The 115,343-nt window shown below is 45.5% G+C and carries 104 protein-coding genes and 3 pseudogenes (1 of these 107 running past the window's edge); 36 read left to right on the top strand and 71 right to left on the bottom strand.

The annotated features are described in order from the left end of the window. The 3 genes from QUA34_RS08325 to QUA34_RS08315 all read left to right on the top strand — a co-directional run. Window positions 1–987 carry the 3' portion of a cytochrome 450 gene (locus QUA34_RS08325; RefSeq protein ID WP_333385590.1) on the top strand. Its footprint begins 375 nt before the window's first position, so only the last 987 of its 1,362 coding nucleotides appear in the window; its start codon lies off the left edge, out of view; the stop codon is at window positions 985–987. 257 nt (window positions 988–1,244) lie between these two features. After that, window positions 1,245–1,790 (top strand): hypothetical protein, encoded by a 546-nt coding sequence (locus QUA34_RS08320; protein ID WP_333082808.1) that lies wholly within the window; start codon window positions 1,245–1,247, stop codon window positions 1,788–1,790. Window positions 1,791–2,403: 613 nt separating this feature from the next. Beyond that, on the top strand, window positions 2,404–3,561 hold the full coding sequence (locus QUA34_RS08315; protein WP_333385586.1) for a matrixin family metalloprotease: 1,158 nt from the start codon (window positions 2,404–2,406) through the stop codon (window positions 3,559–3,561). 567 nt (window positions 3,562–4,128) lie between these two features. On the opposite strand, the gene QUA34_RS08310 is transcribed toward QUA34_RS08315, so the two are convergent. The 3 genes from QUA34_RS08310 to QUA34_RS08300 are packed head-to-tail and all read right to left on the bottom strand — an operon-like array spanning window position 4,129 to window position 5,638. Then, complete coding sequence (locus QUA34_RS08310; RefSeq protein WP_333385583.1) at window positions 4,129–4,800, bottom strand: calcium-binding protein; 672 nt, start codon at window positions 4,798–4,800, stop codon at window positions 4,129–4,131. Then, on the bottom strand, window positions 4,797–5,384 hold the full coding sequence (locus QUA34_RS08305; RefSeq protein WP_333385579.1) for a DUF4347 domain-containing protein: 588 nt from the start codon (window positions 5,382–5,384) through the stop codon (window positions 4,797–4,799). Before QUA34_RS08305 ends, QUA34_RS08310 begins: the two co-directional genes overlap by 4 nt. 47 nt (window positions 5,385–5,431) lie before the next feature. Then, on the bottom strand, window positions 5,432–5,638 hold the full coding sequence (locus tag QUA34_RS08300; RefSeq protein WP_333385576.1) for a DUF4347 domain-containing protein: 207 nt from the start codon (window positions 5,636–5,638) through the stop codon (window positions 5,432–5,434). A 532-nt stretch (window positions 5,639–6,170) separates the two neighbouring features. Here QUA34_RS08300 and mtnA point away from each other — a divergent pair. From mtnA to QUA34_RS08280, 4 genes are all read left to right on the top strand, one after another. Continuing rightward, entirely contained in the window at window positions 6,171–7,232 is a 1,062-nt protein-coding gene (mtnA, locus tag QUA34_RS08295; RefSeq protein ID WP_333317339.1) for an S-methyl-5-thioribose-1-phosphate isomerase, read from the top strand. Between the two features lie 37 nt (window positions 7,233–7,269). Further along, a complete protein-coding gene (locus QUA34_RS08290) occupies window positions 7,270–7,758 on the top strand; it encodes a type IV pilin-like G/H family protein (RefSeq protein WP_333325669.1) in 489 nt (162 codons plus the stop codon). Between the two features lie 3 nt (window positions 7,759–7,761). Further along, entirely contained in the window at window positions 7,762–8,619 is an 858-nt protein-coding gene (locus QUA34_RS08285) for a rhodanese-like domain-containing protein (protein WP_333325666.1), read from the top strand. A gap of 125 nt (window positions 8,620–8,744) precedes the next feature. Next, window positions 8,745–10,490, top strand: a complete 1,746-nt coding sequence (locus QUA34_RS08280; RefSeq protein ID WP_333325663.1) for a CHAT domain-containing protein — start codon at window positions 8,745–8,747, stop codon at window positions 10,488–10,490. 118 nt (window positions 10,491–10,608) lie between these two features. On the opposite strand, the gene QUA34_RS08275 is transcribed toward QUA34_RS08280, so the two are convergent. After that, window positions 10,609–10,956 carry a hypothetical protein gene (locus tag QUA34_RS08275; protein ID WP_015174783.1) on the bottom strand — a complete coding sequence of 116 codons (348 nt, stop codon included), beginning with the start codon at window positions 10,954–10,956 and terminating at the stop codon, window positions 10,609–10,611. Window positions 10,957–11,197: 241 nt separating this feature from the next. On the opposite strand from QUA34_RS08275, the gene QUA34_RS08270 reads away from it, so the two are divergent. Next, complete coding sequence (locus tag QUA34_RS08270; RefSeq protein WP_333325661.1) at window positions 11,198–12,118, top strand: cation diffusion facilitator family transporter; 921 nt, start codon at window positions 11,198–11,200, stop codon at window positions 12,116–12,118. Window positions 12,119–12,244: 126 nt separating this feature from the next. Here QUA34_RS08270 and QUA34_RS08265 read toward each other — a convergent pair whose 3' ends face one another. The 3 genes from QUA34_RS08265 to QUA34_RS08255 form a co-directional block, all read right to left on the bottom strand. Continuing rightward, on the bottom strand, window positions 12,245–12,442 hold the full coding sequence (locus QUA34_RS08265; protein ID WP_333325658.1) for a hypothetical protein: 198 nt from the start codon (window positions 12,440–12,442) through the stop codon (window positions 12,245–12,247). 108 nt (window positions 12,443–12,550) lie between these two features. Further along, window positions 12,551–12,691 carry a hypothetical protein gene (locus QUA34_RS08260; RefSeq protein ID WP_333385572.1) on the bottom strand — a complete coding sequence of 47 codons (141 nt, stop codon included), beginning with the start codon at window positions 12,689–12,691 and terminating at the stop codon, window positions 12,551–12,553. Continuing rightward, window positions 12,661–16,545: an NACHT C-terminal alpha/beta 1 domain-containing protein gene (locus QUA34_RS08255; protein WP_333385569.1), complete on the bottom strand. Its 3,885-nt coding sequence runs from the start codon at window positions 16,543–16,545 to the stop codon at window positions 12,661–12,663. Before QUA34_RS08255 ends, QUA34_RS08260 begins: the two co-directional genes overlap by 31 nt. Before the next feature lie 170 nt (window positions 16,546–16,715). Between QUA34_RS08255 and QUA34_RS08250 the strand changes: the two genes are divergently transcribed. Then, window positions 16,716–17,276 carry a DUF2726 domain-containing protein gene (locus QUA34_RS08250; protein ID WP_333385566.1) on the top strand — a complete coding sequence of 187 codons (561 nt, stop codon included), beginning with the start codon at window positions 16,716–16,718 and terminating at the stop codon, window positions 17,274–17,276. A gap of 96 nt (window positions 17,277–17,372) precedes the next feature. Here QUA34_RS08250 and QUA34_RS08245 read toward each other — a convergent pair. After that, a pseudogene (locus QUA34_RS08245) lies at window positions 17,373–17,504 on the bottom strand (GMP synthase (glutamine-hydrolyzing)); the annotation flags it as partial. Window positions 17,505–17,897: 393 nt separating this feature from the next. On the opposite strand from QUA34_RS08245, the gene QUA34_RS08240 reads away from it, so the two are divergent. Continuing rightward, entirely contained in the window at window positions 17,898–19,361 is a 1,464-nt protein-coding gene (locus tag QUA34_RS08240) for an ABC transporter substrate-binding protein/permease (protein ID WP_333385563.1), read from the top strand. Further along, the gene (locus QUA34_RS08235; RefSeq protein WP_333385560.1) at window positions 19,327–20,076 is read left to right on the top strand and encodes an amino acid ABC transporter ATP-binding protein; all 750 of its coding nucleotides are present in this window, start codon (window positions 19,327–19,329) and stop codon (window positions 20,074–20,076) included. The genes QUA34_RS08240 and QUA34_RS08235 overlap by 35 nt, the downstream gene beginning before the upstream one ends. Before the next feature lie 160 nt (window positions 20,077–20,236). Here the strand turns inward: QUA34_RS08235 and QUA34_RS08230 are convergent, their stop codons facing one another. The 4 genes from QUA34_RS08230 to QUA34_RS08215 all read right to left on the bottom strand — a co-directional run bounded on the left by QUA34_RS08230 (window position 20,237) and on the right by QUA34_RS08215 (window position 24,280). Further along, window positions 20,237–20,962, bottom strand: a complete 726-nt coding sequence (locus QUA34_RS08230) for a hypothetical protein (RefSeq protein ID WP_333385557.1) — start codon at window positions 20,960–20,962, stop codon at window positions 20,237–20,239. An 18-nt stretch (window positions 20,963–20,980) separates the two neighbouring features. Further along, the gene (locus tag QUA34_RS08225; protein WP_333385555.1) at window positions 20,981–22,288 is read right to left on the bottom strand and encodes a glutathionylspermidine synthase family protein; all 1,308 of its coding nucleotides are present in this window, start codon (window positions 22,286–22,288) and stop codon (window positions 20,981–20,983) included. Window positions 22,289–22,350: 62 nt separating this feature from the next. Further along, window positions 22,351–23,004, bottom strand: a complete 654-nt coding sequence (locus QUA34_RS08220) for a DUF1190 domain-containing protein (RefSeq protein WP_333385552.1) — start codon at window positions 23,002–23,004, stop codon at window positions 22,351–22,353. A gap of 214 nt (window positions 23,005–23,218) precedes the next feature. Beyond that, window positions 23,219–24,280, bottom strand: coding sequence for a UPF0104 family protein (locus QUA34_RS08215; protein ID WP_333385549.1), 1,062 nt, complete (start codon window positions 24,278–24,280; stop codon window positions 23,219–23,221). A gap of 383 nt (window positions 24,281–24,663) precedes the next feature. Between QUA34_RS08215 and QUA34_RS08210 the strand changes: the two genes are divergently transcribed. Next, window positions 24,664–26,709, top strand: a complete 2,046-nt coding sequence (locus QUA34_RS08210; RefSeq protein WP_333385546.1) for a S8 family serine peptidase — start codon at window positions 24,664–24,666, stop codon at window positions 26,707–26,709. A gap of 174 nt (window positions 26,710–26,883) precedes the next feature. On the opposite strand, the gene QUA34_RS08205 is transcribed toward QUA34_RS08210, so the two are convergent. From QUA34_RS08205 to QUA34_RS08160, 10 genes are all read right to left on the bottom strand, one after another. Next, on the bottom strand, window positions 26,884–27,363 hold the full coding sequence (locus QUA34_RS08205) for a hypothetical protein (protein ID WP_333385543.1): 480 nt from the start codon (window positions 27,361–27,363) through the stop codon (window positions 26,884–26,886). A gap of 177 nt (window positions 27,364–27,540) precedes the next feature. Next, window positions 27,541–29,211 (bottom strand): glycosyltransferase family 39 protein, encoded by a 1,671-nt coding sequence (locus tag QUA34_RS08200; RefSeq protein WP_333385541.1) that lies wholly within the window; start codon window positions 29,209–29,211, stop codon window positions 27,541–27,543. A 123-nt stretch (window positions 29,212–29,334) separates the two neighbouring features. After that, window positions 29,335–32,310, bottom strand: coding sequence for an L-glutamate gamma-semialdehyde dehydrogenase (pruA, locus tag QUA34_RS08195; RefSeq protein WP_333385538.1), 2,976 nt, complete (start codon window positions 32,308–32,310; stop codon window positions 29,335–29,337). A gap of 85 nt (window positions 32,311–32,395) precedes the next feature. Continuing rightward, window positions 32,396–33,316, bottom strand: coding sequence for a hypothetical protein (locus QUA34_RS08190; protein WP_333385535.1), 921 nt, complete (start codon window positions 33,314–33,316; stop codon window positions 32,396–32,398). Window positions 33,317–33,644: 328 nt separating this feature from the next. After that, the gene (locus QUA34_RS08185; RefSeq protein WP_333385531.1) at window positions 33,645–36,272 is read right to left on the bottom strand and encodes a protein-arginine deiminase family protein; all 2,628 of its coding nucleotides are present in this window, start codon (window positions 36,270–36,272) and stop codon (window positions 33,645–33,647) included. A gap of 123 nt (window positions 36,273–36,395) precedes the next feature. Next, window positions 36,396–36,737 carry a DUF5615 family PIN-like protein gene (locus tag QUA34_RS08180; RefSeq protein ID WP_333385528.1) on the bottom strand — a complete coding sequence of 114 codons (342 nt, stop codon included), beginning with the start codon at window positions 36,735–36,737 and terminating at the stop codon, window positions 36,396–36,398. Window positions 36,738–36,740: 3 nt separating this feature from the next. Continuing rightward, window positions 36,741–37,067 carry a DUF433 domain-containing protein gene (locus QUA34_RS08175; protein ID WP_333385525.1) on the bottom strand — a complete coding sequence of 109 codons (327 nt, stop codon included), beginning with the start codon at window positions 37,065–37,067 and terminating at the stop codon, window positions 36,741–36,743. An 11-nt stretch (window positions 37,068–37,078) separates the two neighbouring features. Then, complete coding sequence (locus tag QUA34_RS08170) at window positions 37,079–37,399, bottom strand: DUF433 domain-containing protein (protein WP_333385522.1); 321 nt, start codon at window positions 37,397–37,399, stop codon at window positions 37,079–37,081. A gap of 56 nt (window positions 37,400–37,455) precedes the next feature. Beyond that, a complete protein-coding gene (locus QUA34_RS08165) occupies window positions 37,456–37,575 on the bottom strand; it encodes a hypothetical protein (protein WP_333385519.1) in 120 nt (39 codons plus the stop codon). A 103-nt stretch (window positions 37,576–37,678) separates the two neighbouring features. Beyond that, complete coding sequence (locus QUA34_RS08160) at window positions 37,679–38,683, bottom strand: hypothetical protein (protein WP_333331050.1); 1,005 nt, start codon at window positions 38,681–38,683, stop codon at window positions 37,679–37,681. Between the two features lie 57 nt (window positions 38,684–38,740). Here QUA34_RS08160 and QUA34_RS08155 point away from each other — a divergent pair, with 57 nt between their 5' ends. Then, window positions 38,741–38,938, top strand: coding sequence for a type II toxin-antitoxin system HicB family antitoxin (locus tag QUA34_RS08155; protein ID WP_333331053.1), 198 nt, complete (start codon window positions 38,741–38,743; stop codon window positions 38,936–38,938). Between the two features lie 177 nt (window positions 38,939–39,115). On the opposite strand, the gene QUA34_RS08150 is transcribed toward QUA34_RS08155, so the two are convergent. From QUA34_RS08150 to QUA34_RS08140, 3 genes are all read right to left on the bottom strand, one after another. After that, on the bottom strand, window positions 39,116–40,525 hold the full coding sequence (locus QUA34_RS08150) for an NAD(P)(+) transhydrogenase (Re/Si-specific) subunit beta (RefSeq protein WP_333385516.1): 1,410 nt from the start codon (window positions 40,523–40,525) through the stop codon (window positions 39,116–39,118). After that, the gene (locus QUA34_RS08145) at window positions 40,522–40,815 is read right to left on the bottom strand and encodes an NAD(P) transhydrogenase subunit alpha (RefSeq protein ID WP_006633295.1); all 294 of its coding nucleotides are present in this window, start codon (window positions 40,813–40,815) and stop codon (window positions 40,522–40,524) included. The genes QUA34_RS08150 and QUA34_RS08145 overlap by 4 nt, the downstream gene beginning before the upstream one ends. Window positions 40,816–41,073: 258 nt before the next feature. Continuing rightward, window positions 41,074–42,222: a Re/Si-specific NAD(P)(+) transhydrogenase subunit alpha gene (locus QUA34_RS08140; RefSeq protein WP_333331059.1), complete on the bottom strand. Its 1,149-nt coding sequence runs from the start codon at window positions 42,220–42,222 to the stop codon at window positions 41,074–41,076. Between the two features lie 440 nt (window positions 42,223–42,662). On the opposite strand from QUA34_RS08140, the gene QUA34_RS08135 reads away from it, so the two are divergent. Next, the gene (locus tag QUA34_RS08135) at window positions 42,663–43,175 is read left to right on the top strand and encodes a DUF2808 domain-containing protein (protein ID WP_333331062.1); all 513 of its coding nucleotides are present in this window, start codon (window positions 42,663–42,665) and stop codon (window positions 43,173–43,175) included. 290 nt (window positions 43,176–43,465) lie between these two features. Then, complete coding sequence (locus QUA34_RS08130; RefSeq protein WP_333385513.1) at window positions 43,466–44,737, top strand: MFS transporter; 1,272 nt, start codon at window positions 43,466–43,468, stop codon at window positions 44,735–44,737. A 207-nt stretch (window positions 44,738–44,944) separates the two neighbouring features. On the opposite strand, the gene QUA34_RS08125 is transcribed toward QUA34_RS08130, so the two are convergent. The 9 genes from QUA34_RS08125 to QUA34_RS08085 all read right to left on the bottom strand — a co-directional run bounded on the left by QUA34_RS08125 (window position 44,945) and on the right by QUA34_RS08085 (window position 52,613). Next, a complete protein-coding gene (locus tag QUA34_RS08125) occupies window positions 44,945–45,712 on the bottom strand; it encodes an ATP-binding cassette domain-containing protein (protein WP_333385510.1) in 768 nt (255 codons plus the stop codon). A gap of 86 nt (window positions 45,713–45,798) precedes the next feature. Further along, window positions 45,799–46,677, bottom strand: a complete 879-nt coding sequence (gene glyQ, locus QUA34_RS08120) for a glycine--tRNA ligase subunit alpha (RefSeq protein ID WP_333226794.1) — start codon at window positions 46,675–46,677, stop codon at window positions 45,799–45,801. A gap of 127 nt (window positions 46,678–46,804) precedes the next feature. After that, the gene (locus tag QUA34_RS08115) at window positions 46,805–47,092 is read right to left on the bottom strand and encodes an NfeD family protein (RefSeq protein ID WP_333331070.1); all 288 of its coding nucleotides are present in this window, start codon (window positions 47,090–47,092) and stop codon (window positions 46,805–46,807) included. Between the two features lie 112 nt (window positions 47,093–47,204). Next, the gene (locus QUA34_RS08110) at window positions 47,205–47,492 is read right to left on the bottom strand and encodes an NfeD family protein (RefSeq protein WP_333238460.1); all 288 of its coding nucleotides are present in this window, start codon (window positions 47,490–47,492) and stop codon (window positions 47,205–47,207) included. 916 nt (window positions 47,493–48,408) lie between these two features. Further along, on the bottom strand, window positions 48,409–48,879 hold the full coding sequence (locus tag QUA34_RS08105) for a GNAT family N-acetyltransferase (protein WP_333331074.1): 471 nt from the start codon (window positions 48,877–48,879) through the stop codon (window positions 48,409–48,411). Next, window positions 48,879–49,508 (bottom strand): restriction endonuclease subunit R, encoded by a 630-nt coding sequence (locus QUA34_RS08100; RefSeq protein WP_333385506.1) that lies wholly within the window; start codon window positions 49,506–49,508, stop codon window positions 48,879–48,881. The genes QUA34_RS08105 and QUA34_RS08100 overlap by 1 nt, the downstream gene beginning before the upstream one ends. Before the next feature lie 43 nt (window positions 49,509–49,551). Then, window positions 49,552–50,604: a DUF1611 domain-containing protein gene (locus QUA34_RS08095; RefSeq protein WP_333330863.1), complete on the bottom strand. Its 1,053-nt coding sequence runs from the start codon at window positions 50,602–50,604 to the stop codon at window positions 49,552–49,554. Window positions 50,605–50,695: 91 nt separating this feature from the next. After that, on the bottom strand, window positions 50,696–51,511 hold the full coding sequence (locus QUA34_RS08090; RefSeq protein ID WP_445242807.1) for a Uma2 family endonuclease: 816 nt from the start codon (window positions 51,509–51,511) through the stop codon (window positions 50,696–50,698). Between the two features lie 31 nt (window positions 51,512–51,542). Continuing rightward, on the bottom strand, window positions 51,543–52,613 hold the full coding sequence (locus QUA34_RS08085) for a dipeptide epimerase (RefSeq protein WP_333385504.1): 1,071 nt from the start codon (window positions 52,611–52,613) through the stop codon (window positions 51,543–51,545). Window positions 52,614–52,734: 121 nt separating this feature from the next. Here QUA34_RS08085 and QUA34_RS08080 point away from each other — a divergent pair, with 121 nt between their 5' ends. Together QUA34_RS08080 and QUA34_RS08075 are read left to right on the top strand one after the other, a co-directional pair. Continuing rightward, window positions 52,735–53,448, top strand: a complete 714-nt coding sequence (locus QUA34_RS08080) for a hypothetical protein (RefSeq protein ID WP_333385502.1) — start codon at window positions 52,735–52,737, stop codon at window positions 53,446–53,448. A gap of 48 nt (window positions 53,449–53,496) precedes the next feature. Then, window positions 53,497–53,943, top strand: coding sequence for an NADAR family protein (locus tag QUA34_RS08075; RefSeq protein ID WP_333385499.1), 447 nt, complete (start codon window positions 53,497–53,499; stop codon window positions 53,941–53,943). Between the two features lie 454 nt (window positions 53,944–54,397). Here the strand turns inward: QUA34_RS08075 and QUA34_RS08070 are convergent, their stop codons facing one another. Beyond that, window positions 54,398–55,102, bottom strand: a complete 705-nt coding sequence (locus QUA34_RS08070) for a hypothetical protein (RefSeq protein ID WP_333385496.1) — start codon at window positions 55,100–55,102, stop codon at window positions 54,398–54,400. Window positions 55,103–55,292: 190 nt separating this feature from the next. Beyond that, window positions 55,293–55,562 (bottom strand): hypothetical protein, encoded by a 270-nt coding sequence (locus QUA34_RS08065; protein ID WP_333385493.1) that lies wholly within the window; start codon window positions 55,560–55,562, stop codon window positions 55,293–55,295. Window positions 55,563–55,939: 377 nt separating this feature from the next. On the opposite strand from QUA34_RS08065, the gene QUA34_RS08060 reads away from it, so the two are divergent. From QUA34_RS08060 to QUA34_RS08050, 3 genes and pseudogenes are all read left to right on the top strand, one after another. Then, window positions 55,940–58,993 carry a tetratricopeptide repeat protein gene (locus QUA34_RS08060; RefSeq protein WP_333385490.1) on the top strand — a complete coding sequence of 1,018 codons (3,054 nt, stop codon included), beginning with the start codon at window positions 55,940–55,942 and terminating at the stop codon, window positions 58,991–58,993. A gap of 166 nt (window positions 58,994–59,159) precedes the next feature. Then, window positions 59,160–59,834, top strand: a pseudogene (locus QUA34_RS08055) (Uma2 family endonuclease). Window positions 59,835–59,949: 115 nt separating this feature from the next. After that, a complete protein-coding gene (locus QUA34_RS08050) occupies window positions 59,950–61,299 on the top strand; it encodes a 16S rRNA (cytosine(967)-C(5))-methyltransferase (protein ID WP_333385487.1) in 1,350 nt (449 codons plus the stop codon). Window positions 61,300–61,322: 23 nt separating this feature from the next. Here QUA34_RS08050 and QUA34_RS08045 read toward each other — a convergent pair whose 3' ends face one another. From QUA34_RS08045 to QUA34_RS08015, 7 genes and pseudogenes are all read right to left on the bottom strand, one after another. Next, entirely contained in the window at window positions 61,323–63,905 is a 2,583-nt protein-coding gene (locus QUA34_RS08045; RefSeq protein WP_333385484.1) for a penicillin-binding protein 1A, read from the bottom strand. Between the two features lie 239 nt (window positions 63,906–64,144). Further along, window positions 64,145–65,155 carry a chlorophyll synthase ChlG gene (gene chlG, locus QUA34_RS08040; RefSeq protein ID WP_333149725.1) on the bottom strand — a complete coding sequence of 337 codons (1,011 nt, stop codon included), beginning with the start codon at window positions 65,153–65,155 and terminating at the stop codon, window positions 64,145–64,147. 365 nt (window positions 65,156–65,520) lie between these two features. Then, window positions 65,521–65,691, bottom strand: a pseudogene (locus tag QUA34_RS08035) (DUF29 domain-containing protein); the annotation flags it as partial. A gap of 38 nt (window positions 65,692–65,729) precedes the next feature. Next, window positions 65,730–66,467: a helix-hairpin-helix domain-containing protein gene (locus QUA34_RS08030; RefSeq protein WP_333253885.1), complete on the bottom strand. Its 738-nt coding sequence runs from the start codon at window positions 66,465–66,467 to the stop codon at window positions 65,730–65,732. A 148-nt stretch (window positions 66,468–66,615) separates the two neighbouring features. After that, the gene (locus tag QUA34_RS08025; protein ID WP_333330833.1) at window positions 66,616–66,963 is read right to left on the bottom strand and encodes an NINE protein; all 348 of its coding nucleotides are present in this window, start codon (window positions 66,961–66,963) and stop codon (window positions 66,616–66,618) included. A gap of 93 nt (window positions 66,964–67,056) precedes the next feature. Further along, the gene (locus QUA34_RS08020; protein WP_333085335.1) at window positions 67,057–67,269 is read right to left on the bottom strand and encodes a hypothetical protein; all 213 of its coding nucleotides are present in this window, start codon (window positions 67,267–67,269) and stop codon (window positions 67,057–67,059) included. A gap of 353 nt (window positions 67,270–67,622) precedes the next feature. Then, window positions 67,623–69,215 (bottom strand): type II CAAX endopeptidase family protein, encoded by a 1,593-nt coding sequence (locus QUA34_RS08015; RefSeq protein ID WP_333385477.1) that lies wholly within the window; start codon window positions 69,213–69,215, stop codon window positions 67,623–67,625. A gap of 241 nt (window positions 69,216–69,456) precedes the next feature. Here QUA34_RS08015 and QUA34_RS08010 point away from each other — a divergent pair, with 241 nt between their 5' ends. The 3 genes from QUA34_RS08010 (at window position 69,457) to QUA34_RS08000 (ending at window position 73,237) form a co-directional block, all read left to right on the top strand. Then, the gene (locus QUA34_RS08010; protein ID WP_333330826.1) at window positions 69,457–70,818 is read left to right on the top strand and encodes a histidine phosphatase family protein; all 1,362 of its coding nucleotides are present in this window, start codon (window positions 69,457–69,459) and stop codon (window positions 70,816–70,818) included. 216 nt (window positions 70,819–71,034) lie between these two features. After that, window positions 71,035–72,348 (top strand): dihydroorotase, encoded by a 1,314-nt coding sequence (locus tag QUA34_RS08005; protein WP_333385474.1) that lies wholly within the window; start codon window positions 71,035–71,037, stop codon window positions 72,346–72,348. A gap of 133 nt (window positions 72,349–72,481) precedes the next feature. Then, a complete protein-coding gene (locus QUA34_RS08000) occupies window positions 72,482–73,237 on the top strand; it encodes a 4'-phosphopantetheinyl transferase superfamily protein (RefSeq protein WP_333385471.1) in 756 nt (251 codons plus the stop codon). Between the two features lie 296 nt (window positions 73,238–73,533). Here the strand turns inward: QUA34_RS08000 and QUA34_RS07995 are convergent, their stop codons facing one another. Then, window positions 73,534–74,274: a response regulator transcription factor gene (locus QUA34_RS07995; RefSeq protein WP_333330819.1), complete on the bottom strand. Its 741-nt coding sequence runs from the start codon at window positions 74,272–74,274 to the stop codon at window positions 73,534–73,536. 534 nt (window positions 74,275–74,808) lie between these two features. Here QUA34_RS07995 and QUA34_RS07990 point away from each other — a divergent pair. After that, window positions 74,809–75,555 carry a creatininase family protein gene (locus tag QUA34_RS07990; protein WP_333330813.1) on the top strand — a complete coding sequence of 249 codons (747 nt, stop codon included), beginning with the start codon at window positions 74,809–74,811 and terminating at the stop codon, window positions 75,553–75,555. 153 nt (window positions 75,556–75,708) lie between these two features. Here QUA34_RS07990 and ndk read toward each other — a convergent pair whose 3' ends face one another. Then, window positions 75,709–76,158 carry a nucleoside-diphosphate kinase gene (gene ndk, locus QUA34_RS07985; RefSeq protein WP_333035325.1) on the bottom strand — a complete coding sequence of 150 codons (450 nt, stop codon included), beginning with the start codon at window positions 76,156–76,158 and terminating at the stop codon, window positions 75,709–75,711. Window positions 76,159–76,796: 638 nt separating this feature from the next. On the opposite strand from ndk, the gene QUA34_RS07980 reads away from it, so the two are divergent. Further along, window positions 76,797–77,555 carry a hypothetical protein gene (locus QUA34_RS07980; RefSeq protein ID WP_333330811.1) on the top strand — a complete coding sequence of 253 codons (759 nt, stop codon included), beginning with the start codon at window positions 76,797–76,799 and terminating at the stop codon, window positions 77,553–77,555. A gap of 1 nt (window position 77,556) precedes the next feature. On the opposite strand, the gene proB is transcribed toward QUA34_RS07980, so the two are convergent. The 9 genes from proB to QUA34_RS07935 form a co-directional block, all read right to left on the bottom strand. After that, window positions 77,557–78,729 (bottom strand): glutamate 5-kinase, encoded by a 1,173-nt coding sequence (proB, locus tag QUA34_RS07975; protein ID WP_333385466.1) that lies wholly within the window; start codon window positions 78,727–78,729, stop codon window positions 77,557–77,559. A 54-nt stretch (window positions 78,730–78,783) separates the two neighbouring features. Further along, a complete protein-coding gene (locus QUA34_RS07970; RefSeq protein WP_333385464.1) occupies window positions 78,784–79,305 on the bottom strand; it encodes a YqeG family HAD IIIA-type phosphatase in 522 nt (173 codons plus the stop codon). 142 nt (window positions 79,306–79,447) lie between these two features. Further along, window positions 79,448–80,572 carry an endolytic transglycosylase MltG gene (mltG, locus tag QUA34_RS07965; protein ID WP_333385461.1) on the bottom strand — a complete coding sequence of 375 codons (1,125 nt, stop codon included), beginning with the start codon at window positions 80,570–80,572 and terminating at the stop codon, window positions 79,448–79,450. Window positions 80,573–80,819: 247 nt separating this feature from the next. Beyond that, the gene (locus tag QUA34_RS07960) at window positions 80,820–81,398 is read right to left on the bottom strand and encodes a DUF3727 domain-containing protein (protein WP_333080501.1); all 579 of its coding nucleotides are present in this window, start codon (window positions 81,396–81,398) and stop codon (window positions 80,820–80,822) included. Between the two features lie 313 nt (window positions 81,399–81,711). Beyond that, a complete protein-coding gene (gene ruvX, locus QUA34_RS07955) occupies window positions 81,712–82,170 on the bottom strand; it encodes a Holliday junction resolvase RuvX (RefSeq protein ID WP_333385458.1) in 459 nt (152 codons plus the stop codon). Window positions 82,171–82,434: 264 nt separating this feature from the next. After that, the gene (locus QUA34_RS07950; protein ID WP_333385455.1) at window positions 82,435–83,766 is read right to left on the bottom strand and encodes a GNAT family N-acetyltransferase; all 1,332 of its coding nucleotides are present in this window, start codon (window positions 83,764–83,766) and stop codon (window positions 82,435–82,437) included. 191 nt (window positions 83,767–83,957) lie between these two features. Next, window positions 83,958–85,139, bottom strand: a complete 1,182-nt coding sequence (locus tag QUA34_RS07945) for a F420-0:Gamma-glutamyl ligase (RefSeq protein WP_333330789.1) — start codon at window positions 85,137–85,139, stop codon at window positions 83,958–83,960. Between the two features lie 144 nt (window positions 85,140–85,283). Next, on the bottom strand, window positions 85,284–85,802 hold the full coding sequence (locus QUA34_RS07940) for a GNAT family N-acetyltransferase (RefSeq protein WP_333385452.1): 519 nt from the start codon (window positions 85,800–85,802) through the stop codon (window positions 85,284–85,286). Then, on the bottom strand, window positions 85,786–86,085 hold the full coding sequence (locus tag QUA34_RS07935) for a DUF1778 domain-containing protein (protein ID WP_333051545.1): 300 nt from the start codon (window positions 86,083–86,085) through the stop codon (window positions 85,786–85,788). Before QUA34_RS07935 ends, QUA34_RS07940 begins: the two co-directional genes overlap by 17 nt. 689 nt (window positions 86,086–86,774) lie before the next feature. Here QUA34_RS07935 and QUA34_RS07930 point away from each other — a divergent pair. After that, a complete protein-coding gene (locus QUA34_RS07930; RefSeq protein WP_333324367.1) occupies window positions 86,775–88,085 on the top strand; it encodes a hypothetical protein in 1,311 nt (436 codons plus the stop codon). A gap of 295 nt (window positions 88,086–88,380) precedes the next feature. Here QUA34_RS07930 and QUA34_RS07925 read toward each other — a convergent pair whose 3' ends face one another. Beyond that, window positions 88,381–89,121, bottom strand: coding sequence for an SIMPL domain-containing protein (locus tag QUA34_RS07925; RefSeq protein WP_333324365.1), 741 nt, complete (start codon window positions 89,119–89,121; stop codon window positions 88,381–88,383). 286 nt (window positions 89,122–89,407) lie between these two features. On the opposite strand from QUA34_RS07925, the gene QUA34_RS07920 reads away from it, so the two are divergent. Together QUA34_RS07920 and pcrA are read left to right on the top strand one after the other, a co-directional pair. Next, window positions 89,408–89,791 (top strand): YkvA family protein, encoded by a 384-nt coding sequence (locus QUA34_RS07920; RefSeq protein WP_333324363.1) that lies wholly within the window; start codon window positions 89,408–89,410, stop codon window positions 89,789–89,791. 210 nt (window positions 89,792–90,001) lie between these two features. After that, a complete protein-coding gene (gene pcrA / locus QUA34_RS07915; RefSeq protein WP_333385450.1) occupies window positions 90,002–92,350 on the top strand; it encodes a DNA helicase PcrA in 2,349 nt (782 codons plus the stop codon). Window positions 92,351–92,615: 265 nt separating this feature from the next. On the opposite strand, the gene QUA34_RS07910 is transcribed toward pcrA, so the two are convergent. From QUA34_RS07910 to QUA34_RS07875, 8 genes are all read right to left on the bottom strand, one after another. Beyond that, window positions 92,616–92,816, bottom strand: a complete 201-nt coding sequence (locus QUA34_RS07910) for a hypothetical protein (protein ID WP_015174854.1) — start codon at window positions 92,814–92,816, stop codon at window positions 92,616–92,618. After that, window positions 92,813–93,157: a hypothetical protein gene (locus QUA34_RS07905; protein WP_333324358.1), complete on the bottom strand. Its 345-nt coding sequence runs from the start codon at window positions 93,155–93,157 to the stop codon at window positions 92,813–92,815. Before QUA34_RS07905 ends, QUA34_RS07910 begins: the two co-directional genes overlap by 4 nt. Before the next feature lie 105 nt (window positions 93,158–93,262). Continuing rightward, window positions 93,263–94,531 carry an FGGY-family carbohydrate kinase gene (locus QUA34_RS07900; RefSeq protein WP_333385447.1) on the bottom strand — a complete coding sequence of 423 codons (1,269 nt, stop codon included), beginning with the start codon at window positions 94,529–94,531 and terminating at the stop codon, window positions 93,263–93,265. A gap of 203 nt (window positions 94,532–94,734) precedes the next feature. Continuing rightward, window positions 94,735–96,132 (bottom strand): serine/threonine-protein kinase, encoded by a 1,398-nt coding sequence (locus tag QUA34_RS07895; RefSeq protein ID WP_333385445.1) that lies wholly within the window; start codon window positions 96,130–96,132, stop codon window positions 94,735–94,737. 189 nt (window positions 96,133–96,321) lie between these two features. Next, complete coding sequence (ilvB, locus tag QUA34_RS07890; protein WP_333385442.1) at window positions 96,322–98,157, bottom strand: biosynthetic-type acetolactate synthase large subunit; 1,836 nt, start codon at window positions 98,155–98,157, stop codon at window positions 96,322–96,324. A gap of 465 nt (window positions 98,158–98,622) precedes the next feature. After that, window positions 98,623–98,862 (bottom strand): hypothetical protein, encoded by a 240-nt coding sequence (locus tag QUA34_RS07885; RefSeq protein WP_333385439.1) that lies wholly within the window; start codon window positions 98,860–98,862, stop codon window positions 98,623–98,625. Then, entirely contained in the window at window positions 98,852–100,150 is a 1,299-nt protein-coding gene (locus tag QUA34_RS07880) for an MFS transporter (protein WP_333324346.1), read from the bottom strand. Before QUA34_RS07880 ends, QUA34_RS07885 begins: the two co-directional genes overlap by 11 nt. After that, window positions 100,125–100,418: a hypothetical protein gene (locus tag QUA34_RS07875; protein ID WP_333385436.1), complete on the bottom strand. Its 294-nt coding sequence runs from the start codon at window positions 100,416–100,418 to the stop codon at window positions 100,125–100,127. Before QUA34_RS07875 ends, QUA34_RS07880 begins: the two co-directional genes overlap by 26 nt. An 85-nt stretch (window positions 100,419–100,503) precedes the next feature. Here QUA34_RS07875 and QUA34_RS07870 point away from each other — a divergent pair, with 85 nt between their 5' ends. Next, on the top strand, window positions 100,504–100,842 hold the full coding sequence (locus QUA34_RS07870) for a P-II family nitrogen regulator (protein WP_006633346.1): 339 nt from the start codon (window positions 100,504–100,506) through the stop codon (window positions 100,840–100,842). Between the two features lie 154 nt (window positions 100,843–100,996). Here QUA34_RS07870 and rdgB read toward each other — a convergent pair whose 3' ends face one another. From rdgB to QUA34_RS07835, 7 genes are all read right to left on the bottom strand, one after another. Next, complete coding sequence (rdgB, locus tag QUA34_RS07865) at window positions 100,997–101,584, bottom strand: RdgB/HAM1 family non-canonical purine NTP pyrophosphatase (protein ID WP_333385433.1); 588 nt, start codon at window positions 101,582–101,584, stop codon at window positions 100,997–100,999. A gap of 210 nt (window positions 101,585–101,794) precedes the next feature. After that, the gene (locus QUA34_RS07860; RefSeq protein ID WP_333385431.1) at window positions 101,795–103,219 is read right to left on the bottom strand and encodes a phosphoglucomutase/phosphomannomutase family protein; all 1,425 of its coding nucleotides are present in this window, start codon (window positions 103,217–103,219) and stop codon (window positions 101,795–101,797) included. 191 nt (window positions 103,220–103,410) lie between these two features. Continuing rightward, window positions 103,411–104,145, bottom strand: coding sequence for a GTP cyclohydrolase I FolE (gene folE / locus QUA34_RS07855; RefSeq protein WP_333324340.1), 735 nt, complete (start codon window positions 104,143–104,145; stop codon window positions 103,411–103,413). Window positions 104,146–104,248: 103 nt separating this feature from the next. Next, complete coding sequence (locus QUA34_RS07850) at window positions 104,249–104,974, bottom strand: SDR family oxidoreductase (protein WP_333385428.1); 726 nt, start codon at window positions 104,972–104,974, stop codon at window positions 104,249–104,251. 249 nt (window positions 104,975–105,223) lie between these two features. Next, window positions 105,224–106,204 carry an acetyl-CoA carboxylase carboxyl transferase subunit alpha gene (gene accA / locus QUA34_RS07845; RefSeq protein ID WP_333385425.1) on the bottom strand — a complete coding sequence of 327 codons (981 nt, stop codon included), beginning with the start codon at window positions 106,202–106,204 and terminating at the stop codon, window positions 105,224–105,226. Window positions 106,205–106,763: 559 nt separating this feature from the next. Further along, window positions 106,764–107,789, bottom strand: coding sequence for a long-chain acyl-[acyl-carrier-protein] reductase (locus tag QUA34_RS07840; protein WP_333080458.1), 1,026 nt, complete (start codon window positions 107,787–107,789; stop codon window positions 106,764–106,766). Window positions 107,790–107,942: 153 nt separating this feature from the next. After that, window positions 107,943–108,635 carry an aldehyde oxygenase (deformylating) gene (locus tag QUA34_RS07835; RefSeq protein WP_333204074.1) on the bottom strand — a complete coding sequence of 231 codons (693 nt, stop codon included), beginning with the start codon at window positions 108,633–108,635 and terminating at the stop codon, window positions 107,943–107,945. A gap of 70 nt (window positions 108,636–108,705) precedes the next feature. On the opposite strand from QUA34_RS07835, the gene QUA34_RS07830 reads away from it, so the two are divergent. The 3 genes from QUA34_RS07830 (at window position 108,706) to QUA34_RS07820 (ending at window position 110,438) form a co-directional block, all read left to right on the top strand. Then, window positions 108,706–108,897 carry a hypothetical protein gene (locus QUA34_RS07830; protein WP_333293279.1) on the top strand — a complete coding sequence of 64 codons (192 nt, stop codon included), beginning with the start codon at window positions 108,706–108,708 and terminating at the stop codon, window positions 108,895–108,897. A gap of 231 nt (window positions 108,898–109,128) precedes the next feature. Beyond that, window positions 109,129–109,947: a carbohydrate ABC transporter permease gene (locus QUA34_RS07825; protein WP_333385422.1), complete on the top strand. Its 819-nt coding sequence runs from the start codon at window positions 109,129–109,131 to the stop codon at window positions 109,945–109,947. 134 nt (window positions 109,948–110,081) lie between these two features. Continuing rightward, complete coding sequence (locus QUA34_RS07820; protein WP_333385420.1) at window positions 110,082–110,438, top strand: transporter suffix domain-containing protein; 357 nt, start codon at window positions 110,082–110,084, stop codon at window positions 110,436–110,438. A gap of 60 nt (window positions 110,439–110,498) precedes the next feature. Here QUA34_RS07820 and QUA34_RS07815 read toward each other — a convergent pair whose 3' ends face one another. Beyond that, window positions 110,499–111,527, bottom strand: coding sequence for a hypothetical protein (locus QUA34_RS07815; RefSeq protein ID WP_172191012.1), 1,029 nt, complete (start codon window positions 111,525–111,527; stop codon window positions 110,499–110,501). Between the two features lie 349 nt (window positions 111,528–111,876). On the opposite strand from QUA34_RS07815, the gene QUA34_RS07810 reads away from it, so the two are divergent. From QUA34_RS07810 to QUA34_RS07795, 4 genes are all read left to right on the top strand, one after another. After that, complete coding sequence (locus QUA34_RS07810) at window positions 111,877–112,074, top strand: DUF433 domain-containing protein (protein WP_333324327.1); 198 nt, start codon at window positions 111,877–111,879, stop codon at window positions 112,072–112,074. A gap of 133 nt (window positions 112,075–112,207) precedes the next feature. Further along, window positions 112,208–113,977, top strand: a complete 1,770-nt coding sequence (locus QUA34_RS07805) for a pentapeptide repeat-containing protein (RefSeq protein ID WP_333324325.1) — start codon at window positions 112,208–112,210, stop codon at window positions 113,975–113,977. Window positions 113,978–114,037: 60 nt separating this feature from the next. Beyond that, window positions 114,038–114,577 (top strand): hypothetical protein, encoded by a 540-nt coding sequence (locus QUA34_RS07800; RefSeq protein ID WP_333324321.1) that lies wholly within the window; start codon window positions 114,038–114,040, stop codon window positions 114,575–114,577. Window positions 114,578–114,598: 21 nt separating this feature from the next. Then, window positions 114,599–115,240, top strand: a complete 642-nt coding sequence (locus tag QUA34_RS07795) for a hypothetical protein (RefSeq protein ID WP_333324319.1) — start codon at window positions 114,599–114,601, stop codon at window positions 115,238–115,240. Window positions 115,241–115,343 lie beyond the last annotated feature (103 nt).

The raw sequence follows: 115,343 nt of genomic DNA, 5'->3' as shown, positions 1-115,343 counted from the left end.
GGTAGCAGCAACCACGCAGCATTCCGAAGCTGTATGCAGAAATATCTCTTCAACAGTGCGACAACGGATCGCCAGGGAGACGAAATCGCCGGACGGTTGCTCGATCGGCTAGCCGCAGATTATGCCGAGATGTCGCACGGTGCGGGGGGAGCGTTTTTTACCGATGTCAAGCGTGGTTGGATGGGATTTTTAGTCCGATATCTGCACTACGTCATCTTTGGGATTAATCCAGATGATTTAGAGTCGATCGAACTCCTCACCGACTTGCATTACACTCGCCAAAGCCCGCTGCACTACTTCGCCGTCATCGGCAACCTGCTGCAAAGCCTGAACCTGTTTGGACACGGGGATTTGTCCACTCTAATCGAGCGTGCAGCGACTATCTATGAAAATTCCCCAGCCTTAGCCGACTTCGAGGAGAGCTCGGAAAACAATGGCATGACTAAGCGGGAATTGGCAAAGCTGATGACATCGATTATGGGGATAGCGGGACTGCAAGGCCCCCTGCACCTAGGCTACACGGCAATGGGATACCGCCCTCTCCCCGCCTATAAAGGACAGCAGACGGCCGAAATTAACCCGACTGATTTTTGGGATCAGCTCGATTTGGACGATCGCCAGTCGATCGAGCTCTTCCTCCTGGAATGCGCCCGCCTCTGGGCCCCCGTCAGCGCCACGCACCGAGTGGCGACAGAGCCCTTCACCGCAACCGTAGCAGGCAAAGAGCGCACTTTCCCCGCCGGAACCAAGGTACTGATACCGCTCAGTCTGGGGCTGCTAGACGAGAGTTTCTGGGGCTCTACGGTATACGAATTCAACGCTAAGCGGGAGAATCTGTGCCCTTTTCATATGGGTTTTCATTCGGTGGGCGATCGGAGTGCGGGACGGATTTGCCCCGGTAAAGACATCGCACTCAAGATGCTGGTGGATGTCGTGAGTACGGTAGGCAAAGTGCGGCGAAGCTCTGAGCCCAACTTGCGGCGGTAATCAATCCAAAAGCTCGCATCAGACAGCGGTTGAGACTGAGATATTGCACCATTCTCGCTTAACAGGCTTTTCGGCCCACCCGACAAGACATCAAGTTTATTGTGGGGTGTCCCGCCCGCCCTGGAAAACTTATTGGCAATGATGCAAGATGTGAGTTGAAACCGCACGCCACACAAACTCTTGAGCGATCGACTCAGAAATCAAGGGGGTATCTAATAGGAAACCAAAACACAACTATTTTGAGGATAAATAATATCATGTTAATCGAACAAAAGCAACTAAAAGACATCGCGAATTGGATGAAAGTAGAACATCCAGCGGAGTTACCCGAAGTCCTGCAAGGTATCTTTTTTATGGACGGGAATGTTTTACCAGACGATTGTCTGACGATGTACAGTTCAGACTGGAATGCTGAGGAACGGACGTTATTGCTGCGTGTTTTTGACCCTGTTATCTGGACATTTCATTCATCAATGGCGGGACGGATGTTAATTTATTTAGTCAAATTTTCTCGCTTCAGCTACTTGTTCCGATTCTCTGATGCAACTTTGCAGCACGGACACATCACGCCGATAGTGTTTGGATGGTCTGTGCCGCCGTGGCTGGTAGATTTTTTGATTGATCGAGATCCGAATACTCCGAATGGAGATATCTGGTATCGCACAAACTCGTTTTTCGGCAAACCTGCTGAGAGCGGATATATACTCCGCAGGGTTGTAGACAAAGATGGCAACTACACATCAGCCTTTCCAGATATGCTGTCTAAAGTTGAGAGTGATTGTTTAATCATTGCCAAAGAGTGAAAATATTTACAAAACCTACAAAACCCGCTTCGTTAGGCGGGTTTTGTTGATCGAAGCGGCGGGATTTTAACCGACGACCTCCACTAACACAGTTTTATTTGCTAGCCTATAAAGGCTATGCAGCAAGCTCTAGCAGGCTGTTGTCAATTCTTCCTATCAATAATTCGGATAGTGTGTGATTGGCAACTGTAGAATAGGGGTTTCAGGGCGATTGCACAATCGATATCCCAACGGAAAATCAACGGTTTCAGACTAGGCTCTAAAAACAGTCCTGACTATCGATCGTTGACAGTGTAAAGCTTGAAACTAGAATGGGGAACACGAGTTCTCTGTAAAGTGCGAGCGCGATCTCCTCATGGGATATTGAGGGTAGGAAACCTCTCCGTCCAGACTCATCATTATAACAAAAAATCTGGCTTTCACAAGGATTTTATTCAGTTGACACAAGCTCGAAAGCTCGCATTTATCTAGGTCATTGTTGACAGGGTTGCAGTTTCTCTTTCCTGAATCTACTGTGCTCTCACTTGATTCAGGTAGATGAACACAAACATTCTCAAAATAGCTGGTTCTTTGGACTTAAAGTCCCTAGGTATTCACTTTGGAGGAATTTGTCATGACTAAACTTTCACAAATCGACTCTTATCAACTTGAGCAATTACTAAAACGCCTCGAACAAATTGAAGCTAAGGTCGGAATCAAAGTTGGCTCAGGTGGCGCAGAATCAGGTAAAGAAGCACAACATTTTTGTGCTTTGCCAAAGGTTCCTCCACGCACTTTCGATCCGAGCGTGTCGCCGGAGCGTGCTCGTCTAATACGGTTAATCGGGAAGAAGTGGGTTAACGGTACAAAATTACGTTATTACTTTTTTGAGAGTGGTCCCAATTCAGGCGGGAATGAACAGAAGGAGATTGTGCGGCAGGGGTTTGAGGTGTGGAAGAAGGTAGGGATTGGTATCAAGTTTGAGGAGGTTCGGAACATCAGCGAGGCAGAGATACGAATCGGCTTTGTGCAAGGAGATGGAGCCTGGTCATATCTTGGCCGCGATGCGATCGATATTCCTAAGCAAGGCGAGCGAACCATGAACTTCGGCTGGGATCTTCGGGCTGATCCCCGTGGGGTAGATGTCCCTGTTCACGAGATAGGTCACGCCTTAGGTTTCCCTCACGAGCACCAAAACCCGTTTGCAGGTATCGTATGGGACGAAGAAGCCGTTTATAAATATTTCGGTGCCCCTCCTAACAATTGGGACCGAGATACAACTTTTTATAATGTGCTTGAAAAGCTTGCAGTAGGAGAAGTGGAGGGGTCAAAGTGGGACCCCAACTCAATCATGCATTACGCTTTTGCAGCGGGACTCATTGAGAAACCTGTGGAGTATCAGAACGGATTAAACCCTGCTGGCGGACTTTCCGAGCAGGATGTGTTGCAGGTACGATTATTCTATCCCCCGCTTGATGACTCGAGTTATACAGAACTTAAACCCTTCCATTCCGAGATTCTGTCCCTCGCGCCTGCTGAACAGAAAAACTTTGTGATCAAACCCTCTGCTACCCGAACCTATACAATTGGAACCTTCGGAAAACTAGATACAGTTATGGTTCTTTTCGAGGATCAGAGTGGTGATCTCAAATATGTTGCGGGTGACGACGACAGTGGCACAGACTTGAATGCACAAATCAATGTTCGGCTTTATCAAGGTCGGCGGTATGTGCTGAGAATCCGCTTATACTCTAACTTTTCTGGTGGTGAAGCCTCAGTGATGCTTTGGTAAGGGCTGCCGCAAAATTTTAGAGAGAAAAGCGATTTCTCAAAGTAGTGCATGGCCACCCGTAGGGTATATGGGGCAAGCTATTTTCTATTTGGTCTTTTTTCTCCCAATAGAAAGCAGGTAATTTGCTCATCAAGCAGCAGGTGATGCGCGAGGAAGGCGGGTTTGGGCTGATTGGGGTCTGAAACGAGGTAGAGCAGGTTGTGGTGACTTAGGGGGGCAGAGAGCCTCCCGTCTCCTGCCTCAACACTCCAATTTCTAGCTTGGTTGCAAAAGTGAGATGCTCCCATGTTTCGACAGGTAGGACACGGCGCTGTGTAACCGAAAATGATATTACTTCTGGCTCATCAGAGTTTATTTGCCATGATTGTACAGCGTATTTTAGGCTCATAAAATAGTAGGGAAAAGGCAATGCCTTTTCCCTACGGGGATTCATGGATCAGGGGTGTACTTCACAAATAACGTGGAATCTGCTGTAAAATGTTTGGTTTCACCCTTTTTTGATTGGCCAACCGTCTATTAATCCATCGTCCCTACAATATTCTCACCTAATTAATTAGCTCGATCGCACTAAAGGAGTGCAAAATCTGTGGCAGTAATCACGCTTGCAGGCACATTGCTGAGAGTTGCCAAAAGTTGCCCGGAACCAGTAACTCGGATGAGAGTAGAAGTATTCTCCGCAACAATGCTCAGTTGCGAGAAATTTAAACCACCAATTAAGCCGATCGAATCGAGACCGTATTGAAAGTCTAAAATAGTCTCGCTGCCGAGGTCAAGACCCAAGATAAATCGATCGTTCCCGGTGCCTCCAATCAGAGTATCATTCCCCTGATCTCCAAACAGCCAGTCGTCCCCAGCACTGCCAAGCAAACTATCCTCATCCTTACCGCCGTAAAGAGTATCGTTCCCAACCTCCCCATTGACAGTATCCTGACCTTCATTGCCAAACAGCAAATCGTTGCCCAAACCGCCGCATATTTGGTCTTTTCCGCCAGTAGAACCAATGGGGAGGGGGCTACCAATATCCCCGTACACTGTATCTTCCCCGTCGCCGGCACAGATAGTATCACTGCCTTCATCGCCAAATAGCAGGTTGCTGCCCAATTCGCCGAAAACTAAGTCATCGCCCTTGCCGGCACGCACTGTATCATTACCATCACCACCTGCGATCGTATCTTGATTTTTCTCCCCGCTGAGGAAGTCATCGCCGGCAAAACCGAACACCAAATCGTTGCCAGTCAAATCCGGGTCGAAGGGGTTAATAGTTCCCGCACCGTGCTGCCACCGCTACCAGCAGCAAGGATCAGACCGTTTCCAACGGTATTGTTGCCAGATAGCTGGATAAGTGGGATGCCTGCAAATCCAGTCTGCGAGGTACCGTTGATGATTACGGGAGCGGTAATAGGTGGCAAGATCGAGAGGGGCGCGATCGTCTGCAAGCCTGTACCAATGGCAAAGTTAATATTGTGCGGCGGTGCGGCCGCTGCATTCGCATCCGTAATCGCTTGTCGCAGCGAACCCGGCCCAGCATCGTTGGTATTAGTAACAGTGAATATCGCCAAGGTATGCCCGTAATTTGCCATTACCTCCGGCTCGATCGCCAATGCTGTTTTAATCGCTCCAGTAGCATATTCAAGTACCCAGTTTCCGCCTTTTTGGGCGCTGCCCGTAATATCTGAAGAAGCAGCAATATTAGCTTTTGTTAACTTGCTCAGCTTTTGTACAAAAGCCTCTCCTTTTTCACCTGCTGCTACGTTACATCCGTATAGCAGAATTTCCAACCGATTTTTAATTGAGTTGACAGATGACGAAAACCACTGTTTCAAACTGTCGCGATATGTTTATAAATTGTCGGAATTTAGGCTAGTTTGCCCTAGCTGCAAACTAGCCTAAATTCCCCGTGAGAAATAATGTGAACGCTTTCTATACCTTTGCGGCTCTGCAATGCTTCGGCAATTTGTTCGATGCCGTCCCGCGTGCGATCTACTAAAATTACCTCCATCCCCGCTTTAACACCGACCGCCAGACTCTGCCAATCTTCAACTGCTGAATCTACGAATACTATTTGTTGGTTTTTCATAATTACTGTTCCCCCATGCACCTAGTTAGGTTTTCAAAATGTTGTTTCCGTGCGATGACAGTCGCTACTTCAATTCACTACAAATACGGCTACCACAAAACCTGCCTTTAACTCAGTACAAGTTGTACAGACAAAGCTTTACGATTATCTATTTTTGTGATTCTTGTAAATCTGTTGGATCTGGAAAGTTGCTGGATCGCACTTTTTCATTCTCAACTTAAAAAAACCAGACAGCAGGTACAGCTAGCTTGTTCCCGATTACGGAAATTTTTCAAAAAATGTAAGTATAATTTACACAACTTAATGTTCTGTTTTTTACTAAGTACACTTTTGTGGAAAAACATCCAACTCTACGCCAGTTCCAAACCCAGAGAGTGGTAAGTATCCAGCAATTATTCAATCTCAAATCTCAAATCTCAAATCTCAAACGGCAGGGCTGGGATTTGGGCAAATTCAGCGTGTCCCTCATAACATAGAGGAATAGTCGCCTTCATGGCATCATAGAAAGTTGTCCCTCACATAACTGAAATAGATGACCGCTCAAAACTCCCCTGTTTCCCCCGTCACCTGGATGGAAGACCGAGTTCTGCTAATTGACCAAAACCGGCTGCCGAAAGAATACGGTGTAGTCGAAATTAGCCGCTACGAAGATATGGCTGAGGCGATTAAAACTATGATAGTCCGAGGTGCTCCGGCGATCGGGGTAGCAGCAGCTTACGGGATGTATTTGGGGGCGCGAGAAATCGAAACGGGCGATCGTACCGAATTTCTCGCTAAATTAGAACAAGTTGGCGAGTTATTGCGATCGACTCGTCCCACTGCGGTTAATTTGTTTTGGGCAATATCGCGAATGCTCAAAACTGCCGAGAGAACTAGCGGTTCTGTCGAACAAGTGCAAAAAACTTTGTTAGAAATGGCTAAAACCATTCAAGCAGAAGACTTGCAAACTTGTAAAGATATCGGGGACAAAGGTTTAGAAGTTCTGCCAGCTACACCCGAAAAACTAAACTTACTAACTCACTGCAATGCAGGTGCATTAGCAACTGCCGGCTACGGTACTGCTTTAGGTGTATTTCGTTCTGCTTGGCGAGAAGGAAGACTCGGAAGAGTTTTTGCAGACGAAACTCGGCCCCGTCTCCAAGGTGCAAAACTCACCACTTGGGAATGCGTGCAAGAAGGAATTCCCGTCACATTAATAGCAGACAATATGGCCGCTCACTGCATGAAACTCGGCATGATTCACGCAGTAGTTGTCGGTGCAGACAGAATCGCTGCTAACGGCGACGCTGCCAATAAAATTGGCACTTACAGTTTAGCAATTGTTGCCAAAGCTCACAACGTTCCCTTCTTTGTCGCTGCGCCTCTATCTACCATTGATTTTGAACTTTCCGACGGCAGCAAAATCCCCATTGAAGAACGCGATCCAGTTGAAATGTATCAAGTTGGAACTACGCGGATTTGTCCTGTGGGAGTCGAATTTTACAATCCGGCTTTTGACGTAACTCCGGCGGAGTTGATCTCAGGAATAATCACAGAACACGGCACGGTTGCTCCTGGGGCGTTGAAACAGTTTCAGGCAAAACAATTAGTTTAATTATATGTTCCTCAACTGCTCATTCCACCGGGTGTCTGTGAAATTAAGCAGGATTTATAGCAGCCGCAACTGGCAGCTCAAAGTTGCGATCGCAGCTCTAACTCTGCCAGTTGTTTTCAGTCCTGTCTCGGAAGCTCAAGTGTCACAAACGCTTAAAGCTAAGGAATCACAAGCGAAAAAGTTTGTGGGTTCGATGAATAAAGCTCAGCAAGTTTACTATGCTGAAAAAGCAGGCTTCACAAGTTCTGTTTCCAATCTATTGGTTTATCTCGGTCTCCAAGTTAAACCTAACTCAGCCAATTACAGCTACTCGATCGGCATGGTGAAAAAAGGTGCTGTATTTAACTACGGAGTATCGAAGCAAGCTAATCTCAAAAGTTTTGTGGGGGGAGTCTTTTTGGTGGAAAACAAGACCCAAACAATCTTGTGTATAAATGCTGCTCCTGGCAAGACTAAACCAGCTAATCCAACTAATACCAAAGGGGTTTTAGCCTGCGGTGCTAATACAGCCCAAGTTACTCAATAAGTTATGTCGAATTTACTGGGTAATTTAGCAAATAACTGGATAGTAAATGCAGATTTAGCTAAGCAATTGCTGGAACAAGAAGCTACTTTACTAGATGCTCGCGCACCCATTTTAAAGTGGTGTTGCCGTCTCCCACCAGCTATTCCCGTAACTTGGCAGGAATTTTCGCGTTCCGACTTTCCCCACAAGGGAAAAATTATCGAAAATAACACAGTTTTAACTCAAAAACTGCAAGCAAGTGGCATTTATCAAGACAAACCTGTCATAGTCGTTGCCGATTCGGTGAAAGGGTGGGGCGAAGACGGGCGAATTGTTTGGATGTTGCGGACTTTGGGACACGAAAAAGCAGTTTTTGTCGATGGAGGATATAGGGCTTTAATCAAAGCTGGAATTAATCGAGTACAAGCTGCAAACAATCCACCGCAAACAGGAGATTTTGTAATATCTCGCCGATCGAGTTGGGAAATTCAGCGGGATGAATTGAAAGCTATTTTAGGAGATGAGAATTTAGTCATTATTGACGCGAGAGAGCCGCGAGAATATGCAGGTAAAACGCCTTACGGAGAAAAGCGGGGCGGCCACATTCCCGGTGCGGTTCACCTCTATTACAAACAGTTAATGGACAAACAGGGACAACTGCTGGATCGCGGGGAAATTGTCGCTATGTTGCAGCAAAAAGGAGTTTCGCAGTCAACTCAAATTGTGAGTTATTGCTCCGGGGGAATTCGCTCTGCATGGTTGACTTGTGTATTGACAAATGTGGGATTTTGTGGTAAGAATTATGCAGGTTCAATGTGGGAATGGTCGGCTTCGCCGGCAGATAGCTATCCTTTGTCAGTAATCCTTCCACGGGCAGGCTAGAAACCCACCCCACAAGAAAATTCAATAACAACTAAAGCTAAGGAATCCGAAGCCCAACAATATAGCAGTTTGCACAATCGTTGCGGAATATTCTATAAACTAGCTCAAGTGAGGGTAAATCAATAATGAACGAAATTAAGATATTATTCTTGGCATCTAATCCTGTAAGCTCTACTCAGCTAAAGCTGGATCAAGAAATTCGATATATTACCCAAAAAATACGTGCTTCACAGCATCGTGACTCATTAAAATTACTCTCAGCTTGGGCAGTACAACCTGACGACTTACTTCAACTGTTTAATGAGCATAAACCGGACATTGTACATTTCAGCGGACATGGAAGCCAACAAGGGGAAATCATATTAGTTGACAAGAACGGAAGACCTAAAGCTGTTGGCATAAAAGCGTTAAAAGCACTATTTTCAACGCTTAAAGATAATATTCGTGCTGTTATCTTAAATGCCTGTTACTCAGAGTTACAGGCAAAAGCAATAACCGAAGTCATTGATTGCACTATTGGAATGAATACTGCAATTGGTGATACTGCTGCTATTACCTTTGCAGCTTCATTCTACCGCGCTTTGGGTTTTGGTCGTTCTGTTCAGGAGTCCTTCAATCAGGGAATAACTGCTTTGCTATTAGAAGATATTAGTGAAGAGGATACTCCTAAACTTTTAGCCAAGGAGGGTGTTGATCTTGCTCAATTATTCTTTATAAAATTTTCTGCATCTAAAAATGTAGAACAATTTGATACTGTTAAATCAGACGAAAAAAGAAATTTATCAAATAAAGTAATTGTTGATATATCAGTAATGACTGAAGATCAAAGTTTGTATCAAAGTTTTTACGGAAGTGATACATCACTGCATTATCAGGTTGAAAGATTTAAAAAAGGTATTCTGATCAAGAAGTCAATGGAATACCTCTCAAAAATTGAGAATGGAGATGAAATAGAACCAATTTCTTATACTTATTGTCCCTTCAACTGGGACTTTCCAAATCTAGACTTTAAGGTACTTAATAACAGTTCTCAAACTATTTTTCTCACAGAAGCTATTTTTGAAATTGAAAAGAGCTGGCTAGATCCGTCTCCAGTACCAATCATTAAGTGTGACTCTTATCATATGAACGCATTACACTTTTGGATAGTTAATGAGGGATGGGGTGAGGTAAAAGATTTAAAGGCTAGGTTTCATCTAACTCCTATACCTCGAGGTATGGGCAGAGTGAATTTCATAGATCCTGATGTAAAAGATTTAAAAGCTAGGTTTCATCAAACTCCTATGCAGCAAGGTATGGGCGAAGTGAATTTCACAGAACCTTACCCTTATGAGGTTTGTGTAGGAAGCTTTTTAGAAAGTTTTAACGTCAACATTGCTGAAGCTTTCCGCCATGCATCAATTACTTCTGGAGCAGCGTATGTTCGCGGTGAGCTTGAATTCAAAGGATGCAATATTTATGGTTTAATACAAAAAACAATCGTCAAATTTTCAACCATAGTTTGGGCACCTAATGCTGAACCTGTACCTGGAGCACCTCTACGACCAACCTACCAATATGGGACTAAATTCCAGGTCGCAGGGGAAAACTATAAACGCCACGTCTCAATCTCTCATTCCTTAAAGCCTGGAAAGACAGATCGTTTCAATATTAAAATAGGCATGGACAAGTCTTCTTACCATCGCTTTAAAGTAAAAATAGTCTACAATGATGGTCGGGAAATTTTATTGCCAGATATTAAAATGTCTACATTTGTGCCTCGTTCTGGCATAACATATATGAGGGAAAGCATTGGTGACAAGTCAAGGCTCAAAGCCAGTGGTCAATGGGATTTTCGGCAGTGGCTCAAAGAAAAATGGTTCTCCAGGTAGGGTGGCATCCGGAAAGTAGTAGGGTGCGTCTACCTGACGCACTCTACTGAGAACCAAACCCAATCATTATCAGGGGAATTTAACCTTAATAAACGGGCTGGTTTCAGGTTGAAAATCTCTAACCGACTTGTTCGATATACTGAGCGAGATCGTCGCGCAGGCGGCTGAGTTCGGCTTCGGTGGTCACGCGCACGCGATCGTCCCTAACCGTAATCAGCACTTTCGCAGCAAAAGGAGTTGGCCAGATATTCGGGTTGCAGAAAACTTCCAAAAATACATCTCCTGCATACCGATATTCCATCGGTTTTTGGGGAGAAGCTTTAGCGCCAGCGGTTTTGGCTGCTACAGCTTTCAAGCTTTCCATCAAAGCTGCAATTTCGCTTTGCAAATCCCGCGCGGCTTGCGGGGAAAAGCTAAAGGAGACAGAACCTTCGACTAAATTCAGTGTCAGCGGAGAAAGAGACATGGGCAATGAAATTTAACATACAATTGTTAATGATAAAATATACAATAACCTAAAAGAAGTACCTGCCAGCTAAATTGGGCGGCAAAACTGCTATTAATTAAAATTTGTCTCAAGAAGCTAGGCTAAATTAATGAAGATAAATCTAGTCGCAAGCTAGATTCAGCAATAGTTTTAACCTGTTATGACTTGATAAGCTTTAAACTAGAAGCCAGAAAACTTGACGGCCGATCGAGGAGATTTTATGGTGGCCGATAACCGTTCCGAAGTCCGCAAGGTTTTAATAATTACTTTATTACTAAATTTGCTGGTGATGGCAATTAAAGCAGCCGTGGGATGGCTGACTGGTTCCCTCAGTTTGCTGGCAGATGCTTTGCACAGCGTCACGGACAGCGCTAATAATATTTTAGGATTGGTAACTAATCATTATGCCAATCCGCAGCCCGATCGCGATCATCCCTACGGACACCAAAAATTTGATGCTCTCGGAGCTCTGGGAATTGCTGCTTTTCTGGGAATTGCCTGTTTTGAAATTCTCAGCGGTGCTGTCGAAAGGCTGATTAACGGGGGTAAAGTTGTCAAAATATCCCCAAATGAACTGTGGATTTTGCTGATTGTACTGGGGATTAATATTTTTGTCACCTTTTACGAGCGCAGAGTTGGCCAACGTCTCGGTAGCGCGATTTTAGTGGCTGACGCTCAGCACACGATGAGCGATGTTTGGGTAACAATTATGGTCATCGGCGGGTTGATTGGTGTTTGGCAAGGGCAGGTTTGGAATATACCTCAACTGCAATTCCTGGATGTGTTTTTGTCTTTTCCTGTGGCTGTTTTGGTATTTAGCAGCGGTTGGAAGGTTTTAAGGGAAAATCTGCCTTGGTTGGTGGATGAAATGGCGATCGCACCGGAAGTTATTCACGCGATCGCGATCGATGTACCGGGGGTTGTCAACTGTCACTCGATCGCCTCCCGTGGCGTGGTAGGGCGTCAAGTATTTATTGAGATGCACATGATTGTCGATGCTGTCGATGTAGAAACAGCTCACCGGATTACAGAAGAAGTAGAAGCCCGTTTGGAAGAACGTTTCAGCCCTGTACGCATCTTAATTCACGTTGAGCCGCCGGCTTACAAATCCGACCAAATTAGCTACGATTCTGAAGAATGAAGGCACAACCAGTGATTTTGACACGGATACACGGATTAATTGAAGAATCGGGAAAGTATTTTTACTTACCGCAATTCCTCTAATTTTTTAAATCCTATCAATCGGGTTAGAGCGATCGCACTTAATTTAGTTGCTGTTTTCCACAGGAAAAGGGGGGTTTTCCACAGAAATCGGCAAGTTTTCCACAATAGATCGATCGGCTGTCGTCGATTTCTGTCTTTCTATTTGTATAAATTCCAAGTATTTTGAATTTCTGTAGCCATTTCCCCCCGAAAATGCCAAGGTAGCAAAATCTCCACTTTTGAACCGAGAGATCGCAGCCATCTCAACGGGTAGTGGGGATGGAATTTTTACTTTATTTTATCTGGTGCTAGCCTATCTACTCTCGATCGTAGCGGAAATTCTCCTACTCTGTTTTAGCGGACGATTCTCTTAATTCAGAGAAAGATGAAGAAATGTTTCGATCGAGTTGGATTTGGGGGAGTGAGTGCGATCGCGCCTGAGTTGGTGAAAAAGCGATCGCCTTCTGCCAAAATCAAAATTCAAGCCTCCAAAATCGATCGATGCAGCCATTTCAAAACTGCATCGATGAGATTCGGATGGTTAGGAGAAATGCGTTTTACATTGTCGCATGGTCGATCGGTGATGATTGCGATCGTGCCTCCAAAAGCACTCAGTGCAGTTAGAAAAGGTTCGGTGAATTCGCGATCGATTTTAGAGTTGTAGAACACCAAAGCAACTCGTTTTTCTAGGTTTCTCAAATTCAGTCGCCAATAGGCTTTGAGCAGTGGCATAGTTGTGGGTGTTCCTTCTTGTCGTTCTGGACAACCTTGCTCTACCATTTGGATATAGATATCAGTGGCAGGATTATCTAGAGGGTTAAATTCGCTACCATCAATACAAATCAGTTGTACTGCTCGATCTAGTTCTTCATTATGGGAAACCGCAGACTGAAGAACTGAAGATTGCTCAACTTTGTTGAGGAGGAGTTGAGGAGTAGAAGAGTTAGCAATAGAGATGTTTTCAAATGCCTCTAAGTCAGTACAGGATTGTTGAACACAACAAGCGTCATAAAATTCCGTATAACTCAAGTGATTAGCACAATGCCACAGCACTGAATAAGCAATTATATATAAATAAGGGTCTGACTTAGCAACTGCATCTTCTACATAATCCTTTAGACCAAAAACTAACCTTTTTAGTTGTGCTTTGTGAGTAATTTCTTTTAATCCTGTGGCAACAGAACATTGAATTCCAGGGTCTTTTAAATTGACAATTAAGTTTACTAATTTTTCAACAATCGATTGTTTTAATAATGTTTCAATTTTGAGTAATATTTCAATACACATATAGCACAATATGCTATCTTTATTAGTTTGGATAATTTCAATTATTTTATCTATGACTTCAAAATTAGTTTGTTTAATTTTGGCGACCGCAATTTCTTCGCAAGTAGATAATTTCATAGTAAAAGGATTTTGGGTCAAATTTGTAAGGTTTAGTTTTTCTGGATTGCTAATTAGTGAAATAAATTCAACATATTGTTTCTCTTGTTGGTCCATGAAATAAGCTTCTATATTTTCTGTGTCGTTACTTGTGGTTGAATTTAAATCCTCGGTTGTATTTTTATTCATATAGTTTTCTATAACTAAACTTATAAAATCAATGAATATCTTATCTTTGCTACTCTGGTAACCTACGATTTTAAAACGCTCATACATTGTTGTACTTTGAGAAAAAATTTGTATTAAAACATAGTAATAATCGATTTTTACTTCTACCAAACAAATCATTATTTTAATAATTGACGGGTTCTCGAAAATTTTTGGATAGCTCAAGCTTACCATTACTAACATTTGAGCATAAGCTATAGATTCATATCTGTCTTCTTCATTTGCAATTAATATGATTAATTTATTAATAATTTCCGCAATAAAACCTTGTGTTTCCAAATAGTCAAATAAAAATATAATAATCACGGAATCTTGTGAATTATCTAACAAATCAATGATTGCTCTGTTGACTTTTGAAATATCAATATCAAGTCTCTTGATTATACTAACAGCAGCAATAATACATATTTGATTGTCTCGATTTTGATTTATGAAATTAATCAAAGCATCCAATACTTTTTGATTGTTAACTAAAGCGTTATCATTTACGCTTAGTTTGTCTAAATGTGAAATAGCTAGCCCTTGAATCGTAGGATTTTGACTATTTAAAAATGATATTAACTTACCAATAACCACTTTGTCCAAAATCTTAGAATCAATTAAAATATTAATAAGTGAAATATTTTGTAATTCGTATTGCTCATCTTCGTTCAATAAAGCATTAACTAAAAAATCAACGGCAACTTGCTTAAAATTATCATTTTTTAAAGCTATTGTTGCTACTTTTATGGCACGTCCCTCATTATCATCTTTTAATAATTTAGGGATTAATACTTTTAAGCATTCATACTGCGGGTTGATTTTAAATAAAACTTCCCAAAGCTTAGATAGTTCGTATATTTCTAAATCAGTCTTATTGATGACTTCATTTATAATATCACAGGCTTCTTTGGGAGCGTAATATTTTAACGATTCTATGATGAATTCCTCATAACCAGGAAACATTAATTTGTATTGTTGTATTTGTGGATTCTCATCCAAGCAAACCAAATACACCCATTCACTAATAAAATGTATGTCGCCAGATTGACACGAGTAAACTATATTTAATGGTAGAAGCTTAAGCCGATACAGATTTTTCCATTTGTCTTCCTTAAGATTCGTTATTGTCTCGATCAATTCTTTCTTTAGCAGTGCTGAAATTTGGAAACTTTCTAACCATAATATAGCTACTTCTAGCCATTGGGTTTCAAAGATTCGATAGCGCTCCATGAAAAATTGATAATTATCAATTACTAAAGATGCAAAATATTCCTGGAATGTAGGATGAAAGAATGCGTAAACAGGTTCATCTGTTGCAGCTTCTCGATCTACTAAGTTCAGCCAACCGAGATCCCAGGCTAATTTAAAAAGCCTATCGCCCATTTGTTTTTCAATTAAACTCAGCGGCAACCGAAATCTAGCATGGCTATCCAATCCTGCTATAGACAAACGACCGAGGGCTTGATGTAATTCTTCTCGCAAACCTGGTTGAGTCGCCCAATCAATAACCGTTTGGGATGGTTTCCACTCATAGAAATAGCGGACAAAGTGTTGATATAGTTCGGCTTTGGTTTCTGGTAATTCGACTTGCTTATTTTGGCTGAATATTTGACACAGTAGAGATAAGCGAAGCGGATTTTTTACGAGTTGGCGGATGCGTTCTTTTTGCGGTTCTTGCAGCTTTTTCTGTAACTCCTGTCCCCGTTGAATATTTTTCGCTTCAGCAAACCACTGCTGAATAAAATCATCTACTTGCGGGGGTTTAAATTCTTGAGTTTTGTAAGTATCAAAACCTGTAAGAGGATTGTTGAGACGGGCATCCCAAACATTGGTTCGACAGGTCAAAACAACCCGCACATTACCCAACCAATCAGTAAGCTGGTTTCGGATTTCCTCTAACGACAAACAACTGTTCGTCCCTACAGCCATTTCATCGACACCATCGAGTAATAGCCACACTCCACCTTGACGCAACCGTTTTTGTAGAGATTTTTCATGAAACATCTCTACATCAATATCGGGATAACCCAGAGAAATAGCTTCCGGTAACCATTCCTGAAGGATATAGTCTTTCAGCGTCTTTCCTTGCAAACTTGCCAGCGCAATACAAATCGGCGAATCTTGATTATTTTCCTGAATGTGAGTGGCGATTTTATCTAACAGCGTTGTCTTTCCTGCTCCTGGTTCGCCGACAATAGCAATATGCTGATTTTTTCCAGTAGGGTTTTGTCCAATAACGTCAGTCATGAATTCATCATGCTCGTAAATTCGGGTAACAACTTCCGGTTCTAATTGATGTAACAGTTCCATAGGCACATTGCCACTGCGACGCTGCTGATGTTTGCGTTCGATTAAACCTAGCGGTACAAAAACATTAACCTCAAATCCCTGTTCAGTTGCCTTTCGTCTAATTCGCTGTTCTTTTTGCTGCAGATCTAGCATGACTAAGCAGACTTCCCGCCAATCAATATTAGTTACGTCCATAGGTGTTTGTTTTTGTTTAGAACCTCTAGACTCGGGAAGCCAATCTTCAATAAACTCAGCAGGTTGCAGTTCTAGAATCGCAGCAATTTTTTCTATGGCATCCCTTTGTATTTTTTTGCCCCAGTGTGGATGAAACAGCCTTCTAACCTGATCGTCACTATTGAGTCCTGCTGCTTCTGCAAGCGAGTCATAGGTGGTATAACCCTTTTCCCGTCTCCTGGCGTCTAAAACTGCTAACCCTTCTCTATGGGGGAGAAAACCTCTTCTTCTCGTGCTAGTTGCTGTCATTGGCTGCTGAAAGTTGTTGTGCTAGTCATCTTCTTTACTTTAGCAAACTGGACGGATTATTGGAGAGTGCAGATAAGTGCAGTTAAGAATCTTGCTAACTGCACTTACTGTCTCTGGACTATACAACTTTATCTCGATAACCTCAAAGTATCGAGTTCAACTTTATATCAATGACTTGCACTTACAACTATTCAGACGAGTTCGACTTCAACAGCGATGATGATTCGCTGCAAATCTTTCCGCAATTCCAAAGCGGAGAAATCATCAACGAGTTAGAAACGATCGCTATCGATATTCTAGAGATGATTTTAGGCGATGGCTTCCGTTACTGTCCCCAAGTTCCCCTAGAAATGATCTGTTCTCGTCGAGAAACTTTCACCCGTCTTCCCATTGAACTTTGGAAATTTTGGGTGAGTTCCAGAGTCGATATCGCCTTGATGGAACGCGGCTGTGGTGCTAGTCGCAAAGCCAAACTGGTGATAGAATGTCAATCTCACTGGCACGATCGCCCAGAGGTGCAGGAGCGCGATCGCAAAAAAGCCCGACTCCTTGCATCTGTTGGCGTTCCCTTAGTATACCTGCGACAAATCGATCGAGATCGACGCTTCTATCGTTTCTACACTCCCAATGGACAAAAAGAAGTCTTCTACAACTCAATTACCCAACAAGGACGGACAGAACTGGAAGCATTTTTGCAACACTATTCAACACAGTTGACAGTTGACAGTTGACTCTTAGACTATAATTTTTCTGTGTAAGTCCTGTAATTAACACAGGACTTACAGACGGCATCTATCCAAATCGAAAATCAATAATCGAGAATGGTATTACTCCCACTCGATCGTTCCCGGCGGCTTAGAAGTAATATCGTAAACCACCCGGTTCACGCCCTTAACCTCATTCACAATCCGGTTCGAGATCAGTTCCAACAAATCGTCAGGAACCCGCGCCCAATCAGCTTTTGCTCTGATCTACTGAATACCGTGTACCACATACAAATGGAATATGCTGGATGATTAGAAATACCGATCGCAACTTGGACAACGGTACAACATGGGTGGGAGTTGTGCGGACAAGCTTTACTTTCTAAAATGTTAAAAATTGTGCATTTAGGACAGTTTTTAAATATAAGTTGGTAGCACAATTATCTATCTTTAGCCCTGGGCGCATTAATACCTTTATAACCGGGTTTTTTACCCTTTTTAAAGGCTAGTTATGCAGTTTGTTTGTCCATCAAACCTGGTTTCTGGCAACCCGTGCGTCCAGGAGTATATCTTCCTTTACAATCGTGACTTGATTCCGATTTGTGGTATGTTTTCTGGGCGAGGGGATTTTTTAGGACAATGTTCGATATGAAACGTTTAAAATTAAAATCAATGCTGGCGGCGGCGATCGCGATCGCCTTTTGTTTAATTGCGATCGCCAGCTACGCCCAAGCCAACAAGACTTTAACACTGGCGACTTCCCCAGACTACCCGCCCTATGAGTTTAAAGATACGGCTGTTAGCGGCAACGAAATTATCGGTTTTGACATCGATATTGCCAAATATATTACTAAAAAATTAGGCTACGAACTGAAAGTAGTTGGCATGGATTTTAACGGCTTAATTCCCGCTTTGCAGGCGGGAAGAGCCGATTTTGTGATGGCTGGAATGACTCCCACAGCAGAAAGGAAAAAAAATGTTGATTTTTCTGACCTTTACTACGAAGCTCAAAATACAATCGTCGCCAATAAAGGCAGCAATTTGACCAAAGCTGAAGATTTAGCCGGGAAAAAAGTAGGCGTTCAACTCGGAAGCATTCAGCAGGAAGCTGTGAAAAAAATGCCCGGTGTGCAACTGGCTGCTCTCAATAGGATTCCTGACATCATTCAAGAAATTAAATCGAACCGTCTCGCGGCAGGAGTGATCGAGGATACTGTCGCTACGGGTTATGCAGCAGCGAACCCGGACTTGGAATTTAACACAATCCCGAATACTGAAGAAAGCGGTTCGGCGATCGCCTTTCCGAAAGGTTCGAGATTAGTTCCAGAATTCAACCGAGTCCTCCAGCAAATGAAAGCCAGCGGTCAAATTAAGGAACTAGCTACTAAGTGGTTTTCTAGACCGATTCCGCAAGAACCTGCTCAAGCAAATCAGCCTGCGGTAGCGTCCAAGTTCGGGTTAGATTTTGGCAAAATCTTGCCGAGTTTGCCTTATATTTTGTCCGGGATTGGGGTAACGCTAACTTTTACCTTGCTGTCGGCATTTCTGGGATTTATCTGGGGAATCGTGTTGTCTCTGTTTAAGATTTCTAGCATTAAACCGCTGTTCTGGTTTGGCACTGCTTACACCTCAATTTTTCGAGGAACGCCGCTAATTTTGCAGTTGACTTTAGTTTATTTTGCAACGCCGCAGCTTACGGGCTATAATATATCGGCGCTGCAAGCTGGCGTGATTACTTTTTTCCTGAATTCTGGGGCTTATATTTCCGAAACAATCCGCGCGGGAATTCAAGCCGTAGATAAAGGTCAAAAAGAAGCCGCAGAATCTCTTGGCGTTCCCTACAAACTGATGATGGGCGATATTATCTTGCCGCAAGCGTTGAAAAATATTTTGCCTGCATTGGTGAATGAAAGTATTGCTTTGCTGAAGGATTCAGCTTTAGTGTCAGTAATTGGCGTAGAAGACTTGCTGCGCCGCGCTACAATTGTGGGAGCAGAAAAGTATATTTACTTTGAACCTTTGATATTTGTCGGCGCAATTTATTATTTGATGGTGCTTAGTTTAACTTGGGGGGCCAATGTACTCGAACGCAGACTCCAAACTAGCAGTTAAGGTCGATCGCCTGTATAAATCTTTTGGCAATCTGAAGGTTTTGCGCGAGATAACTACTGAGATTCATAAAGGAGAAGTGATTGCCATTATCGGCCCTTCCGGGTGCGGCAAGTCTACTTTTTTGCGGTGTTTGAATTTACTGGAAATTCCGACTTCGGGACACATATACATTGACGGAGTGGATATTACTTTGCCGAAGGCAGATATTATGAAAATCCGCCAGAAAGTGGGTATGGTTTTTCAGCATTTCCACTTGTTCCCGCACATGACTGTGCTGCAAAATGTGATCTATGCGCCTGTCAAGGTGAAGCAGGTGGCTAAGGATGAGGCGCGTCTGAAGGGGTTAGAGTTGCTGGAAAAAGTGGGTTTGTCAGATAAAGCCCAGGTTTATCCTTCTAAGCTTTCGGGGGGACAAAAACAGCGGGTGGCGATCGCCCGCTGCTTGGCTATGGAACCGGATATTTTGTTGATGGACGAACCGACTTCTGCACTCGATCCTGAAATGGTTAAAGAAGTGTTAGATGTGATGAAAGCTTTGACGAAAACGGGCATTACAATGGCAATTGTAACTCACGAAATGGGTTTTGCGCGGGAAGTCGCCCACCGGATTTTGTTTCTGGATGGGGGAAAGGTGGCGGAAGATGTGCCGCCGCAGGAGTTTTTTAGTAACCCTCAGTGCGATCGCGCCAAGCAATTTTTGGAAAAAATGCTTTAATTCATATAAGAATTAGAGTTTTTAACCGCAGAGGACACAGAGGACACAGAGAGAGTTAGAGGAGAAAGAGAAAGTTCCCGTAGGGTGCGTCAGGTTGGAGATGCTCGATCGCCACGGAAAGTATAATAATGTTGAGCCGATGATTAACTTGGTAATTCTGTTAGAAAAAGGAGAGAATTCTTTGAATCACCTGGGTATTAAAATCTTTCGGAAATCGGTGTCTTTCCTGAGCGTGATCGAGAAAGAAAGTCTTGGGATAATAAGCAAGACCGGCTTCCATCTCGCTAATCTTTTCTAATAAGGGTTCGATGCGATCGATTTTCTCGGGATGGCGATGTTGGATGAGAGTCGCAGCATTCCTAAAATGCCGCCCCTCATCCTGCGTCACCAAATGTCCTACGCGAGCAAAGCCGTTCCCATAGTGTTGGTAGAATTCCTTAATATCCCGGTGATAAGACCACACGGAACCCATTTCGTCAAACATTAAACCAACTAGAATGGTGAATTCGTTCTCAATCAGAAACGAGATCGGTTCGAGTTCATGCACCCGACTCTGGTTTTTTTGGTCGATCGCCTCTAGGGACAGACCTGATACCATGTGATAGACCTTACGTAGAGCAACGTAGTGCCGTAATTCGTCTTGCAGCCAAAGTTCGATCGCACTCATGAATTCTAACGAGAACTCCGAACTGCGAGATAGCAGATGCTCGTAGAGTGGCTGACTGTCTCCCTCAGAGAACACATCTCGGCTGAGGAGATCCATAAATCCAGCCTGAATTGTAGGCGCGACTTCGGGAATTTTCAACTCATCGGCAATAAATTCATCTACACTCCACTCACTGCTAAGAATCGGAATTCCCCGGACATCATGAGTTTGTAATTTCATAGTTTTTCTGATTAGAAGTTAAGTATTCACCAGACGATCGCTCACGATATGCGGAACGATTAAGCAATGTCGTCCGGTGATCGGATTGGTATCTCCGCGCAATACAATGCCGGATGGAGTATCGCCGACAATCCAGGAACCTACGACGAAGTGGTAGCCAAAATATTCGGGCAAGGGTTGATAGGACTGAATAATGAATCCTTCGCGATCGTAGCCCATCGCCTCGCGGGCGTGAACGGCTCCGGCAACAAAATCGCCTGTTTCAATAGAAACCCCAACACCTTCTAGACCGACGAGGGGCTTTTTGACGTGCATTTGGGTCAGTAATGCTGTGGATTCGATCGAGATAGTATCTGTGAAGAAAGTGGGTAGCAAGAATTGACCGTACACTGGGTGGCTGCCAAATAATTCCCACATCCACACCATCGCTCCTTTATTGCTTAAAATCTGTTTCCACAGCGGTTCAATGATTTTCACGTCCCCTGCTATCAGGCGCGATGCTAGGGCTTCATCTGCGTTAAAGGATTGGCTGGCGAGTTGCAAATCCAGCCAATCGATGATTTTCCACAGCCGCAATATCCGATTATTGAATTGATCGACAAAAAATCCTTCTTCATCCACGCCCAGATGGTTACGCAATCCTACAAGTTGGGTAAAAAAGCGATCGTGTCCCAATTCTTGATTAATAATTTCGACCAGTTGTCCTGCCATCTCGGTATCTTCTGACAGATGCTCGTCAATTAACAAGCTCAGACCGAATTGCTTTAAATCATAATGACGACTTAGAGTGCGGAATCGACCCGCAACTTCGTCCCAAAAGTTGTTGAACTGATCGGCATCGTTGGGGAGCGATCGCAAATCTCGGCTTGATTTTTTCATGTCATCTAACCACAGCCATTGATAGACTGTTTCTGCACCCAAGAGAGGAGTTTCGCCGTTGATTTCTAGAAGGCTAATTTTTCCATCTTCAGTGACGGCAAGATCGAAACGGGTATAAAGAGACATATCTTCTGCTTCGTCAACCCGATCCCACGAAACCTGAATTGCTTCCCAGAAAGCAGGGGGAATAGCGAGTTTTTTCATCCGATTTTCTAGGCCATCAGCGGTGAAAAACCAGTCCAAAAACTCCCGACACATATCCCAAAGAGCCTCAGTAGCATCCCAGATCCTCGCCTCTTCCTGGCGCGAAAACATCACCCCAAAGGGACGGTTTAAAGCTTCTGCCCAGTAGCGTTGGTTGATGTCTGCAAGAGGCTGACATTGGTAGGCGTTCTCTAATACGTGCTGCTGCCAGTTGCGCCGTCGCTGAAACAAAAAGGGATACATGGATGAAGCACCTTGTTAGTGACACTGGAGAATATGGAAAAATAGAGAAAAATCGGTCTTGGTTACTTTCCTCCGCTTCCCAAAGGAGCCGTGGAACGGACTGTGCTACCAAACCTCCCTCGTCCTTTGATGGTTCCCTGAGCTGCGTGGCCTGCGGGGCGATTTGGGGTGTCGCCACTGGAGGAAAAGTAGGGAGAATCTAGGGGTATGCCTGGTAGGGGACGAGTAATCAGGGTTCTATCTGGAGTTACAATTCCGATGTTGGAGCGGTAAACGGGTTGCACTGGATAAACCGTGTAGGAGCCGCCGTTGACGCCGTTGACCACTGTTGGAGGGGCATCATCATCGACATCATCGGTGAAATAGAAGCCGCCGAACTCTGGTCGCCATCCGGGGGTAGCAGCGCTGGAATTCGATACCTGCGAGCAAATGCTTGCTGTGTCTTCTTGGCATTCTGGCTGCGTGCGATACACGGGCGTAATGCGTTCGTATTCCTGCATTGCGTACTGGAACTGGGCCTGACACTGCTCTTTGGTGAACCCGTTGCTTTGGTTCATCGCATCTACAATACATTGCTGTTCGGATTCGTAGTAGCGTACTTCGTTGCGTTCGTGCAACATGGTATAAGCAAGATAGCCTAATCCACCGATCGCCAGTACACCTGATGTAATTAGAAGGTAACGAATTGTTGTCGTTCGATTGTTGTTATGAGTCATGGCTAACCAGAGGTTAGAGTCATTATTTCAAAGAACCTGTAATGTGATGAATTTGCTGCCACTGAGATGATTGGATTTACACGGTCAGCCACAGTTCAAGTAATTTACCTCAGTCTGTGAGTTGGAACTCAGGACTTTGATTATAGCTTTTACTACATGGCCCGATTCAGGGTTTCCTCGATCGCAGCAAATTATCTTCCTCAAATATTTGATTTTAAATTCGCCTTTTTTGACTGCGCTGATTTCGCTGGCGATCGAGCTTTGCTAAAAATGCACCCGAAACATCCGCCAGAATGCTAATTATCCGATACAAAGCCACGGCACTCAAAATTATACCCGTAGAAAAGCGATCGGACAACAGGGCGATCGCCGTTGCTTCAAATACTCCCATTCCCCCCGGTGCACCCGGTACGACTAAACCGACAACAAACGCAAAACAAAAAGCACCGAACAAGTTGGGAATATTGCTGAAGTTCACCGGAGTTAAAACCATTACCGTTAGCAAAAAACCGCAGCCCCGCAATCCGATAAAACACATTTGTCCGATTAACGGCACTAAAGGATAGCGTTTAATTGGCAAATTAATTTTGCGGCGAGACTTGACATTAGATGTTTTTTTAGCTAGAGTGGAGGTAGACTCTACAGAAAAATTTAGTTCCTCGCCCGCCACCTCCTCAGTATTTGAATTTGCGCCATTGTTCTTGGATAACTTCAACCGCTCTACAAAGAGAACGATCGGATTTAAAATGCGGGGATGAATCGCCATTAAAATAGCAGTACAACCAACAACCCGCAACAACCAATTGATTTTATCAAAACAAATCAACCCAATAAAAACGCCCGCAGAAGCCATCAGCAGCGGTTCCAGCAACACGCTGAGAGTAGCAGCTTTCGGGAAAATGCCGGCATTTTTGGCGTCCAATATTCGACCCCAAAAATGCCAAATATTCCCGGGTAAATACTTGGCAATATTAGTTTTGAGAAAGACTTGAATCGCCCAGGCGGCAGTTACAGGTTGCCGGAATTCCCGCAAAATCAACATCCACACCCAGCCGACAAAAATTAGAGAAAATAAAGTGACGCCAAGGGCGATCGCCAGCAACGGAAAACTTTCGGCTCGAATTTGGATATTCGCGACTTCTCGCCAGTGAGTTAAAAAAGCTTTGGCAATAAATAAAAACGTCCCGCCCAAAATCAAATAGCGCAAATAAGGTTTTAAATGCGATTTCGCGAGATTGAAAAAATTCTGAATTCGATGCAAGTGTTGTTTTCCCATTTTCTGATCCCGATTTTGAATTTGGGATTAAGTTATACTGTTTGAGATTTTATATTTTAGATGAGCCAAGGCAGAATTGTGGTTGATTTACACGGCATGATATGACGGAATAAATCTGTTTAACCTGAGATTTTGTACCATTGTCAAGAACGGGAAAGATGCCCGTTCCACAATAACTGAACATTTTTGTGGAACAGGCATGTTGCCTGTTCCTAAACAAGTAATTGAGAATGGTGGAACATCTCAGTTTAACCTAACCTATGCAGACTTCTACAGACTGTCCGTAATGCCCGCCTTACAGACTATTTAAGGCATTTTTAAGCACAAACTTAAATTTAAAATCTAAAATTTAGATCGATATACCTCACTAGGAGTACATTTCTATGCCCGGCCCGAGCCCTGACGGTCTTTCCTATCTTTTAGATGATAGCCCCAATAGTTTCGCCTTGACTCCGGGCTTTTTGACTCCTTATCCTAACGGATTTTTTGCCCTCGCCGGCAACGATTTTATTGTTGGTTCGTCGGATGCCGAAATAATTAGCGGTGATAATGGTAACGATCGCATTCTCGGCGGTGGCAATTCCGATACCCTGTTAGGGGGTGCGGACAACGATGTACTTAACGGTGGTGCCGGCGCAGACTTCCTGTTTGGCGATGTCGGCAGCGATACCTTGCAAGGAGGCAAGGGAGGGGACGCCCTCAACGGTGACTCTGGCAGCGACGTTTTAGTCGGCGATGGCGGCAAAGATACGCTGACAGGGGGTTTGGGCCCAGATACCTTTGTCCTCCGCAGCGACTCCGCAGTCTCCGATCCGGCTGCTGCTGACGTTATTACTGACTTTAACAGTTTTGTGGATTCGATCGGCCTGACTGACAATCTTACCGAAGCTGACTTGATTCTCGAAGAAATATCGATCGCCCCCGGTATTTCCAATACATTAATTAAAATTCGTCAATCCAATGCTATTTTAGGCTTGGTAGCCAACGCATCTCCACAAGACCTCGCCAATACATTCATCTCTGCAACTACCGTATTGGGCAACCAACTGGATCAAGCTCGCGATTTAGGCGTTTTGGGCGGCACTCAAACGATCGCAGACTCGCTTAGCAACGCCAGGCCAGACGGCCTTTACCGCTTTACTTTGCCTGCAACTAGCGACTTTAAATTAACTGTCAGCGGTTTGACGGCGGATGTTGACGTTGCTCTAATTAAAGATCTTAACGGGGACAATTCTATTGACTTCACCGATATTATTGCTTCTTCTCAACAACCGAATTTATCGCCGGAGTCGATCGACATCAACGGTTTAGCCGCAGGAACTTACTTTGTCCGAGTTTATCAATACCAAGGCAGTACAAATTTTTCCCTAAATCTGTCTGCAACTCCTGCAACTGTTTCTCCTAACAATCCGAGCAACTTGCAGGGTTTTGACTCTCGTTTTGGGTTCGGTTTGGTGAATGCAGCGGCAGCAGTTGCTAAAGCTCAAGGTACTGCAACTTTTCCTGATGTTCCCGATTTGGGTGGCGAGGAGTGGGGCAGAGATTTAATTAAAGCTCCAGAGGTTTGGGCCCAGGGCTTGACTGGAGACGGAATTGTGGTGGCAGTTATCGACAGCGGAGTTGACTACAATCACCCGGATTTGATCGGGAATATTTGGAGCAATGTGGGGGAAACTGGTGTTGATGCGATCGGTCGAAATAAAGCTAGCAACGGGGTTGATGATGACAACAATGGCTTTGTTGACGATTTCCGAGGATGGGATTTTGTCAATAACGATAATGACCCGATAGATGATAACAATCACGGCACTCATATCTCAGGTTTAGTTGCTGCGAAAAAAGATGGGGTTGGGATTACTGGAACTGCTCCAACTGCGAAGATTATGCCTTTGAAAATACTGGATAGGGCCGGGGTGGGGAAAATTCGGGATGAAATTAATGCGATTAATTATGCGGTGGCAAATGGAGCAAAGATCATTAATGTGAGTTTGGGTGGCCTACAGTTGAATATTCAAGAATTGGATGCGATTCGAGCGGCTGAAGCTCAAGGCGTGATCGTGATTTCGGCGGCGGGAAATGATGCTCGCCCACAAGCAGATTATCCGGCTCGGTTTGCCAATGAGGTAGGAATTGCTGTCGGTGGTGTTACCCGAAATGGCTTGTTTGCGAATTATTCTAACCGGGCGGGTGCGGAGACAATTAATTACTTTGTTGCTGCAGGCGGCGACGCTGGCACGGCGGATTCTGGTGACATTTATTCAACTGTGCCACTTTCTCAACCGGGGATTCCTTATCGATATTTTGCGGGTACTTCAATGGCAGTGCCACAAGTATCCGGCGTGATAGCTTTAATGTTACAAGCTAATCCGAGTCTGACTCCTGCTGATATTAAGAGGATTCTTGCGGAAACTGCGAATCGAGCGGTTTGAATTGGATTTGGTGCGATCGCGATCTACAATCCTCAATCTTCTACCAATTATTAAAAGCAAACCGTGGGGACAGGGCAATGCCGTGTCCTAGTCCCCGCGCCGGACATGACATTACCCTGTCCTTACAGACGCTTCCGTACAATCAATCTGTATCACTACTTTTCAGAATGGGTATTAAAAATTGGCGGCGTAAGTTAAGTCAAATTGGCGGAACAGAGTAATGCAGCAGTAGCTTGGTCGATCGAATACTAACTCGTAATTCATGTGGCCGTCTATTTTGGTGATCGGCTGCTTTAAAGGGATGCCCTGAATGTCGTATTGCCGGCGTTCTAAGGCACTCCAGTCGATAATTTTGAAGTCGATTTGGTTCTGCAACTCAGTTGCGATCAGATATAGGTGCATCTTGTCTTGAACTTTCCCAGTCAGAGGAACTTTTATTAACACTGACTGGGTGACAAGGGGTTTTTGGTCGTTGGGATGCTTCTGGGTGTGGCAGCTTTTGAGTTCTATATCGTAAGGTTCTACCTTGAATTTCTCTCCACTGGCGATCGCCGATGAGTGCAAATCTTGCAGGCACTTTTCTAGGTGAGGAATCAGCCCTAAGTCTGGATCACACAGCAGTTTACGAATGTTGGAGGTTTCAGTGACTGTCATTAGAGATTTTTGATGTTATTTTTTGATTCTTAAGTTTTAGCTTACCACGAAAAGCAAACCTATCGAACTCTACTTGCCACATACTTCCAAAAATGCCGTTTATGGCCAGTATGTCGCATTGAATAATACATTTATTTTTTGGCAGCAAACCCGTGTTTTTTGCCTTAATGTTTTAGATTATTTTTTGGTAAGTTTCCACAGATTAAGCTCAACATTAGTGTCAGCCGGATCTATTTGATAGTTTTGTTGCTGAATTGCCGATCGCAAAGTAGAGGACGGTCTGTATAAAAACAGCTCACTGAAACCGCCGGGAATTTGCGGGGGTTGGGGTTTTTTCTTTGCCAATTCTCGATTTTTGTAGCAAGAAGTGTAACAGCGGGGTTCTATTAGCAGTTTGACTTTTGGTTCTAGGTAATAACTTAAAGGCATGATATATGCGATATTGGCATCGCTGATAAATAGGGGATTGCTGGCTTGATTGACCGTCCCAGCTACTTCCAAGGCACGCAACCAACCGCTGCCTTTATTCCACCAAATATCTGCTTGAGAACTAACTCCACCGGATATAATACCTGCGGAAAAAACTGCCACTATAACTATTTTCCACAGTTTTTGCTGTTTGAACTTCTCCAAATTGTTACTAATTTTCGTACACAGCAGGTAAGCCACTGCTAGCTGAATTCCCACATAACAAGGAACTAAATATCGCGGATTTGCCGATCGCCTTCCACCCTTGATTATATCAGGCACTGCTAAAAACAAAGCAGTTGTTGCAATCAATAACAATACAATCAACCACACTCGCTTTGGTGTTTGTCGGCATAAATAATAAATGGCATAGCCGACTAAAGCTAGAATCATAATACCAACTGGAATTAGCAAGGCTAGTTCTGTGGGGTTGGCAGTTCCATCAATGCCAATATCAAAAAATGCTATGCTGACGGAACCAACCCACCTGCTGACTAATCTTAAGTAATTTGTTTGTTCGGCCCATGCTGTTGTGCTTCTAACTTGATTGAAGTTTTCTACAGTATTTACCAGGGAAGGCATGAAGCCACTCAATGCGATTAAAGATGCTACATAATAGGAAATGAATGTTTTCACATCGCGCCAGTTGGCAATAACTGCGACGTAAATTGCGTGGGCGGCAGCGACGCAGACAAATAACAAGTGGGTGTAGAATCCCAGTGTTGCTGTGCCCGCATAAAGCGCCCAGGAAAGAACGAGGGGGACAGCATTTTGATTTTCGCCAGAGCGCATTGCTCGCAGCAAGGCTGCACTGGATAAAATAGTAGTTAATGTCCACAAACTGTACTGTCTTGCTTCTTGGGCAAATAGGATGTGGTAGGGAGAAATTGCGAAAATTGCGATCGCCATCCACGCTACTGCTGAAGATTCAAATAACTCCCAAGCCAGCCAATAAATTGCGGGAAATACTAGCAGGCTAATCACGGCGGCCAAACTTCTCATTGCGGCAACGGAACTGCCGAACCATTGCGCCCAATATCGCGCTAGTACGTAATACAGAGGGGGGTGTTGGGGGTCTTCTGTTGCTAAAGAATTCAGGGTATCCCTTAAAGTATTTTCGGAATTTATCTGCTGATATTTTTGTAAATCCGCAGGCGAGGTTATTTTCTGGTACGAAATTTCTTTGATTATTTTGACTTCGGTGTAGCCAGAAACTCTCAAAGAAGTATATGTTTCGTCGATCCAGTAAAATTTGCGATCGAGATTGGCGAATCGAAATAAAATGCCTATGACTAATACGGCTATAATTAAAAATCGCAGCCACTTGTCAAGTGAAGGGTTGTGAGAATTTAGTCGATCGCGATCTTTGGTAGATTCCATTTTATAACTAGCTAATCTCGCACAAATTTTTTCTGTTACCCCCCCGTAGGGTGCGCCTAGCGCACCCTACTAACTTAACAGCCAGAGAAAGGACTTCAGTCCTCACTGCGAACAAAGGAATGATTAATCATCCACTCCTTCAATCGGCGCAAAACCCTGCCGCTGAATATTTTCGGTTATGGTGCGGGGTTCGAGGAATTGCAGCAAATAATCCGGGCCACCAGCTTTAGAACCAACTCCCGAAAGTTTGAATCCTCCGAAGGGTTGGCGCGATACCACAGCCCCGGTAATTCCGCGATTGATGTACAGGTTTCCGACTTCAAAATCGGATGCGGCTCGATCGATATGCGAAGGTGTGCGAGAATACAATCCGCCGGTTAAAGCAAAATTCGTACCGTTAGCAATAACAATCGCTTCGCTGAAATTCTTTGCCCGCATCACCGACAAAACCGGGCCGAAAATTTCTTCTTGGGCGATAGTTGCTGTCGGCGATACTTCCGTAACAATGACTGGGCCGACAAAATAACCGGTTTCCGGTGCCGGCATTTCTAAAGCTATTTTAGCTTCGGCGCGACCTTTTTCGATGTATTCGCGGATGCGCGACTGGGCATTTGCATCGATCACAGGGCCGACTTGAGTGCCGGGATTTTCTGCAGGGCCGACATTGAGCGATCGCGTCGCTTCTACCAATCTTGCCACAAAATTATCGTACACAGATTCGACCACAATTACTCGCGAACAAGCGGAACATTTTTGGCCGCTGTATCCAAATGCCGAATAAACTACGCCTGCAACTGCTTGGTCTAAATCCGCACTTTCATCGACAATAATTGCATTCTTGCCGCCCATTTCAGCAATTACTCGCTTCAGGTGTTTTTGTCCAGGCTGCAAAATCGCAGCATCGGCATAAATCTGACAGCCCACTTCCTGAGAACCGGTGAAAGTAATCATGTGAACGTCAGGATGTTTCACCATGTAAGCGCCGACGGTTGAACCTTTGCAAGGCACGTATTGAAATACACCTTTGGGAATGCCAGCTTCTAGCAAAATTTCAGCTATTTTTGCTGCAATTACTGAGGAAACTTCCGCAGGTTTGAGTAAAGTACAATTACCAGCAACCAGCGAGGCAACTGTCATGCCGACGGGAATTGCGAGGGGGAAATTCCAAGGCGAAATAATTAAAGAAATTCCCCGTGGCTGATAGCTATAACGGTTAGTTTCTCCGGGAATATCGTAATTTTTTCCTTGGTCTAACCGTTCCATTTCGTCGGCGTAATAGCGGCAAAAATCAATAGCTTCGGAAACTTCGGCATCACATTCTCTGACGGGTTTGCCGACTTCAAATACCATCCAAGCTGACAGTTCGTGCCGCCGCTGTTCCATCAATTCTGCGGCTTTGCGGAGGACGCCTGCACGCTGGCGGACGGGGGTTTTCCGCCAACTGGTAGAGGCTGATTTTGCTGCTTCAAGGGCTTGTTTGGCCTGTTCTTCCGAAAGCAATCCGATTGTGCCAACGACTTCTGTGGGATTGGAAGGGTTGAGGGAATTAACTGTTGCTTCCGTATTTTGGTACTCCCCATTGATTAGCGGTAAATAGGTTTTACCTAAGTTGGCCCGCACTGATTTGATGGCTGTTTCTGCTTGTTGCCGCAATTTGGTATTGGCGTAGTCGGTATCGGCAACGTTGGGAAATACTTTGCTGTAAACTAGCTGGTCATTTCCATTAGCAACTGGTGCGGCTAACAATTGTTCGATCGGCATTTCTTCGGAACTTTGCCGGATAAAAGAACTGTTGGCGGTATTTTCCAGCAAACGGCGGATCAAATAAGCCATTCCCGGCAGCAAGTCGCCGTAGGGGCAGTAGACTCGGACGCGATAGCCCCGATCGACCAAAAGCTTAGCCAATTTGTCGCCCATGCCATACAGCACTTGCATTTCAAAGCGGCGACGCGGTATATTGAGAGTTTCGGCAATGGCGATCGCCTTCGCTTGCGATCGTACGTTATGACTGCCAATAGCTGCATACAAATATTCGTGATTTTCGAGCAGCAACTGCGTCATCTGCTCGAAATTTGCATCGGTAGTAACTTTGTCATTGTAGACCGGCTGCGGCCAATCTTTCTGCATCGCTTTGATAGTTTCCTGATCCCAGTAAGCGCCTTTTACCAGCCGCACTGTTACCGGATTTTCGCGTTTTTTTGCCCAGGAAATCAGGTTTCTCAAATCTTCGGCACTGTCGCGCAAATATGCTTGCAATGTAATTCCAATATCTGTGCGACTGCGAAACTCTTCCTCTAACAATAAGTCTTTGAGAATGCTCAGAGTTAAACTCTTATAAGCATATTGTTCCATATCGAAATGAACAGCCGCGCCCAATTCCTTAGCGCGGCGCAGTAACAGGCGAATTCTCTCACTTACTTTCTCTTCGCTACCTTTAGCATCCAACGGGTCAAACTGAGAATAAAAAGCCGTTAATTTTACGGATACTTGCACTCGCGGCAAAGTTTCATCATCAGCTTTGTCAATTGCATCTACCTGCGACCAATTTTTTGCTGCCTTCGCCAGCTCCTCCATCAATTCCAAATAGCGGTTAAGATAAATTTGCGCCTCAGTTTCAGTGATGACAGCTTCCCCCAAAAGGTCAACTGTAAAACCCATTTTATCTTTGCGAAGTCGCTCTAAAGTTTTAACTACCTGCTTGATATTTTCCCCAGAAATATACTTGTGCGCCAAAGTTTCCACCGCAGGCGCAACCGTTGTCGCAGCCAATTGTCCAGGAATCGAATCAGCGTTAGTAAAATTGAGCAATTTTTTCAAAGCTTCGGGCAATTCTACCTCTTGGGCGGTCAGGTATTCTTGGAGGTGGCGGGCAATTTCCGGCTTGCTGCGGAGTGCCGGCAAACAGTCGATGAATCGAAACAATTGCACCCGCAGTCCGGGGCTAGCCATCGCCCAATCCATTAGTTTGTCGTCCCAACGCATTTGGTCTTGGAGTTGACCGAAAAAAGATCGCTTTTTGTCTTGAGTTGCCTTCAGGATTTCTTTGGCAATTTCTTGGGTTTTTGCTTCGTAGATGCTTGGAGATATTTGTGCAACCATTGGTAATTAGTAATGGGTAATTTGTAATTGGCCACCAGGGCGGGTTTATGTATTGTGTAACTACCCCCTGATACAATTATAGTTGCTATTTGACTTCAATCTTAACTTGGTAGTTTGCTTGGCGATCGCCTGAAATTTCAATAGTATAATCGCCGCTACTCGCTAATTGACCTTGCCACTGACCTGTGCTATCAGCAGTACCTAACTTTTCACCGTTAGGAGCAATAATTGCGGCGCTAACTTGACCTTCTTGAACATTAATTGTCATGCTTTGGCCGCTATTGCACTCCAGTAAGTAGCGCCTGGATATGTTGGCTCGCAAACTATTGCTCAGAGTAGTTCCCGTAGCACCCGCTTGAAAGTAAACTCGCTCGGTTACAGGGGTTTCAACCGCAGCGCGAGAAGGAGAAGGAGAAGGCAACGGCGACGGTGACGACGGCGAAGCAAGTTGGGGAACGCCAGACACAGAGGGTATTTGAGTGGGACGGGGCGACGGATAGATTGTGGCGGGCCGTGCCACTCCGGGTGCTGGGGGAAGTCCGGGCTGGCGGTTGGCGGGCGCTGCTGCGACGGTTGGAGGGCTTTCGGGGAGGGGTACGTCAGCGGGTAGTTTGATTTGAAGGTTCGCTCTTTCCTGATACATTCTCCACGCTAGCAAACTGCCGAGACTAAGGACGGAACCGACTAAGATTCCGCTGAGAAAAACTGCTAAGATTTGCCAGGAGCGAGCTGGTTTTGGTTCCGGGTTGGCAGTTGGAATTGTTGGAGGCGGATAACTTGTAATTTGAGTTGTTTCCGGCGTATTATCGGCGGTAACGGGAATTGTTTCGGCCTCGTCGATTGGCGCTGAAATATCTTCGGGCGTGGCAATTTCTGCGGGAGTTTCTGCTGGTGCGGAAGTTGCATCGGCACTGGCAATTGCAGTGCGATCGAACTCATCACTGGCAGTGCAAATTGTTTCTGGTTGCTGAGTCAAAATTTGTTTTTTTTCCTGTTCGTCGCTCATGGGGCTAAATTTATTTTACAAAGACCGCTTTTAGACATTTTACGTTACTGGTGCGATCGCCTGCACTTAAATTATCTAGCATAAGGAAGAAGGCACGACACGGATTTTGACACGGATACACGGATTAATTATCGAGCGTTAGGCAAAAGTTAGAAGGAAGATTGTTCATCTGCATACAAACCTGCCATGATATTAGTTAGCGATTTACAGTTGGGTGGGGGCGGGTTTACGAGATTGTTCGTTACAGGCGAGTATTGTTGGTGAACCCGCCCCTACAAATTCCTAATTCACGATTCCCGATTCCCGATTCCCCATTCCCCATTCCCAATTAGTAATTATTAGGCAAAGACTGCCAAAAAGGCCGCTCTTCTGGTTTCCTCACAGTATTCGTCGCCGACTGCACGTTTCCTTTCAATTCTTGATAATACCTGTCATCCAGAAAACTAACGCTGACGCCAGCAGGAAGCAGCAGTTGGCGCAATCTTTCCTGAGTGTAATCTACACCCTCAATCATTGGCCCGCGCGGATTTGAAACTAACAACTTGCCGTTAACTGGCACCGAATTGACCATATTTGGCCACCAAGCATAACCGCTGTAGCCAAACATCACCGGAACTTGAATAATTTGGTCGTCTCGCAGTAAAAATTCTCTTTTCAACTTCTCTATAATCGGATTAAGTTTCTGATTTTGCAAATAGAGATTGTGTTGAATTAAAGCACGGTTTTGCAAAGCGGCGCTGACAGTTGTTTGAGTGCTCAAACCTCGATTGACCGTCACATCGCCGTAACCTCTTCCCTCCAATTCTTCCAACAGCTTAACTCCGGCTTCGGGACTGGCGATCGTCATTACATATTGTCCGGGAGTTTGAGTGGGAATAAAATTGATGATTTCATCCACTTGGCGAGTCAAAAGCCAAGAAGTATCAATATCCACTGGTGGCCCTTGAATTCTCTGAGCTTGAATAAAATCAAGTACCTCTGGATTAAAACTAGCATTGCCCGAATTCCCGTAATAAACTCGACCCATTGGGTGTCCGGGAATCGGCGGTGTAACCTGCAAATTGCCGTATCCGTCAGACCACTGACTTACAGGGTCTAAAGAACGAGGATTGCCAATTTTAACTACTTTTAAATCCCGGTTTTGAGTTGATTTAACAGGCGGGTTTTTCTCTGGTTCGCTATTGCTTTTTAGGGCTACATTAAACAGGCGTATATCCGATTCTTCTGGCAATTGAACGTAGCCGTTTTTCTGGGTATCTTGCATCCAAGTGCGATCGCCCTGGAGAACTTTGACTTTAGCGCCCGTGGGTTCTACTGCTTGTTTGAGTTGCGAGATAAATTCGCTGTTTACCGCGCCTCTGTCGCTCACCTGAACTTCGGTTACTGGCGCTGTGTTGGGCGCTATCATCCAAGGACTAACGCCCATTTGGATTGTTGTGGATGCAATTTCTTGACCGTTGTTTTGGGCAGTTGCTTTTAGATTAACAGTGCCGTTCCAGTTGCGATCGGCAAATTGTTTTGCTTCGACACCTAAAACAATATTCGTGCTGAAAACTAGAGGTTTAGCACCGGATATATCTACAGGTTGCCAGCCGTCCCCCGTCTTTTGAAAAACGCTGATGTGAGGGCTAGCAATGCTGTCAGCCGTGATAAATAGTTGAGAGGTTTTGAAGTTTTCAGACAGTGTTAAGTTAACTTGAGAAAGCATTGCTGCACGGCGGGGAGCGCTAACTTTGGTTTGTTTCCAAGTCGGTATCTTGCCGCGATCATTATTGCGATCGTTAAATAAAATTAACGCGCCCTTGGACAAAGACCATTGTTCTTTTCCCGCTTCGTCTTGCTCGTTAATTTGGCCATCTCTGTTGGTATCTCCCGCAAAGAAAAAGTTCGACGGGGACGCAGCAGGCGTAACAGGGGCGGGAGTTGGTGTTGCAGTTGATTCAGGAGTTGGTTGAGAAGTTGCTTGCTGATTTCTCTCTAGTTCTTGTCTTTCAAGTTCTTGTCTGGCTAATTCTTGTCTGGCTAACTCTTGTCTTTCAAGTTCTTGTCTGGCTAACTCTTGCCTTTGGAATTCTTGTCTTTCAAGTTCTTGTCTGGCTAACTCTTGCCTTTGTAGTTCTTGCTTTTCAAGTTCTTTCCTGGCTAATTCTTGCTTTTCAAGTTCTTTTCTGGCTAACTCTTGCCTTTGGAATTCTTGCCTTTCTAGTTCTTTCCTGGCTAATTCTTGCCTTTGGAATTCTTGCCTTTCTAGTTCTTTTCTAGCCCGGTCTTTTTTCTCTTGCTCTTTTCTCTCTATTTCTCGACGAGCAAATTCTTTTTTCTCTTGCTCTTTGCGGGCTCGCTCTCTTATCTCTTCTTCCTCGGCTCTAACTTTCTCAACAGAACGTGCAACTTGCATTTCATAGGTAGCGACACTGAGGTTTCCTTGGTATTCGATGGTTTTGTCGATCGCCCCATCGGCCAAAAAAGAATCGTGAGGAATGAGTCGCAGCGTATTGATAGCAATTTGCCACAGGCGTTGCGACTGTTCCCAAGTAGCAGAAGAAGGATTAGAAGTGCGTCCAATTAAGACTGCTTGGGCGGCAAATTTAGCAGCCTCGTCCCAATTATATTTGGCTGTTTCTTCTATTTGAATCTGACTTTGAACGTTTTGGAGTTGCTGCGTCAGAGTTTGGGATTGCTGGCGGTGGATTGCTGATTTCCAAAGTTCTGCAGGAAACGGGGCGCTGTCGGGAGTTTTCGCAAGGTTATCTAATTGTACTTTGAGCCGATCGCGCAATTTGTAGAGTTCGGAAAGGGATTTAGGAGTTTCGCCGTCTGGCTGTCGCTCAGAGAGTGCGAGTTGGTAGTTTAGGGAAGGTTGAGCCACTGTTGTGGGGACTGCAACCAAAATAATACCGATGACGACACCGAAAGTATTGATAATGGCGATCGCAATATATTTAACCAAGCGCATATAGTTTATCCTCTGACACGCCAATAATTTTACCTAATCTTGGGAGCAATGGGGGATTTATTTATAAGATTTGTAGGATGGGTTTGGGCGATGGCGTCTCGCCCCGCAAGCTACTGCTTTTTTTCACTGCGGCGGACGGATTACTCTAATCAATTTACCTGTGAGATTTTCGACCGTAGAAATAGCTTCATTAATTAGTGAAGCTTGTCTCTCTGTGTTCAAATCTTCTTTGCAAATAATGATACCCTTATGGTCAGGTTGCAAACGGTGCAGGTGTCTAAAATCATCCCAATTGCGCGTCAAAACGGCTCGATTGTGGCTAATAGCAAAAGCTAACACATCTTCATCAGGAATCCCCAGTCCACCATTTCCAGCTTCTTGCACTGTCAAAACATCGTGACCAAAATTTCGCAGTAATTCCACGATTACCAGTGGAAAATTTTCATCTGCATAAAGACGCACCATTTGTTAATCTTCCTCATTTCTAGCGATCGCTGCTTCAATTTCCTCTGGGTGTGCCTCAGCATAAGCCCAAGCATTCGCCAAATCCGCTGCACTCAAATGGGGAAAATCTTGCAAAATTCGCACATCATTTGCACCCAGAAGGCGATAATTTACCATCGACCAAATAGGTATGCGAGTATTGGCAATTCTAGCATCGCCGCCGCACACGCCCGGCGTTTTTTCAATTCCTTGCCAAGTATTGCTTAAACTTTGAACTAATAGCTGTATTGCCTGAGTTTTTTCACCGGGAGTTAAGGCAAGGAGTTGTTTTTCTAATTCTTTCAGTGTCATTGTTTACGCTCTCAATCATTTTCTCTAATTGTTTGTTCAATTTCTTCTGGGTAAGCATCAGCATAAGCCCACGCATTTACCAAGTCAGCGGCGGTTAGATCGGGAAATGATTCTAGGATGATACCATCGGAAGCATCTAAACGTCGATCGCATACCAGAGACCAAACTGGTATGCGAGTATTGCCGACACAGGCATCCCCTCCGCACACACCGGGAGTTTTTTTAATGCCTAGAGAACCGTTGGTTAAAGTTTGAGTTAGGATGCTGATTAGTTTAGCTTTATCAACCGCATTTAAGGTTAAGACTTGAATTTCTAATTCTTGTATAGTCATAAGTGCGATCGCTCGGATTTGATAGTAGTTAGATTATAGCAAATTCGCGCCATGTTTTAGGCTGCCTCATTTCTAGCGATAGCTGCTTCAATTTCCTCTGGATGTGCCTCAGCATAAGCCCAAGCATTCGCCAAATCTGCTGCACTCAAATGAGGAAAGTCTTGCAAAATTTGCACATCATTTGCACCCAAAAGGCTAGTACACAAAAGACCAAACTGGTATCTTCCTTCTTGCCGATACAAGCATCGGGTCCGCACACTGCGGGAGCTTTTTTAATGCCTAGAGAATGGAGTGTAACTTAAATAGGTCGTCAAAGAAGTTTTTCACAGTTTGTTTTGCGTCTTCAGTATGCAAAAACTCATAACCACCAAATCTGTATAATTCATAGCCTGCAAGTCTTAATCGTCTATCTTCTGCAACCATTTCTGCATATAGTTGAGGGTTGGCTTTGTCATTTTCAGAATAGTGTTGCTTCCCATCTATTTCAATTACAATGTTTTTTCTGTAAGGAAGGAGAAGCAGGAAATCCATTCTTTGTCGGCTTAATCGTTTTACACCTTTGAGCTGTTCCCATGTATAGGGGTCATAATGCAAGTACACTTGAGGAATTAGTGCTGGTAGTTTTTCTGTCAATTTTTCATAAAAATAGCTGTAGTACGTGTTAAGTAAAATCTTTTCTGGGTGATTGCCCCCCAGAGATATTTTGAGTCGATTGAACAGGTTATGACGCTGCTCAGAACGTGTCTGATTATGGAGTTTTTTTTTGTCTCGCCACCAGTCTACTAACTCTTCCCATAACAGCCCTTTTTCAAAAAGGGGTCTATCATATACGAGACAGTATTCTTGATTTTTGACAATCTTAATCTCATTACTGATTGCATCCATTAAGACAATTTCCGGCTTAGGTCCATTTGCAGCGAATATCAGGTTCTTCACCTCACTGCTAACACCCTGCACTGAAAATTCGAGTCTTGCTATGATTCCTTGATACTCGTCGTAAATTAGTTGCTTTCTCTCTCTCTCTCCTTCCTCAAAGTATAAAACAGGATACTTTTTGAATACGCCTTTTAGAATTTTAGCTTGAACTAGCGGGCTTGCGTCTTCAAGTATGCGAATGAACTTTTCTCTTGTAGTGCCAGGTTCATAATCTTCTACGTTAATCTCTAAGTCGCAGTAGTAAGGATAAAAGTCGTAGTGAGTTCTGTAAGAAAAGCCATGCAAATATCCATTGTCAACTCCAATGTAATCATTTACAAGCCTGTATATATCTGATTTCTTGAGCATACTTATTCAGTTATTTAGCCACTACAATTATCTATACATCCTACAACCCAATTTCCTATGAAGTCAACCCAACAGTTTACAGCAATTATTGAACGAGAAGGCGACGGATATATATCCCTTTGCCCAGAACTTGATATTGCCAGCCAAGGTGACAATATAGAAGCAGCGCGACGAAATATGATCGAAGCGTTGGAACTATTTTTTGAAACAGCAGATCCTTCTGAAGTCCAGAATCGGCTGCATACAAACTATTAGCTTATAAGACTCGGCGATTGAAATCGCTTAAGAGTCAAACGAAATCCCTCTCGCTTGAGACTGAAGAATATTGATATCAAAACAAAACCCCAACAAAAACCCGGGTTCTAGAAGAAACCGGGTTTAATCATCTGCGTTAATCCGCGTTAATCCGCCTTCATCAGCGGTTGCAAAATCCTACAACTGCTTCACCTCAGAAACCAATTTGGCAACCACATCCTTAGCGCTACCAAACAACATCATCGTCTTATCCTTGTAGAACAACTCATTGTCTACACCGGAAAAACCAGCACTCATCCCGCGCTTGATTACGATCGTATGCTTAGCCTTATCAACCTCCAAAATCGGCATCCCGTAAATCGGGCTCGCCGTATCGTGACGCGCCGCCGGATTCACCACATCATTCGCCCCGATTACCAAAGCAACATCAGTTTCGTCAAACTGCGGATTGATGTCGTCCATGTCGTATAACTGCGGATAAGGCACGTTTGCTTCCGCCAACAGCACATTCATGTGCCCAGGCATCCGCCCAGCCACCGGGTGAATCGCGTATTTCACGTCAACACCCATTTTTTCCAAACCGTCGGCTAACTCGCGCACCGCGTGCTGTGCTTGCGCTACAGCCATTCCGTAACCGGGAATAATTACAACCGATCGCGCATAACCCAACATCATCGCACTTTCTTCGAGATTGATGCTGCGAACAGTTTTGTCAGTAGCACCAGCAGCCCCAGCAGCAGCCGCAGCACTACCGCCACCGCTACCAAACGCGCTAAACAGCACACTACCCAAGGATCGATTCATCGCCTTGCACATGATTTGCGTCAAAATAATCCCCGACGCGCCCACCAATGCACCAGCGATAATCAGCATATTGTTCATCAAAATGAACCCAGCCACACTCGCCGCAATCCCCGAATACGAGTTAAGCAGCGACACCACCACCGGCATATCGCCACCACCAATCGGGAGCACAAACATGATGCCCAAAATATTGGAAATCGCCACCAAAGCCAGGAATACCGGCACATTTTCTGGGTTAAACAGCATATAACCGCTGCCGGCTAAAAGTGCGATCGCCAGCATGGCATTAAACGGCTGTTGCAGCGGAAACGTCATAGGCGCACCCGGCAGCAATTCTTGCAGTTTCGCAAACGCCACAAGGCTACCAGTGAAAGTAATTCCGCCAATCAACACACCCAAAAGGATCGTGATTGTCGCATCAGGCGCCGGCGATTCCGGGATGCTGAGATAGCGCCAGAATTCACCCACAGCAACGAGTGCAGAAGCCGCGCCCCCGAAACCGTTAAGCAAACCCACCATCTGCGGCATATCCGTCATCGCGACGGTTTTTGCCATAATTGTTCCCAAAATGGAACCGATGATAATTCCGACAGCAATCAATTCGTAGCTGACTACTTGCTTTTCCAGCAACGTACCGACGATCGCAATTAACATCCCGATCGCAGCTAACACATTCCCTTGACGGGCAGTTGCAGGGGAACCCAACTGTTTCAAACCGATAATAAACAAAGATGCGGCAACTAAATAACCTAGTTGAATGCCACTGGGCAGAAAATCGCTCACGCTTTAACCTCTTTTTTCTTGAACATTTGCAGCATTCGATCGGTTACTAAGAAACCGCCGACAACGTTAATTGTGGCCAGGGCGATCGCGATCGTCCCCAAAATCGAAGTAACAGTTACATTACCTTGACCAGAAATCAGAATTGCACCTAAAACCGCAATTCCCGAAATCGCATTGGAACCCGACATCAAAGGTGTATGTAGCGTCGGCGGGACTTTATTAATTACTTCAAATCCCACAAACGACGCCAGAGTAAACACCACTAAACCTGCAATCAATCCTTCTGCCATGACAATTGGTAATTGGTAATTGGAAATAACTCGTTCCCGGTTGAATCCGCCAGGGAATGAATTCCCTGGCTCAAAGCCAAAGTCCTCTTAAGAGGACTAATAGACCTCTCCAATAATTCTTGTGGAACAGGCCGGAAAGCCTGTTCAAAAAAGCCTTTTTTGGAGATATTTAACCAGTTCTTCAGTCCTCTTAAGAGGACTTTAGCTTTGAGGCAGGGGTTTCAACCCTTGCCGGACTTTGCCTCATAACGACAGAATCTAACTGACTGCTGAAGCCTGAGCGGCCAAAGCATCCCGCACCCGCTGGTTACTAATTTCGCCATCGCGAGCCACACAGGAACCAGCAATGATATCGTCTTCAAAATTCAAATTCAGTTCCTTATCTTTCACCATCAACTGAAGTAAAGAGGAGATATTCTTCGAGTAAGTTTCGCTAGCGTGGACAGGCATAGACGACGGCACATTAATCGGGCCGATGACATTAACGCCGTTCCATTCAACATCTTTCCCCGCTTCCGTGCATTCGCAATTGCCGCCTTGTTCGCCCGCGAGGTCAACAATTACCGATCCGGGCTTCATTTGAGAAACCATTTCTCTAGTAACTAAAATAGGTGCTTTTCTGCCGGGAACTTGAGCGGTTGTAATAACTGCATCGGAAGCGCTGACGTGTTGGGTGAGCACTTGGCGGGTGTATTCTTTGGCTGCTTCTGATAGTTCTTTTGCATAGCCTCCGGCGGCGACGGTTTCTTCCTTGAGTTCGACATCAAGGAATTTAGCGCCCAAACTTTGTACTTGTTCTTTTGTTTCCGGGCGGATGTCGAAAGCTTCGACTACCGCACCCAAACGACGTGCCGTGGCGATCGCCTGCAAGCCAGCAACGCCCACACCCATTACCAATACTTTCGCGGGGCGAATTGTACCCGCCGCCGTTGTCAGCATCGGAAAATACTTTGGCAAAGCTGCCGCTGCGATCAGTACCGCTTTGTAACCGGCGACGTTACCCTGAGACGACAGCGCATCCATGCTTTGAGCCCGGCTGGTGCGCGGGATCATTTCCATGCTGAATGCCGTTACTTGGCGATCGGCTAAACGCTGCACTAAAGCTGGATCTCCCAGAGGATTCAAAAATCCGATGAAAACTCCTCCTTCCCGGAGTTGATGAACTTCTGATTCTTGCAAGGCCCCGATTTTCACGACGACATCGGCTTCGCCCCACAGCCTAGCGGTATCGGCGACAACCTGAGCTCCCGCTTCTTCGTAAGCAAGATCCGAGAAAAAGGATTGTGCGCCGGCACCGGCCTCAACCCAAACTTCTACGCCCTGTTTGACTAATCGGGCTACAGCGTCGGGGACTAATGCCACCCGGCGTTCGCCTGCTGCTATTTCTTTTGCGATCGCTAATTTCATGAACTCTCCTTATTTAAGCCTTCCTAGGACGGTTGAAACCGCGCCTACACAGACAAAACCTGCCTCCGCAGGTTTCTTGAAGTGCGATTTTTAATCGCCCGATGCCTTGCTTTACATTGAAGCAGCCGTTGCCCTAAACTTCTCTCGTTGATACTAAAGCCGATCGCTCAAATTCGACCCGTATCTTTAACTTATCTTATACATTCAAATTCGCTAAATGGTTAAGTTTGCCACCGATTATGATATAATTTTATGTCGCCTACTTCTGTAGTTTGAATGTCTGTTATCAGTATTACGCAAAAATTACGCAAAAAAAAGTGACCTCAGCCGGCGATCGCCCTCATCAAATTGCTGAGACATTCGATATATTGTAGGCACGATCGCAAATTTCGGGCGAGCAATATTTAAGGTTCACCAAGAGTTTAATTAGAGGAGTTGTTATGCGACGATTATTTTCAGCACTAGCGGTTACAGGTTGCTTGGTGGCTGGATTACCCGCCATCAGTTTAGCCCAGTCCATGCCAGGATTCACGATTTTCGGCGGCCCCGATCGTGCCAACCAATTAAGCTATCGCTTGGATTACGGTACACCGGGGATGAGTGGCGATAGATATCGGCTGCGAATTCCTTCCAAAAAAGTAACTTTGGCGATCGCCCAACTGAACATATCCTATCCAGACTACTACAAAGGCGAATTTGACCAAAAAGACATTAAAGTGCGCGTCAAAGACAAAACAATAGAATTGCAAGAAGTAATCTGGGACAAAGAAAATCGATTCATAGAAATTTATCCCAAAGAACCAATTCCTGCAGGCAACAATGTTGAGGTTGTACTCTCCAACGTCAGAAACCCATCTCCCGGCGGAATGTACCATTTCAACGTCCGCATCCGCACCCCCGGTGACGTACCCTTGCTGCGTTACCTCGGCACTTGGCTGTTGAGCATTAATTGAGGGAAGAGTTCGGGGAAGGAATTTCTCGTTAGTCAAGCGATCGCGACAGAAAAATTTAAATGTGGCGATCGTTTTGCTACGGGCAAAAATTTAACAATACTTAAATCCTGGTTTTCGGGAGTTGTAAAATAGAACCTTCGGCTCATATCGCAATTCTCAATGATTCGTAATAATGAGTCTAGGGGCAGTCCCCCGATGGTTGCCCTTCGCTAATTAGGGGTAGGTCCAGGGGTGCTACCCCTAAAAAATGTTTACAAATCAAATAGGCTTGCTCTAGCCGTACTTGCAGCATGAATCTACTAGCAAAAATCAAAACAATACCAATTCCTCCAGCGCTGCGATCGAGAAATTATCGCCTGTTTTTTGCAGGACAAGGCATCTCCCTAATTGGGAATTGGATGACGCAAGTCGCTACTATTTGGCTTGTCTACAATTTGAGCGATTCACCTTGGATGCTCGGTGTGGTGGGATTTACAAGTCAAATACCCACATTAATTTTACTGCCTTTTGCAGGAGTTTTAATCGATCGCTGGAACCGCCACCGAGTCCTAATTGCCACTCAAATATTAGCAATGGTTCAATCCTTAGCGCTAGCATTTTTAGCCCTAACAGGAGTCGTTAACATTTGGCAGATCGTGGTACTGAGTTTCTTCCAAGGTGCAATTAACGCCTTTGACGCGCCGGCACGGCAAGCTTTTGTGCCGGAACTTGTAGAAAAGAAAGAAGATTTAGCAAATGCGATCGCCCTCAACGCTTCCATGTTCAACGGCGCCAGATTAATCGGCCCAGCAATTGCAGGTTTGCTGATAGCTACAGTGGGGGCAAGTTATTGCTTTCTCATTGACGGACTCAGCTACATCGCTGTAATTGCAGGCTTATTAGCGATGCAGATCAAATCCCGAAAAATTGCCGCCACTAATACCAAACCCTTACAAAGATTAAAAGAAGGATTCGTTTATGCCTTCGGGTTTCCCCCGATTCGAGCAATTTTACTGCTATTAGCATTAGTCAGTTTTGCCGGAATGTCCCACACAGTTTTAGTCCCTATTTTTGCCACCAAAATTCTGCAAGGCGACGCCCAAACCCTCGGCTTTTTGATGGCATCTTCAGGAGTCGGAGCCTTTGGGGGGGCGATTTATTTGATTTCGCGCAAAAGTGTAGTTGGCCTCGGCAAATGGATTGCGATTTCACCGGCAATTATGGGATTCGGACTGATAGGTTTTGGTTTGTCCCATGTCTTGTGGCTGTCATTAATCATGATGTTGTTCGTGGGGTTTGGTTTCATTTTGCAATTTGCAGGAGGAAACACATTTTTGCAAACAATTGTGGAAGACGACAAACGCGGAAGAGTGATGAGCATATACACGATGGCATTTTTTGGAGTGACACCGTTTGGGAATTTAGTTGCCGGCGGATTGGCCAATTATATCGGCGCTCCCAACACAGTCATCATTGGAGGTATAATTTGTGTTTTAGGCTCGATAATTTTTACCAAACAGTTGCCAGCTTTAAAAAACTTAGTCCGACCACTTTATCAAAAAATGGGTTTAATTTCGCACTAGGGATTTAGTGTAAAATCACAAATGCCAACATTAAACAACATTCCCAAAGCTAATATCTGACTGTCTCTCTCTCTAGCAATCCTCAACAACTTGTAAACTTCTCTCTTTCCCTCTTATCTTCTCTTTCTCTGCGCCCTCTGCGCCCTCTGCGGTTAAAACATCCAAATTAATTACGCAACCCCTCGCAGAAAGTGTTTTTGAGCTTGTTTACCATTCTTGTTGGGCTTCTGCTTCTGCTTGGATTAAATTTTGCCGCAGTTGCACCCAATTTATTTGATGAGAGGGCGAGTCTTCGATCAGCTTTCCGCGCTGTAAATGCAGAATTCGCGTGCTAAATTGCTCGGCTAATTCTAATTGATGGTTTACCATTACAATTGTGGTTTGGCCGTTTGTTAGCTGTGTCAATACTTGCAAAAGGTGGGCGGCTTTTCCGGCGTCTAGGGCGGATGTTGGCTCGTCTAAAAGCAAGATTTTTGGTTGCAGGATGATGCCGCGGGCGATCGCCACGAGCTGTTTTTGGCCTGTGGAAAGCTGGAATTCGCTGCGATTGAGCCATTCTTGAGGTATGTGCAGTTGTTCGATCGCCCCGCTAATTCTCTCAGCAATGTTTGATGCAGTCACGCCCCGCAGCTTCAAAGGATAAGCCAATGCTTCTCGCACCGACATTCCCAAAAGCTTGGATTCTTGCAGGATGAGGGTGATTTGTTTGCGAAGTTCGATCGCAGGTATGTGGCGATATTCTGTATTTTCCAGATAAATCGAGCCGCTGGTGGGACTGCTGAGGCGATTTAGCAACCGCAACAGCGTTGTTTTCCCCGCACCTGAAGGGCCAACAATTGCCACGCAAGATCCCTTCTGTACCTGAAACGAGATATTTTCCAATAAGTAGCTTGAGGCGATCGGTGTTTTCAAGCTTACACCCTCAATTCGCAGTTGAGGATTTGTTTCTGTATTATTTTCCGAATAAGTAGGCATTTAATTAATTAAAAATATGACCTTCGTGGAACGGGCATCTTGCCCGTTGTTGAGGCAGGCAAGATGCCCGCCCCACCAACTAAAACTCAAACTTTTACAGATTTTTCTAAAGGAAAACCAAGCTTTTCGCGCTGTTCCAAATAAAGCTGAGCAACTCGCCGCGCCAAGTTGCGAATTTTGGTGATGTAGCGGGTTCTTTCCGTTACCGAAATCACACCTCTAGCGTCGAGTAAATTGAATGTGTGAGAACATTTTAACACATAATCAAGACTAGGCAAAACCAAGCCTTTTTTGGTCAATTGTTCGGCTTCTTGCTCGTACAATCCAAAGAGAGTAAACAGCAATTCTGGATTAGAAGCTTCAAAGTTATAAGTACACTGTTCTATTTCTCCTTGCAGGTGAACGTCGCCGTAAGTGATGCCATCTTTCCACTGAATTTTCGTCATGGCATCGACTTCTTGGAGATACATTGCTAGGCGTTCTAGTCCATAGGTAATTTCAATGGAGACGGGGCGACAGTCAATGCTACCGCACTGTTGAAAGTAGGTAAATTGGGTGATTTCCATACCATCGAGCCAGACTTCCCAGCCCACGCCCCAAGCTCCGAGGGTGGGCGATTCCCAGTTATCTTCTACGAAGCGAATGTCGTGGTCTTCTGGGCAAATTCCTAATGCTCGGAGGGAGTCTAAATAGATGTCTTGGATGTTGGGAGGAGAGGGTTTAATTAAAACTTGATATTGATAGTAATGTTGGAAGCGGTTGGGATTTTCGCCGTAGCGTCCGTCGGTGGGGCGGCGACAGGGTTCGATGTAGGCGACTGACCAAGGTTCGGGGCCGATTGCTCTGAGAAAGGTGTGGGGATTCATGGTTCCTGCACCTTTTTCTGTGTCGTAGGATTGGGCGATCAGGCATCCTCGATCGCTCCAGAATTTGTTTAAGGTGGCAATAACTGATTGAAAGTTCACTGGTTTAAATATGGCTAGTATGTGTCTCAACTTATTTAAGCATATAAAAGGCAGGGTTTATTTGCATAAACCCTGCCGAAATCAGATATGGGTGTGAAAAGTTAGGCAGTTTGGATCGAGTTCTGATTTAGTCTGCCGGAGCGAGGGAAACTAACAGAGTGATGTTGTCAACGCCGATGACATAAACCGTGTCTCCCGGTGTGAGGGTGATTTGGTGATCGCACCGTGCGGGCCACCAGCTACCTTGGAAGCGGACGCGACCTGTTTGATTCGGGTAAATCGATTCATCCACGACAGCTTCTTCGTTGAAATAGTTAAAATTGGTGTTGATGTAGTTATCCATTAACATATTCTTTTCTGTGCTGTAGGTGTGAGTAGAAAAAATTGAACCGAAAGCTTTTATTACGTTGAACATTTTCCTGACTCCTTTTGTATTAAAATATATTGAAGTTTACTCGCCTATTTATGCTCTTTGAAAAGTAGCATTTCCTGGTTGAGATGTATGACCAGGTTGTTCATGCTCTGATTTAGTCTGCGGGAGCGAGGGAAACTAACAGAGTGATGTTGTCAACGCCGATGACATAAACGGTGTCTCCCGGTGTTAGGGTGATTTGGCGATCGCACCGTGCGGGCCACCAGCTACCTTGAAAGCGGACGCGACCTGTTTGATTCGGGTAAATCGATTCATCGACGACTGCTTCTTCGTTGAAATAGTTAAAATTGGTGTTGACGTAATTTTTGATGAGCATATTGTTAGCGGCGCTGTATCCTTGGGTAGAGAAAATCGAGCCGAAAGCTTTTACTACGTTGAACATGATATTTACTCCTGTGGTGTTAAAATATATGGATGTGTAATTGTCTGTTTATGCTATTTGAGAGGCTGCATTTCCTCTGTTAAGATTGATTGCCTTGATATTTCATTGTTCTTGCCTTCCGTGGTTTTATCAGGATAAAAGGCCAAGAATTTTTGAAATGTTGAGGGGATTTCAGAAGCGGTTGCGGGGAGTCAAAATTCAGTAATTCCGAGGTATTGAATTAAGGATTTAATGGTTGAGTAGTTGGGGGGATTTACCTTAAGGGTAGATGTGGTTAGCTACATTAGAGATTGTCTGATTCCGCATTACTGCTGCTGTGAAAATGTTTTATTTTTGGGTTTTATGTTTTGATTGGGTTGTGACTCCCTTGCTTTACATTTACTAATTTGCCAGGAGTCGAATGTCTTTGGTGCGATCGCCAGTCCACTTTCCGAGTCTGGTACTGGCACAGGACACTTTCCAACCTGCAAACAACGGTTTTGCAACGGTTTTTGCCTAGCTATCAGGCTGCTGGGTGTGCCAATTTAGCCAACTGGACTACCGCGAACGGTGAATTATGAACTTACGCAGTCTCGATCGCCCAATCCGGAATATCCATATATATCTAGTCGGTGACTTACGCACCAAACGGCTAAAAACCTGGTTTCTGACACCCTGTGCGCCATTAGGGGCCCGTAAGCGGATCGGTGATATCAGCAAGTAAACTTGGCAACTCACCCACCCTGCCCATGCGATGTTGATTTGTACCTACCTATTTAGGCATAGACAATAGGCGATCGAGATTGACGCAGATATCAGGAGGCGGTAGGAGTGTTTGATCGATGCAGGTCGATCGCACATTGTTATCTAATTATTGAACAGGTCAAAGTTAAAATCCATTCATAAATTCAGAATCTTAAATTCATAAAAGTCATAATTATAGAGAACCTGCTTGATACTGCATAATTGTTACAGGAATTCTGAATAAAGTTTTAGCTAATTGAGACAAACCGAACTTGAATTTAAGCGACTCCGGCAATTCTTGTACGGAAACTTCTCCGAAGCCAAAGCGAGTATAAAATGATGCAAGTCGCTTTCCCAAACATTCTAAATATAGCGGTTCTGTAGCTTGTTGAATTAAATATTTTGTGAGGTAGCTTCCCAAACCTCGATCGCGCCAATCTTTCGCCACCACCAAACTGCCCAATTCTTGCGCGCCCGCAAAGTTCCGCAACTGCCCGCAAGCTGCCAATTTTCCCTCGCATTCTATCACCCAGAATTGCTCCCAGCGTAACTGAGTTGGATCGAGTTTGGCGCTCCACACTAACATTCTAATTGATTTGATGTCTTGAGCTGAGGCTGGGCGGAGGGCGCATTCAGACGGTAAGGAAACAGAAATTTCAGTCATTAGTTATAGTTGGTAACTACAGCAGCGATTCGTTTAAAAATGCGGAATACCTCGTAAAAGTCTTGGGCGCGATCGATTACGAACTCATAAGATAAAGCGTACTGCGGAGTGTCTTGTTTAATCAATTTAAGGAATCTGAAGTTGCTGCCATTTGTCAGAAGCCCAAAAGTTGGTCTGTCTGGATTGGGGTTACTCAGCATATACAACAGTAGCTGCGGAAGTCCTGTCTCAAGGGAGTATTGAGCTCGCTTGGCTTCGATTGCCACAACCCAAAAAGATTCCATTAAAAGCAGAATATCAATGCTTCCTCTGACAAGTATATCTTCATCCACTGTAACCAGTTCCACCGATTTTTCTGACTCTATGTGAAAGGGAGTCAAGAAGAAACCTGCTAAAAATAGCAAGGGAGCCAGTACCACCATTTTTACGGTATCTTCTATCATGGGGTACTCGGCACTGTTAGTATAGCCAGCCTTTACTTTGTCTAGATATCGCTTTTCTTCATCAGTAATTTCTGGTAAATCGTCAATCCACTCCGGGAAAAATTGCTCGTCTTCTGCAAGTTGCAAGCTAAATTTGGTTTTGACCTCACGCAGTGTTAGTATTTTTGCTTGAAGTGATTGTGTCATAGTTTTCTGTAGCGATTTGCTAGTTGTAATTTAGTGTACCAGATCAACTGTCGATGATCGCCTCCAACAACACCTCCGCACCAAACCTTACCGGATCGGTACAAGGCAACCCCGTTTCTGCTTGAACTTCAGCTATTGCTAACAGCGCATCTGCCTCATTTAAGTGATGAGTGTTGAGGGCGATCGCGCTCACTTTTCCCCCTGCAAAAGCACCCGCAGCAGCAGCTAACATTTCGTACAATTCAATTACTTTTGATAGCCTGGGAATCGATACGTGGGGGTGATTGCGAATGCTAGTTTGTCCGGCTCTGTGGGCTAAAATTAAGTGAGTTGGCTGCGAACCCCGCAACAGCGGCAGAGTCGCCGTCGAACCTGGATGCAATAGCGAACCTTGCCCTTCTACGTGCAGAATATCGCATTCAGAACCCAATTTAATCACCATTTGTTCGACAGCTCCAGCCGCGAAATCAACTCGCACGGCATCCAAAGGAAGGCCTTCATTTCCGATCATTAAACCCGTTTGTCCAGTTGCTAAAAATTTGGAACGCAAACCCCGCCGCAAGCAAGTGCGATTGAGTTCCAGACTGGTTGACATTTTGCCAACGCTCATATCTGTGCCGACAGTTAATACGCGGCGACAACTTAATTTAGTGGCGGCGGCAGAGGCGATCGCACCGACAGATTTCGGTTCCTGACGCACGTCCCAAACCCATTGATTTTCGGTTAAAGGAACTGTTATCAAAGGTGCAAGTTGCGCGTGCAAACCGTTGACCACTGACAAACCTGCTGCTACCGCTTGATTAATTTCTGGCAGCCACTCAGCAGGCAAAACACCGCCGGAAGGAGCGATACCAATTAGCAGAATATTCGGCGCAAATTGCAGTGCTTCTGCAACGGAAGCAACTATCGGTACTTCTTGAGGAATGCCAGTTAATTCAGGTAAAGATTGTCCGGCACATTGGCGGTCTATTACGGCTACAATTTGTGCTTCGCTGTAGCGTAAAAATGCTAAACCTGTTTTGCCTGAAGACCCAATAATTCCCTCGTGCAGCAGGATTGCAACTTTACCATTGTTGATCGGATAGTTTTTAGTCATTGATTCACTTTTGATATGGCCGATTTTAGATTTTAGCTTCAATCTAAAATCTAAAATCTAAAATCGATTGGGTGTTAGCTGTGATTTGGGATTATTGGTTCAGGGTAAGATCATTCGGATCTTCTCCCAATTCTCGCAATCTGGCCTCTAGTCGCGAGGCTCGCTGGCGTTCCTGTTCCGCTTGCTGTTGAGCGGCTTCCGCTTGTTGTTGAGCGGCTTCCGCTTGTTGTTGAGCGGCTTCCGCTTGTTGTTGAGCGGCTTCCTCCGGCAACAAAACTAAATTGCCAGATTCGTCGAAAAAACGCACCCAAGTTGCTGTTTCTCGATCGACAATTCCTTCCCAAGTGCCCAACCAAAAACCTAACGTTTCGCACCACAGCCAACCCTGCTCGTTGGGCACTAACGGCTGATAGCGCAGGTTGGCATCTAAACGCCATCCTTGCAAAGAATTCGGCTCGAAAGGATCGAAAACAAAGTAATCAGGAGTTCTAAAAACCTGCTCGTAAATATCCTTTTTTTTGCCTGTATCCTGATTTGCCGTTGACGGCGACAGCAGTTCCACAATGACATCCGGGTAACGTCCGTTTTCTTCCCAAACTACCCAGCCTTGTCGGGAAGTATTGCTGTCAACACCCAACACAGCGAAAAAATCCGGGCCTCGGAAATCCTGATTCCGAATCTGTTTAGCGCTGTAATAAATAAACATATTGCCACCGACAAAAAAATCGTTTCGGTTAGCTAAACCTTGTTCTACGGAACGGATTAAAACGGTCATTGCTATACGGTGGCGGTTGCTTTCCATTTCTGCACCATCATCAAAAATTAAATCAGTCGGTGGCTTGTGTTCTTCAAAGAAAAGCTTGGCTTCTCTATCAATTTGCTCTCCTATTGATTCCACTGGCATCATACTATCTCCAGATGTGTTTTGAGCGATACTTCTATTCTACAATCTCAACTAGCTGCACTCCCAATCCCGATCGCCCGTTTGGCAGCAAACACCCATTTTCGACGATCGCACCGGTGAAAGGATCGTCTAATAAATTTAAGTGACTGTCCAAATCCAAATAGTCAGCTAGGGGTGAAAGTTGTGCTGCTGCTGTATTTGCGATCGCGCTATCTGAATAGCAGCCAAACATTACTTGCAAATGGCAGGCTTTTGCTGTGTGAATCATCCGCATTGCTTCAGTCAATCCGCCTGACTTCATCATTTTGATATTGATGCCGTGGACGCAGTGCGCTAACTTGGGTATATCGGAACTATTAAAGCAACTTTCATCCGCAAAAATTGGCAGGGGCGATTGACGGTACAGTTCTGATAATTCATCCATATCGGCGACGGGTGAAAGCGGCTGTTCGACATAATTTATCGGGTATTTTTCCAGCCAGCGACACATTTCGATCGCGCTGTTTAAGCTCCAACCGCCGTTAGCATCTACACTGATTTTAAGGTTAGGTGGTGCTTCCTCTAGCACTGCTATTAACATAGCTTTGTCGGCTTCGATTCCTGCGGGATTTCCTAATTTAACCTTAACGGCGCGGTATTTGATACCTGCTGGATCTTTGCCAAACCAATCGCGCACTCTTTCTCTTGCACCAGAGGGGGAATTAATGCCGATTGTGACGGAGGTGGGGACGATGCGCGATCGATCTAATCCCCACATTTTCCACAGCGGCAAGCCTGCTTTTTTGCCCAGCCAGTCGTGCATTGCCATGTCGATGCCGGCGCGGGCGGCTGAGGGTAAGTTGACCTCTGTTAATACTTGTTCGATTTTTTGGCGATCGAACGGAGTCAACTTTTCTAGCAGCGGTGCAACTTCCTGCAATGCAGCTAGCAGCATTTCGGTAGTTTGGGGCCGAGAACCTGTGGAAAAGGGCGATGCTTCTCCCCAACCTTCGATTCCTTCGTGTGCTAATTTTACCCATAAATTCGTACTTTGGGCTGTTGTACCGCGACTGATGGTAAGGGCAAACCGCTTGCGGACAGTGAAAGTTTCAATTTGAACGTGCATTGTCAGTGATTGGTAATTTTTTCTAAATAAAAATCCGAGGTGGCGGATTGTGCAGCTCTTGCGATTTGTAACTTTTTACTTTATAGTTTGATTTTGCTTGTTCTAGTTTATCAAAAACTTGATGAAATTCCTTATTTCTGTTTCGCCGAAGAGAGTTGCCTTCTCTCTCAGCATTTGGGTGCTCTTCTTTGCTGTTGCTGGTTGCATCGTACAAGTTCTGCGCTACGGTTTTAACTATCAAGAACGCTGGATTAGTTTGTTTAACTTAGACAGAGAAATAAATTATCCTTCGTGGTACTCGTCATTTACTTTGCTGTTTTGCGCGATTTTGCTAGGTATTATTGCTAGTGCTAAGAAGAAGCAGGGCGATCGGTATTTTGGACACTGGAAAGCGCTGGCGTTGATGTTTGTATTTTTTTCTTTAGATGAAATATTGAGTCTGCACGAAATATTAATTATTAACGACTTGCGAAAGGCACTGAATTTAGGGGGAATTTTTTACTTCATTTGGGTAATTCCTGGGGCGATTTTTGTTGGGGTTACTGCGCTGGCTTATCTCAAGTTTCTCCGGCACCTACCCCGGAAAACAAGGGACTTTTTCTTACTAGCAGGCAGTATATATGTGGGTGGAGCACTTGGCATGGAAATGGTTACTGGCTATTATGCAGATGCGGTAACTAAACGAAACTTGATATACGGTTTGATGGTTTGTGTTGAGGAAATTTTGGAAATGGTAGGGGTGATCGTATTCATCTACGCCCTGCTGTCTTACATCGGTTCCCATCTTGAAACTATTGATTTGCGGTTGAAGATAGTGGATAATCCACAGAGGTAAAACTGACGATAAACCAAGATTATTAACGAAATTGAAATCGCAGACTTTATGGCTATCTACTTCTACACCACTGCCAGCGAATACGGCTGTTTTTCTAATTTTTCCAGTCATGGATTCGAGTTAGACGGAGAATATTGGCCAACTACCGAGCATTATTTTCAAGCACAAAAGTTTCCCAAAACGGCTCATTGTGACCAAATTCGCCACGCAAAAACACCGAAAGATGCCGCAAAAAGGGGACGTGATCGCTCTCGTCCCCTCCGTAAAGATTGGGAAAAAGTAAAAGATGATATCATGCGAAAAGCCGTACTCCGCAAATTTGAAACTCATCCCGAAATTAGAGAAATTTTACTAGCTACTGGCGATGAGGAAATAGTCGAAAATTCCCCTATTGATTACTATTGGGGTTGCGGTAAAGATGGCACCGGCAAAAATATGTTGGGCCAGATTTTAATGGAAGTAAGGGAAATATTGCGAAAACGCACGTCAGAGTAAAACATAACTTAAATTTCCCAAACTAAAGCAGGACTTATTTAATCCTAAGTCCTGCAATGCTCCTAAGCGAGCATTTACTCAATTTTCTTAAATACTGAACTTAAAAATCGGTCTGAGGAACTGTCAAAACTTGTGTCAATCTCGTCGGGCTGTTCTAGTAGAGGGTTTAGCCTCTCCTCAGAGACTGCGAAGCAGGGGAAACGGTAAAAACCCTGCACCACTTTTTTTGTTTTAACAACTACTCTCAACCGGAATTAACTTTTCTCGTCGCAAGTACAGCATTGTTAGCCCGTCGCCTCCCGGACACCGTTCCCCTAAGGTTGGCGATTCACAGGTAAAACAGCAAAACACCTGTTCTGGTTAAAGTTTGTTTTTTATTGATGCTGTATCTTTACTATTGTGTACGATTTGTGGAAAGTGTCAGCAGTGCTACAGAATTCTTTACATTTGTGATTTATTTGGATACCATCGCGCCACTCTGTCGCAGTTGCTGTTGAATTTTGTTAAATTCTTTCTGTTCTGCGCTTAGCAAACTATTGTCGATCGGCGATCGCATATCCCACTGCAATTCGGACAATAACAACAAACAGCCGGCCATAATTATTCCTGTGGTTAGATATTGCCAAGGTGCAACAAATGTTAATACAGGTATGCTAAATAAATGAGTTAGTCCAATCAGGAGAAAAGTGCGCGATCGCAAACCTAATCCCGTCAACAAATAGCCGATCGCGCTCAACCCCAACCACAAATCGCAAAGGTGCAGCAACAAACTTCCCCAACCGGCAAAAATACTGCAATCGGTCAAAACCAAACCAGTTATCATCAAAATCGCCCAAGAGTAAAGAATCCAGCTAACTCGCTCAACTCTTACCCAAAACAAAGTCAAAACAGCCATTACCGTAGTGCCAATTAGAGTCAAAGTTGACCACAAAATCGCCTGAAAGCTCCAACTGATGGGGAAAAACTGAGCCGTAAAAAAAATCCCCCCTGTCACCAAACCCCAAAGCAGAAAAGTTTGGTCGATGCGGGTATAAAGCCCTGAGAAAAGAGTAATATTTCCAATTTGCCAGCGGAGTTGCAACAGGCCATCGAGGTCTTGTACGTCGAGATGTTCCTGTTTGCAGCGGATTAGGGGTTCGGAGGCGTTGAAAAAGGTCATCCAGTGTTGGGGAAAGTATGAAGTTTTGTGTATTGTAACAAGTCTTAAGGAATATTTTTTATATTTTTTATTGTTCCGAGGCTCTGCCTGGGGACGCAGATTTGGAGGCTCTGCTTGCTGTTTTCCTGAGCAACCGAAGAGGCAGAAGGCTGCGTTAAGCTTTGGACTAACGCAGCCTTGAGGTTTGAGTTCAAGCAAGTCTCCAATTCTTATCAGTAGGAGAATAAATGAAGGCAACATTCACAAGAATTGAGCCATCTTTTTTACCTGTAGAGTAAATTTGCCACGTACCTGTGGGAACCTGCCGCAGATACGGTTTATTTTTCCTTAGCCGATCGTAGATTGAGCTTTTTGAGCATTTGGTATATTCGGCGGCACGTTCAACATTGCAGCCCATTTCCACCAAAACTGCGATCGGCTGGGTGAACAAATTGAGCTGTTCGCTGTTATAATTAGTCATGAGAAATCCTCGGTCTATATAGACCATAAACAACATCAGAGTGCTACTGCTTGCAGCCAGTGGCTCCCGAAAAAACTGATAAGCAATTGAGAGCGTCTCTAGTACCACCTAGGGGCGCTTGTTTGCTTGTTAAGGGCAGTCTAACACTGCTTTTAAAAATATACAACAGTTTTGACGTATTTCTTCTAAAGCTATGGTAAATTAGACGTATAACTTCTACAAGCCTTGTCTAACAAGCATTTTCTCCTTCCCGGCTCTGCCTGGGGACGCTGATCCGGAGGCTCTGCCTCCTGTTTTCCTCTGCAACCGACGAGGCAGAGCCTCTAGATATCGGTTCCCAGGCACAGCCGGGGAACCAGTTAAACCCAATAGATATTATGAAAAATACATTTATCTCTCGATTTACTCCGAGCTTGATGTCACCAGAAACCCTGGAAGCTATCTTAGTACAGCGTCACGGATTAGCAGAACGTTTAGTAGAGCTAATTCGGGTGAGCGCCCTAACAGATAACAAGCATTTTCAACTACTAATAGGGCCGCGCGGCATTGGCAAAACGCACTTGGTTTCCCTGATTTATCACCGCGTATACAACATGGAAGATTTGCGGGATAAATTGCTAATTGCGTGGCTGCAGGAAGAGGAATGGGGGATTGCGTCTTTTTTGGATTTATTGCGGGGAATATTCCGGGCACTTGCTAAAGAATATGAGCCAGAATATAAAGCTGAGTTACATGATGATGTTGAAAAGCTTTATGATTTGTCGCCGGAGCAAGCTGAATTTAAGGCCGCAGAATTGCTGAGAAACTTTGTTGGCAAGCGGGTGCTGTTGTTGATTGTCGAAAATTTAGAGGACGTGTTTAGCGGCTTGGGGGATTTCGGGCAGAAGCAGTTGAGGGGGTATATTCAAAATTATTCATTTTTGACAATTTTGGCAACATCACAAAGCTTGTTTGATGGAGTCAAGCACTCTAATAATCCTTTTTATGATTTTTTTGATTTACATGAATTAGATGAGTTTAAGCTCGATGATGCTGTAGCTTTATTAAATCATATTGCCACGTTAGAAGGAAATAATGATTTAGCATCTTTTATTCAAACTCCCACAGGTCGCGATCGCATTAAAGTTGTGCATTACCTTTCTGGCGGCAGTCCTCGCGTCTATATTGTTTTTTCGGCTTTTCTGATGACTCCTGAATCGCTCGATAAATTGGTAGAACCGTTCATGCAAATGCTGGATAGCCTCACGCCCTACTATCAGGATCGGATGAAATATCTATCAAATCAGCAGCGAAAGATTGTTGACTTTTTGTGCGATCGAGGTGGTGCTGCACCAGTAAAAGAAATTGCTAAACGCTGTTTTATTGAGCAGCGAACTGTATCTAGCCAACTTAAAGATTTGCGAGATAAGGGTTATGTCAAAACTGAAGAAATAGGACGAGAGTCTTGGTATGAATTGCGGGAACCCTTGATGCGTTTTTGTCTGGAGGTAAAGAAGCAGCGAAATCAACCGATTCGATTAATTGTGGATTTTATTCGGGTTTGGTATACGCGGAAAGAATTGCAGCAGCGATTGGGATTGAGGATGGCGGATGTGGATTTGGCGGAGAAAGAAAGTCATTTTATGTATCGGCAAGGTTTGAAACCGATTCCACCTGATGCTGTGATGGAACGAGAATATTATACGCGGGCGCTTGAGGCTATTGAGAGAAATGAGGAAGACCCGCGTCTGAAGGCTTATTTTGATGAAATTGAATATTGTATTGAAGAGAAAGACTATGTTTCGGCTTTAGCATATGCGGAAAAATTGGTAGCAAGTCGGGGTGAGGCCAAGGATTGGTCGGTAAAGGGATACTGTTTAAGTAGGCGGGAATGGTACGATGAAGCTTTGGAATGTTTAGATAAAGCTATTGAAATCGATTCCAATTATAAAATCGTTTGGAATCTACGAGGCGATGTACTCAAAAGCCTCGAACGCTATGATGAAGCCTTAGTATCCTTAGATAAGGTGATCGAACTTGATCCCAATTATCAGTCGGCTTGGGCTAAGCGAGGCGATGTACTCAGCAACCTCAAACGCTATGAAGAAGCTTTAGCATCTTTCGATCGGGCGATCAATCTAGACCCCAACCATGAAGCAGCTTGGGTGATGCAAGGCGGTGTATTCTATAAACTCGAACGCTACGAAGAAGCTTTAGCATCCTTTGATAGAGCGAGCGAACTTGATGCCAATCTTCAGTCTGTTTGGGCTTTACGAGGCTATGTACTCCATCACCTCAAATGCTATGAAGAAGCTTTAGTATCCTTTGATAGAGCGATTGAACTTGGTGCCAATTATCATGAGATTTGGGTATTACGAGGTAATATACTCAACAACTTCAAACGCTACGAAGAAGCCTTAGAATCTTTTGATAGGATGATCGAACTTGATGCCAATGATAAGTTAGCTTGGCGTATCCGAGGCCATGTACTCAACAACCTCAAACGCTATGATGAAGCCTTAGAATCCTTAAATCGGGCGATAGACCTTGAGGCCAACGATCCGTGGAATTGGGCTAATCGAGGCAATGTACTCAATAACCTCGAACTCTATGATGAAGCTTTAGTATCCTTCGATCGGGCGATCGAACTAGATCCCAATTATCGATGGGTTTGGGTTAATCGAGGCGGTGTACTCAACAACCTCAAACGCTATGATGAAGCCTTAGTATCTTACGATAGCGCGATCGAACTAGATGCCCATCTTCAGTTGACTTGGACACTTCGAGGCGATGTACTCAGCAACCTCGAACGCTATGAAAAAGCCTTATCATCTTACGATCGGGCGATCGAACTAGATGCCAATTATCAGTCGGCTTGGACACTTCGAGGCGATGTACTCAACAACCTCAAACGCTATGATGAAGCTTTAGCATCCTTTGATCGAGCGATCAAACTTGGTTATAAAGACTCATCTGTCTTCTTCAACCGTGCCATTGCCATTCTCGGATTGAATCGCTGGGATGAAGGCATCGCCGCCTTAGACGACGCATTCCAACGCCTAGAACCAGGCGATGAAGCTGATGCAGATGATGCCGAGTTAATTACCCGCAACCTGTTCGCAAACACCCAGGATGCAGCGATATGGAAAAATCGCATCACCAGCTTAATTGCAGTTTACGAAAAACACCAATATCTCTCAATCTTAGGACAGGGAATTGTGCGAAATATCCCCGCGCTAATGTCAGAAATGGTAAGCGACCAAGCCGCACGCACTTGGTTAGAATTGTGGCAAGAACTAACCAGCAAGTACGAAGAATTCCAAATTCCCATCCGACTGCTGGATGCGGCTGTCCGCTATAAGGAAACCAAGGGCGACAGACGAGTTTTGCTAGAACTTCCCATAGAAGAACGCAATTTATTAGAACCATTGGTGTCAACAAAACCAGAATAAGTAAAACAGGACTTACGCACTCCGACAAAGAAACCGGGTTTTTTACCTAATCTGCCGATTGCAACGAAGTCTTTTCGTGAAAAACCCGGTTTCGGGGCCCCCTGCGTAAGTCCTATAAAATAGATATAAAATAGAAATTGATGCTACTAGCAATGGAGTCATCCCCATGACAACAACAATTCCCACTCAAACTTGGCCAGAAATCATCTACCCAGACAGCGACGGAAAACCCATGTCTGACAATACCAAACAGTTCCAATTAATTGTAAAAATTCAAGGCGGAATAGATGCCTTATTCAAACACAACGAAAATGTCTTTGTAGCAGGTGATTTGCTGTGGTATCCCGTCGAAGGAGATAACAAAACTCGCCAAGCACCTGATACTATGGTAGTCTTTGGCAGGCCCAAAGGTAACAGAGGTTCCTACCAACAGTGGCTTGAAGATAATATTGCGCCGCAAGTTGTATTTGAAATCATTTCCCCTGGCAACCGCATGACAGCAATGTTTAAGCTGTTTAAGTTCTACGAGAATTAGGGAGTCGAAGAATATTATGTCTACGATCCAGAGGATAATGAGTTAATGGGTTGGGTGCGAAGTGACGGACAACTCAACTATATTGAATCAATGGAGGGTTGGGTAAGTCCGCGTTTGCAGACACGTTTTGAAACTGCATCGGGAGATTTAGAAATTTATCGTCCCGACGGACTAAAGTTTTTGTCTTATGTGGAGTTGTCAAGACAAATGGAACAAGAACGACAGGAGAAAGAGTTAGTACAGCAAAAAGCCGATCGCCTTTCAGAAAAACTCCGAGAAATGGGCATAAATCCAGAGGACATTTGAGATTATAATAGTCCTCGAATCACGGGCGATCGGAAAAGGGGTTTTTCACCAAATCTGCGGGCTGTAATGCGTCTTATCGTAAAAAATCCGGTTTTTAGAACCCCATATCTTAACTATGCAAAATCCCCGCCAAATCGCCTTTCTCGCACTCCGCGAAGTCCACCGCCGCGGTGCATTCGCAGATGCCGCACTCGATCGCGCTTTCAGCAATTCTCAACTCAACGACCTCGATCGGCGTTTAGTGACAGAATTAGTTTACGGTAGCGTCAGGAGAATGCGATCGATCGACTTCATCATCGACAAACTAGCAACAAAGAAATCCTCCCAACAACCACCGGAACTCCGCACCATCCTACATTTAGGCTTATATCAACTCGAATATCTCAACCAGATTCCCCCCTCCGCCGCCGTCAACACCACCGTTCAACTAGCAAAAGAAAACGGATTTTCAGGACTCAGCAGTTTTGTCAACGGTTTGTTGCGCCAATACATCCGTTTAACAGATAACGACTTAAACCCATTAACAGTTACTAATTATAAATCAACCGTTGAACGCCTAGGAATTCTGCACAGCTTCCCCGAATGGCTGGTGAAATTGTGGATCGAACAAATAGGTGAAACCGAAACCGAACAACTCTGTGAATGGTTCAACCAATCCCCCACTATTGACCTGAGAATCAATCCCTTAAAAAGCTCGATCGCCCAAATCGAAACCGCCTTCAAAACCCACAACATCTCAACTAGCAGAATCCCCAACTTGCCCCAAGCATTAAGACTAAATGGCAGCATCGGCGCAATTCAAAACCTCCCCGGATACAGCGAAGGTTGGTGGACAATCCAAGACAGCAGCGCTCAATTAGTCACCCATTTACTAGGGCCCCAGCCAGGGGAAACTATCATCGACGCCTGCGCCGCACCGGGGGGAAAAACCACCCACAGCGCCGAATTAATGCAGGATACAGGCACTGTTTATGCCTGCGATAAAACCGCCAGCAGACTCAAAAAACTTAAAGAAAATGCAGACAGACTCCAGATGAAATCCATTAAAATTCATACCGGAGACAGCCGCCATTTCCCAGAGTTTGTTAACCTCGCAGACAGAGTTTTACTCGACGCACCTTGTTCTGGCCTCGGAACCCTCCACCGCCGCGCCGACGCCCGCTGGCGCCACACGCCCGAAAACATTCAACAACAATCTCAACTGCAATCGGAATTGCTAGCAAATGCAGCGAGATTTGTCAAGTCCGGCGGCGTATTAGTTTATGCAACTTGCACGATTCATCCCTTGGAAAATGAAACAGTTATTCGATCGTTCTTAGACAGCAATCCTAACTGGCAAATCGAACCGCCAACAATTGATTTACCAGTACAGCCATCACCCGAAGGATGGGTGAAAGTGTGGCCGCACAGACATCACATGGACGGCTTTTTTATGGTGAGGCTAAAGCAATTGAAAAAGGAGTAAAGTCCTTACTCCAAACCGATAGTTTAATATCCCGGTTCTTGATAAGCTGGCTCTTCATAAGCCGGCTCTTGATAAGCTGGCTCTTCATAAGCCGGTTCTTGATAAGCTGGCTCTTGCCACTCGCGATACCGGGGTTGAGGATTGGGATTGTAAGGTACGATCGCACCATCCTCATTCACAATCATCCCCCGAATAATCCTCTTAGGCTCCACCGGTTTAGCCTTAATACTGCCCTTGCGGCCCTCCAACTTCGGCAACTTCGGAAACTTCTCAACCGGCATTCCCTTAACAGCTTGACTCATAAAATCGCGCCAATTGTAGGCCGCCGTACCGCTAGTTCCCCAAGTCGGATAATTATCATCATTCCCCAGCCAAACCCCAGTCACCACCTGTGGAATGTAACCAATAAACCACAAATCCCTGACATTTTCCGAAGTACCAGTTTTGCCGGCTACAGCGCGATCGTTTAAAGCCGCAGGCCCCCCCGTACCGTCTTGCACAACACCCTCCAACATCCAAGTAGTAATCGCAGCACTATCCTTATCCAAAACCCGCTTCGGTTTAAAATCAGCCTGATAAATCACATCTCCCCGCTGATTAATCACCCGCTTAATTCCGTGGGCTTCAATAAAATTTCCTTGCGCGGCTAAAGTACCGTAAGCATTGGTTAACTCCAGCAAATTCACTTCCGAAGAACCCAAAGCTAGGGAATAAATCGGACTCAATTTCGTTTTAATTCCCATATCGTTGGCTACCTTGATCGCCGGTTCAAACCCCACATCCATCAACACCTTCACAGCTACGACATTCACCGAACGCGTCAAAGCATCAGAGATCGATCGCCAACCGCTAAATTTTTTGCCATAATTATTCGGTTGATAGCCGTCGATAATAATTGGTTCGTCTTCGTAACCGTCATAGGGAGAAAAACCAGCCGCCATCGCCGCGGCATAAATTAACCCTTTAAACGTCGATCCGGGCTGCCGCAAAGCCTGCGTAGCGCGATTAAATTCACTTTCCTTAAAATTTCCACCTCCTACCAGGGCCTTAACTTCCCCAGTCTTAGTGTCCATAGAAACTAAAGCGGCCTGTTCAAAACCCTGACGGCGGCCATCAACTTCGATCGCATTTTTAACAACCTGTTCCGCTATTTTCTGCCACTTCAAATCCACCGTCGTCTCGACAGTCAAACCGCCAGCTTCCAAAGCATCCTGAGAAACATAGCGCGGCAATTCCTTCCGAATGTAACTAGCAAAATAAGGCGCGACCACTTTAAATCGCTTCGGCGGACTTGGTTTAACGGCAATAGGTTCCGCCATCGCCTCCTTCGCCTCAGCCTCTGTAATTACCTTCGCTTCCTGCATTTGTTGCAGCACAAGATTGCGGCGTTGCTTAGCAATATCGGGATTAACTAAAGGCGAATATTCGCTCGGTGCCGGCGGCAAACCCGCCAAAGTTGCCATCTCTGCCAAAGTTAATTTATCGACTGTTTTGCTAAAGAAAACCAAAGCTGCATCTGCCACTCCGTAGGCATCCGAACCCAAATAAACCAGATTTAAATATCTTTCTAAAACTTGGTCTTTACTCAACTCCCGCTCTATTTTCTGAGCTAAAAGAGCTTCCCGAACCTTCCGCCTAATACTTCTTTCCTGATTAAGAAAAACAACGCGAGCCAATTGTTGCGTAATTGTACTGCCGCCCTGCACTAAATCTCTCGCTATCAAATTAGAAACAATCGATCGCACAATACCTTGATAATCCACCCCGCGATGTTGATAAAAACGGCGGTCTTCTATGGCAATAAAAGCTTGAACCAAGAGTTCGGGAATTTCTTTAAGTTTCAGTTTATCTCTAGTTGCAGGCCCCGACTGCAACAAAATCGTATTATCGGAAGCCTTAATTGTCAGCGTTCCGTCGCGGTTAAACGCTGACAAATCGTTAACATCCGGCAAACCTTTGTCTAATGTGTACAAAATCCATAAACCGTAGATTAAAGCGCCCCCGCCTATACTTGCCACACCTAAACTTATCCAAAATCTAGGGCGGCGGGGGATACGTTTTTTAGTATTTTCCTGCGGTGCGCTATTTTCCTGTAGTGCCGTATTTATCTGCAGTTGGGTGTTCGGCGATGCGCTATTTTCCGGCAATTCGCTACTATCCGATTTTTGGGGTGATTTAGTTCCCAGCAAACTTAATCCCGGCCGCAACAATTCTTTTCCCTTGGTTTGCAAGCTGGTAACTTGAGGTTCAATTTCCAACCAAGCAATTAAGCGCTTCAACCCTTGCCAATTGCGATTGACTATTGGATATCGAGCGTATTCTGGCTCTAAATATTCTGACTCTAAATATTCTGACTCTAAATATTCTGACTCTAAATATTCTGATTCTTGTAGAGGTGCAGCATCTTCTGATACCACATACTCGGATCGCTCATCCCTTGTCCGTGTAGAAAATTCCGCCTTGGATTCCGGCGAGTTGAGCTTATTGCCCTTCGCATCCTTCGGCGGTTCTCGATCGGAATTACCGCTTATTGCGTTAGTGACTTTGCTCAATGTATCTTTGATATTTGAGAAAAATTCTGCCACGATCAGACCTTCAAACCTCATCAAGTCCGATTAAAAATTAAAAATTAAAAAAGCTAGCCTTCTTCAATTCTTAATTTTTAATTCGACATTTTTTCTTGAATAACACGCTGCCTTGAATTAGATTTTTTGAATTCAAAACTTTTGAATTCAAAACTCAAAATTCAAAACTTTTCTTAACGCTGCAGAACTTGGTATTTTTTTGAGAAGTGAATTATATTTTTTGAATTCAAAATTTTTTAACTCAAACCTCAAAACTCTGCTTAACTCGCATGACCCAGTGCCAAGGCTGCTACCAGCATACCCAAAACCAGGAAAGGTTGAGCACTTGCCTGATATTTAACATCATTTTCCAGGGGATTACGCAAAAAGTACATATCCTGAAAAGTAATTTGGGGAATTATCAGCAGCAGCAGAATGACAGCGTAAAGGTTTTGGTGGATGCTGATCAGGTAGCCTGCAATCCCAGCTTGAAAGATGTCGATCATCAACACGCAAATCCAAGCTGCGGTGCTGATGCCAAACATCACTGGTAAAGATTTTAACCCTAATTGCCGATCGCCTTCAACACTTTTGAAATCGTTGACGATCGCAATCCCCAGCCCTGCCAAACTGTAAAACAGGGTCAAGATCATAATGGTCGGATCTAGTGTACCAAACAAAGCTTGACCAGCCCACCAAGGCAGAGCAATGTAGCTAGCACCCAGGGCATAATTTCCCAACCAGCCATTCTGCTTCAGTTTCAGCGGAGGCGCAGAGTAGATATAAGCTAGAAACGCGCCGCCGAGAGTCAAAACAGTCATTATCGGGAATTCATGACCCGCCCACAAGTCTAGAGCATAAGCCACCCCAATGCCAGCCGCTAATAATACCAAAATTTGCGTTACTACTTGGGGAATCGAGATGATACCGGAGGGAATCGGACGGTAGGGCTCGTTAATGGCGTCGATTTCGCGATCGTAAAAATCGTTCAAAGTTTGAGTGTACCCGGTCAGCAACGGCCCTGACATCAACATACAAGCTGCTGCGATCGAGAAATTCTCTAGATTCCAAACATAGTTTCCAGAAGAGGCCGCCCCGCACACCACGCCCCAAATCAGGGGAATCCAGGTAATCGGTTTCATCAGTTGCAAGCGAATCTTCCAGATGGAAGTTTCCCCGCTAGCGGCCCCTTTCATGCCCAACAGTTGCCGAGTTTTGGAACTGCGGTTTTCGGTAGCAGCACTTTCCGGTGCGGCTTCTGGGGAGATTTGGGATGGAGGAGAGTCAGACATAATTTGATGTTAGCGGTACTGCTACTATTGTGTCGTTTTGCATTTCAATAATAATTCAGATAGCTTACCACTGATATTTAAGGCAGATTCTGGAAAACTTACCCTGGTTTGGAGTTGATGCTAGGGAAAAGTACGAGTTTCACAATATATTCTGATATCATTATTTTGTGTAAATGTCAAGATTATAAATACTTTTTTTTGAGAATTTCGCGCTTGCCCGCCTGCTGGGGGAGATTTTTTGCCAGCAGGTGCATTTAATGTCAATTACCAGGAGGCGATCGAGTTTTTTGCCATACTACCCTTGAATCATCTCATCTGGCAGAAAGTCAATCGATTTTAGATTTTAGATTTTAGATTTTAGAGATGCTACCGCTTCTTTGATCGGGTTGAAATTGCCACTTAAGCAAGCCCAGGAGAATTACTACCAGATTACTCTCTAAACTCCGGGGTTCACTTCGCCCCAGGTCTTCTATTTCTGCAATCAGATTTTCCCAGTCGATGTTTGAAAAGTCGCGAACCCGCAACTTTTCCACAGATTTTTTTGCCATAAGCTGTTCGTGGTAACAACTGCAAATTAACAAATATGGCGGTAGGAATCAAAAGGCAGTCCCGTCCGCCGCTTGACTTCGACAACTGATTTGTAAGCGCCTTTTCTCTGCCTTTCTCTAACTATTTTTTCCGCAACATATCGATCTAAACCGCTGGCGATCAACTCTTCCGGCGAAAGAATATTTAACCGTTTCCAAGTAAACTGCAATTCTTTTTGATAATTGTAGCTGAAGCAAATCATCGGGGCGATTCGTCTGACGTGACTTTCGGGAACTCCGGCTATTTCTGATAACTCTTCGGCGTGGGTAAAAATGTAGCCTTCGTTTTGCAAAGATTCAATATCGTTGGCGTAGACGATCGGCAAACCCAAGATTCTGACCATATCGTCTTTGGTACACTCGTTAATATCTATTTTGCCGCGCACGTTTGCTAGTTCTTCGGCATTTGTCGCAGTTGCAGGAACCAGTAAGCCTCTAGGTGCGGTTTTGATCAGATAGCGCTTTTTCAAACTAAAAGCAGTAACAATTTGAGCGATCCAAACGATCGTACCCAAATTAGTTGAAGAAGATACCGCTAGTGCTGCTAAAGTAATTGCAACACCCCATCCCATCCAACTACGAATATTTGACTTTTGACCTGCATAGGCGATCGCCAATCCGCCGAAGTAGGGAATAAAAGCATACCACACCCAATTTGGAGTTTGACGCAGCCAGTATAAATCTTGAGACACTTTAATTTTATCCTTAAATAATTGTGTTCTCACACTTTCTTATTTCACTCCCACTTTTTTAATAGTGGGCTTTTTTCTTCCTTCTTCCTTCTTCCTTCTTCCGACTTCCTTCTTCCGACTTCCATCGGACTGACATCCGTTACATCCGTCGAGCGAATCCGTTGCCGAACTTCCTTCTTAATTACAATTCTCGCAACAGTTTTTGGCGTTTTTCTTCATATTCTTCGGCGGTAATTGCACCCATATCGTAAAGTTTTTTCAATTCGCCGATCGCCCCGGTTACATCTTTTGCCGCTCTGAGGGCATACCCCGACGGCAACGTGCCACCATTGTACTGAACCTGAAAAGCTTGTTCCGACATCAGCAGCAGGCCTATAAAATCGAAAAATGCGAGCAGTGACGGAATTAATGTCCAAGAAAATAGCAAGTATAATACCCCTGCTAAGTTATTGCCCAAATAAAATTTGTGAACTCCGAAACCTCCTACAAAGAAAGCTAACACAACTGCTACGGTTTTATCTTTTACCATTTTTACTTCCCCAGTTTTTTATTTTAACTTCTGCGATCGACCTTTAACCCTCGACATTTAACGATCAAGCTAAGTAATCTTACTAATTTTTACTCATTTATTTGGGTTTTTGCGAAACTTAGACATCGCAAAATACAGCAGAACTATACCGACTTGAGCTTGTAGAATGACCAAGTAGCCTCTCAAGAAATAATTTAGTTCGCTGCCTGAATTGAGAGAAAATATTAAAATGCCCAAGGCTGCGTAGGGTGCGAAACGCATCCAACTCGGCGTTCCCTCTAACTTGCGGCTGTTCAAATTGCTCATTGGGTTTAAGCCTCATCCTAAATTAAAATTTAGCTATAAAATAGCCGGATTGTCAACTTCCGTTTGGTGCGATCGCCCGCGCCAGTCTCTCAATCATCAGCCCACAAGATATTACTTCCATGTTAAACCAGGTTTTTCCGCTAAAGTAAGCGACCGGGGCGGGTATATCTGGATCTGTGGCTGATATTACAGATTAGGATGAACCCGCCCCTAATGAAATTCCGGTTATTTTACCGGACTAGATATCAGGGGCGCACCGATCACCCTAATGCTGTTTTTGGCAAGAGTCGATCGCCTGCAGGAAAACTGTCAAAAAAACCCGATTAATTCACAATTATTAACAACCCCCCAAATTAACTCGCGCCGCCGCCCAAAAGAAACAGACTCAGGAGAGTACCGCTGTTCCAAAGACTGTGGAGAAGCATAGGAGCCAGGAGATTGCGAGATCGCGTGTACACAAACCCCAAAACCGCACCCAAAGTCGCCAAAGGCAGAATCTCAGAGACACTCAAGTGAGCCACAGCAAACAAAAAAGCAGAAGCTGCGATCGCCCCCCAAACAGGCAAATAGCGAGTCAGAGAAGGCAGCAGAAAGCCCCGAAACACGATTTCCTCAAAAACCGGAGCCGCGATCGCAGCAGTGCCGAAAAACACCGCCAAAGCCACGTTGTCCCGACCTTCGAGAACGATCGGCAAAATCGGATTACTGCCACCTTGTCCCTGCCAAAATTGCTGATTAATCAGCGACACCAAAACTACCAAAGGCAAAGCAACAAAATAGCCGCCAAAACCCCACAAAAACCAATTTCCCCGCCAATTAATCCGAAACCAACCTTCCGGCAAAGGCAAAAAAGACTTGACCGAAAAATACAGTACCGAAAGCCCCCCAGCCGACAGCAACAAATAAGTAGCAAAGATATAAAAAGCCTTGTCGCGCGGGTCAAAAGTAGCAGGATTGAGTTTTAAAACAGCCAGAGAAACCGGCAGCAACAAATAGGGAATCAAGATTTGGCCGACAAAGAAAAAGCCGACCACAAGTACCTGCCAAACAATCTCACCGTCCCAAGGCACATCCCAAGTCAAGCTCGCATTTCGCGCCAACACCGGGCCGGAACCTGCTGTATCTAACTGCTTCCGCTGCAACAGCCACTGCACGGTCAAACCAACCAGCAAAACCGTACCAATACAAAGTGCGATCGCCGGAACGCCCACTATAATTGCCAACTTTTCTACAGCTTGCTGGGCAATTACTTGCTCTGCTGCTTGCAGCGCCACCAGCTCTTTAGAACGTTCTTGCAGCTTGTAAAGTTGAGCGAGAGCGCGATAGCGAAACCAGCCATCCAAAGACTTTTGAATGCGCGGCTCGGCATCCGGCAGTAGTTGAGCCGGATTGCTCCAAATTCCAGTTAAAACTTGAGCAGTTACCACAGAAGAATCGTCATCACTTTTAGTTTTGTAGCGCTCAACTAAATTTGTCCAAGTTTGGAGAGCCGCCTCAGTTTTGCCACTGCTTACCTGCAAAATCCCCAATCGCAAGTCAAGTTCGTTTAGCAGCACTGACTGTTGATTGATCGACTCTGACGCAGCCTTATTTGGAGCCAAATTCAGAGTATTATCCTCAGACTTAGAGGCGATGGCAGACTGAATTTGTTTAACTTGTGCTTGAGTTGTTTCGAGAGTTTTGCGAGTCGAGTCTCGCGCTTCTTGATATTGCGTCAAAGCCGTATTTAAAGGATCTGCACCGACAATATTGTTGCGCGCCGAACTTAAATTAGCACTCTGATTATTTTCTCCTTGCCACTCCGAGGCGTGCAGCAGCAAATTTGTCTGGTAGAGTTCCAGCCGACTTTGAATTTGCGGCTGATTCCAACTAGCAAGTAAAGATAAACCGACCAGGGCGATCGCGATCGCCGTTAAAATACCTAAAATAACCCGCTTCAGTGTCATTACTGCTTTTCCGTCCCGCGCGAATCCGTGGCTAAATCTTTTCCGTCTTTAATCATAGGTCGTTGCAGACGAGAGTATCCCGACAACTGGTAAAATTTCACTGGCTCATCTTTTTGACTCGCCTCAACAAGACTTACGCCACAAATCCTTGACTCGCCATGTATGGGTAAGGCGTGCACCGCGCACCCGAAGCGCGGTAACAGGCTAAATCTAAAATCTAAAATCTAAAATCTAAAATCGAATGACTCGCATTATCTTAGTCCGTCACGGCAAAAGCACCTACAATCAAGAACGCCGCATCCAAGGCCGCCTCGATAAATCAATTTTGACAGAAGCAGGCCGCAGCGCCGCCCTGCAAGTAGGCGACACACTCAGCAGTATTGCCTTTGATGCCGCCTATACCAGTCCCCTGCAACGAGCCAAAGAAACAGCGGAAATCATCCTGTCGCGCTTGACAAATCCGCCACAACTCCAGCCAACTGATAATTTGATGGAAATCGATTTGCCTCTGTGGGAAGGAATGTTGCGCCAAGATGCGATCGACAAATTCCCCGAAGCATATCAGCAGTGGCAAAGACAGCCAGACAAATTTTCCATGAAACTGCCATCTGTGGATGGCGAAATCGAACACTTTCCCGTATTGGCAATTTTTGCTAACGCCCGTCATTTTTGGCAAGAACTTTTATCGCGTCACCAGGACGGCACAATTCTAGTAGTAGGTCACAACGGAATCAACCGCGCTCTCATCGCCACCGCGTCGGAAATTACCCCGGATTACTATCAATCAATTCAACAGTCAAATTGCGGAATTAGCGTCATTAATTTTGGAACTTCCCCTGTTCCCAACGACGTACTTGGAGAGCCAAAAAAGAAAGTTCCAGTTCAATTAGAGTCGGTTAATTTAACTTCCCATACCGGGGAAATTTTTCCCAAACCGAGGGACGGACACCAAGGCCCGCGCTTGTTACTGGTGCGTCACGGCGAAACCGACTGGAATAAAGCAGGTAAATTTCAAGGGCAAATTGACGTGCCTCTCAACGATAACGGCCGCGAACAGTCCCGGCGGGCGGCAGAATTTCTCAAGGATGTAAACTTAGATTTTGCGATTAGCAGTTCGATGCTGCGCCCGAAAGAAACTGCGGAAATTATTCTCAAATATCACGGCGGTTTGCAACTGGAACTGCGCGATGACTTGAGAGAAATCAGCCACGGACTTTGGGAAGGAAAATTTGAGTCAGAAATCGAACAATCCTATCCGGGTTTGCTAGCAGAATGGAAAACATCTCCTGAAACAGTGCAAATGCCGGAAGGAGAGAATTTGCAGCAAGTTTGGCAGAGAGCGATCGCAGCTTGGCGCGAAATTGTACAATCTGTTTCTGGTACTGGGATTGTAGTTGCTCACGATGCCATTAACAAAGCAATTCTCTGCCACCTATTCGGTTTGGAACCAGAACATTTCTGGAAATTCAAACAAGGAAACGGAGCCGTTAGCGTGATTGATTATCCCCACGGCCCCGATGGTTTGCCGGTATTACAAGCGATGAATGTCACAACTCATTTGAGCGGCGGCGTTTTTGACAAAACAGCAGCCGGAGCACTCTAATTAGTAAAGTGCTGAGCGCGAACCCGTAGCGGAAGGAACGCCCACCGCTACGGGTTCGCGCCTGAAAAATGTTTGAATTTGGATAACAACCGCGCCCGACGCTTAGGAAGTTCTTAATTCCTGAAACTAATGCCGTGGATTGCTTCTTCCATCTTCCTGAGCTCCATTACATCCGTTACATAATCCGTTGCCGAACTTCCTTCTTCCTTCTGTTATATGAGCCGCGAACTGCTACAAAATGTACGAGTGCTAGATCCAGTTTCAGGGAGCGATCGCATCGCTGATATTCTGATTGCTGAAGGTAATATCAAAACAGTCGAAGAAAAAATTGCTGAGTTTCCCGCTGACACCCAAGTGCGGGATTGCCAGGGACTGATTTTGGGGCCGGGGTTAACTGATATCTACAGTCACAGCGGAGAACCGGGTTTTGAGGATCGAGAAACCCTGGAATCCTTGATGCAGGCTGCGGCGGCTGGGGGTTTTACGCGAGTGGCGATTTTGCCAGATACCTCGCCACCTGTTGACAATTTGGCCGGTTTAGCTTTGTTGCAGCAACATATCCGCAATTTGCCGCCCGGGCGGCCCCGCTTGTATTTTTGGGGCGCGCTGACAGCGGGCGTTAAAGGGCAGCAGATGGCCGAGTTGGGCGAGCTGGCATCCTGTCCAGTGGTGGGTTTTGCAGACGGTTTGCCGCTGTCTAATCCCGCTCTGGTGAGGCGTTTGCTGGAGTATATCAAGCCTTTGGGCAAGTCGGTGGCTTTGTGGCCGTGCGATCGAACTTTAGCAGGAAATGGCGCGGTGAGGGAGGGTTCGCTGTCGGTGCGCTTGGGTTTACCAGGAATTCCGGCTAGTGCGGAAACTTCGGCTTTGGCGGTAATTCTGGAGTTGGTGGCATCTGCGGACACTCCGGTGCACATTATGCGCGTTTCTACAGCGCGCAGCGTGGAATTGATTCGAGATGCGAAGGCGCGGGGTTTGCCGGTGACTGCGAGTGTGACTTGGATGCACTTGCTGTTGAATGTCGGGGCAATTTCAGGAAACTCTAAAGATGCCGGCGGTAAAAATGCTCTGACTGCTTCGTTGCCCTACGATCCGAATTTACGCCTAGAACCGCCGTTGGGCAATCTCAGCGACCAATTAGCACTGATTCAAGCTGTGAAAGATGGCGTAATTGATGCGATCGCGATCGACCACAATCCGCATACTTATGAGGAGAAAACTGTGGCTTTTGCTGATAGTCCGCCCGGGGCGATCGGCTTGGAATTAGCTTTGCCTTTACTATGGCACGGACTGGTAGAAACTGGCGAATTTTCAGCTTTAGAACTGTGGCGAGTTTTGAGTGCCCTGCCGGCAGTTTGTATCGGACAAACCCCCGCCACGGTTGCACCGGGAGTCTCTGCTGAGCTGATTTTGTTCGACCCGCAAATGAGTTGGACTGTTGACGGGCCAAGTCTGAAGTCGCGATCGGCAAATACGCCTTGGTTAGGACAAAAAATAGCAGGAAAAGTTGTACAAACCTGGATTAATTGACCCTTGCGATTGAAATTCATCTGTTGTAGAACAGGAATCTTGCCTGTTGCTCAAAGTAGAACACAAGTAGAACAGGAATCTTGCCTGTTTCTGGGAATGCTGGATGAGGTGACTCAGAAAATAAGATAAATACATGATTGCTGCTTTTGATTCGTGGAATTCTCCACCCCAAGACTTGACATTGGATCTGGGCGAAATTCATGTTTGGCGCGTCTCTCTGGCTCAAACAGAATCTTGCTTGCAGAGTTTACAACAGACTCTCTCTACCGACGAGCGGACAAAAGCCGAGGGTTTTCACTTTCCCAAAGGTCGATCGCAATTTATTGTCAGTCGTGGGGTACTCAGAGCGATTCTGAGTCGCTATCTTAACATAAATCCTCACATTTTGCGCTTTGACTACAATCCCTACGGCAAACCCTCTATCATCGCCGCCCAAGGTGGAAATACCCTGCGTTTCAATTTGTCTCACTCAGGAAACATTGCTCTAATTGCGATTACCAAAAATCGAGATATTGGTGTCGATATTGAAGGCATAAATACCAACTTTCCTTGCCTGGAAATTGCTAAAAAGTTTTTTTCACCATTAGAATACTCTGTGTTGCTTTCGCTTCCAGAACATCTCCAACCCAGAGCTTTTTTCACCTGCTGGACTCGCAAAGAAGCCTATATCAAAGCAGTCGGTAAAGGACTTTCTATTCCCCTGAATCAGTTTGATGTCACCCTCGCACCAGGAGAACCTGCCGCGCTGTTAAATGTTGAAGACAACCCCGAAGAAGCATCGAGATGGTCTTTAATTGAATTAATTCCCAGTTCAGATATGGTGGCGGCTGTTGCGGTTGCAGGAGATTGCTGGAAACTTCATTGTTGGGAGTGGACGGGGGAGTTTTGATTTATACTGAGATGTTGCACCCTTCGCTTTTTATGAACAGGCTTTCCGGCCTGTTCCACAAGAAAATTCTTTGTGGAACAGTCATCTTGCTTGTTTTTGACAATGGTGCAATATGTCAGTTTATACCGATCGCCCAGGGTAAAAGAGAACGGCAACAGTCGCTGGAATATCTCTAGTGGTTGCACCTCCAAGCTATTGTATTGCCCACCCTCCATAGACAAATAAGGACACAACATTTTTGTGTCCTTATTTGTCTATTCGACTGCAATTTACCACCCTAAAACTGATTTAATATTTTAACCAAATCGATAGCCAAACCCTCGTACCGTAATGATATATTCCGGTTGGGCCGGATCTATTTCCAACTTTTCGCGCAGCCAGCGGATGTGAACATCAACTGTTTTGCTGTCTCCGATAAAATCTTGACCCCAAATTTTTTCCAGCAACTGATCACGAGACCAAACTCGCCGGGGATAACTCATAAATAGTTCTAGTAAGCGAAACTGTTTAGGAGAAAATTTGACTTCCAGACCACGAACCAACACGCGGCACTCTTCAGGATACAAAGTTATGCTCTTATATTGCAGCATCATCGGTTGTCGCAAATGACCGAGGCGCTGGCGTCGCATCAGCGCCCGACAGCGAGCGATAAACTCCCGCATTCCAAAAGGCTTGGTCAGATAATCATCCGATCCGGCTTCTAGATAAAAAGCGCAATTGTTGGCACTTCCTCTAGCACCGATAATCAAAATAGGGACGGGATTTCCTTGATGCCGTAACATTCGACACAGATCCAAACCGTTAATTGAATCCATAATTAACAGGTTAAAGGCAAATTCACCGTGGTATGACGAAGCAGCCTGTACAGAAGGCAAAGCGTTGCGCCCGTCGCTAGTAACCACCACCTCGTAGCCCTGTTCTTTAAGGGCTAAAGCTAGCATTTCCCGCAACAGATCTTCACCTTCCAATAACAAGATACGGCCGGCTTGTCCAACAGCCAACCTTGAAGGACTTTCGCTTAATTCAGCAGAAGACATAAATATCAGTGGGAGTGATGTTTGTATGTGGCTAGCGCGAGGTACCTTCTTCAGTAGCTGAGGTACTCTCGCGCTGCGATCGCTTGTACGATCGCCATTTGTTTGATCGCTTAGAATCTTTCGCCAGCCCATCCTACAGGCACGCGCTCGACCTTTGCTACTTGCTCGTGTAAGGAATACAGCCGTAGAGCAGTTGTCGGAACCGCGCTGTCTGCCTGCGTCCAGGCCACAGAAGTCTAGTCATTTTTCGGGGTCGGTGTTAATTTCATAAAACATTGCCCGCTGTTAATTGACCACGTAACACCCAATCTAGAGGGATATGCTTGTTATACTACTCTTAAAAGGTTATTAAAAGGTAAAGTTTTGGTTATTAAGTGGTTAAATTATTAACGTTAAGTAATATAACGGTAAAGGTGCGATCGCACTTTAAGAGCTTTTTTTAATAATACAATAATAAGTTGCCCCAAAGTCCTTTTTTTTCCCGTGCCGGCTACGATCGACGATAGCAAGTAAAAATTCTGTAGACTGCCTATCATGTTGCTGCATTTGAGTACCTGGCCCGAGGTAGAAGCTTATCTCGAAAGCTCCCTCGGCATAATTATCCCGATCGGCTCCACCGAACAGCACGGGCCCACCGGCTTGATCGGGACTGACGCCATTGCTGCCGAGGCGATCGCCCGCGGTGTCGGCGAAGCTGCCAATGCCTTAATCGGCCCCACAATTAATGTCGGGATGGCCTTGCACCACACCAGCTTTCCCGGCACAATCAGCTTCCGACCCCAGACTCTAATACTGGTAATCAGGGATTATATCACATCTTTGGCAAAAGCGGGATTTGAGAAATATTTCTTCATTAACGGTCATGGTGGCAACATTGCGACAATGAAAGCAGCATTTTCCGAGACATACGCGCATTTGTCAGACTTGCATTTACCCAATGCCGATAAAATCCAGTGTCAAATCGGCAACTGGTTCATGTGCGGTTCAGTTTACCAACTAGCAAAAGAATTATACGGAAACCAAGAAGGTTCCCACGCCACCCCCAGCGAAGTCGCCTTAACCCAGTACCTTTATCCAGAAGCAATCAAGCAAGCTCAGCTTTCGGAACAAGTCGGTTCCGGACACAAAATTTACGGTGCCGCTGACTTCCGCCGCCGATTTCCCGACGGGAGAATGGGTTCAAATCCGGGCTTAGCAACCCCCGAACACGGTCAACAGTTTTACGAATTAGCAGTCAAAGAATTGACTAATAATTATTTGGAGTTTTTAAGTTCCGATTAACGTTTTTTCTTCTCGTTACCAGCCAGCTCCTGGTAACGAGTAAACATCTCAAACTATTCTATAGTTTACAGTTATGAGTGAGTCAGCGACATGATATTTCATCTGTCTAAAAAAGGCTATATCTCCCGATTAACCACCGGGAGAATATCAAAACTATTCCACAATCCAAGGAGTTAAACAAGGTGTCCAAGCACTCAATTCTTCTTCCTTGAACCAAAGGCTAATTTCCGCACGGGCAGTCTCGACAGCATCAGAACCGTGAATGAGATTACGGCCGACATTGACGGCAAAATCGCCCCGAATTGTCGCAGGTTCTGCATTCAGAGGATTTGTGGCGCCAATGATTTTTCTCGCCGATGCCACAACGCCGTCGCCTTCCCAAACCATCGCCACTACAGGGCCTGAAGTGATAAAGTTTACCAATCCAGCAAAGAAGGGTTTTTCTTTGTGAACATCATAATGTTGTTCCGCTAGTTCGCGACTCGCCGTCATCAGCTTCATGCCAACTAACTTAAAGCCCTTGGCTTCAAAACGACCGATAATTTCGCCGACGAGTCCGCGCTGTACGCCGTCGGGCTTAATCGCTAAAAAAGTCCGTTCCAAGATTAACTCCTATAATTGTGTTAACTGATCCAAAAGATAGAGTAACTCAGAACGCACCTAAAGGCAATTCTGAGAATGGGAAATTGTTATTTTGAGACTTATGGCCACAGGAAGAAGGAAGAAGGAATAACAAGAGGGAAGAGGAAAGAGGGAAGAAGCAATAAAACCAAGGGTTAAAGAAACCGGGTTTCTCAGAAAAATTTTTGTTGAGCAGCGATGAATCTGCAAAGAAACCTGGTTTCGAGACTCCTATGCGTCTAGGACTGATTTGCAGGCAGCATCCCGATTTTGTAAACACCATTTTTTAGGAGTTCGAGCAGAATGCTCACTTGCCTAGATAAGCTAATCAGCCTTTAACTTGCCTGTCAAAAAATAATCCAACTTTTGTGGGGTCGCTTTGAGCAATGCCTGAAATATGCAATCTAAATGTAGAACATTTTATCTCTAGTGAATCAGATGCTCGAACTTCTGGCACAATATGATACAAGTCACAATTTCCTGTGACTGCCAACACTCTTACCTATGATCTAAAATACAAATATGTATGATAATAAACACAATTATTTATGCTCGATAATATAGATAATTAACGGAGGTATGAAGATTATCTTGACAGCAACCATTTAGGCGAAAAAAGTATGAAAGCCATTGTAGCATTCATTGAACCCAAAAAGCAAGAGTTTGCAAAATTGCCCTTGTTTGACTTTCTAGCCAACAAAGATATTCACGCGAATCAACGACTAATTTTTGCACCTGTACTCGCTCCTTTGGCTGTGGGCTTGAGCGATTTAAATAAATATGTGCTGCGAGAATCTTCTAGTAATAACAACGTTCAGGAACTGATTAATAAATATACTTATAAAAAAAACTATTATTGGCACGACTATCTAGAATACCTAGAGGAGCTGGGCTTAAACCAATTAATGAGTTACGGCGATTTCAGAATGCTTTGGGGTGAAGAAACTAAAAAAACTCGATCGCTTTGTTCAGTGATCGAACGCTACGCTTGGAAAGCCTCTCCCATTCAGAAACTGGTGTTAGTGGAAGTCCTCGAAGGAACTGCCCAAGTTTTTTTTGAGGCGGCGCTAGCAGTGGTAATGGAATTACAGCAAATTAACCAAAAAGAATCTGTTGATTTTGGAGGTTCTTATGGGGGTTTAGAAAATTATCACCTTTTAAACACGCCAGAGATGTTGCAAATTTTAGCAGAGATCAAACTTACAGATGCGGAATACCAAGCAGCTTTAGAATTAGCACAAAACTTATTTGAACTGTTTACAGAAGCGATGAACGAGCTGTTCCAACACAGCCAAACAAATTCTTGCAAGACTGTGCTGCAAATATCCTCAATTTCTGCCTTCGCTCATTGCCCGATCGACTGTCTCGATATTTGTTAGTTTAAACAATCACTAAATTATCTCGGTGTACCGCCGTTTCTACGCCTGCATAGCCTAAAATATCAGCAATTTTCTCTGACTTGCAGCCCTGGATTTGTCTCAGTTCTAAACTGCTATAATTCACAAGTCCTCTAGCAATTTGCTTGCCGGCTGCATCGCACAACTGCACGGAATCATCAGCTTGAAATTCTCCTTCTACTTGAGCAATACCCGCAGCTAAAAGCGATTTTCCACCGTGGGAAATTGCCTTGACAGCACCCGCATCTAAATATAGTTTTCCTGCTGGAATTAGCACGTTAGCTATCCAGTGTTTGCGAGCGTTTACAGGGCGCGGTTGAGGCTCGAATTGAGTACCGATCGACTCTCCGTTAAGTATTTTCTCGATATTACCAGGAAAGCAGCCGTCAGTGATGACAGTCCGCACTCCCGATGCAGTTGCTATTCTCGCCGCTTCAATTTTTGTCACCATTCCGCCGGTTCCCCAACCGCTGCGGGAATCTCCTGTTTGCACCTGAAATTCTGTGAGCTGTGCCATACTTTGGACTAGGGCGATCGGCTGCGCGTCGGGATTGCTGCGCGGATCGGCGGAATACAGCCGATCGACATCTGTGAGCACAAACAACCAATCTGCTTCTACCAAACTCGCTACTAGCGCCGAAAGCGTGTCGTTATCGCCAAATTTGAGCTCGTCTACCGCTACTGTATCGTTTTCATTGACGATCGGAATCACGCCCAACCTGAGCAATTGCTGAAAAGTATTGTAAGCGTTAACATAACCGTTACGCTGCACTAAATCGCCCCTGGTGAGCAATACTTGAGCGATCGGCTGTTGCAGAGTAGTAAACAAGTCATCGTACACCCGCATCAGCCGCCCTTGGCCCACAGCCGCCACAGCCTGTTTCAGAGCGATATTTCGCGGGCGTTCCGTCAAACCCAAGCGCGCGCAGCCAACCCCAACTGCACCCGAAGAAACCAAAACTACTCGATGGCCTTGCTGCCGCAAATCAGCTAAAATTTCGACCAATGCAGCAATAGTTGAAAGAGCTAAGTTTCCTGTAGTCGATCGAGTCAGAGTGGAAGTTCCAATTTTAACAACAATAGTTTGAGTCTGTTGTCTGTTGACTGTTGACTGTTGACTGTTGACTGTTGACGGTTGACTGTTGTCTGTTGCCATTAGTTACCAATTCCCAATTCCTAATTACCAATGCCCAATGCCCAATGCCCAATTTTAATCTTTAATTTTCAGAGATGCCCCCAAAGCTTGAGAAACCCAAACTTCAAAAGAGCGCACCGGATACTTGCGAAGCGCATACCCAGCATCAATCATTGGTTCCACTAAAATAGTAAACATACCCAAACGATTGCCTGCTAAAACATCAGTAAAAAGTCGATCGCCCACCATCGCCACCTGTTCCACCGGCAAATTCATCGCATTAATAGCCCTTCGCAACTTGCGGCGCGACGGCTTAGCCGCACCCGTGATGTAAGGTAGATTCAAAGACTCAGCAATCCGACCGATCCGAGTCTGACTTAAATTATTGCTCGCCAACCATAGCGATACTACGGGTTTTATTTCTTCCACCCACAGGGTGAGTTCAGGAGAAGCATTCATTGCTGTGATGGGAACGAGAGTTTCGTCCACATCCAAAACTAATCCTTTAATATTATATTCCTGAAGAATGTCAGCCGTTAACTTCATGACTGAATCGCCTAAAACTAAGTCAGGCTGTAGTATTTTACCCCAAGTCATAATGATTTTAGATTTTAGTTTTTAGATTGACAAATAAGAAATTGGAAGTTAAAGATTAAAAAAGTAAAAAATCAAAAGTGAATAATTATTGCTTTGGCTTTGTGACTTTTGACTTTTTACTTTTGTATTAGTCATTGCCCATCTATTGAGTCGATCGCACTTTTTGGTCAACTTGAGCCACAGCAGCATTGTGTTCGGCCAGGGTGCGACTGAAAATGTGAGTGCCGTCGTACCGCGCCATAAAGTACAGGTATTCTGTATTTTCAGGAGTCAGAGTCGCTTCCAGACTGGCGATTCCCGGAGATGCGATCGGAGTTGGCGGCAGCCCTACATTGATGTAAGTATTGTAAGGAGAAGGTGTTTCCACCTGCTTGAAAGTCAAAGGCTTTTCCTTCGTTTGCCTGATGCCGAGAGCGTATTCAACCGTCGGGTCAGAACCCAAGGGCATACCCTTATTCAGACGGTTGTTGAATACCCCAGAAATACGGTTCCGCTCGGAAGCAACCACAGCCTCTTTTTCTACAATACTAGCCAGCGTCACCCACTCTTTCAAATCCAGCTTAGTATTCTTCTGATTTTTTTGATAGATCGGCAAAGCCAACTGCTCGAAGCGACCGAGCATTTGCTTGATGACAGCTTCCGGGCTAATTGCATCGCCGTCTAGCTGATAAGTATCCGGGTACAAAAACCCTTCCAAGTGAGGCAATCCGCTCGGTAGCCAAGGGTACTGAGCGTAGGGAACTTGACTCGCCACCGCCATAAAATCCTTAGCCGGAAAAAAACCTTGCGCTTCAAAATAAGCGCTCATTTGTTGCAGCGACCACCCTTCTGGAATAGTGAAACTCTGCTGTGCGACTTCGCCCTTCCAAATTTTGTCAGCAACTGCACTCAGAGGCTGAGTAGGCGAAAGTTGGTAAGTTCCTGCTTTAAAACCTCCCTCGCGGTTTTGCAGAGTCAGCCAGCGGGCCCACATATTCCATGCCGAACTCGATCGAATCAACCCCGCGGCCTCTAAATCCCGGCCTATTTTTTGACTGGGAGTACCCTCCGGAATTTGGATCGAAACAGCAGCATCCTCTGCCGGATTTCCCGATGAGGATGTGATTTTAGGTGGCGCCGAAGCCCAGCTCCACCAAGCCCAGCCCTGCCAAGCGCAAACCCCCCAGATTGCCGGCAGCAAGGCCAGATAAAACAACCATTTAGAGACTTGCGGAGTACCTTTTCGGCTCTCGCGCGTGCTGCCTTTTGTCATTTGTTCTTTATTCATAGTCCGTTGTCCTGGATAAGCGGCGGTTAACTAGCGACTAATGACTGATGACCTGCGATTGATGACCGAAAAGTTACGAATACAAGCCATTTAAAAGACCCAATTCACGCGGCTCAATTCAAAAGCCCGATCGCGAAGGCAGAAGCGGCCATCTAGAAAAAGTTCGATCGGGCGAGCAGTTTACTTTTTTATAAAATAGTAAAAAATTCTGCTTTTTGCCATCAGGACTGGTGCCTGCAATTAATATCTAATCAAGCTCGTCAAAGAACTGGTCTTCCAGCATAGGTAACATCGGTTCCAGCCTTTGGAACTCTTCTTCCGAGAGCAATTCTGGCTTGCCGTCCTCATCCATTCTAGCCAAGATAAAGAACGGGTCTAAAGGCGTATAAATGGCATATTCCTGTTCTTCGTGGTAGAAACTGGTCAGCCACATCAGTTCCTCGAACTCGGACTCCTCATCTGGATCGACATCGGATGCCATATCCTCTTCGGGAAATTCCGGCAATTCGCCAACCACAGTCAACGTCACCGCCGTGCGCCGGAGCGTCAAGTTCTGCTCTTGCAGGACAACTTTAGCGGTATCAAAAATTTTGTCAATTTCGGTCTCGTCTTCTACAGGAATTGCAGCTTCGTCGTTATCGTCTCCGTGCCAGGTAAAAATTTCTACTGGGGAGTCAATTGGCAGCAGCAAAGCGTATTCTTCACCTTCTAGGTTCATAGAATATTCTATGTTGCAAGTCAGCGATCGCCCAACTTCATCCGTCAAGGTGACGGACTCTTCGTTGGAATTGCCATTCTCTTTTTTGCGGTATGGGGATGAGGACATCGCGTGTATCTTAGTTTTCCGTCAATAATTCAGTAACGTTGGCTTGACAATTGGGAATTTTCGTGGCGATATTCTGGCTAAGTGGGCGATCGCCAGTCCACAAGCTTCAACCGCGAGACTCGCGGCCTTTTCCACAGGCGAGGAGTGCAGCGTTTAAATCTCAGTCGAGTTAGCAAGCGACACTGAGGACAAATCACGATTTTGTGCTTCTTCAGTACCGAGGGTACAGCAGAATTTTCTCCAGTTTGTCAAGGGTTACAGGTGTGCGTAGCAAACTTGCACAACCAGGATATCACGCCTCTGTTACAAGCTATCAAGGATTGGGAAGGGCGGAGATATTTTGCCTCCGCTCGTCTAGCCACTGCTGCAAAATCAGGGCCGCTGCTTTGCGATCGATCGCACCCTTATTTTGCGACAGGGAAATCCCTTGTGTTTTCATCAATTCCTCTGCCTCAACCGAAGTCAGGCGCTCGTCCACGTACTCTAGGGGGAGTTCTAGGGCTGTGGCGATGCGATTCGCATATTTCTGCACCTGTCGGGCTTGAGCACCCAATTCTCCGTTCAGGGAGTAGGGCAAGCCTGCCACCAAAATTTCCACTCTCCGCTCTCGCACGAGTTCTCGGAGATAAGCTACGTCTCGCTCAAAGGACGATCGTACCAGAGTTGTAATGCCCGTAGCTATTAAGCCGGTGCCGTCACACCCGGCGATGCCGACTCGTTTGAGGCCGATATCTAATCCCAGTGCTGAAATCCATAATTTATCGTTGGACATTATCAATCAAGCAATTTTAGATTTTAGATTTTAGATTTTAGATTTACTTCTTTGTTAGTTGCCGTTTTTTTTTAACGAACCGCGAAGACGCGAAGAACGCGAAGAAAGAAGATAAGAAAGTAAGAAGAAGATAGGTAATCTTAGGTTGATATCAATCAAAAGCAGAAGGGATATTTTGGGATTATGACAGAAAAAAATAGAATTTTTTGGATGATTAATTCTATTTTTTTCTGTCTTCTACCTTTTACCTTCTGCTTTCACATATTAAGAATTGAGTTCTCCTGGCCAGCCACCGTCTAGAGGCAACTCTGGCAGATTTAAAGGCAAAATGCTGCTGCCATCAGTTGCTGCTGATTCGGAATTTTGGCTGCCCAAGGGGTTAGCTTGATTGGTTTGGCTGTTTCCTGAGTCAGTCAAGAGCGGTTTTATCTCGGAGGATGCGGGCCCTGCTGCTGCTTCCCCAGCCATCGGGCCGAGCCAGGACATCCGGCCCGGTACGGGTTTGCGAGTTGGCTGGAAGCTTTGCAGCATTTCAGATAGCTGGAGTCCTTCGAGAGAGACTAACTTGGACTCGCGCAATTTGTGCCACACCGATCGAGACATCAGCAAACTGTGTTCCACGCGCACTGCTCCAAATTGCTCTAAATAAGCTTCCCGTTCCGGCTGATAGTCAGCGGAAGCCAGTTGCAGGCTTTGAACCGGGAAATCTTGAACAAGGCGCGCCATCTGGGACAGCAGTTCTGGGTAAAGCCAAGTGTAGGCGGGGTGTACAGTCAACTGAGCGACGTGCGGTTGCTGGCCGTTGCGGGATAGCTGCACCTGAAAATAGCCGATCGCGGCTTTGCGCTGCGGTTCAAACACGTAGCCGCTGACTACCTCGGTTTTGCCCAGCCACTGTCTGACACCTTCGACTAAAGCGCCGAAAAAACTGGTTTTGAAATCTTGAATGTGGCGATCGAATACTTGGCGCACCAGGGGCGGCATAGACGCGGTATCCAGTTGATAGAGCAACTGAGCGTCGGCGTTGCTAACAGGCAGCAGGTTGGGCAAATCTGGGGTCGAGCTTGCCATTTCTTGCAGGCGTTCTGGGGCGATCGTCCAGTAAGTCATCTGGGCCAAAGGCTGAAACCCGTTTTGCCGATACAAAGCCAAGGAAGTGTTGTCGCCGACATTCACTTCCAACAGCCACGTGCGCGCCTCCCAGACTGCCTCAAAGCAGTACCGCAGCAGCATGGAACCAATTCCTTTGCTGCGGGCTTCCGGGTCTACTCCTATGCGATCGATCCGCCAAGTGCTGCGGGTGCGGTTGAAAGGAGAAATCTGAATTATGCCCTTAACGCTCCCTTCTTCTTCGGCAACATGGGCCCGGAACAGGGACTGACAAGGGTTGGGAAACAAGCTAAAAATCTTTAGTAGTCCGTACCAGCGACGAATCTGCTGCAACTTTCTACCTAGTACCACGTCGCAGCTTGCGCCCTTGCGGTTTTCTGGCTCTTCGGCTGTTTCCGCGCACAGTTGTTCCATCACCTCGATATCGCGATACTGAAACGGGCGAATCACAACCTGGTTTTGGTTTTGGGAGGGAAATGAAGTCATAGCATAAAAGTGGAGAATGGAAATTTAAAAATAAAAATTCAGAAAGGGGAAGAGTTAGATAAGTTTGGAGTTTTGAATGGGTAAATTTTGATTTCAAAACTTATAACTTTTGATTCTTCTCCCTTTCTTGCTCGATCGAAAATTAAAAATTGCAAATCATCTTTTTGAATTTTTAATTTTCTGTTTTCAACTCAAGATTTTTGTTGCAGAGGTCGAATTACAACGACCGGTGTTCGCTCGTCAGCATTCCCGGCGGGGTTGCTTCGCAAGGCTTGCTCTAAGAATGTTACCGATAAATCGGAGGTCGCTGCTAATATCTTAACTGCTTTCAAGTCATTAGCGTCTACGATCGCCGCCGCAAGTCCGGTTTCTCGTTGAATTTCTTCTACAACTTGCTGGGGATTGTCCGGGCCTAGGACAATAAATTGGTCGAAGGGAGGCAAAGTCCCGGTAACGTCGTCGATCAGTCTGGCTTGTTCCCCTGCTAGTTGGTAAAAGACTCCCGGTTTACCGAATATTTTAGCCACAGCGCCGATCGCAAATGCTGCTACTACGCGCCAAGGGCCGACTACATCAACCAACGTCTGCATTCCGCAAGCTGTAGCCAAACTCGACATGGGTAAGAAAAACAAACACACTCGCTTCGCCGCCCATCCTGGTTTGACTTCACTGGGATGGCGATAGCGTCCCTGCATCAAAGCCAAGGGAGTCTCTGCGAGGGCGACAATATCGCCTTTCTGGGCGCGCGGCAGCACGTAACGCTTGACAATTTCGACGGGATTGTCCAATTCCGTCAGGATGTGGGTGCGAATCGGCAAAACTTCGGCAACTCCGACATTTCGGGCATTAGGTACTGTCTCCGAGTTGGGAAATTGCAGCGGGACTACTACGTTACGGACTTTCGGGATGCGGCCACCTGGGCCGTAGGTGACGAAGTGTACTTGCACCCAAGCTGATTGCAATTTGGTTAAATCTTGCCCTTGAATGTCTACAGAAACTTTAATTTTCGTGTTTTTTTGGGCTTTAACAATATAGCCGAACCAGTAATCGTCTGCTCTGGCTGCTGCGTCTTTGTGGCAAGGAATCACCTTTGTCTCGGAGGTAACGCCATCCAAACTTCCGTCAGACAGCAGTTTCACCTGTGCCCGCACTTCCGGCAACATAATCTCAAATCGCTGTGTCAGGTTGCGGAACTCCATTTCCCCGACTAAAAGATAGCGGTTGGGTTCCGAGATGGCTAAGTGCCATTCTCCGGCTGTTAGTTCTAGTTTATTTGCACTTCCAGTCCGGCGATAGTTCAACTCTAGGCCCAATCCGCCCAATGCTAGCAGCGAACCGGCTGCTGCGATTCCTGTTGCTAAAGTCTCAATCACTCAAATCACCGCCAATAATATTTTGTGTTTACTGTAGTCGATATCGGGTACTTCGATCGACGATCCGGTAGTAATTGAAGTTTTGGGGGATGTTGGGGTTGGGGTTGGGGAGTGGGATGGGTGATCGGTTTTTAACAAAATCAACTAAATGTTATAATTTTGACAAAGTTCTTCCACCGATTTCATTGGTAGATAAAGCTTCATCGGGTTTTGTTTGAATTTTTGAAAACCATATTTTTGATAGAAATTGGCTGCTGGCTCATCCAGAGCTTCTGCAATGACAGCGAGAGATGCAACTTGTGCAGTTGCCAAGAGTACTTTTGTCAAAGCATCTATCAGAATTAACTCGCCGAGATGTTGACCTTGGTAAGTACGATCGACTGCCAAACGACCGAGCAATGTAGCAGGTAGAAGGGGATAGCGGGGCAGCTTTTTTGCAAAAGATTCATTTAACTCTGCGAGTTCAATGGTGTATGCAGAAAGCCTATAATAGGCAATCACATCTGTGTTGGGAGAGTCCACTAAAACGAATACGATTGCGACTTTCTTTTTGATATCCTGAGAAGCTTGTTTGCGGATGTAGTTGTCCAAACTATCTTGTCCACAACAAAAAAGCTCTCTGTGATGTCTGCTGCTATCTAAGGGTTCAATTGTGAGTACCATCGCCCATCACTTGTTTGTAGCGCAAGGCTGCTGCTTTGAGAGCTTGATTCGGCTGGGTTGGATTCAGTAGGGCATTTACGAAAGCCTCGCTGTCGTCAAGGTCAAGTTTCAGTCTTTGGTGCTGTTCAATAACTTTGGAAGCGACTGCTTGAACGCTGGCGATGACGAAATCTGTTAAGGTACGTCCTTCTAAGTCAGCGGCTTTTTGCCAAAGGGCTTTAATCTCTGGACTGATACGAGCCTCCAATCGGGCTGACGGTTCCGATTTAGTAGTTTTAGTCATACAAAATACGGTAGATATAATCTCTCTATTATATACGGCATTTTGCCGTATGTGACGCTAAAATTTAGGAGCGATCGAAATTATGCCCAATTACGCGTAAGTGCGATCGGGCTTCTGTGGCTAAAGCGGTCAAGTTGCTGTTCAAAGAGCTCTCCTCGTGAGTTAGATCACTCCAAAATCTGGCGTTGCTTAATCAGGGTATGGAAAAAATCAGTTGAAAATCCCGAATCTTTGTGGATACTGGTTTCTCTGACTTGCATATTTAGCTTTTCCGACCGTAAATCAGCAACGTCTACAAAACAAATCACTTAATTCAATTATTTAATGGTAGCAACTTTTTTTAGAATATATATTTATTTATAAGTTAAGTTATAAGCTGGAATTTTATATTCTTGTTTGAGAAGATTTATTAATCATTGAATCTGTAAAAAAAATCTGTATACATGAGTTATTTTTGGCTCGCTAAGCTAAGACTGTTCCAGATGTGCGATCCTCTTCGAGGGCTTCGCTAACGCGCGCATCCAGCTTCTTCAAGGTCGAATGAACAGGGAACCGCTAGCGCCGTAGTGGTCAGTATTTTTAAGAATCTACTTCTTAAGTAACAGTCAAAATCTAGTTCTTAGGCAGTAGATTTTCTGAGAAGTATATAGTTAGGCTAGTAAATGTAGCAGTAATACCCAAGGATATTTATGACTGATAATAACCAGCCTTTTAACCAGCCTGAAGCCAATCGTGACTTCCATGAAAAGAATGTTGACAATAGCGAAAACCAGCAGCTTCAGGCTCAGACTAACGAAAATGCAGAATCACAGGAAGATCAATCATCAGGTTCAGGCCTTGGTGCGAGGATAGCTGGAGCAGCAGTCGGTGGTATACTAGGTGCTCGCTCTGGAGGCATTATTGGTGCTGTAGCAGGCTCAGTTGCTGGCGCTATGATTGGTAAAGGTACTGCTGATACTGTTAACCGTGCTGTAGATAATTTAGGGGATGCAGCACACAGCGTAGCAGACGGTATTACACACACTGTAGAAGAGCTAGGGACAGTAGTAAAGGAAACTGCTGAAGAAGTTAGACCATCTATCAAAGCTACAGCAGAAGCAGTCAAAGAGACTGTTGAGGAAACTAAGCCTTCGATTAAAGGTATAGCCGAATCTGTCAATGAGACAGTTAGGGAAGCCAAGCCTTCTGTAGTAGATGCAGTCAAGAGTGCATCCGAGGAAGTCAAACCTACGATTAGAGAAGTAAAAGATTCAGTCAAGCAGACAGTCGAAGGTGTCAAGCCTTCTATACAAAGTGCAGCGGACTCTATTAAGAGTACGGCTGATGAAGTTAAGCCTTCTGCCAAAGCTGTAGCTCAAGAAATTGAGGGGGCAACTAAGGAGTTTAGATCGACTGTAAAAGATACAGCGAAAGCAGTTGAGCCATCTATAAAAAGTGCAGCCGAATCGCTTAAGTCATCTGGCAAGAGTGCAGCCGAATCAATCAAGTCATCTGCTCAAAGCGCAGCCGAATCTGCTAAAGGTGCAGCGCATGATGTTAAGTCATCTGCTCAAAATGCAGCCGAATCTGCTAAAGGTGCAGCGCAGGATGTTAAGCAGGATGTTAAGTCATCTGCCCACAATGCAGCCCAATCTCCTCAAGGTGTAGCGCATGATTTTAAATCATCTGCCCAAAATGCAGCCGAATTTGCTAAACCTCCAGTGCCTGATTTTAGGTCATCTGCCCAAAATGCAGCCGAATTTGCTAAACCTCCAGTGCCTGATTTTAGGTCATCTGCCCAAAATGCAACCCCATCTCCTCAAGGTGCAGCGCAGGATTTAAAATCATCTGCTCAAAATGCAGCCCAATCTGCTAAACGTGCAGCGCACGATGTTAAGTCATCTGCCCAATATCTAGCCGAATCCGCCGAGGAAAATAAGGATAGTGATCTTCACATCTCCGGCAGTCCTGAACTCAAAGACAAAGTGGTCATTAATGACAAGAGAATCATTAAGGACTAGGTAAAGTAAGGGCTTAACTCCAGCTTGTTAAAGTTAGCCCTAAGAGAGTTTAACAGAGAGTGGATCTTAGAAAAGAGTCCACTCTTTTCTGTTTAGGAGGAATGCGATCGCCTACGGTTTAACAGAGAGTCTATTTATTGAGGAACTCTCCCCCTCAAGAAGGAGAGATTCCGTTTCTGGACTACTGGCAGAAGTGGTTAAAACGGCTAAAGTTTTTTGTAGAAAAAGCTGCTTGATAAATCGAGAAATAGTTAGGGTCAAGCTGATGTGGCCAGTTCAACCCCTAACTATATTATTAATATCCAAATTGCAAAGTCACAGAAGCTTCTACCTGCTGTTCCCCCCCCACCACAGGCGTTGTAGCATCAGCAGTAGCAGCGCGAGCACCAGCCAATTGCCGATACATTGGAGGCGGCGCGCTCGCACCGTTGACTTGAATGCCCAGAATCTCTCCCCGCTTCAGGTTGAGGGCGCTAAAGACTGCATCCGCTTGCGCTTGAGCATCTTGAGTGGCTTTTTTGAGGGCTTGTTTTCGAGCTTGTTCGATCGCACTTTCGGCAGCGGCAAAACTCACACCGTCGATGCGTGTGGCTCCGGCATTCACCGCATCGTCGAGCAAAGTGCCTGCAGATGCAGTATTAATCCGAAAACTGACGGTATTCGTCGCCGTATAGCCCGTCAAGCGCTGTTGGTTGTTGTCGAAGTTATAAATGGGATTGAGGGTGATGCCGGCAGTTTCGAGTTTTTCGACTTGGCGCGATCGCAGCAACTCTACCACAGCGGACGATCGTCTCGCAGCTTCCTGCTGCACCTCGGCCGCCGTTTTCCCCTGCACCTCAACCCCCAGCCTCACTTGTGTTTGGGTGGTAGGAATCGCTTCCACACCCCGCCCAGTAACACTCAGCGTTCTGATCCGCTGTTCTTGAGCCACCGCCGGATCTAATCTCACAAAACTCACGAGAGTTAAGGTTAAACACAACGCTGTTACCAGACTACGGAAATTAATGCGATCGCGACGTTGCAAATTTGAATTCATAAACTTGATTCTCCTCACATACCACAGATGCTATACTTTACCTTCCCACTGAAATTGCTAAATATCCGGGTTGTTACATTTTTAGCAACTACAAAAATAGTCCGTACTTCTGAAGAAATTATGAGTTATTATGATGTCCGCAGGACGCTCCACTAAAAAATTGGTGTTCTGGGTCAAATAAGACGTTTGGCAGCGATAAATATAGAAAACCACCCAGTTTATGACACTCCGACGTAACTCTTATTTCATTTTAAATAAAATTTAAAAATGATAAAATTGTTAAAAGATGCAATCCTTAAAACAAGTTGCCCGCCGACTAAAAAAAGAGACTTACGCTGTTTATTTAGCCAGTACAGACCAGAGAGTACCTTGGTACGCCAGAATTTTAGCAGGGCTTACGGTTGCCTATGCTTTTAGCCCGATCGACTTAATTCCTGACTTCATACCGATTCTTGGCTACTTGGACGATTTGATAATTGTACCTGTGGCAATTTGGCTGGTACTTAAGATGATTCCGCCACAGGTTTTAACCGAGTGTCGGGAAAAAGCAGCCGCAGAAATAGAGCGAGGAAAACCGATAAATCGGGCTGCGGCTGTTGTGATTATTGCCATTTGGATTGGCTTGGGAATATTAGCAGCAATGTGGCTAACACGGATATTTAAACGTTAAAAAAAATTACCTATCTAGTTATAGTGTAGGGTGCGCGCCAAACACCTTAGCTTAAACAAGTCGCTTGGCAAAAAAATATTTAAAGTTTTAAAAATCACCGTTCTAGTTATAATATAGGGTGCGCTAGGCGCACCTTACCTTAAAAAGAACTCGCGGTATCGCATACCAAGTATTATTTACCCCTTAAAAAATTAAACTAACTTTCTAGCTATGACTCAAACCACTGATTTCCTCAGCCACCTCAACCCATCTCAGCGCCAAGCAGTCGCCCATTATAACGGGCCGCTGTTAGTAGTAGCGGGCGCTGGTTCCGGCAAAACCAGAGCTCTAACTTACCGAGTTGCTAACTTAGTTCGCACGCATCGAGTCGATCCTGAAAATATTCTGGCGGTGACATTTACAAATAAAGCCGCCAGGGAGATGAAAGAAAGAATTGAGAAATTGCTGGCAACTCAGCAAGCTGAAGCGGAATATGGCAAACCTTTGGTAGACTTAGCCCCGGATGTACAAACCAAATTGCGATCGCAAATTTACCAGAGAATTACCAAGCACATTTGGATGGGGACTTTTCACTCTTTGTGCGGTCGCATTCTCCGCTACGATATAGAAAAATACCAAGACGAAAAAGGGCGCCAGTGGAAGAAAAACTTTTCGATTTTTGATGAGTCAGATGCTCAAAGTCTCGTCAAACAAATTGTTACAAAAACACTGAACCTCGACGACAAGAAATTTGACCCGCGAAAAGTCCGCTATGTCATCAGCAACGCTAAAAATAAAGGTTGGTCGCCTCTAGAATACCAAGCAGCAGAACCGGATTATCGAGGTCGCGTGATTGCCGATGTTTACAGTCGCTACCAAGACGCTTTAGCAGCAAACAATGCCCTAGATTTTGACGATTTAATCCTCGTTCCTGTTAAACTTTTGAGCCAAAACGAGGAAGTATTAAGTTATTGGCATAAAAAGTTTTGCCATATTTTAGTTGACGAATACCAAGATACCAACCGCACTCAATACAATTTGATTCGGATGTTGGTGACAAATAACGCCGACCCGAAAAACTTCGACAAATGGCAAAACCGCTCGATTTTTGTCGTGGGCGATGTCGATCAATCAATTTACAGTTTTCGGATGGCAGATTATACCATATTGCTGGAATTTCAAGAGGATTTTGGAGATAGTTTATCTGACGAAAAAACTCGGACAATGGTAAAATTAGAGGAAAATTATCGATCGCGCGAAAACATCCTGCAAGTGGCGAACCACTTGATCGAACACAATACCGAACGGATCGAAAAAATTCTGCGCCCGACTCGCGAACCGGGAGCTCCGATTGTTGTCTGGCGCGCCGACAACGAATTAGATGAAGCGGAATTTGTAGCGGGTCAAATTCATTCCTTGAAGCGCCAAAATTCCGAATACGAACAGGGCAGTAATTTTGCGATTCTCTACCGCACCAACGCTCAATCTCGCTCCTTTGAAGAAGCGTTAATGCGTTTAGATATTCCCTACAATATTGTCGGCGGCCTGAAGTTTTACGATCGCAAAGAAATCAAAGATATCCTAGCATACCTGCGGGTGCTTGCCAATCCCGACGATAGCGTCAGCCTCAAACGCATCATCAATACTCCCCGCCGCGGCATTGGGGATACCACATTTTCCAAAGTCGAAGACGCTGCAACTCAATTGGGCATTCCGTTGTGGGAAATCCTCAGCGATGAATCTTCTGTCAATACTCTCGCAGGGCGATCGGCAAAAGCTATTATTAAGTTTGCCGAAATGATTGGTCGTTGGCAATCGCAAGTTGAAACTCTGCCGGCTTCGCAAATTGTCCAAGGAATTATCGAAGATTCAGGCTACATTGACGATTTAAAAAATCAAGGAACCGAGGAAGCAGAAAATCGGATCGAAAACGTCAGAGAATTGTACAATGCTGTCCTGCAATTTGAAGAACAAAACGAAGAACCGACGCTGACATCATTTTTAGCAAAAGCCTCTTTAGCATCCGATTTAGATGACTTGCAGGAAGAAGATTCCCGCGTATCGCTGATGACGCTGCACTCCGCCAAAGGGTTAGAATTTCCCGTAGTATTTCTAGTCGGAATGGAACAGGGTTTATTTCCCAATTTCCGCAGCTTGGACGACCCAAAAGCGATAGAAGAAGAACGCCGTTTGTGCTACGTCGGCATCACTCGCGCCCAGGAATTGCTATTTCTCACCCACACTCGCGAACGCCGCCTCTGGGGAGGTTTCCGGGAACACTGCACCCCTTCACTGTTCTTAGGGGAATTGCCCACACATTTGCTGGCTGGAAGTGCGAAGAAAACTAAGACAGCTAAAACGGCTGTTTCCAAGGGAAAAACTAATAATTCAGCAGCTAATTCTGGGAATTCTCAATCGGCAGAGTGGAAAACGGGCGATCGGGTTTTTCATCATGCTTTTGGAGTGGGAGAAATTACCCACGTTTTGGGAGAAGGCGATAAAACTAATCTGGCAATTAAGTTTTCGGGTTTGGGCCGAAAAATCATCGATCCCAGAACAGCTAAGTTGCAGCGAGTGTAATAAAAAAGTGTTGAAAACTCCCGATAGGAGTCGGCGGTTAAACGGTTACTACACAACCTTGCGTCCCAACTTCAGGGGACACAAAAGAAATGATTCAAGACTCTCCCGCAGGGAATAGCCCCTCGATCGATCTTATCTCACATCTTGCACCCTTCTCTCTTAACATGCTTTTCGGTCTGTGAAGCGAGAAAATTTACTCTTTGTGGAACAGGCCGAAAAGCCTGTTCATAAAAGACTTATTAAGAATGATGCAACATCTCATATCTTATTCGACTACCTGAGATTCCACACGCCTGTATTTACCCGCCAAACGTTCTCGACGCTGGCGGCGGTTATCAGCTTCAAATATGGCGATTAATTCATCCAGGTTTAGAGTCAAAGCGTCAAGCTGTTGGCAGACTTCACGCATCTTTTCAACGTGTCGCTTTCTGGTTTCAGCGTCGGGGATTCTAGGTTGTTGATTCATGGCAAATTCCAATCCATTTTGATTTCTCGGATAGTTGCTTCTGAGGCATCGACAGCCGCCTCTGTTTGTTCTATCGTTCTATACAGAAAGTTTAACGTATCCGCATTCGCAGCGGGTTGAGATTCTGCTACCTGCTGCAAAAGCCTGTACAAACGATTGTAAGGGTTTCTCAACCTTTCCTTAACATTATCCAGGGATTCTAGTTCGGGGAGTGTCGCTTCTGTCTCGCCAAACTGCTGCATTAAAATGTATTCTGTGGCGGTTGTTTCGTTGAGGATTTCCACTAGCCGTCGCTGCAAGGTAAAAATTGTGTTTAGGATGTCATCAGGTAGCTTTGCCATTGTCCTTAATTTTTAGGGATAACAACTTAACACAATATATCAGAATGTTTGCTTCCTCTCATTTTAGTTTTAATCGATAGCGATATCAGTCCAAATTTACCACCTTTAAATTTGCGTTCCATGCTTCGCCAATAACGCACTTCCATAAGCAGCCGCAGTATGAATTGGCGTTTCAACAGGGACTTTTAAATAACGCTTTCTAATCGCACTCCAAACCGAATTTTTCGCCCCGCCACCAGCCGTATAAACTTTGGTCAAAGGAGTTGCACCCAACTCCTGCAATAATTGATATCCCCGCGCTTCAATCCGCGCTATGCTTTCTAGCAAACCGTGCAGAAATTCCACTGAATCTGTTGGACGCGGTTCGAGTCGGGGCGGCAAATTCGGGTCATTAATCGGAAAGCGATCACCCTTTTTCAACAATGGGTAATAATCCAGCAAACTCTCTTGTTCTGGCTCAATTTGTCTGCTATAATTATCTAACTCAACATCAGTAAAAAAGTGTCGCAGTACGGCACCTCCGGTATTAGAAGCACCTCCAACTAACCACAAATCGCCTAATTTATGACTGTAAATCCCGTATCTAGAATCATCTACGCGGGTATGACTTAACAGTTTAACTGCTAGTGTAGAACCAAGAGAAGTTACTGCTTCCCCTGGTAAATTGACACCGCTTGCTAAAAATGCTGCAATGCTATCGGTTGTGCCAGCACAAACTGTACAATCGCGGGGAAAACCCAAGCGATCGCCCACTTGAGATCTCACTTCCCCCACAGGCGTGCCCGGTGCGACAACTTGCGGCAATTCAGGAGTTGCAGCCCCCGCAATTCCCTGCGTCAGCCAATTCGGATAGCACAAAGTATCAACATCGAAACCGAGTTTCAAAGCATTGTGATAGTCGCTAATTCCCAATTTCCCGTGCAGCAAAAACGCCAGCCAGTCAGCTTGATGCAGGAAAACCGTAGGGGCGGTGCCCCCGTGCCCGCCCTCCTGCCACCACAGGAGTTTAGCCAGACTGGATGTAGCGCTTAATACTGTGTGGTTATCCGGCGCGATCGCCCGCAACCTCTCTGTCACCGCTGCACCGCGCGCATCATTGTATAAAATCGGCTCGCATACTGGTATACCGTCGGTATTGCACAGCATGACAGTCGAAGATGTGCCGTCAAGGGCGATCGCCCTTACCTGATTGCGGATTGCTGGGGGAATTTGGTCAATTACAGCCCACAGCGCATTTTGCCACGCTGAGGGCAATTCCGGCTGTTGCGCGTTGGCAAAAGTATGTTCTGTCTCGCAATGGATTGTACCCTGGGAGTCGATGATTGTCGATCGCGCGCCCGTGGTGCCGAAATCTATTCCCAAATAAAGATTCATTTGCCACTCCCCCGAATTTTCCTATATTTGACGAAACCACAAATTTTATTTGCATCCTGCCTCTAGTTGTTTAATGATATCTCTGACTCTTATTGGCAGTTATTATTAATGTAACTAGCAGGTATTGAAATGACGAAAAGCCGATAACTTCGTTGAAAAATATCCTAAAAAAATGCTTTTAAAAGGGCTGAAATCGCTATAAATTATAGCTTACATTTCTCAATGCGAGAGAAGAGAACCAAACCCCACCAGCCCACCAAACCAAACCCCACCTGCACGCAACAACGAACCCACGGTAGGTGGCCCTCTGGTGCTTGCAGATTAAAGGTTAAATCATTGTAATTCAACCAATCTTTCCTCCCCTTTCTCCTCTTTCGCCAACCGACACGATCGCCTAGCTTGCATTCAGTGTCATAATCAACTTTACCGCCTATTTCTAACCAGATTTTTTTCTGGACGCTAAAGCCAAAGTGACCCTGACTGTATTTTACCCACAATTTGTCGATCGTCCGCAAATCATCGCCCGGAAAATTCTCGATCGAGTTCGTATCGAACCAACCTTCCTTCTCCCGTCTAGCAGCTTTTAACATCACCTTGAATGTTTCCTGATCCGCCTCTTTCCACTTTCCTGCTGCTAATAAATCCCGCAGACGAGTATAGTCAACTCCCCGCGCCGATTTCAGGGAGTCTGGTGCCGGTGGAGGTGTTTGAACTGATAATTGAGGCGATCGAGTACCAAGAGCCTGCAAAACTTCAGTAGCAGATTGATAACGTTTTTTAATAGCAGGTTGTATCATTTTATCTAAAATCTGACCCAGTTCCGAACTGACAGATGTTTTTAAGTGTTCTCGCCACACCCACTCAAACTCGCTATCATCGAATAAATCAATCGGCTCAACCTGAGTTAACAGACACAGACAAGTCACACCCAGACTATAAATATCACTAGCATGAATAGCTTTGCCGTTGGCTTGTTCTGGTGCCGTATATCCAGCCGTCCCGATCCTCGTTCCCGTTACCGCTAGAGCCGTTTGTGTCGCATATTTCGCGGCTCCAAAGTCAACTAAAACCACTTGCCCATCTTGCCGAAAAATAATATTTTCTGGCTTGATATCTCGGTGAATAACATGGCGGGAATGAATGAACTCGAATACTGGCAATAAATTATTAAGCAAGTCGCGAATCTGCCTTTCGCTAAAATATCCCTTAGATTCTAGTGCTTCGGCTAAATTTTCACCGTCGATGAATTCTTGGACTAAATACTGCCGTCCATCTTGACTAAAATATGCTAATAAGTCGGGAATTTGAGAATGTTTACCCAACTGTTCTAGGCGTACTGCTTCGAGCTCAAATAACTCAGCAGCTTTCTGGATACTAGAAGTGCCTTGAAGTTGGGGGTAGAATTGTTTAATAACGCAGGAAGGTTTTGATGGTTTATACTCGTCAATAGCTAGAAAAGTGCGCCCAAATCCCCCTTGTCCAATAATTTTTTGGGCTCCGTAGCGATCGCCAAATAGCAGTTTATTCCCACATTTTTGACAGAATTTTGTAGAGCCAGAGGGGTTTTGGAATAGGCAATCAGGGTTTAGACACTGGCTCATAAAATATGCTTAGAGATTACAGGTTAAAGCTCTCGATGCGATGCCAGCGGAGATGGTGTTAAATGTGAAACAGCCGATCGGGGTAAGGACATCGCATTGCCCAAAGCGTGTAAACTTAACCCGAAAAACCGCTTCACCCGAAAGCTTGGCAGGGGTTTAAACTCCTGCCAGACAAGGCATTGTCTCTACTTAAACTTTTGTCCCGCACTCAGGACAAAAGTTATTGGTGGAAACATTCTTAGCGCCGCAACTCGGACAATAAACCAACTCCGCAGATTGCAACTTGCTACGATCAGGCAAACCAACCATTTGAGCGTTGCTCTTACCCGGAACTACCATCGGATAGCAGTTTTCGTCCCTCGTCACCTTCACGTTCATCAGCACCGGGCCGTCGTGAGCGAGCATTTGAGCGATCGCATCTTTAAGTTCCTCCGGCCGCGAAACCAGCATCCCCTTCACGCCGTAAGCTTCAGCCAGCATCACAAAATCCGGCATCCCTACAGTCATATTCGACGACGAATAACGCTCCCCGTAGAACGCCTGCTGCCACTGCCGCACCATGCCTTGCCAGCCGTTATTTACAATCACAATCTTGACATTAATGCCGTATTGTGTTAGTGTTCCCAGCTCTTGAATATTCATTTGCACGCTAGCATCGCCAGCAATACAAATCACTTGCTCATCGGGTAGGGCCATTTTCGCGCCCATCGCCGCCGGCACCCCGAAACCCATCGTGCCCAAACCAGCGCTCGAAATCCAGCGGCGCGGCCCGTTGTTCAAGAATTGAGCCGACCACATTTGATGTTGACCGACATCTGTTGTGTAGTAAGCATCCGGCGCTTGGGTAGCCAACTGAGAAATCACCTCTTGCGGAGACAAAATGTCTGGGTAATGAGGCACCACTAACGGATAGTCCTGTTTCCACTGATCGATCCTGTGCAGCCATTCCCCAGTCTGTCCGGTTTTCCCCGAAACTCCAGTTTCCCGACAGCGACGCAGCAAATCGAGCAAAACTTGGCGGACATCTCCGACAATCGGCACGTCAGGGCCGCGATTTTTGCCTACTTCCGCCGGGTCTATATCGACGTGAATCACCTTTGCGCGCGCGGCAAACTCGTCTAATTTGCCCGTCACGCGATCGTCAAACCTCGCCCCTACAGCGATCAGCAAATCGCACTCGGTAACGGCAAAATTAGCGTAAGCAGTGCCGTGCATCCCCAGCATTTTCACCGACAAAGGATGGTTTTCGTCAAAGGAACCTTTGCCCATCAGCGTTGTCGTCACCGGCAATTGGAAAAGTTCGGCCAGTTCCTTAATTTCCTCGTGGGCCCCGGCTGCGATCGCCCCGCCACCCACATAAAGCAAAGGACGCTTTGCTTCCTGCAGCAAATAGATTGCTTGATTAATTTGCCGAGGATTTCCCTTCACCGTCGGCCGGTAGCCCGGAATTCTCACTGCTCCGGGTTCCACGGGCAGATAGTCAAATTCTTCCAAACCCACATCCTTGGGTACATCAACCAAAACAGGCCCCGGCCGCCCTGTACTCGCGATGTGGAAAGCTTCTGCCACAATTCGCGCCATATCTCTGGGGTCGCGCACTACATAGGAATGCTTGACAATTGGCAGGGTAATCCCGTAAATATCTGTTTCCTGAAACGCATCAGTGCCGATCGCCGGACGGGGCACCTGACCGGTAATAATTACCATCGGGATCGAATCCATGTGGGCCGTCGCAATCCCTGTTACCAAATTAGTGGCGCCCGGGCCCGAAGTAGCAAAACAAACCCCAACTTTGCCCGTAGCGCGGGCGTATCCGTCAGCCGCGTGAGCAGCGCCTTGTTCGTGGCGCACCAGAATATGTTTGATAGCGCCAGTTTCTTCGGCGCGGTAGAGTTCGTCGTAAAGCGGCAGAATTGCACCGCCGGGATAACCAAAAATATGCTTGACGCCGTGGCGGATCAAGCTGTCAATCAGAGCAAATCCACCAGTTGCACGCTTGATGGTCACTTTAGTTTTTAGTTGCACAGTATTTCCTTCCTTAAACTAATTATGATTTTTAATGAAAGCTTTTATACTACTTTAATCTCAATTAATGAAACTAGGAAAATTTAAGTGGTGAGATTTTACAAAAGATTTCGTGATCGCAGAGGGTTCGCCCGATCGAGACATTGTGGAACACCACAGGAAGAAAAGAAACAGAGGAAATCGCGGCTTCTATGCCGGTTTACCGCTATATGACGCTTGTATAGCATTCGTTCTGCGGCCTTCGACAATAAAAACAATCGTTTCAGCAATTAAGAACGTCCTAATCATCAGGGCGGTTGCTATGTTATCGATCGATCGCGAAAAGAAAGCCATATTCCCTCTTCCCATTGGTGTCAACACTCGCCTAAAACCCTTGATAAATCTTGTTTAGACGCGAGTCTTGATCCCGCTCCTATTCCCGTTAAGAAGGGAAACTAAAGAGAATGCTCTGGTTCCCTCCCACTATCAGGGGATATGGACAATCATCGTCAAACAGTAGCTCGGTACTACATTTGACTTTAAGTTGACACCCATCCCCTCTTCTATCTTCCTTCTTCCTTCTTCCATCGGACTGACATCGGTTACATCCCGTACATTGCTCGTTGCCGAACTTCCGACTGCCATCGGACTGACATCCGTTACATCCGTTACATCCCGTACATTGCTCGTTGCCGAACTTCCTTCTTTGCAAAGTTTACAGAACATCCTGCAAGACTTTGCGAGTATGTTTCCAAGCTGCCATTCCCATCACCGAAACCAAAAAGCCCAAACTCAGCAACACGATCCGCAAGCCGAGGTCATCCGAGCCGACGGCTTTGCTGACAGCATCCGTCAGAGGGCCAGTAATCGCTAAAGGCAGGCTCAGAGCAATATTAATCGCATTGTTCTCAAATCCAAAGACTTTGCCCCGCATAGATTCTGGAGTTTTTTCTTGAATCAGAGCTTGCATCGGGCCGTTAATTAAGGAAGCACCAAAACCGAACAGAGCGCTCAATCCGAATCCCACCCATAACTGTCGAGTAAAGGCAAACATTGCCAATACAAAACCCATCATCAAGAAACCGATTAAAGGCAGAGGTTTGTGGTGCATTCGATGACCCCAGTGTCCTAAAAAGGCTGCACCGAAGACCATTCCAATTCCCGCAGCAGCGAGCAAAAAGCCAAATTGAGTTTCTTTGAGACCTATTTTGCCTGAAAGCGCGATCGCCAGCACCTGAAGCGCCGCAAACACCGAATACAAAATGGTCAACTGCACCATCGCGTTGCTGACAAGGTGATTGTGTTTCACATACCGCAAACCTTCCTTGAGGTCTTGCCAAGGATGAACGTTTTTGCCACTGCTGCCGGCATGACCTTCTTTGATCTGCATAGCATATATCAAACCTGCTGAGATCAGGTACAACCCGCCCAGCAAAAACTCTTGAGAAGCTGATCCGAAGCTGTGTTTGACCCAACTAAACAGCGGTTCGCCGATCGTCATCCCGATAATAATCCCGCCCATGGTGGACGAGGCGAACAGAGCATTTGCCGACATCAGTCCCTCTCGCCCCACGGCTAGGGGGACGGCTGCCGCTTCTGCAGGAGCAAAAAATTGCGTTACGGTAGAGATCAAAAACGTCATCGTCAACAAAACCACAAAAGCTTTGGGCAAAAACGGCAAAGCTACAATCAACGCGGCTCGAATCACGTTGCAGGCGACCAGCATTTGCTTTTTGGAAAAGCGGTCTACCACGATACCGGCTACGGAACCAAAGACGATCGCTGGCACGGTGTAGGCGATCATCACCGCTGACAGCATAGAATTTTCCGAATGTTGCCAAGAAACCGGCCAGGGTCGGTAGTCGCCGGTTTTCAGCAGAATAATCAGCAATACGTAAAAGATTTTATCCGCCACTTGGGCCAATAACTGGCCCGTCCACAAGGCGAGGAAGGGGCGATTTCTCAGTAGGGCATCAAGCCCGCTGCGGTCAGGGGGAGGGCTGGCTGGGTGCATAGGAATAGTTTAACTGACCGCCTCTGGCAATTATAGTTTTCAGCAATATGTGCAAATCTGACATAGCAAAGCGGAAACTCGGAAAACTCCTGTCTCCTGCGTTCTTTTTCTGTTTTAGCAGATCGGCGGGGGACGCCTGCTGCTGTCTTCTTAACTCTACCGCGATCGGCCGGAGCCGAGAACCCGCGCCGCCGGAAAATCCGAGAAGATTGTTAAAGGTTGGCGTGCATTTCATCGCGAGTACAAGATACGGTAATATACTTGACAAAATACTTGCTGCTGGCAGTGATATTAAAAGATGTCACGCCGATTAAGTAATATAACGAAGGTACTAACTGTTAGGAGTGAGAAACTTGAAAAAGGTTGAAGCTATTATTCGCCCCTTTAAACTAGACGAAGTGAAAATCGCACTCGTCAATGCTGGTATTGTGGGGATGACTGTTTCTGAAGTTAGAGGTTTTGGCCGTCAGAAGGGTATGACAGAACGCTATCGCGGTTCTGAGTACACCGTTGAGTTCTTGCAAAAGCTCAAGGTGGAGATTGTTGTGGAAAACGATCAGGTTGACATGGTGGTTGATAAAATTATCGCGGCTTCCCGCACGGGCGAGATTGGCGACGGCAAGATTTTCATCTCTCCTGTAGAACAAATTATTCGGATTCGGACTGGGGAAAAGAACTTGGAGGCAATCTAAGATACTGGGGCATTGGGCATTGGGCATTGGCCAAACAGGGCATTGGGCATTGGTAACTGTGATTGCCAACGAAAAACCTCTTTCCTGTTTAGTTTTGATACCTAAGTGTCAATATCCAATGCCACAGTAACCCCATTTTTTAGCTTTTTTCTCATTATTGGTTGACAACGTTCGCCAATTGTGGTATAAGAGCATGGAAGGCTCGGCCGCGGTGAGAGTGCGATCGCTTGATATCCGCTGTCATTTCTGCAAAAGTCTGTTGCTGTGCGGGTACGTAGAAAATGGGGTCATATCCGAAACCTCCCGTACCGCGAGGAGTGTGGAGGATTTCGCCTCGGCAAATTCCTTCTACTTGCAAGGCAATTGTACCGTCGGGACGGGCGATCGCGATCGCGCAAACAAATTGTGCTTCCCGGTTTTGTTCGCTACCCAATTCTTTGAGAAGTCGAGATATCCTGTCAGCATCGGTTTTCCCGTAGCGTGCGGAGTAAATCCCAGGTTGGCCGTCGAGTGCATCTACCATTAAACCAGAATCATCGGCGATCGACCATTTGCCCGTTGCTTTTGCCACTTCAGACGCCTTCAAGCAAGCATTAGCAATAAAAGTTTCGCCTGTTTCCTCAATTTCCAACTCTTCCGGTTTTAGTTCCAATTCCCATCCCAAATCCTGAAGATAAACTTGCATTTCCTTGAGTTTACCCGGATTGCCCGTAGCTACAACTAGCAATTTGCGATCGATCATTATTTCAATTAAAACTTACGGCTTGATATTAACAAAAAAAACGTCGCACGATCGCAAATAAGTTATATTGTTTCTGGTTGGGAGTCGGTTACTTGTAGGCTGGGAAATAATGGGATTTTTTGACCGCAGATATCGGCGGATGAACACTGATTAACGCTGATAGTATTTGAGCTATTTTTATCTGCGTTTATCTGCGGTTGAAAACTCCGATTAATTATGCGCCCAACTCTTCGCCCAGTTTAAGTTTTGCATAACTTCTTTCAATGTCGCTGCTTCTGAGTACAGCCGCAACACGGGTTCTGTTCCGCTAAACCGAATTAACAGCCAACTTCCGTCGGCTAAACGGAATTTATATCCGTCAACTTTGTTGCAATCTACAACTGCTTTGCCGGCGATTTCTGTTAAGGGTTGATTTTGCAGCAGGGACAGCAAACGCGACCTTTCTTCCATGTTTGCTAGGTGCAAGTCGATTCTGTCATACGCTGAAGTAAAGCTGGTTTCTTGTTGCAGTCGGCTGTAAATTTCGCTTAAGTCTTCCCCGGATTTGACAACTGCTTCTAACAAGTACAGCGCTGACAGTAAAGCATCTCGTTCGGGGATGTGTGTACCGTAGCCAATTCCTCCCGATTCTTCGCCGCCGACTAAGACTTGAGTGGTTAACATTCGATCGGCTATATACTTGTAACCGATCGGCGTTTCAAATAATGGCAAGTTGTACAGCTTGGCAATTTTGGGAATTATGTCTGAACCGCTGACTGTTTTGATGACTTCCCCGGTCAAGCCACGCCGTTTTGCTAAATGTTCGATTAAGATGGGAACTAGGATTTGTGAACTGAGAAAGTTGCCGCTAGAGTCAACTGCTGCAATTCGATCGCTATCTCCGTCAAATACAAATCCGATTGACAAACCAGAACTTTTTCGCTGGTGAGTACGCATCACCCGAAATAACTGCGACAGGTAGCGCGGCAAAGGTTCCGGTGCACCGCCGCCGAACAGCGGATCTCGATCGCTGTTGACTTCGTGCACTGTTTCTTCTAAAATTTGAGCTAATCCTCCGGCGGCGGCACCGTGCATTACATCTACAAATACTGTAATTTTGCCGCTGGCGATCGCTTCTTTAATCGCATCAATATCTACCATTTCCCGCAAGGTTTTGCAGTAAGCCGGCCAAGGATTGAAATTCTCTAATTTGCCGGGAGTTGCTGAAATTGCCGCCGGATTTTCGAGTTTTGCTTCTATCTGTTGAGTAACTTCGGGCGAAACTGAACCGCCAAATCCGCCCTTGACTTTTAACCCTAAATATGCGCCGGGATTGTGGCTGGCTGTCAGGACGATCGCACCCAAAGCATTTAATTGTTTGGCAGCTAAACTGAAAGCTGGAGTGGGGGCGTAGGATTCGCTAAGTAGCACGTCAAATCCTGCGTTTTGGATGGCAATAGCCGCTGTTTGGGCAAATTCTTCAGCCAGAAATCGACGGTCGTGACCGACAATTACGGTACCGCTGCTGCCATCGCTACCACCAGTTTGTGCGAGAACTTGTGCCGCTAGGGGAGCGACTAACGCTACGCGATCGAATGTAAAATCGTCAGCAATGATACCGCGCCAGCCATCTGTACCGAATTTAATAGGATTCATTTAGTCACAAGTCATGAGTCACCCGTCTATTTTATGGGTTTATCAGTCGATCGTCATCTAATTTTAGATTTTAGATTTTAGATTGCGACTGCGGATGAATCTGGGGGCTAGTGACCAAATTGCTTAATTGCTAGCCACCACCCAAAAAGTGATTGACTAATGACTAATGACTAATGACTAATGACTAATGACTAAAAGAATGCCGGTTGGTGGCGGATCAAATTCAGGAATTCTTCGCGAGTTTTCTGTTCTTCTTGAAACACGCCCAACATGGCACTCGTAACTGTCCAAGCACCGGGTTTTTGCACACCCCGCATCGTCATGCACATATGGCTGGCTTCCATTACTACAGCTACTCCCTGCGGTTCCAATATTGTCTCAACTGCTTCGGCAATTTGGCGCGTCAAACGTTCTTGCACCTGCAATCGGCGGCTGTACATCTCGGCAATTCGGGCTAATTTGCTCAGTCCCACTACTTTTTGGTTGGGAATGTAAGCGATGTGAACTCGGCCCATAAACGGCAGCATATGGTGTTCGCACATACTGAATACGCTGATGTCTCGCACCAGTACCATTTCGTTGTGACCTTCGTCAAAGATAGCGCCGTTAAGAAGTTCTTCGAGGGATTGACTGTAGCCGCTGGTGAGAAACCGCATTGCTTCTGCTACCCGCTTCGGGGTTTTGAGCAATCCTTCCCGTTCAGGATCTTCTCCTACTCCCAGCAGAATTGTCCGAACGGCGGCCATCATTTCTTCTTGGCCTACTTCTGAGGGTACGGGTATGTGGGATTCTTGACCGTGCGAGGAATTGCGATCGGGTCGAGTGGGGATGCGCGGGGAGTTGTTCTCTGCGGTTTGTAACAGTTTCATGCTGTCAGTCGAGAGTGAGTTCGAGCCATTGGAATCGGCGGAAGATGCAATTGTCATAACAAGTTGGTGTGAGGGTGAATCAATTTTCGATTGGGGGATATAGCTAGAGATTCAAAGATTGTTGAATTCGAGAAAAATCCAGCAGTCTAAAATCTCAAGTTCACAAAACTCCTGCGTTGGACATGAGGGTGATTTCTTCAACTACTGCACTTGCTGGCAACTGAACTGCGTGCAGAATTGATTGGGCGACGATTTCTGGGGTTAACATGGCGGTGCGATCGAAGTCGGCGTCTACGGTGTCTGTGTCCCACAGGGGAGTGTTGACAGAACCCGGACAGATTGCTGTTACGCGAATTCCGTGAGCTCGTTCTTCGGCGGCTAAGGTTTTAGACAAAGCCATGAGACCGAATTTGCTAACGCAGTAGGCTCCCCAGTTGGGGAAGGCTTGGGTGCCGGCGATCGAGGAAACGTTGATGATGATTCCCGATCGGCGATCGCGCATGGAGGGCAAAACTCCTAAAATGCACTGCCAAACGCTAGTTAGATTGAGGTCTAAAACGCTCTGCCACTCGGCTAGCGGCGTTTCCGTCAAAGAGCCGGTGTAGCCCATACCAGCGCTGTTGACCAGGATATCTACGGGGCCGAATTGAGCTGCGATCGCGCTGATGCTGCTTTGCACTTGCTCAATTTTTGCCAAGTCTAAGGGATAAGCTTCTGCTTTCACTCCGACTGCTCGGGCTGCTGCGGCAACGGCTTCTAAGTTTTCCGACTCTCGGCTAACTAAGGCCAGATTTATGCCCTCGGCGGCGAACGCTAGAGCCGTCGCTTTGCCAATACCGCTGCTGGCTCCGGTAATCAGAGCCTGCTTTGTTGTGGGATGGTTCATTCAGTGTCCTAATACTTTCGCTCGGCAAGTCCCTCAAGCGTTGCAGCCTTCTTCGCCAAATTAGAAAGCTGTCTGCTGCGGGTGATCACAGTTAATTATGAGATCAACATTAAGAACTGTTAAGCCGGTGTCACCTGAGAAATTATAACACTGCTGATTGATTCGCAGAATAGTGACTGGTGAGTTATCACTTATGAGTTGGAAGTTAAGAGATTTTCACTCATAACCGATAACTCTGAATCGATCGGCTCAAGCAGAAATTTCAGTGAATACACCGATGTGGCGAAACTTTTGATACCGGAGATCGCGTCGCTGTTGACCAGTAAGCTGTGTTAGTTCTGCTAAGTTTTCTAACAAAGCTTGTTTGAGTATGGACGCAGCTTTGAGGGGATTCGAGTGAGCGCCGCCGATCGGCTCTGGTACTATTTGATCGAGAACGCCGAGGTTTTTCAAATCCCAGGAAGTAATTTTCAGGGCTTCTGCGGCCAAGTTCGCTTTGCCAGAGTCTTTCCAGAGAATCGCCGCGCAAGCTTCGGGAGTGGCGACGGTGTAGACGGAATGTTCCAGCATCAACAGCCGCTCGCCGACACCGATACCCAATGCGCCGCCGGAACCGCCTTCGCCGATGACGGTGCAAATAATGGGAACGTCGAGGCGAAACATTTCTCGGAGGTTACAGGCGATCGCCTCTCCCTGTCCGAGCTGTTCTGCTTCTAAGCCCGCCCAAGCCCCCGGAGTGTCGATAAAGGTGAAAATTGGCATTCCGAAGCGATCGGCGTGTTCCATCAACCGCAGGGCTTTGCGATAGCCACCGGGAGCAGCCATGCCGAAGTTGCGGGCGATATTGTCTTTAGTGTCGCGCCCTTTTTGATGGCCGATGATGACTGTGGGACGCCCGTCTATGCGGGCAATTCCGCCGACGAGGGCCGGGTCGTCTCCGCCGCGCCGATCGCCGTGAAGCTCGATCCACTCGTCGCTAATTGCCTGAATGTAATCGAGGGTGCTGGGGCGGCGCGGGTGACGGGCCAGTTGCAGCCGCTGCATGGGGGACAAGCTGCTGAAGATTTCTTGTCGCAGTTGGGCTGAGCGAGCTTCGAGTTTGCGAATTTCGTCGGTGACATCGACGCTGTTTTCTGCGGCGAGTTCGCGAATCTGGTGAATTCGGGTTTCGAGTTCGGCCAGGGGCTTTTCAAAATCTAAGAGTAAGGGTTTACGGTCTGGGTTTGGCACGCTGATAATTTCTATAAGGTTTTGTCAGGTTTTGTCGATCGACTATTTCCAGATCCTACCCTGTCAGGGGATGCTGAAAAAGAGGGGAAATTTGGAAGTTTTAAATTTTGAATTATGCTTGGCTTACTAAGCTTGTTGAAAACCAGAGGCTGGAGCCTCGTTTTTTGCTACACTATTTTTGCTTGCTGCTGATTTTTACGCCCCTCTTTCCCCGCGCCCCTGGGTTCCCCACCGCCACAAAAGGCCTAACCCTGCTGAACTGTTCCCCAGTCCAAAAAGCGACACCAGCGCGATCGAACTCACCCATTCGGAAGCTGTAACAGCCCTGTCTATATTACATTTTGTCGCCAACCATCAAATATCAGAAGAATTCAAGACAAACTATTGCCACCAATCACATCCGCTGGTTCCGAACTACAAACTACTTTTCTTCGGGTTGTGCGATCGGATCTAATGTTAATAGTTAACTGTTAAAAATTCACTATTAACTGTATAAAAAAAGTTACTGGTTATTATCAGAAAAACTTTCCTCAATAACCAATAACCACAACAAATCACATCAAACTGACATTAATAAAGGTCTGAAACCGTGCTTGACAGAAATATGACCGATTTGCTCCATCTTCTCCACTGTAATTTGATTCCGTCCCCAAGAAAAATTGGTATACATTTTTTCAAATTCCAGCAGCATTGATTCAGCAAAACAGGCAAACAACTGTCGACCCGGCACATCCATATTGACAATCTTCATAATTTTCCACTCAATATCGAGGGAATGCTCCACAATGCCGCCATTGAGTACGTAAATTTCTGGATGCTGAACCTGAGTTGCCAGATTTTTCGGATAGCCACCGTCAATCAATAAACAGGGTTGCTTCAATGTCTTAGGGTCAATTTCTACTCCCTTGGGCATACTGGCTACCCAGACTACAATATCCGCTTGGGGGAGGGCTTCTTCCAAGTCCATAATTTTGCCTCGCCCCAATTCCGATTGCAAATCTTGCAATCGTTCTTTGTCGCGGGCAATCAGCAACAATTCTGCTACATTTGTTTTAACATTGAGCCAGCGACACACCGCACTGCCAATATCCCCCGTAGCACCGCAAACCGCTACAGTAGCTTTTGAAAGTTCAATCCCCAATTTAGGGGCTGCTTCTTCTACTTGGCGGCAGAGGATGTAAGCCGTGTGAGTGTTACCAGTGGTGAAGCGTTCAAACTCCAACTTGAGATTGCGAATTTGCTTAATTTGCTGCAAGTTGAAAGTCTCAAAAATGATCGAAGAAAAGCCGCCTAAAGCAGTGATGTTAATCCCGTTTTTTTGAGCGTGTGCCATCGCATTAAGGATTTTGCGAGTGGCTGCTTTAATCCGGCGAGTGGCTAGCATTTCTGGCAGAAAACAGGACTCCACATAGCGGCCTTCTATTTTTTGTCCAGTGATGCTTGTTACCGTGATCTGATCAACTATTTGGGGCGGTGCGCTGCACCAAAAATCGAGACCTTGATCGGCATATTCTGGATAGCCCAGCTCGTTAGCTACTGATTGGGCGTGTTCTAAGCTGGTTAAGTGACCGATTAGACCAAACATTAAGTTGTCAAATGAAGGAAGATTGAAGATGGGAAGATGGGAAGATGGGAAGATGGGAAGATGGGAAGATTAAAAATGTATATTTTAAAATGAGGTATCCCATTTTTAATTTTTAATTTTTAATTTTTTTCCCATTCCTTATTTCCGAATTAACTAGGCTGCGAGACCTTGTGCTGACATCCGCATGATATCGCGGTTGTTAAAGCCTATGTTGCCTAGGGCTTCGCCGTAGGCAATCATAAAGTCTTCGATTAAAGCGTCTTTTTCCATTCCCAAAACGCGAGCATCGTCTGCGACCGAGTTTAGCAGTCTCCAGATGATGGGCAGGTTTTGGCGGTTGGCGGCTTCGAGTTCGGCTTTGGATTCCTCAAAGTGAGCTTGCAGCCAGACTTCCCCAAAGTTGAGGTGGGTGTATTCTTCTTTGACGACGCCTTCGGTGATTTTGCGAGCAAAGTCATCGGCGACGGGGATGTAGATGTTGTAAGCTGCGATCGCAAAACACTCGATAATTAGCGATTGAATCAACAAGCAAGTTACAATCTGACCTTGGGCCGCAGCCGTCTGGAAGTTTTTGTGCAATTCCGAAAAGAACTGCTTGGCAAATGCCATGTCCGGCGTGACTTTAAGATTCCGGCCACAAGCTTGGAAGCCTTTCATGTGGCGGTTCTCCATCTTGGACAAGCCAACTAACTCTGCTTTTTTGTCAGCCAACAGTTCGGCCAGTGTCAGGTAATTATCGTGAGCTTCTTGTTCGCCTTCAATCACAATGGCGTTGATGCGGCTGTAAGCATCTTTGTAAGTTTCGGTTTGAAAGTCAATTGTTGGGCTGGCCTCAAGCTGGGGCATAGATATGTAGTCTCCTCATATAAGCTTGTGGGATGTTTGGAAACCCCTTTTAAATTGGGGGTGAGTGACAGTGCACTTTACCTTTTTTGAACGCACCCCATCTAAATCAGAGATTATAGCTGAGGGTTCTTTCGACAAAGAACTTTTCTTTGACGTTCCGGGAAAAACTGGCGTCCTCAGCGTGTTTGCCGGACTTTTGCCGTCAAACACTCCAGAAAGACTATCGCTAGAATGCTATCTATTTACTAATTACTTGAATTAGTCGTTAGTCGATCTTTTGCCCGGAAATAGATGATAGAAATACGGTCTATGTCTCCACCTTTCAGGGTTTTACAGTACCAACTCTATCTATAACATTATATCCTAATCACAACTTCCTCCCTAGGTACTCCTTCTTTCCTTCTACGACTATTATGTTGTTGTATGGGAATCTGGGATGCGATCGGGTTGGAGAACCTCACAGGCTTATTATTTTAGGTTAATTCACAAATTTATGGGTAAATCCTTTGACAGGTCTCAAGCGCTGGAACTGCTGAGTTTTATTTTGTTGCTGGCTGGTGCTGCGCTGGTGCTGCTGCCACTGGCTGCTGTATTTTTGGTTTCGGTATCACCATCTGGTGTCGGTGTCAAGGCCACAGGCCTGACTTTTGCGAACTATCAAGAGGCTTGGCGACGGGGCAATTTTTTGTTGGCATTCCTTAATTCTACTCTAGTGGCGATCGCAGTGACGGGTTTTCAGGTTGTGACTTCTGCTTTGGCCGGTTATGCTTTGGCCAGACTGAAGTTTCGGGGGCGACAGGCCCTAGTTTTGGGGGTTTTGGCGACACTGGTAATTCCATTTCAGCTTTTGGTGATTCCCATTTTCTTGGTTTTGAAGTGGGGCCATCTGCTGAATACTTACGGGGCGCTGATTTTGCCTACGGCGGCTAACGGTTTTGGGATTTTTCTGCTGCGCCAGTATTTTATGACTATTCCGGTGGAGTTGGAGGAGGCGGCAATGCTGGATGGGGCTAACCGCTGGCAGGTTTTGTGGCAGGTGATGTTACCTTTGGCCCGCCCTGCTTTGGTGACGCTGTTTTTGTTTACGTTTATCGGGGAGTGGAACGATTTGTTTAAGCCGCTGGTGTTTACGACGCGGCCGGAGTTGCGGACTGTGCAGTTGGTTTTGGCCGAATTTCAGGAACAGTTTACTAGCAGTTGGCAGTTGTTGATGGCGGCGGTGGTAATTGGCACAGTGCCGGTGGTGTTGCTGTTTTTGGCCGGTCAGCGGCAGTTTATTCGGGGGATTGCGGCGACGGGGATTAAGAATTGAGTTGGAGAGGCTTGGCAATTATGTTTGTAGTCATAGGTTGAACCATTCTCAAGAACAGGCAAGATGCTTGTTCCACAAATACTAAATGTTCTTGTGGAACAGGCCGGAAAGCCTGTTGCTGACATTGGTGCAAGATGGGAGTTTGTAGTCACTCGGCGATTGAAATCGCTACTATACAAACGAAATCCACTTTAAGTGGACTAATAGATAAAGGGCATATCAAAGCTGTATTATGTGAATCTATGCGAAAGCTCGGTTTGTTCTTATTTATCGTATCTTTTCTACCGTGGTTAGCCGTCTTGTTTGTGGTGCCCTTCCTGCCGCTGGACATTACCCAAAAAGCAACTTTATCTGTCGTTCTGGCTGTTGGGGCCGAGGTTTGTTTTTGGATTAGCGTAGTGCTGTTGGGGAAAGAAGTAGTTACCAAATATCGGCGTTATTTGCATCCCCGATATCTTTGGAAAAAAATCAGAAATTTTAACCGCAGATGAACAGGGTTCGACGCCGATAATGAGCCGGGAGATTGGCGTTTATCTGCGGTCAAGGTTGAGCTATTCGCTGAAAATTTGCAAGCGAATAGAGCGTTCTCCGTCTCCAAAATCCACTTCAATCTTTTCTCCCGAAAGACTGTCCAAGCATCCCAAAAGCAACCGCAAATTGGGTGTGCTTGCTCCTGTATCCACATACAATCTATCTGCCAAACTGCCTAAACGCTTCCAAATTGTGTAGAGTTTGACTACTGTTTGTTCTAGCTGTGCCGCTTGTTTTACAACGTCGGCGGTGGTTCCCAAACAGCCGACTCGCAAAGATTCTTCTAAGGCCATTTCCATGTCTAAGTGAGACTGATTGAGAGCTTGCACTTGGGCGGCGGCGTCGAGATATTTTGATAAGTTCTTGGCGTCGGATGTTAGCTGTTTGACCGTATCTACGTCGGGATTTTCTGCTACTTCTTTTTGAATTTCGCTTTGGTGAGATGGGGAGAGTTTCTCCATTTCTTTGACTAAAGGAGCGAGGTAGCGGGAAGGTAGAGAACCGGTAGATGCTTTTTCTTTGACTTCTTCGGGCAATAAATCTGAGTTCATTGCCATCCATTCGTCGGAGAGTTGTTTGACTTCGCGGCGGGTGATGCGATCGCCACTTGCTGCGGCATCTGTTACCATTTGCTGCACTTCGGGAGATGCTTTGGCAGTTTCTACAAAGGCTCTTTTGCTGAAGTTTCTAATGGAATTTGGGTCTAAATCTCCTTGCTGGATCAGAGTATCGGCACTATTAGCTAATTCTATCAAAGAATAGGCTTGACTTTTGCCAATTTCTCTTTCTTTGAGCCAGTTCAAAAAGCCTGTTCCGCGTCCTTCGCCGCCTTTTTTTTCTCTGTCTCGGACTGTTCGGAGAATGCGTCCCCGCCAAATGTCGGTTTGCAAGTCGAAGCGATCGCACACTTTCCAGGCATTGTCAACCTGATTTTCAAAGTCAAAGTCTGGTAGTTGTTCGTCTTCGGGGTCTGGTAATTGGAAGTTAATGTCGGTAAAGCCGTTGAGGGCTTCTGCAAGTTCTGCGGGATTTAGGGGGACTTCAGCCATTAGGAAAAATTTGTGTAGTGCAACAGCCGGTTTAATTGGTAACTTGCACGGGTTGACAGTTGAGACGCTATATGTAGCGGTAAGGTAGGCAAGATTTACCTACTAATAGAGTTTTTGTGCAAGTCATATCATTATTGCACGATGAGGTGCGATCGGCGAAAAGATACCCAAAAAGACTCCGAGCACGCCCCTGATGGGACTTGAGGCGAGTGCTGGCTGTGGGGGGATTGAGTTAAAGTGAATTAGGAAATTAAAGGAAGTAATAAAAGGCTGGAAACTACCAAACGTTACGAGCGCTCTATCCCTTTGTTAGCCTAGAACTGAGAAAATAAGCTAAAGGAAAAGTGCCATGTCAAAACAAGACATCGCTAATATCCTTACGATCGAACCGGGAAAGCGTGGTGGTAAACCCTGTATTCGGGGCATAAAAATTACGGTTGATGACGTGTTGGAATATCTCGCTTCGGGGATGAGTTATGAAGAAATTTTAGATGATTTTCCCTATCTTACCCAAGAGGATATTTGGGCTTGTTTGAGTTGTTATTAAATAGTTATCATATTATATTTCGGTAATCGCTAATAATGATTCTGTAGTAAGAGCGTAAGGCTCGCGAGCTAGAAGCTCGCACTGTAGTCGTCATTAATTGACCGGACATAATATTATATCCCTGCGTGAAATCATGCCCAAAGACTTCTCCGGTAAAAATCTCCGAGGCCGCAATTTCAAAGGTCAAAACCTCACAGGTGCAAAATTCATCGGTGCAGACATCCGAGGCGCAAATTTTACAAATGCGATCCTCAGAGAAGCTGACTTCACCCGTGCCACGGCAGGACTGCAACGCCACTGGACTATTTTTATAGTAACTATCTCGCTATTTCTATCGGCAATATCGGGATTAATGTCAGGCTTGACTACTGGTTGGGTAACATTGTTTTTCACTGCAGATAACATCAAACTGTACACCTTGATTCCAGGTGTCTTATTGCTGATTGTTTTGGCAATCTTCTTTATTGTTACCTGGCGCCAAGGTTTGGTGGCAGGTTTAGTGGCAGGGGCAGTGGCAGGGTCAGTGGCAGCGGTAGTTGCAGTGGCAGTTGCAGGGGCAGGGGCAGGGGCAGGGGCAGGGGCAGTTGCAGGGGCAGGGGCAGGGGCAGGGGTAGTTGCAGTGGCAGGGGCAGTTGCAGGTTTAGTTGCAGGGGCAGGGACATGGGCAGTTGCAGGGGCAGTTGCAGTTGCAGGGGCAGTTGCAGGGGCAGGGGCAGTGGCAGGGGCAGGGGCAGTTGCAGGGGCAGGGGCAGGGGCAGTTGCAGGACTAGGTATTTACAGTGCTTGGCGAGTTCTGGCTGGGGATGAGAAAGAGGCCTTGATTCGCACCATTGTCATTGCCTTTGCCGCTACAGGCGGCACAAGTTTTCGCAATGCCGATTTAACTGATGCCAATTTCACTGAGGCAACTCTCAAAAGTACAGATTTTAGAACAGCCAATCTCACTCGCACTTGCTTCCACAAAACAGAAAAGCTCGATCGCGCGCGAGTTGGTAATTCGATATTAGCTGATACCCGCATCCGAGAATTACTCATCACTCGCAATGGCTACAAAAAATCCTATGTTGGTGCGAATCTCCAAGGAGGAAACCTGACAGGCGTTAATCTAAACGAGGCTAATCTCAAGCAGGCTAATCTCAACGAAGCAACTTTGCATCAAGCTAATTTGGAATCGGCAAACCTCACTGACACTCAAGCCTTGGCAACAGATTTTACAGAAGCTTGTTTTACAGGTGCTTGTTTGGAAGCTTGGAACATTGACGCTAATACAAAGCTCGATCGCGTAGACTGTCGGTTTGTCTATCTTCTAGAATATCCCAAACCGGCAACTGACGATCGTGAACGTCGCCCCAGCAGTGGCGAATTTGCACCGAGAGAATTTACCAAACTGTTTGAGGAGGTTTTGAACACCATCGATCTAATTTTTCGTAACGGTATTGAGTGGAAAGCTTTTGTTGCTGCCTTCAAAAAAGTGCAAGTGGAAAATGAAGGAACGGAACTTACTATTCAGAGTATTGAAAATAAAGGCGATGGAGTCATTGTTGTCAAAGTTAGCGTACCACCTGATGCTAATAAGGAGCATATTCATCAAAATTTCACACAAATTTATGAACTAATGGTGGCACGATTGAAAGATAAAGACAAGCATATAACATTTCTGGAAGGAGTCGTTAATCAACTGGCTGCTAAACCTGTTACCATAGAAGTTAAAGCTACAGCAGAGAATAAAATCGGAAGCGACAACATCGACCAAAGTCGCAAAGTTGAAATTTCAGGAGGAACGATTAGCGCTACCGGTGCCGGCTCATTAAGTTTAGGAGATAATGGCGGTACAACAGCCAACACGATCGAGCAGTTGCCTGATTCTGCCGTTAGCGCAGCCCTCGAAGAGGATCGTCCTTAATCACAAAGTGAGTAATGCTATAATTTTAGTCAAACTCTGGTAACAGCGGAAATCAAAGCTATGAGCGTATCAGTAGGTTCAGAGAAACCGGAATTTAAAGAATTACTGCTGCAATTGCAAGCTGCCATTGCGAATGAAAATACAGAATTGTCAATCCAGAGTATAGAAAATTCCGAAAAGGGAGTAATTGCCATCTTTGTCAATGCTCTGAGAGATGATAAGCAAGCTATAATTTATCACGAGTTAAAGCAAAACTACGAACTACTGTTAAAGGCTATTGAAGATAAATATCAAGCTGAATTGCGAGCCAAAGATTGCGAGATTGCCATGTACCGTCAAGAGATAGCTATTTCCGAAGCAGTTTCTAAAAGTTTAACACAGCTTGAAACCGATGCTCATTCCAGTCAGGAAGATGAGTCGATCGCCGAATCAGAGGATGTGGAGTCACTAAGGGCGATCGCCCAAAAATACAAGGCAGAAGTAAATTATAAAGATGAGGAAATCGCTTTATATCGCCAGCAAATAGCTGAAATGAGAGAACTAACAGAGATGTTAGCTAAACAACCACTCTCGATTAATATTATTCAGGAGGATAAGTAAGCATAAACTCTGAGCCAAATCATGCAAAATGACGAAAGTCTTACTCGAATCATCCAGGCCTATGAGCAAATTATCAAAGATTTAGAAACCAAGCACAAATATGAACTGCAAGCTAAAGAGAGAGAAATAGCATTTTACCGTCAAAAAAGTTTTGAGCTGAATGAACTTCTAAAATTGTTGGCTACGCGACCTGTTAATGTTAAGATTACTAATAAACCTAAATCTACATCAGAGAGTAAAGCTATGAGTGACCAAATCGACCAAAGTCGTAAGATTGAAATTACAGGCGGAACCGTTAACGCTAGCGGCGCAGGAGCCTTAAGTTTAGGTGATATCAGCGGTACTGTTGCCAATACAATTAATCAATTATCTGATTCTGCTAAACCAGATGAACCTGGAATCAAAGAATTACTGACTGAGTTACAAACAGCGATCGAGGCTGAAACTGATTTATCTGATGATGATAAAGCAGAAGCTTTGGAACAGGTAAAAACTTTGGCAGAAGTAGGGAAAAATCCCCAAGAAAGTACAATGCAAAAGGCGGGGAAAACGGCAATGAAGATTTTGAAAGGGACTATTGCTGGTTTACCTAGTGCGGCGACATTGGTGGAAGCTTGCAGTAAATTGTTGCCCGCGATCGCAAGTCTCTTACTTTTACCCTGAAATCCAATATCAACGCCCAGTAAGTAGGGCTTGCTGAATATATCGAGCGCATATTACGTGGGCTGGGTTAAGAGAGCGTGCGATCGAGAGTAAAGTGCAAGAT

It is taken from the genome of Microcoleus sp. POL10_C6, assembly GCF_036701585.1.
GTDB lineage: Bacteria > Cyanobacteriota > Cyanobacteriia > Cyanobacteriales > Microcoleaceae > Microcoleus.
This window is presented reverse-complemented; position numbering and strand designations above follow the sequence as displayed.

What these genes read in the sequence shown, in the direction of transcription:
- QUA34_RS08320 (WP_333082808.1), top strand. Translation starts at nt 1,245, where the DNA reads ATGTTAATCGAACAAAAGCAACTAAAAGACATCGCGAATTGGATGAAA.
- QUA34_RS08315 (WP_333385586.1), top strand. Translation starts at nt 2,404, where the DNA reads ATGACTAAACTTTCACAAATCGACTCTTATCAACTTGAGCAATTACTA.
- QUA34_RS08300 (WP_333385576.1), bottom strand. Translation starts at nt 5,638, where the DNA reads ATGAAAAACCAACAAATAGTATTCGTAGATTCAGCAGTTGAAGATTGG.
- mtnA (WP_333317339.1), top strand. Translation starts at nt 6,171, where the DNA reads ATGACCGCTCAAAACTCCCCTGTTTCCCCCGTCACCTGGATGGAAGAC.
- QUA34_RS08285 (WP_333325666.1), top strand. Translation starts at nt 7,762, where the DNA reads ATGTCGAATTTACTGGGTAATTTAGCAAATAACTGGATAGTAAATGCA.
- QUA34_RS08280 (WP_333325663.1), top strand. Translation starts at nt 8,745, where the DNA reads ATGAACGAAATTAAGATATTATTCTTGGCATCTAATCCTGTAAGCTCT.
- QUA34_RS08275 (WP_015174783.1), bottom strand. Translation starts at nt 10,956, where the DNA reads ATGTCTCTTTCTCCGCTGACACTGAATTTAGTCGAAGGTTCTGTCTCC.
- QUA34_RS08270 (WP_333325661.1), top strand. Translation starts at nt 11,198, where the DNA reads ATGGTGGCCGATAACCGTTCCGAAGTCCGCAAGGTTTTAATAATTACT.
- QUA34_RS08265 (WP_333325658.1), bottom strand. Translation starts at nt 12,442, where the DNA reads ATGGCTGCGATCTCTCGGTTCAAAAGTGGAGATTTTGCTACCTTGGCA.
- QUA34_RS08260 (WP_333385572.1), bottom strand. Translation starts at nt 12,691, where the DNA reads ATGGCTGCATCGATCGATTTTGGAGGCTTGAATTTTGATTTTGGCAGA.
- QUA34_RS08255 (WP_333385569.1), bottom strand. Translation starts at nt 16,545, where the DNA reads ATGACAGCAACTAGCACGAGAAGAAGAGGTTTTCTCCCCCATAGAGAA.
- QUA34_RS08250 (WP_333385566.1), top strand. Translation starts at nt 16,716, where the DNA reads ATGACTTGCACTTACAACTATTCAGACGAGTTCGACTTCAACAGCGAT.
- QUA34_RS08240 (WP_333385563.1), top strand. Translation starts at nt 17,898, where the DNA reads ATGAAACGTTTAAAATTAAAATCAATGCTGGCGGCGGCGATCGCGATC.
- QUA34_RS08235 (WP_333385560.1), top strand. Translation starts at nt 19,327, where the DNA reads ATGTACTCGAACGCAGACTCCAAACTAGCAGTTAAGGTCGATCGCCTG.
- QUA34_RS08230 (WP_333385557.1), bottom strand. Translation starts at nt 20,962, where the DNA reads ATGAAATTACAAACTCATGATGTCCGGGGAATTCCGATTCTTAGCAGT.
- QUA34_RS08225 (WP_333385555.1), bottom strand. Translation starts at nt 22,288, where the DNA reads ATGTATCCCTTTTTGTTTCAGCGACGGCGCAACTGGCAGCAGCACGTA.
- QUA34_RS08220 (WP_333385552.1), bottom strand. Translation starts at nt 23,004, where the DNA reads ATGACTCATAACAACAATCGAACGACAACAATTCGTTACCTTCTAATT.
- QUA34_RS08215 (WP_333385549.1), bottom strand. Translation starts at nt 24,280, where the DNA reads ATGGGAAAACAACACTTGCATCGAATTCAGAATTTTTTCAATCTCGCG.
- QUA34_RS08210 (WP_333385546.1), top strand. Translation starts at nt 24,664, where the DNA reads ATGCCCGGCCCGAGCCCTGACGGTCTTTCCTATCTTTTAGATGATAGC.
- QUA34_RS08205 (WP_333385543.1), bottom strand. Translation starts at nt 27,363, where the DNA reads ATGACAGTCACTGAAACCTCCAACATTCGTAAACTGCTGTGTGATCCA.
- QUA34_RS08200 (WP_333385541.1), bottom strand. Translation starts at nt 29,211, where the DNA reads ATGGAATCTACCAAAGATCGCGATCGACTAAATTCTCACAACCCTTCA.
- pruA (WP_333385538.1), bottom strand. Translation starts at nt 32,310, where the DNA reads ATGGTTGCACAAATATCTCCAAGCATCTACGAAGCAAAAACCCAAGAA.
- QUA34_RS08190 (WP_333385535.1), bottom strand. Translation starts at nt 33,316, where the DNA reads ATGAGCGACGAACAGGAAAAAAAACAAATTTTGACTCAGCAACCAGAA.
- QUA34_RS08185 (WP_333385531.1), bottom strand. Translation starts at nt 36,272, where the DNA reads ATGCGCTTGGTTAAATATATTGCGATCGCCATTATCAATACTTTCGGT.
- QUA34_RS08180 (WP_333385528.1), bottom strand. Translation starts at nt 36,737, where the DNA reads ATGGTGCGTCTTTATGCAGATGAAAATTTTCCACTGGTAATCGTGGAA.
- QUA34_RS08175 (WP_333385525.1), bottom strand. Translation starts at nt 37,067, where the DNA reads ATGACACTGAAAGAATTAGAAAAACAACTCCTTGCCTTAACTCCCGGT.
- QUA34_RS08170 (WP_333385522.1), bottom strand. Translation starts at nt 37,399, where the DNA reads ATGACTATACAAGAATTAGAAATTCAAGTCTTAACCTTAAATGCGGTT.
- QUA34_RS08160 (WP_333331050.1), bottom strand. Translation starts at nt 38,683, where the DNA reads ATGCTCAAGAAATCAGATATATACAGGCTTGTAAATGATTACATTGGA.
- QUA34_RS08155 (WP_333331053.1), top strand. Translation starts at nt 38,741, where the DNA reads ATGAAGTCAACCCAACAGTTTACAGCAATTATTGAACGAGAAGGCGAC.
- QUA34_RS08145 (WP_006633295.1), bottom strand. Translation starts at nt 40,815, where the DNA reads ATGGCAGAAGGATTGATTGCAGGTTTAGTGGTGTTTACTCTGGCGTCG.
- QUA34_RS08140 (WP_333331059.1), bottom strand. Translation starts at nt 42,222, where the DNA reads ATGAAATTAGCGATCGCAAAAGAAATAGCAGCAGGCGAACGCCGGGTG.
- QUA34_RS08135 (WP_333331062.1), top strand. Translation starts at nt 42,663, where the DNA reads ATGCGACGATTATTTTCAGCACTAGCGGTTACAGGTTGCTTGGTGGCT.
- QUA34_RS08130 (WP_333385513.1), top strand. Translation starts at nt 43,466, where the DNA reads ATGAATCTACTAGCAAAAATCAAAACAATACCAATTCCTCCAGCGCTG.
- QUA34_RS08125 (WP_333385510.1), bottom strand. Translation starts at nt 45,712, where the DNA reads ATGCCTACTTATTCGGAAAATAATACAGAAACAAATCCTCAACTGCGA.
- QUA34_RS08115 (WP_333331070.1), bottom strand. Translation starts at nt 47,092, where the DNA reads ATGTTCAACGTAATAAAAGCTTTCGGTTCAATTTTTTCTACTCACACC.
- QUA34_RS08110 (WP_333238460.1), bottom strand. Translation starts at nt 47,492, where the DNA reads ATGTTCAACGTAGTAAAAGCTTTCGGCTCGATTTTCTCTACCCAAGGA.
- QUA34_RS08105 (WP_333331074.1), bottom strand. Translation starts at nt 48,879, where the DNA reads ATGACTGAAATTTCTGTTTCCTTACCGTCTGAATGCGCCCTCCGCCCA.
- QUA34_RS08100 (WP_333385506.1), bottom strand. Translation starts at nt 49,508, where the DNA reads ATGACACAATCACTTCAAGCAAAAATACTAACACTGCGTGAGGTCAAA.
- QUA34_RS08095 (WP_333330863.1), bottom strand. Translation starts at nt 50,604, where the DNA reads ATGACTAAAAACTATCCGATCAACAATGGTAAAGTTGCAATCCTGCTG.
- QUA34_RS08090 (WP_445242807.1), bottom strand. Translation starts at nt 51,511, where the DNA reads ATGATGCCAGTGGAATCAATAGGAGAGCAAATTGATAGAGAAGCCAAG.
- QUA34_RS08085 (WP_333385504.1), bottom strand. Translation starts at nt 52,613, where the DNA reads ATGCACGTTCAAATTGAAACTTTCACTGTCCGCAAGCGGTTTGCCCTT.
- QUA34_RS08080 (WP_333385502.1), top strand. Translation starts at nt 52,735, where the DNA reads ATGAAATTCCTTATTTCTGTTTCGCCGAAGAGAGTTGCCTTCTCTCTC.
- QUA34_RS08075 (WP_333385499.1), top strand. Translation starts at nt 53,497, where the DNA reads ATGGCTATCTACTTCTACACCACTGCCAGCGAATACGGCTGTTTTTCT.
- QUA34_RS08070 (WP_333385496.1), bottom strand. Translation starts at nt 55,102, where the DNA reads ATGACCTTTTTCAACGCCTCCGAACCCCTAATCCGCTGCAAACAGGAA.
- QUA34_RS08065 (WP_333385493.1), bottom strand. Translation starts at nt 55,562, where the DNA reads ATGACTAATTATAACAGCGAACAGCTCAATTTGTTCACCCAGCCGATC.
- QUA34_RS08060 (WP_333385490.1), top strand. Translation starts at nt 55,940, where the DNA reads ATGAAAAATACATTTATCTCTCGATTTACTCCGAGCTTGATGTCACCA.
- QUA34_RS08050 (WP_333385487.1), top strand. Translation starts at nt 59,950, where the DNA reads ATGCAAAATCCCCGCCAAATCGCCTTTCTCGCACTCCGCGAAGTCCAC.
- QUA34_RS08045 (WP_333385484.1), bottom strand. Translation starts at nt 63,905, where the DNA reads ATGAGGTTTGAAGGTCTGATCGTGGCAGAATTTTTCTCAAATATCAAA.
- chlG (WP_333149725.1), bottom strand. Translation starts at nt 65,155, where the DNA reads ATGTCTGACTCTCCTCCATCCCAAATCTCCCCAGAAGCCGCACCGGAA.
- QUA34_RS08025 (WP_333330833.1), bottom strand. Translation starts at nt 66,963, where the DNA reads ATGGTAAAAGATAAAACCGTAGCAGTTGTGTTAGCTTTCTTTGTAGGA.
- QUA34_RS08020 (WP_333085335.1), bottom strand. Translation starts at nt 67,269, where the DNA reads ATGAGCAATTTGAACAGCCGCAAGTTAGAGGGAACGCCGAGTTGGATG.
- QUA34_RS08015 (WP_333385477.1), bottom strand. Translation starts at nt 69,215, where the DNA reads ATGACACTGAAGCGGGTTATTTTAGGTATTTTAACGGCGATCGCGATC.
- QUA34_RS08010 (WP_333330826.1), top strand. Translation starts at nt 69,457, where the DNA reads ATGACTCGCATTATCTTAGTCCGTCACGGCAAAAGCACCTACAATCAA.
- QUA34_RS08005 (WP_333385474.1), top strand. Translation starts at nt 71,035, where the DNA reads ATGAGCCGCGAACTGCTACAAAATGTACGAGTGCTAGATCCAGTTTCA.
- QUA34_RS08000 (WP_333385471.1), top strand. Translation starts at nt 72,482, where the DNA reads ATGATTGCTGCTTTTGATTCGTGGAATTCTCCACCCCAAGACTTGACA.
- QUA34_RS07995 (WP_333330819.1), bottom strand. Translation starts at nt 74,274, where the DNA reads ATGTCTTCTGCTGAATTAAGCGAAAGTCCTTCAAGGTTGGCTGTTGGA.
- QUA34_RS07990 (WP_333330813.1), top strand. Translation starts at nt 74,809, where the DNA reads ATGTTGCTGCATTTGAGTACCTGGCCCGAGGTAGAAGCTTATCTCGAA.
- QUA34_RS07980 (WP_333330811.1), top strand. Translation starts at nt 76,797, where the DNA reads ATGAAAGCCATTGTAGCATTCATTGAACCCAAAAAGCAAGAGTTTGCA.
- proB (WP_333385466.1), bottom strand. Translation starts at nt 78,729, where the DNA reads ATGGCAACAGACAACAGTCAACCGTCAACAGTCAACAGTCAACAGTCA.
- QUA34_RS07970 (WP_333385464.1), bottom strand. Translation starts at nt 79,305, where the DNA reads ATGACTTGGGGTAAAATACTACAGCCTGACTTAGTTTTAGGCGATTCA.
- mltG (WP_333385461.1), bottom strand. Translation starts at nt 80,572, where the DNA reads ATGAATAAAGAACAAATGACAAAAGGCAGCACGCGCGAGAGCCGAAAA.
- QUA34_RS07960 (WP_333080501.1), bottom strand. Translation starts at nt 81,398, where the DNA reads ATGTCCTCATCCCCATACCGCAAAAAAGAGAATGGCAATTCCAACGAA.
- ruvX (WP_333385458.1), bottom strand. Translation starts at nt 82,170, where the DNA reads ATGTCCAACGATAAATTATGGATTTCAGCACTGGGATTAGATATCGGC.
- QUA34_RS07950 (WP_333385455.1), bottom strand. Translation starts at nt 83,766, where the DNA reads ATGACTTCATTTCCCTCCCAAAACCAAAACCAGGTTGTGATTCGCCCG.
- QUA34_RS07940 (WP_333385452.1), bottom strand. Translation starts at nt 85,802, where the DNA reads ATGGTACTCACAATTGAACCCTTAGATAGCAGCAGACATCACAGAGAG.
- QUA34_RS07935 (WP_333051545.1), bottom strand. Translation starts at nt 86,085, where the DNA reads ATGACTAAAACTACTAAATCGGAACCGTCAGCCCGATTGGAGGCTCGT.
- QUA34_RS07930 (WP_333324367.1), top strand. Translation starts at nt 86,775, where the DNA reads ATGACTGATAATAACCAGCCTTTTAACCAGCCTGAAGCCAATCGTGAC.
- QUA34_RS07925 (WP_333324365.1), bottom strand. Translation starts at nt 89,121, where the DNA reads ATGAATTCAAATTTGCAACGTCGCGATCGCATTAATTTCCGTAGTCTG.
- QUA34_RS07920 (WP_333324363.1), top strand. Translation starts at nt 89,408, where the DNA reads ATGCAATCCTTAAAACAAGTTGCCCGCCGACTAAAAAAAGAGACTTAC.
- pcrA (WP_333385450.1), top strand. Translation starts at nt 90,002, where the DNA reads ATGACTCAAACCACTGATTTCCTCAGCCACCTCAACCCATCTCAGCGC.
- QUA34_RS07910 (WP_015174854.1), bottom strand. Translation starts at nt 92,816, where the DNA reads ATGAATCAACAACCTAGAATCCCCGACGCTGAAACCAGAAAGCGACAC.
- QUA34_RS07905 (WP_333324358.1), bottom strand. Translation starts at nt 93,157, where the DNA reads ATGGCAAAGCTACCTGATGACATCCTAAACACAATTTTTACCTTGCAG.
- QUA34_RS07900 (WP_333385447.1), bottom strand. Translation starts at nt 94,531, where the DNA reads ATGAATCTTTATTTGGGAATAGATTTCGGCACCACGGGCGCGCGATCG.
- QUA34_RS07895 (WP_333385445.1), bottom strand. Translation starts at nt 96,132, where the DNA reads ATGAGCCAGTGTCTAAACCCTGATTGCCTATTCCAAAACCCCTCTGGC.
- QUA34_RS07885 (WP_333385439.1), bottom strand. Translation starts at nt 98,862, where the DNA reads ATGTTCTGTAAACTTTGCAAAGAAGGAAGTTCGGCAACGAGCAATGTA.
- QUA34_RS07880 (WP_333324346.1), bottom strand. Translation starts at nt 100,150, where the DNA reads ATGCACCCAGCCAGCCCTCCCCCTGACCGCAGCGGGCTTGATGCCCTA.
- rdgB (WP_333385433.1), bottom strand. Translation starts at nt 101,584, where the DNA reads ATGATCGATCGCAAATTGCTAGTTGTAGCTACGGGCAATCCGGGTAAA.
- QUA34_RS07860 (WP_333385431.1), bottom strand. Translation starts at nt 103,219, where the DNA reads ATGAATCCTATTAAATTCGGTACAGATGGCTGGCGCGGTATCATTGCT.
- folE (WP_333324340.1), bottom strand. Translation starts at nt 104,145, where the DNA reads ATGACAATTGCATCTTCCGCCGATTCCAATGGCTCGAACTCACTCTCG.
- QUA34_RS07850 (WP_333385428.1), bottom strand. Translation starts at nt 104,974, where the DNA reads ATGAACCATCCCACAACAAAGCAGGCTCTGATTACCGGAGCCAGCAGC.
- QUA34_RS07840 (WP_333080458.1), bottom strand. Translation starts at nt 107,789, where the DNA reads ATGTTTGGTCTAATCGGTCACTTAACCAGCTTAGAACACGCCCAATCA.
- QUA34_RS07835 (WP_333204074.1), bottom strand. Translation starts at nt 108,635, where the DNA reads ATGCCCCAGCTTGAGGCCAGCCCAACAATTGACTTTCAAACCGAAACT.
- QUA34_RS07825 (WP_333385422.1), top strand. Translation starts at nt 109,129, where the DNA reads ATGGGTAAATCCTTTGACAGGTCTCAAGCGCTGGAACTGCTGAGTTTT.
- QUA34_RS07820 (WP_333385420.1), top strand. Translation starts at nt 110,082, where the DNA reads ATGGGAGTTTGTAGTCACTCGGCGATTGAAATCGCTACTATACAAACG.
- QUA34_RS07815 (WP_172191012.1), bottom strand. Translation starts at nt 111,527, where the DNA reads ATGGCTGAAGTCCCCCTAAATCCCGCAGAACTTGCAGAAGCCCTCAAC.
- QUA34_RS07810 (WP_333324327.1), top strand. Translation starts at nt 111,877, where the DNA reads ATGTCAAAACAAGACATCGCTAATATCCTTACGATCGAACCGGGAAAG.
- QUA34_RS07805 (WP_333324325.1), top strand. Translation starts at nt 112,208, where the DNA reads ATGCCCAAAGACTTCTCCGGTAAAAATCTCCGAGGCCGCAATTTCAAA.
- QUA34_RS07800 (WP_333324321.1), top strand. Translation starts at nt 114,038, where the DNA reads ATGAGCGTATCAGTAGGTTCAGAGAAACCGGAATTTAAAGAATTACTG.
- QUA34_RS07795 (WP_333324319.1), top strand. Translation starts at nt 114,599, where the DNA reads ATGCAAAATGACGAAAGTCTTACTCGAATCATCCAGGCCTATGAGCAA.